Origin of the sequence: Buttiauxella agrestis (assembly GCF_900446255.1) — a bacterium.
GTDB classification, from domain to species: domain Bacteria; phylum Pseudomonadota; class Gammaproteobacteria; order Enterobacterales; family Enterobacteriaceae; genus Buttiauxella; species Buttiauxella agrestis.
Window position 1 is genome coordinate 1,840,866 of record NZ_UIGI01000001.1, and the last position, 114,996, is coordinate 1,955,861.

Annotated in this window: 118 protein-coding genes and 1 pseudogene (2 of these 119 running past the window's edge); 95 read left to right on the forward strand and 24 right to left on the reverse strand. The window is 49.7% G+C overall.

Annotation, left to right across the window (positions count from 1 at the left end; all coding sequences use genetic code 11):
• The 6 genes from DY231_RS08785 to DY231_RS08810 all read right to left on the reverse strand — a co-directional run.
• Positions 1-374: the 5' portion of a 3'-5' exonuclease gene (locus DY231_RS08785; RefSeq protein ID WP_115628019.1), read on the reverse strand. It extends 196 nt beyond the left edge of the window; the window shows 374 of its 570 coding nt (coding positions 1-374); it begins with the start codon at positions 372-374; its stop codon lies off the left edge, out of view.
• Positions 375-541: 167 nt separating this feature from the next.
• Positions 542-1,078 (reverse strand): HD family hydrolase, encoded by a 537-nt coding sequence (locus DY231_RS08790; RefSeq protein WP_115628020.1) that lies wholly within the window; start codon positions 1,076-1,078, stop codon positions 542-544.
• Positions 1,079-1,209: 131 nt separating this feature from the next.
• Positions 1,210-2,037 (reverse strand): YfdQ family protein, encoded by an 828-nt coding sequence (locus DY231_RS08795; RefSeq protein WP_115628021.1) that lies wholly within the window; start codon positions 2,035-2,037, stop codon positions 1,210-1,212.
• 59 nt (positions 2,038-2,096) lie between these two features.
• The gene (locus DY231_RS08800; RefSeq protein WP_064511909.1) at positions 2,097-2,468 is read right to left on the reverse strand and encodes a YfdP family phage-associated protein; all 372 of its coding nucleotides are present in this window, start codon (positions 2,466-2,468) and stop codon (positions 2,097-2,099) included.
• A gap of 707 nt (positions 2,469-3,175) precedes the next feature.
• Positions 3,176-3,490 (reverse strand): hypothetical protein, encoded by a 315-nt coding sequence (locus DY231_RS08805; RefSeq protein ID WP_115628022.1) that lies wholly within the window; start codon positions 3,488-3,490, stop codon positions 3,176-3,178.
• Positions 3,491-3,692: 202 nt separating this feature from the next.
• A complete protein-coding gene (locus DY231_RS08810; protein WP_115628023.1) occupies positions 3,693-4,388 on the reverse strand; it encodes an XRE family transcriptional regulator in 696 nt (231 codons plus the stop codon).
• 97 nt (positions 4,389-4,485) lie between these two features.
• Between DY231_RS08810 and DY231_RS08820 the strand changes: the two genes are divergently transcribed.
• The 10 genes and pseudogenes from DY231_RS08820 (at position 4,486) to DY231_RS08860 (ending at position 11,031) form a co-directional block, all read left to right on the forward strand.
• Positions 4,486-4,749, forward strand: a complete 264-nt coding sequence (locus DY231_RS08820) for a helix-turn-helix domain-containing protein (RefSeq protein ID WP_115628025.1) — start codon at positions 4,486-4,488, stop codon at positions 4,747-4,749.
• Positions 4,742-5,293: a YmfL family putative regulatory protein gene (locus DY231_RS08825; RefSeq protein WP_115628026.1), complete on the forward strand. Its 552-nt coding sequence runs from the start codon at positions 4,742-4,744 to the stop codon at positions 5,291-5,293. Before DY231_RS08820 ends, DY231_RS08825 begins: the two co-directional genes overlap by 8 nt.
• 168 nt (positions 5,294-5,461) lie before the next feature.
• Positions 5,462-6,169 carry a phage antirepressor KilAC domain-containing protein gene (locus DY231_RS08830; protein WP_115628027.1) on the forward strand — a complete coding sequence of 236 codons (708 nt, stop codon included), beginning with the start codon at positions 5,462-5,464 and terminating at the stop codon, positions 6,167-6,169.
• A 1-nt stretch (position 6,170) separates the two neighbouring features.
• Positions 6,171-6,350 carry a DUF4222 domain-containing protein gene (locus tag DY231_RS08835; RefSeq protein ID WP_115628028.1) on the forward strand — a complete coding sequence of 60 codons (180 nt, stop codon included), beginning with the start codon at positions 6,171-6,173 and terminating at the stop codon, positions 6,348-6,350.
• Positions 6,347-7,381, forward strand: a complete 1,035-nt coding sequence (locus DY231_RS08840; RefSeq protein WP_115628029.1) for a helix-turn-helix domain-containing protein — start codon at positions 6,347-6,349, stop codon at positions 7,379-7,381. Before DY231_RS08835 ends, DY231_RS08840 begins: the two co-directional genes overlap by 4 nt.
• A complete protein-coding gene (locus DY231_RS08845) occupies positions 7,378-7,860 on the forward strand; it encodes a MarR family transcriptional regulator (RefSeq protein WP_115628030.1) in 483 nt (160 codons plus the stop codon). Before DY231_RS08840 ends, DY231_RS08845 begins: the two co-directional genes overlap by 4 nt.
• Positions 7,857-8,027 (forward strand): annotated as a pseudogene (locus DY231_RS25615) (phosphoadenosine phosphosulfate reductase domain-containing protein); the annotation flags it as partial. The gene DY231_RS08845 and the pseudogene DY231_RS25615, both read left to right, overlap by 4 nt.
• A 714-nt stretch (positions 8,028-8,741) precedes the next feature.
• The gene (locus tag DY231_RS25375; RefSeq protein WP_256682706.1) at positions 8,742-9,623 is read left to right on the forward strand and encodes a phage N-6-adenine-methyltransferase; all 882 of its coding nucleotides are present in this window, start codon (positions 8,742-8,744) and stop codon (positions 9,621-9,623) included.
• A complete protein-coding gene (locus DY231_RS08855; RefSeq protein WP_115628032.1) occupies positions 9,620-10,669 on the forward strand; it encodes a DUF968 domain-containing protein in 1,050 nt (349 codons plus the stop codon). The genes DY231_RS25375 and DY231_RS08855 overlap by 4 nt, the downstream gene beginning before the upstream one ends.
• Positions 10,670-10,686: 17 nt before the next feature.
• Positions 10,687-11,031, forward strand: a complete 345-nt coding sequence (locus DY231_RS08860) for an antiterminator Q family protein (RefSeq protein WP_115628033.1) — start codon at positions 10,687-10,689, stop codon at positions 11,029-11,031.
• A 27-nt stretch (positions 11,032-11,058) separates the two neighbouring features.
• Here DY231_RS08860 and DY231_RS08865 read toward each other — a convergent pair whose 3' ends face one another.
• Genes DY231_RS08865 through DY231_RS08875 form a run of 3 tightly spaced genes read right to left on the reverse strand, consistent with a single transcriptional unit; the run spans position 11,059 to position 12,934 of the window.
• Positions 11,059-11,520, reverse strand: a complete 462-nt coding sequence (locus DY231_RS08865; protein WP_115628034.1) for a hypothetical protein — start codon at positions 11,518-11,520, stop codon at positions 11,059-11,061.
• A gap of 2 nt (positions 11,521-11,522) precedes the next feature.
• The gene (locus DY231_RS08870) at positions 11,523-11,837 is read right to left on the reverse strand and encodes an STAS-like domain-containing protein (RefSeq protein WP_115628035.1); all 315 of its coding nucleotides are present in this window, start codon (positions 11,835-11,837) and stop codon (positions 11,523-11,525) included.
• A complete protein-coding gene (locus DY231_RS08875) occupies positions 11,834-12,934 on the reverse strand; it encodes a hypothetical protein (protein WP_115628036.1) in 1,101 nt (366 codons plus the stop codon). Before DY231_RS08875 ends, DY231_RS08870 begins: the two co-directional genes overlap by 4 nt.
• Before the next feature lie 395 nt (positions 12,935-13,329).
• On the opposite strand from DY231_RS08875, the gene DY231_RS08880 reads away from it, so the two are divergent.
• From DY231_RS08880 to DY231_RS08900, 5 genes are all read left to right on the forward strand, one after another.
• A complete protein-coding gene (locus DY231_RS08880; protein ID WP_115628037.1) occupies positions 13,330-13,614 on the forward strand; it encodes a hypothetical protein in 285 nt (94 codons plus the stop codon).
• Between the two features lie 148 nt (positions 13,615-13,762).
• Entirely contained in the window at positions 13,763-14,830 is a 1,068-nt protein-coding gene (locus DY231_RS08885; RefSeq protein ID WP_115628038.1) for a DNA-methyltransferase, read from the forward strand.
• 99 nt (positions 14,831-14,929) lie between these two features.
• Positions 14,930-15,322 (forward strand): hypothetical protein, encoded by a 393-nt coding sequence (locus DY231_RS08890; protein ID WP_147295635.1) that lies wholly within the window; start codon positions 14,930-14,932, stop codon positions 15,320-15,322.
• A gap of 69 nt (positions 15,323-15,391) precedes the next feature.
• Complete coding sequence (locus DY231_RS08895; RefSeq protein WP_115628040.1) at positions 15,392-15,739, forward strand: phage holin family protein; 348 nt, start codon at positions 15,392-15,394, stop codon at positions 15,737-15,739.
• Positions 15,732-16,085, forward strand: coding sequence for a D-Ala-D-Ala carboxypeptidase family metallohydrolase (locus DY231_RS08900; protein WP_115628041.1), 354 nt, complete (start codon positions 15,732-15,734; stop codon positions 16,083-16,085). Before DY231_RS08895 ends, DY231_RS08900 begins: the two co-directional genes overlap by 8 nt.
• A 27-nt stretch (positions 16,086-16,112) precedes the next feature.
• Here the strand turns inward: DY231_RS08900 and DY231_RS08905 are convergent, their stop codons facing one another.
• Positions 16,113-16,292, reverse strand: a complete 180-nt coding sequence (locus DY231_RS08905; RefSeq protein WP_115628042.1) for a hypothetical protein — start codon at positions 16,290-16,292, stop codon at positions 16,113-16,115.
• A 166-nt stretch (positions 16,293-16,458) separates the two neighbouring features.
• Here DY231_RS08905 and DY231_RS08910 point away from each other — a divergent pair, with 166 nt between their 5' ends.
• The 25 genes from DY231_RS08910 to DY231_RS09030 all read left to right on the forward strand — a co-directional run bounded on the left by DY231_RS08910 (position 16,459) and on the right by DY231_RS09030 (position 37,657).
• Complete coding sequence (locus DY231_RS08910; RefSeq protein ID WP_115628043.1) at positions 16,459-16,746, forward strand: hypothetical protein; 288 nt, start codon at positions 16,459-16,461, stop codon at positions 16,744-16,746.
• A 329-nt stretch (positions 16,747-17,075) separates the two neighbouring features.
• Complete coding sequence (locus DY231_RS08915; protein WP_115628044.1) at positions 17,076-17,579, forward strand: DUF1441 family protein; 504 nt, start codon at positions 17,076-17,078, stop codon at positions 17,577-17,579.
• Complete coding sequence (locus DY231_RS08920) at positions 17,579-19,669, forward strand: phage terminase large subunit family protein (protein ID WP_115628045.1); 2,091 nt, start codon at positions 17,579-17,581, stop codon at positions 19,667-19,669. Before DY231_RS08915 ends, DY231_RS08920 begins: the two co-directional genes overlap by 1 nt.
• Positions 19,666-19,881 (forward strand): hypothetical protein, encoded by a 216-nt coding sequence (locus tag DY231_RS08925; RefSeq protein ID WP_115628046.1) that lies wholly within the window; start codon positions 19,666-19,668, stop codon positions 19,879-19,881. Before DY231_RS08920 ends, DY231_RS08925 begins: the two co-directional genes overlap by 4 nt.
• A complete protein-coding gene (locus tag DY231_RS08930) occupies positions 19,878-21,416 on the forward strand; it encodes a phage portal protein (protein WP_115628047.1) in 1,539 nt (512 codons plus the stop codon). Before DY231_RS08925 ends, DY231_RS08930 begins: the two co-directional genes overlap by 4 nt.
• Positions 21,352-23,385, forward strand: coding sequence for a ClpP-like prohead protease/major capsid protein fusion protein (locus DY231_RS08935; protein WP_256682652.1), 2,034 nt, complete (start codon positions 21,352-21,354; stop codon positions 23,383-23,385). The genes DY231_RS08930 and DY231_RS08935 overlap by 65 nt, the downstream gene beginning before the upstream one ends.
• 36 nt (positions 23,386-23,421) lie before the next feature.
• Entirely contained in the window at positions 23,422-23,772 is a 351-nt protein-coding gene (locus DY231_RS08940; protein ID WP_115628049.1) for a DUF2190 family protein, read from the forward strand.
• Position 23,773: 1 nt separating this feature from the next.
• Positions 23,774-24,127 carry a head-tail joining protein gene (locus tag DY231_RS08945; protein WP_172588665.1) on the forward strand — a complete coding sequence of 118 codons (354 nt, stop codon included), beginning with the start codon at positions 23,774-23,776 and terminating at the stop codon, positions 24,125-24,127.
• Positions 24,124-24,759 carry a hypothetical protein gene (locus DY231_RS08950; protein ID WP_115628051.1) on the forward strand — a complete coding sequence of 212 codons (636 nt, stop codon included), beginning with the start codon at positions 24,124-24,126 and terminating at the stop codon, positions 24,757-24,759. Before DY231_RS08945 ends, DY231_RS08950 begins: the two co-directional genes overlap by 4 nt.
• A complete protein-coding gene (locus DY231_RS08955) occupies positions 24,756-25,322 on the forward strand; it encodes a hypothetical protein (protein WP_115628052.1) in 567 nt (188 codons plus the stop codon). Before DY231_RS08950 ends, DY231_RS08955 begins: the two co-directional genes overlap by 4 nt.
• Positions 25,322-25,828, forward strand: coding sequence for a phage major tail tube protein (locus tag DY231_RS08960; protein WP_115628053.1), 507 nt, complete (start codon positions 25,322-25,324; stop codon positions 25,826-25,828). The genes DY231_RS08955 and DY231_RS08960 overlap by 1 nt, the downstream gene beginning before the upstream one ends.
• Positions 25,825-26,448, forward strand: coding sequence for a phage tail protein (locus tag DY231_RS08965; protein ID WP_115628054.1), 624 nt, complete (start codon positions 25,825-25,827; stop codon positions 26,446-26,448). Before DY231_RS08960 ends, DY231_RS08965 begins: the two co-directional genes overlap by 4 nt.
• On the forward strand, positions 26,438-27,118 hold the full coding sequence (locus tag DY231_RS08970) for a phage baseplate assembly protein V (protein WP_115628055.1): 681 nt from the start codon (positions 26,438-26,440) through the stop codon (positions 27,116-27,118). The genes DY231_RS08965 and DY231_RS08970 overlap by 11 nt, the downstream gene beginning before the upstream one ends.
• Before the next feature lie 41 nt (positions 27,119-27,159).
• Positions 27,160-27,486, forward strand: a complete 327-nt coding sequence (locus DY231_RS08975; protein WP_256682653.1) for a GPW/gp25 family protein — start codon at positions 27,160-27,162, stop codon at positions 27,484-27,486.
• On the forward strand, positions 27,483-28,403 hold the full coding sequence (locus tag DY231_RS08980) for a baseplate assembly protein (protein WP_115628057.1): 921 nt from the start codon (positions 27,483-27,485) through the stop codon (positions 28,401-28,403). Before DY231_RS08975 ends, DY231_RS08980 begins: the two co-directional genes overlap by 4 nt.
• Positions 28,400-28,936 (forward strand): phage tail protein I, encoded by a 537-nt coding sequence (locus DY231_RS08985; protein WP_115628058.1) that lies wholly within the window; start codon positions 28,400-28,402, stop codon positions 28,934-28,936. The genes DY231_RS08980 and DY231_RS08985 overlap by 4 nt, the downstream gene beginning before the upstream one ends.
• Positions 28,933-30,270, forward strand: a complete 1,338-nt coding sequence (locus DY231_RS08990; protein WP_115628059.1) for a phage tail protein — start codon at positions 28,933-28,935, stop codon at positions 30,268-30,270. Before DY231_RS08985 ends, DY231_RS08990 begins: the two co-directional genes overlap by 4 nt.
• Positions 30,271-30,274: 4 nt before the next feature.
• Positions 30,275-30,712, forward strand: a complete 438-nt coding sequence (locus DY231_RS08995) for a tail fiber assembly protein (RefSeq protein WP_115628060.1) — start codon at positions 30,275-30,277, stop codon at positions 30,710-30,712.
• A gap of 42 nt (positions 30,713-30,754) precedes the next feature.
• Positions 30,755-32,248 (forward strand): phage tail sheath family protein, encoded by a 1,494-nt coding sequence (locus DY231_RS09000; protein ID WP_115628061.1) that lies wholly within the window; start codon positions 30,755-30,757, stop codon positions 32,246-32,248.
• Between the two features lie 12 nt (positions 32,249-32,260).
• Positions 32,261-32,773 carry a phage major tail tube protein gene (locus tag DY231_RS09005; protein ID WP_115628062.1) on the forward strand — a complete coding sequence of 171 codons (513 nt, stop codon included), beginning with the start codon at positions 32,261-32,263 and terminating at the stop codon, positions 32,771-32,773.
• A gap of 72 nt (positions 32,774-32,845) precedes the next feature.
• Complete coding sequence (locus DY231_RS09010) at positions 32,846-33,133, forward strand: phage tail assembly protein (protein WP_115628063.1); 288 nt, start codon at positions 32,846-32,848, stop codon at positions 33,131-33,133.
• A gap of 115 nt (positions 33,134-33,248) precedes the next feature.
• Entirely contained in the window at positions 33,249-34,949 is a 1,701-nt protein-coding gene (locus DY231_RS09015; RefSeq protein WP_115628064.1) for a phage tail tape measure protein, read from the forward strand.
• Between the two features lie 288 nt (positions 34,950-35,237).
• Positions 35,238-35,444, forward strand: a complete 207-nt coding sequence (locus DY231_RS09020) for a tail protein X (RefSeq protein ID WP_115628065.1) — start codon at positions 35,238-35,240, stop codon at positions 35,442-35,444.
• Between the two features lie 3 nt (positions 35,445-35,447).
• Entirely contained in the window at positions 35,448-36,491 is a 1,044-nt protein-coding gene (locus DY231_RS09025; RefSeq protein ID WP_115628066.1) for a contractile injection system protein, VgrG/Pvc8 family, read from the forward strand.
• Positions 36,491-37,657 (forward strand): prophage tail fiber N-terminal domain-containing protein, encoded by a 1,167-nt coding sequence (locus DY231_RS09030; protein WP_115628067.1) that lies wholly within the window; start codon positions 36,491-36,493, stop codon positions 37,655-37,657. The genes DY231_RS09025 and DY231_RS09030 overlap by 1 nt, the downstream gene beginning before the upstream one ends.
• Positions 37,658-37,758: 101 nt before the next feature.
• Here DY231_RS09030 and DY231_RS09035 read toward each other — a convergent pair whose 3' ends face one another.
• On the reverse strand, positions 37,759-38,349 hold the full coding sequence (locus DY231_RS09035; RefSeq protein ID WP_115628068.1) for a serine acetyltransferase: 591 nt from the start codon (positions 38,347-38,349) through the stop codon (positions 37,759-37,761).
• A 687-nt stretch (positions 38,350-39,036) separates the two neighbouring features.
• On the opposite strand from DY231_RS09035, the gene murQ reads away from it, so the two are divergent.
• From murQ to DY231_RS09105, 14 genes are all read left to right on the forward strand, one after another.
• Positions 39,037-39,948 carry an N-acetylmuramic acid 6-phosphate etherase gene (gene murQ / locus DY231_RS09040; protein WP_115628069.1) on the forward strand — a complete coding sequence of 304 codons (912 nt, stop codon included), beginning with the start codon at positions 39,037-39,039 and terminating at the stop codon, positions 39,946-39,948.
• Positions 39,948-41,390, forward strand: coding sequence for a PTS N-acetylmuramic acid transporter subunit IIBC (gene murP, locus DY231_RS09045; RefSeq protein WP_115628070.1), 1,443 nt, complete (start codon positions 39,948-39,950; stop codon positions 41,388-41,390). Before murQ ends, murP begins: the two co-directional genes overlap by 1 nt.
• Positions 41,391-41,553: 163 nt before the next feature.
• Positions 41,554-42,138 carry a UPF0149 family protein gene (locus DY231_RS09050; protein ID WP_115628071.1) on the forward strand — a complete coding sequence of 195 codons (585 nt, stop codon included), beginning with the start codon at positions 41,554-41,556 and terminating at the stop codon, positions 42,136-42,138.
• 323 nt (positions 42,139-42,461) lie between these two features.
• A complete protein-coding gene (locus DY231_RS09055; RefSeq protein ID WP_115631810.1) occupies positions 42,462-43,877 on the forward strand; it encodes an undecaprenyl-phosphate glucose phosphotransferase in 1,416 nt (471 codons plus the stop codon).
• Positions 43,867-45,153 carry an outer membrane beta-barrel protein gene (locus DY231_RS09060; protein ID WP_115628072.1) on the forward strand — a complete coding sequence of 429 codons (1,287 nt, stop codon included), beginning with the start codon at positions 43,867-43,869 and terminating at the stop codon, positions 45,151-45,153. Before DY231_RS09055 ends, DY231_RS09060 begins: the two co-directional genes overlap by 11 nt.
• A 1-nt stretch (position 45,154) precedes the next feature.
• The gene (locus tag DY231_RS09065; protein ID WP_115628073.1) at positions 45,155-45,712 is read left to right on the forward strand and encodes a polysaccharide biosynthesis/export family protein; all 558 of its coding nucleotides are present in this window, start codon (positions 45,155-45,157) and stop codon (positions 45,710-45,712) included.
• A gap of 2 nt (positions 45,713-45,714) precedes the next feature.
• Complete coding sequence (locus DY231_RS09070; RefSeq protein ID WP_115628074.1) at positions 45,715-47,853, forward strand: GumC family protein; 2,139 nt, start codon at positions 45,715-45,717, stop codon at positions 47,851-47,853.
• Entirely contained in the window at positions 47,850-49,061 is a 1,212-nt protein-coding gene (locus DY231_RS09075) for a lipopolysaccharide biosynthesis protein (protein ID WP_115628075.1), read from the forward strand. The genes DY231_RS09070 and DY231_RS09075 overlap by 4 nt, the downstream gene beginning before the upstream one ends.
• On the forward strand, positions 49,058-50,431 hold the full coding sequence (locus DY231_RS09080) for a capsular biosynthesis protein (RefSeq protein WP_115628076.1): 1,374 nt from the start codon (positions 49,058-49,060) through the stop codon (positions 50,429-50,431). The genes DY231_RS09075 and DY231_RS09080 overlap by 4 nt, the downstream gene beginning before the upstream one ends.
• A 1-nt stretch (position 50,432) precedes the next feature.
• Entirely contained in the window at positions 50,433-51,422 is a 990-nt protein-coding gene (locus DY231_RS09085; RefSeq protein WP_115628077.1) for a glycosyltransferase family 2 protein, read from the forward strand.
• 9 nt (positions 51,423-51,431) lie between these two features.
• A complete protein-coding gene (locus tag DY231_RS09090) occupies positions 51,432-52,643 on the forward strand; it encodes a glycosyltransferase family 4 protein (protein WP_115628078.1) in 1,212 nt (403 codons plus the stop codon).
• Position 52,644: 1 nt separating this feature from the next.
• Complete coding sequence (locus DY231_RS09095; protein ID WP_115628079.1) at positions 52,645-53,757, forward strand: glycosyltransferase family 4 protein; 1,113 nt, start codon at positions 52,645-52,647, stop codon at positions 53,755-53,757.
• Positions 53,758-53,759: 2 nt separating this feature from the next.
• Positions 53,760-54,167 carry a hypothetical protein gene (locus DY231_RS09100; protein ID WP_115628080.1) on the forward strand — a complete coding sequence of 136 codons (408 nt, stop codon included), beginning with the start codon at positions 53,760-53,762 and terminating at the stop codon, positions 54,165-54,167.
• A gap of 64 nt (positions 54,168-54,231) precedes the next feature.
• Complete coding sequence (locus DY231_RS09105) at positions 54,232-55,593, forward strand: DUF4832 domain-containing protein (protein ID WP_370511350.1); 1,362 nt, start codon at positions 54,232-54,234, stop codon at positions 55,591-55,593.
• A gap of 56 nt (positions 55,594-55,649) precedes the next feature.
• On the opposite strand, the gene galE is transcribed toward DY231_RS09105, so the two are convergent.
• The 4 genes from galE to yecR form a co-directional block, all read right to left on the reverse strand.
• Positions 55,650-56,666 (reverse strand): UDP-glucose 4-epimerase GalE, encoded by a 1,017-nt coding sequence (gene galE / locus DY231_RS09110; protein ID WP_115628082.1) that lies wholly within the window; start codon positions 56,664-56,666, stop codon positions 55,650-55,652.
• Positions 56,667-56,754: 88 nt separating this feature from the next.
• Positions 56,755-57,678, reverse strand: coding sequence for a glucosamine inositolphosphorylceramide transferase family protein (locus DY231_RS09115; protein ID WP_115628083.1), 924 nt, complete (start codon positions 57,676-57,678; stop codon positions 56,755-56,757).
• 255 nt (positions 57,679-57,933) lie between these two features.
• Positions 57,934-58,434 (reverse strand): non-heme ferritin, encoded by a 501-nt coding sequence (ftnA, locus tag DY231_RS09125; protein ID WP_034496153.1) that lies wholly within the window; start codon positions 58,432-58,434, stop codon positions 57,934-57,936.
• Positions 58,435-58,635: 201 nt separating this feature from the next.
• A complete protein-coding gene (gene yecR, locus DY231_RS09130) occupies positions 58,636-58,980 on the reverse strand; it encodes a YecR family lipoprotein (protein ID WP_115628085.1) in 345 nt (114 codons plus the stop codon).
• Between the two features lie 337 nt (positions 58,981-59,317).
• On the opposite strand from yecR, the gene DY231_RS09135 reads away from it, so the two are divergent.
• Together DY231_RS09135 and DY231_RS09140 are read left to right on the forward strand one after the other, a co-directional pair.
• Positions 59,318-60,472, forward strand: coding sequence for a methyl-accepting chemotaxis protein (locus tag DY231_RS09135; RefSeq protein ID WP_115628086.1), 1,155 nt, complete (start codon positions 59,318-59,320; stop codon positions 60,470-60,472).
• Positions 60,473-60,633: 161 nt separating this feature from the next.
• Positions 60,634-61,272, forward strand: a complete 639-nt coding sequence (locus tag DY231_RS09140; protein ID WP_115628087.1) for an RpiB/LacA/LacB family sugar-phosphate isomerase — start codon at positions 60,634-60,636, stop codon at positions 61,270-61,272.
• A gap of 58 nt (positions 61,273-61,330) precedes the next feature.
• Here the strand turns inward: DY231_RS09140 and DY231_RS09145 are convergent, their stop codons facing one another.
• A complete protein-coding gene (locus tag DY231_RS09145) occupies positions 61,331-62,749 on the reverse strand; it encodes an MFS transporter (protein ID WP_115628088.1) in 1,419 nt (472 codons plus the stop codon).
• Between the two features lie 216 nt (positions 62,750-62,965).
• On the opposite strand from DY231_RS09145, the gene azuC reads away from it, so the two are divergent.
• The 6 genes from azuC to DY231_RS09175 all read left to right on the forward strand — a co-directional run bounded on the left by azuC (position 62,966) and on the right by DY231_RS09175 (position 68,662).
• Entirely contained in the window at positions 62,966-63,049 is an 84-nt protein-coding gene (gene azuC / locus DY231_RS09150) for a stress response protein AzuC (protein WP_115628089.1), read from the forward strand.
• A gap of 201 nt (positions 63,050-63,250) precedes the next feature.
• Positions 63,251-64,843: an ABC transporter substrate-binding protein gene (locus tag DY231_RS09155; protein WP_115628090.1), complete on the forward strand. Its 1,593-nt coding sequence runs from the start codon at positions 63,251-63,253 to the stop codon at positions 64,841-64,843.
• 75 nt (positions 64,844-64,918) lie between these two features.
• On the forward strand, positions 64,919-65,872 hold the full coding sequence (locus DY231_RS09160) for an ABC transporter permease (RefSeq protein WP_034496139.1): 954 nt from the start codon (positions 64,919-64,921) through the stop codon (positions 65,870-65,872).
• A gap of 4 nt (positions 65,873-65,876) precedes the next feature.
• Complete coding sequence (locus tag DY231_RS09165) at positions 65,877-66,722, forward strand: ABC transporter permease (protein WP_115628091.1); 846 nt, start codon at positions 65,877-65,879, stop codon at positions 66,720-66,722.
• Positions 66,715-67,698, forward strand: coding sequence for an ABC transporter ATP-binding protein (locus tag DY231_RS09170; RefSeq protein ID WP_115628092.1), 984 nt, complete (start codon positions 66,715-66,717; stop codon positions 67,696-67,698). The genes DY231_RS09165 and DY231_RS09170 overlap by 8 nt, the downstream gene beginning before the upstream one ends.
• Positions 67,685-68,662, forward strand: coding sequence for an ABC transporter ATP-binding protein (locus DY231_RS09175; RefSeq protein ID WP_034496132.1), 978 nt, complete (start codon positions 67,685-67,687; stop codon positions 68,660-68,662). The genes DY231_RS09170 and DY231_RS09175 overlap by 14 nt, the downstream gene beginning before the upstream one ends.
• A gap of 13 nt (positions 68,663-68,675) precedes the next feature.
• Here the strand turns inward: DY231_RS09175 and DY231_RS09180 are convergent, their stop codons facing one another.
• The gene (locus tag DY231_RS09180) at positions 68,676-69,248 is read right to left on the reverse strand and encodes a sugar O-acetyltransferase (RefSeq protein WP_115628093.1); all 573 of its coding nucleotides are present in this window, start codon (positions 69,246-69,248) and stop codon (positions 68,676-68,678) included.
• A gap of 98 nt (positions 69,249-69,346) precedes the next feature.
• Between DY231_RS09180 and DY231_RS09185 the strand changes: the two genes are divergently transcribed.
• Complete coding sequence (locus DY231_RS09185) at positions 69,347-69,598, forward strand: DUF2766 family protein (RefSeq protein ID WP_034496127.1); 252 nt, start codon at positions 69,347-69,349, stop codon at positions 69,596-69,598.
• Positions 69,599-69,677: 79 nt separating this feature from the next.
• On the opposite strand, the gene DY231_RS09190 is transcribed toward DY231_RS09185, so the two are convergent.
• The 3 genes from DY231_RS09190 to DY231_RS09200 form a co-directional block, all read right to left on the reverse strand.
• Entirely contained in the window at positions 69,678-71,021 is a 1,344-nt protein-coding gene (locus DY231_RS09190) for an anaerobic C4-dicarboxylate transporter (RefSeq protein ID WP_115628094.1), read from the reverse strand.
• Between the two features lie 145 nt (positions 71,022-71,166).
• The gene (locus tag DY231_RS09195; protein WP_115628095.1) at positions 71,167-73,185 is read right to left on the reverse strand and encodes a heparinase II/III domain-containing protein; all 2,019 of its coding nucleotides are present in this window, start codon (positions 73,183-73,185) and stop codon (positions 71,167-71,169) included.
• A 20-nt stretch (positions 73,186-73,205) separates the two neighbouring features.
• Positions 73,206-74,444, reverse strand: coding sequence for an alginate lyase family protein (locus tag DY231_RS09200; RefSeq protein WP_115628096.1), 1,239 nt, complete (start codon positions 74,442-74,444; stop codon positions 73,206-73,208).
• A 496-nt stretch (positions 74,445-74,940) separates the two neighbouring features.
• Here DY231_RS09200 and DY231_RS09205 point away from each other — a divergent pair, with 496 nt between their 5' ends.
• The 5 genes from DY231_RS09205 to DY231_RS09225 all read left to right on the forward strand — a co-directional run bounded on the left by DY231_RS09205 (position 74,941) and on the right by DY231_RS09225 (position 80,328).
• Complete coding sequence (locus DY231_RS09205) at positions 74,941-76,236, forward strand: ABC transporter substrate-binding protein (RefSeq protein WP_115628097.1); 1,296 nt, start codon at positions 74,941-74,943, stop codon at positions 76,234-76,236.
• A gap of 114 nt (positions 76,237-76,350) precedes the next feature.
• The gene (locus tag DY231_RS09210; protein WP_034496117.1) at positions 76,351-77,229 is read left to right on the forward strand and encodes a carbohydrate ABC transporter permease; all 879 of its coding nucleotides are present in this window, start codon (positions 76,351-76,353) and stop codon (positions 77,227-77,229) included.
• Positions 77,230-77,239: 10 nt separating this feature from the next.
• Positions 77,240-78,079, forward strand: a complete 840-nt coding sequence (locus DY231_RS09215) for a carbohydrate ABC transporter permease (protein WP_115628098.1) — start codon at positions 77,240-77,242, stop codon at positions 78,077-78,079.
• A 10-nt stretch (positions 78,080-78,089) separates the two neighbouring features.
• Positions 78,090-79,178: an ABC transporter ATP-binding protein gene (locus tag DY231_RS09220; RefSeq protein WP_115628099.1), complete on the forward strand. Its 1,089-nt coding sequence runs from the start codon at positions 78,090-78,092 to the stop codon at positions 79,176-79,178.
• Positions 79,179-79,191: 13 nt separating this feature from the next.
• Positions 79,192-80,328, forward strand: a complete 1,137-nt coding sequence (locus DY231_RS09225) for an alginate lyase family protein (RefSeq protein WP_115628100.1) — start codon at positions 79,192-79,194, stop codon at positions 80,326-80,328.
• An 84-nt stretch (positions 80,329-80,412) separates the two neighbouring features.
• Here the strand turns inward: DY231_RS09225 and DY231_RS09230 are convergent, their stop codons facing one another.
• Together DY231_RS09230 and DY231_RS09235 are read right to left on the reverse strand one after the other, a co-directional pair.
• Positions 80,413-80,916 (reverse strand): non-heme ferritin-like protein, encoded by a 504-nt coding sequence (locus DY231_RS09230; protein ID WP_115628101.1) that lies wholly within the window; start codon positions 80,914-80,916, stop codon positions 80,413-80,415.
• A gap of 258 nt (positions 80,917-81,174) precedes the next feature.
• Complete coding sequence (locus tag DY231_RS09235) at positions 81,175-82,044, reverse strand: AraC family transcriptional regulator (RefSeq protein ID WP_115628102.1); 870 nt, start codon at positions 82,042-82,044, stop codon at positions 81,175-81,177.
• A 228-nt stretch (positions 82,045-82,272) separates the two neighbouring features.
• Here DY231_RS09235 and DY231_RS09240 point away from each other — a divergent pair, with 228 nt between their 5' ends.
• From DY231_RS09240 to otsA, 12 genes are all read left to right on the forward strand, one after another.
• Positions 82,273-84,108, forward strand: coding sequence for a DUF2264 domain-containing protein (locus tag DY231_RS09240; protein ID WP_115628103.1), 1,836 nt, complete (start codon positions 82,273-82,275; stop codon positions 84,106-84,108).
• The gene (locus DY231_RS09245) at positions 84,105-85,385 is read left to right on the forward strand and encodes an oligosaccharide MFS transporter (RefSeq protein WP_115628104.1); all 1,281 of its coding nucleotides are present in this window, start codon (positions 84,105-84,107) and stop codon (positions 85,383-85,385) included. The genes DY231_RS09240 and DY231_RS09245 overlap by 4 nt, the downstream gene beginning before the upstream one ends.
• Positions 85,386-85,399: 14 nt before the next feature.
• Positions 85,400-86,605, forward strand: a complete 1,206-nt coding sequence (locus DY231_RS09250) for a glycoside hydrolase family 88 protein (protein ID WP_115628105.1) — start codon at positions 85,400-85,402, stop codon at positions 86,603-86,605.
• 45 nt (positions 86,606-86,650) lie between these two features.
• Entirely contained in the window at positions 86,651-87,208 is a 558-nt protein-coding gene (locus tag DY231_RS09255) for a DJ-1 family glyoxalase III (RefSeq protein WP_115628106.1), read from the forward strand.
• A 234-nt stretch (positions 87,209-87,442) separates the two neighbouring features.
• Entirely contained in the window at positions 87,443-87,922 is a 480-nt protein-coding gene (locus DY231_RS09260; RefSeq protein WP_115631811.1) for an Hcp family type VI secretion system effector, read from the forward strand.
• Positions 87,922-88,122: a hypothetical protein gene (locus DY231_RS09265; RefSeq protein WP_115628107.1), complete on the forward strand. Its 201-nt coding sequence runs from the start codon at positions 87,922-87,924 to the stop codon at positions 88,120-88,122. The genes DY231_RS09260 and DY231_RS09265 overlap by 1 nt, the downstream gene beginning before the upstream one ends.
• A 12-nt stretch (positions 88,123-88,134) precedes the next feature.
• Complete coding sequence (locus DY231_RS09270; protein WP_147295637.1) at positions 88,135-88,758, forward strand: DUF4225 domain-containing protein; 624 nt, start codon at positions 88,135-88,137, stop codon at positions 88,756-88,758.
• A gap of 1,120 nt (positions 88,759-89,878) precedes the next feature.
• Positions 89,879-90,868, forward strand: a complete 990-nt coding sequence (locus DY231_RS09280; RefSeq protein ID WP_034496091.1) for an arabinose ABC transporter substrate-binding protein — start codon at positions 89,879-89,881, stop codon at positions 90,866-90,868.
• A 95-nt stretch (positions 90,869-90,963) separates the two neighbouring features.
• Entirely contained in the window at positions 90,964-92,478 is a 1,515-nt protein-coding gene (araG, locus tag DY231_RS09285) for an L-arabinose ABC transporter ATP-binding protein AraG (RefSeq protein ID WP_115628110.1), read from the forward strand.
• Positions 92,479-92,492: 14 nt separating this feature from the next.
• Entirely contained in the window at positions 92,493-93,512 is a 1,020-nt protein-coding gene (araH, locus tag DY231_RS09290; protein WP_115628111.1) for an L-arabinose ABC transporter permease AraH, read from the forward strand.
• Positions 93,513-93,676: 164 nt separating this feature from the next.
• Positions 93,677-94,480: a trehalose-phosphatase gene (otsB, locus tag DY231_RS09295; protein WP_115628112.1), complete on the forward strand. Its 804-nt coding sequence runs from the start codon at positions 93,677-93,679 to the stop codon at positions 94,478-94,480.
• The gene (gene otsA, locus DY231_RS09300; RefSeq protein WP_034496085.1) at positions 94,455-95,879 is read left to right on the forward strand and encodes an alpha,alpha-trehalose-phosphate synthase; all 1,425 of its coding nucleotides are present in this window, start codon (positions 94,455-94,457) and stop codon (positions 95,877-95,879) included. Before otsB ends, otsA begins: the two co-directional genes overlap by 26 nt.
• Before the next feature lie 126 nt (positions 95,880-96,005).
• Here otsA and uspC read toward each other — a convergent pair whose 3' ends face one another.
• On the reverse strand, positions 96,006-96,428 hold the full coding sequence (uspC, locus tag DY231_RS09305) for a universal stress protein UspC (protein ID WP_115628113.1): 423 nt from the start codon (positions 96,426-96,428) through the stop codon (positions 96,006-96,008).
• 806 nt (positions 96,429-97,234) lie between these two features.
• On the opposite strand from uspC, the gene flhD reads away from it, so the two are divergent.
• The 7 genes from flhD (at position 97,235) to DY231_RS09340 (ending at position 104,080) form a co-directional block, all read left to right on the forward strand.
• Positions 97,235-97,585 (forward strand): flagellar transcriptional regulator FlhD, encoded by a 351-nt coding sequence (flhD, locus tag DY231_RS09310; protein ID WP_034496082.1) that lies wholly within the window; start codon positions 97,235-97,237, stop codon positions 97,583-97,585.
• Positions 97,586-97,589: 4 nt separating this feature from the next.
• Positions 97,590-98,168, forward strand: coding sequence for a flagellar transcriptional regulator FlhC (flhC, locus tag DY231_RS09315; protein WP_115628115.1), 579 nt, complete (start codon positions 97,590-97,592; stop codon positions 98,166-98,168).
• Between the two features lie 127 nt (positions 98,169-98,295).
• Positions 98,296-99,192 (forward strand): flagellar motor stator protein MotA, encoded by an 897-nt coding sequence (motA, locus tag DY231_RS09320; protein ID WP_115628116.1) that lies wholly within the window; start codon positions 98,296-98,298, stop codon positions 99,190-99,192.
• The gene (gene motB / locus DY231_RS09325) at positions 99,189-100,118 is read left to right on the forward strand and encodes a flagellar motor protein MotB (RefSeq protein ID WP_115628117.1); all 930 of its coding nucleotides are present in this window, start codon (positions 99,189-99,191) and stop codon (positions 100,116-100,118) included. Before motA ends, motB begins: the two co-directional genes overlap by 4 nt.
• 10 nt (positions 100,119-100,128) lie before the next feature.
• Complete coding sequence (gene cheA, locus DY231_RS09330; protein WP_115628118.1) at positions 100,129-102,117, forward strand: chemotaxis protein CheA; 1,989 nt, start codon at positions 100,129-100,131, stop codon at positions 102,115-102,117.
• Between the two features lie 26 nt (positions 102,118-102,143).
• A complete protein-coding gene (cheW, locus tag DY231_RS09335; protein ID WP_034496076.1) occupies positions 102,144-102,644 on the forward strand; it encodes a chemotaxis protein CheW in 501 nt (166 codons plus the stop codon).
• 143 nt (positions 102,645-102,787) lie between these two features.
• Positions 102,788-104,080, forward strand: coding sequence for a Fic family protein (locus tag DY231_RS09340; protein ID WP_115628119.1), 1,293 nt, complete (start codon positions 102,788-102,790; stop codon positions 104,078-104,080).
• A gap of 49 nt (positions 104,081-104,129) precedes the next feature.
• On the opposite strand, the gene DY231_RS09345 is transcribed toward DY231_RS09340, so the two are convergent.
• Positions 104,130-105,392 carry a dicarboxylate/amino acid:cation symporter gene (locus DY231_RS09345; protein WP_115628120.1) on the reverse strand — a complete coding sequence of 421 codons (1,263 nt, stop codon included), beginning with the start codon at positions 105,390-105,392 and terminating at the stop codon, positions 104,130-104,132.
• 427 nt (positions 105,393-105,819) lie between these two features.
• Between DY231_RS09345 and DY231_RS09350 the strand changes: the two genes are divergently transcribed.
• From DY231_RS09350 to cheR, 8 genes are all read left to right on the forward strand, one after another.
• On the forward strand, positions 105,820-106,368 hold the full coding sequence (locus DY231_RS09350) for a Csu type fimbrial protein (RefSeq protein ID WP_232062593.1): 549 nt from the start codon (positions 105,820-105,822) through the stop codon (positions 106,366-106,368).
• Between the two features lie 85 nt (positions 106,369-106,453).
• On the forward strand, positions 106,454-106,927 hold the full coding sequence (locus DY231_RS09355; protein WP_051873700.1) for a Csu type fimbrial protein: 474 nt from the start codon (positions 106,454-106,456) through the stop codon (positions 106,925-106,927).
• A gap of 16 nt (positions 106,928-106,943) precedes the next feature.
• Positions 106,944-107,696, forward strand: coding sequence for a fimbrial biogenesis chaperone (locus DY231_RS09360; RefSeq protein WP_115628121.1), 753 nt, complete (start codon positions 106,944-106,946; stop codon positions 107,694-107,696).
• 11 nt (positions 107,697-107,707) lie between these two features.
• On the forward strand, positions 107,708-110,068 hold the full coding sequence (locus tag DY231_RS09365; RefSeq protein WP_370511291.1) for a fimbria/pilus outer membrane usher protein: 2,361 nt from the start codon (positions 107,708-107,710) through the stop codon (positions 110,066-110,068).
• Positions 110,065-111,036 carry a Csu type fimbrial protein gene (locus tag DY231_RS09370; RefSeq protein WP_115628123.1) on the forward strand — a complete coding sequence of 324 codons (972 nt, stop codon included), beginning with the start codon at positions 110,065-110,067 and terminating at the stop codon, positions 111,034-111,036. Before DY231_RS09365 ends, DY231_RS09370 begins: the two co-directional genes overlap by 4 nt.
• Before the next feature lie 74 nt (positions 111,037-111,110).
• Positions 111,111-112,772, forward strand: a complete 1,662-nt coding sequence (tar, locus tag DY231_RS09375; protein ID WP_115628124.1) for a methyl-accepting chemotaxis protein II — start codon at positions 111,111-111,113, stop codon at positions 112,770-112,772.
• Positions 112,773-112,814: 42 nt separating this feature from the next.
• Positions 112,815-114,419 carry a methyl-accepting chemotaxis protein gene (locus tag DY231_RS09380; protein ID WP_115628125.1) on the forward strand — a complete coding sequence of 535 codons (1,605 nt, stop codon included), beginning with the start codon at positions 112,815-112,817 and terminating at the stop codon, positions 114,417-114,419.
• A gap of 19 nt (positions 114,420-114,438) precedes the next feature.
• Positions 114,439-114,996 carry the 5' portion of a protein-glutamate O-methyltransferase CheR gene (gene cheR, locus DY231_RS09385; RefSeq protein ID WP_034496061.1) on the forward strand. The gene runs 309 nt beyond the window's last position, so 558 of the gene's 867 nt are visible here — the first part of the coding sequence; its start codon is at positions 114,439-114,441; its stop codon lies off the right edge, out of view.

Genomic DNA, 114,996 nt, shown 5'->3' on the forward strand with positions numbered 1-114,996 from the left:
TGGCCTGCGCGCTCGTAAGCGCCGCGAATGATGACGTTATCGAAATTGGCGCCGTTACCCCACACCTTGAGATAGCGGGGGTTGTCAGAGTTACGACTGATAAAATAACTGAGAGCAGAAAGCGCCTCTCCAATATCAAGAACATCATCGGTACAAATCGCGGCACGAGCTTCCGTGCTTTGTTTTAGCCACCAAATGATGGTGTCGCCGTCTGGTTTTGCTCCTTGCTCCATGGAGCTGGCGAGGTTTACTGGAGAGTAAAATTCACCACCAATCGCACCAGTGCGTGGGTCAAAGAACACAGCGCCGATCGCTACAATTGGTGCACTTGGCTTGTTGCCCATAGTTTCTAAATCAATCATTAAATGGTTCATGTATGGCCTTATTTTTAAAATAATTTATCTATTTAGCTCTTTAATAACCCACTACGCACTTTGTGGGTCTTATTTGGTATTTTGTGAATGAAATTCCACTTATTTAGGTTATTTATGAGCTATGACTGTCATCTTTCAGCTTAGCCATCTCGCTCGTGGACATTTGTTTAAGCGTGAGATACGGCCTCCGTCAGTTCATTAAAGCGATTCAGGAACATGCCGTAAGCCATGCCCGGTTTAAGTGGGGTGATATTGATCATGTCCGATGTCGGGATGCCATCCAGTACCGGCCAGAATGAACCGTCATCCAGCTCGAGATCCCGCCGCTCGGTTGCCAGCATGACCAGATCTGCGTACTTCACTGGCTTGCTCATCTCTGCCGGCAGGTCGAATTTATGACGAATGACAATGTCGATACGTTCTTCCATGCGTTGATAGTCAGGCAGCAGGCGTTTGAGCGGGGCAGGTATGTCCTGGCAGTATGCCTCTGCGGCATCGTGCATCAGCGCTTCAAAGGCAAACTCAGCCGGAACGATGAGGCTGCATAGTACGGCGTGCTGGGCCACGCTGTAGAACTCAGGGACGTGCCCAGCAAAGCGGCAGATATTGGACAATGCGACAGCAATATCTTCGATGTTGATATGGTCGGTGTGGATATTGGTGTAATCAAAATGCTGGCCGGTAAAAGTTCTGATAAAAGGCATATTTTCTCCATATATTCGCAGCTGCACCTGCGGCTGATTTTGGTTGCACGAATCCCTCGCCGGGTGGCGATAATTAACGGAATTACGCTTCACTAATTGCCCCGACATGCAGGGCAATTAAGGCAGAGCAATTACGCTTTAAAGTTACCGATATAGGTGTCCACTGGTTTCTCGTTGAACTTGCCGATCAGCAGGTCACGGAATTCATTAGCGATAGCTTCTTCCTGGGCTTCCAGTTGGACGATACGCAGCACGAAACATGGCTCGCTGCTTTTCAGCAGGCTATTACGCATGCTGAAGGCACGTTCACCCAGGCCTTCATACGGGACACATTTGAACTCAAAGGCCACTGGCATAACGTCTTTACTGGTGGCTTCAATGCTTTCCATCAGGGACTTTTTACCGCTGAAATCACCGTCTTCGTGGTCAGCCTGGGTTGCCTGCTGAATGGTAATGCGGCGTACCGCTTGCGCAGCCTGTGCAATAGACATGACATTACCGTCAGCATCGAACGCAGTCAGGTAGTCACTCCAGTCTTCCAGCCATTCAGCGATTTGCTTCTGATTCAGGCGGTCGCCATTGATCGCCAGCAGTGCACGGAACGGAGCTGTTTGTTTCAGCTTGATGGTTGAAACGTTATCGGCGTGGCCTGGATTGTCGAGTGTGCCGATATTGAAGACAGAGCGGGCACTCATGTTTTGCGCATCAATAAAGCAGCGTGCCGGTTCTTCAGCACTGGCGTAACCAACAGAGTAACGAACAAAGTCATCGATGCTGGTCGTATCCATGGCGCCACGGAAGCGGAAGCGTGCCAGGCCAAAGCGCTCCAGGCTTTCTACGCTTACGTCTTTTGGCAGCATGGCAGTAGGGCAGGCAAGACCACCAATATCACCAAGATGATAACCAGAAAGGACCAGGTCTTTTACTTGCTGGATAGCGCTGCCGTCTAATTGAGACATACAAAATTCCTTATAAATAAATTGGTAGAAGTAATCACAGTGAATTAATCAGTCGCGGTTCACTGAGCCGCTTTAAGCTTTCCGTCAGTGGCGCCGTTGATCCCGAAGAGTTGCCCCTGATCTTCCTGCAAGATGGTGAGCTTGCCGCCACGGTTAACCCACATAGGGGTTTCGGTAGTGTCTTCTTCCGTCGCCTTGCCGCGTGGAGTAGGGGTGGTGTACTGCAATTTGTGCTTGATCTTGACGCGCTTCTCTTCGACAGAGTTACCCATACGTTCAATATCAAAAGTCAGAACCACTTTGCCTTTTCCGCCGTTATTCAGCGTGCCGAGTGCAGTGGTATTGAGTGAGGCGGCGATCTTATTCATGAAGACGCCAGCATCCAGTTCGCCCAGGAAATCGGGCACTACGGTCATGCGATCATTACTCATAGCATTTCCTCTCGGTTTAGCGGCTGCCGCCGCCGTAAGTTTCTCCATACACAACAGGGAAGGGCATCTGCGCCCGCCGCAACGCCCGAGTGGGTTGGGTTATGAGCCCGTCGCCCGGTGATGCCCTTCTCTGTTGTATAAAAAGGGCGGTACCGCGGGAGAACATTATCTTCGTCCTCCAGAAGGTTGAAGACCCGGGTACCGCCAAGACTACACACAGCAATTCGTTGTGATGGGGCTGTCACTTAGGCGTATGGTCAACCTGACAACCCGGTGCCATTAACACAGATGAAGGAGAGCACCTGGCCATACTTACCGCCGCGCCGTTTCGCGGATTACCACAACGAAGAGAGCACTGCCGGTGTCCGAATTGAACGGACCTTTTCCCTGCCCAACCCACCCATCTAAATGGGTCTGTCTGGAATTGAACCAGCACTAATGCCTTGCTCGTCAATGCTCTCATCGTTGTGTGCCGAGATGTTTAACCACTCCCGGCACGTGGTTTTTTGCCCAAAGCTGCTGGGCGCTAAGTGGTAGAGTGAATTTGCAATTTATAACCAACCACTTAGGAAATTTAATGGAATCTCAAACCACCCAATTCAGTCCTGAAATAAAACTTGCCGGAATGGAAGCGCTTATTTCGCTTATTCTTTCCACTATGAGCGTGGAGCAGCGCGTTGGGCTGTCAGTCCATGGACTTGAGTTAATTAAGTTGATGAAAAATCAACCACCATCTTTACGCGAACGCGGGCAAGAGATTTGTGAGTACATTTCTGAAATTCTTGATACTTCAGTAGATCTTTCATAGCAAAATGACTCAAAGAGGCGGCGAGCCTTTTAAATCCACATTCACTATCACTAGATGCATTAATTTGATGTAACTCGATGAATGCGTCTTTGATATTCCGAGCCAGAGGTTTCGCTGGCTCGCTTTCAATTTCAGTACCCATACCCTCCAAAATTGAACACAGCGTGCGTACTGCCACTTTTTGAAAGTCAGATGGTAGATCTGTAAATTCCATACCCCCTCCGTTGAAAGATGCGAATCATCCGGTCATTCATATGCCACCGGCGGCTACTTCGTGGGCGTCCTGCCTGTTCGCTGTTGATGGAGTGAAGATAAAATAATATTGCGAATTGCGCAAGTAATAAAATGCGTAATTCGCAATATCACGGGCGAAAAAAAACCGCCAGGATGATGGCGGCTCTTTATAGGAGACTTAATTACCCGTGTCTTTTAACCGATTGCGATTGGCTAATCATTACTTTGCCATACACATAAAAGCGCTCTTCGTTCGATTGGTCTACTGACCATTCTCGATACTTGGGGTTATCAGATATTACCAATATCTTATCAGGAATCATCTGTAACCTTTTTACATAAATTTTATCATCGAAACCAAAAACATAGATACCATCGCCATCGAATTCATTGACCGAAACATCAACAAAAATCAAATCACCAGGCTCAATAGTTTCAGCCATGCTGTCACCGCGAACGTTAATCACCTTAACAGTATCTGGTGTCCTGCCACCAAACAGGGCTAGTGCACGTTCATTGTTGTATTCAATTGATCTGATGACATCAATAACATCACTGCCTTGTATGAAACCCTTGCCTGCGCTTGCACTCACATCAAGCATTTCGACTCTAAACACCGGGTCACCCTCTCCATAAACTGGATTTTTACTACTGGATTTAAATACAGTAGTTTCATTTATAGATGGTGTAAAGAGCTCAGAGACATCAACACCCAAAGCATGTGCATATTTGCTAAGCGATTGTTCAGTAAATGACTTTTGTTTTCCTGTCTCTACTCGAGAGACGTTCGCACCGTCAATACCAACAGCATCGGCAAGGTCTGAAATTTTCATGCCTCTTGCGAGGCGCAATTCTCGAATACGGTTTCCTATGTTCATGCATCCATTACAGGTTGTTTTTGCGTGATATGCAAAGCAACTTGCGCAAGTCGTAAGTACACACTAATATGCGCAATACGCAATTACAGGAGGCATTATGCAATCACCGTTAAGGAATTTGCGAAAATCGCAAGGGTTAACTCTCTCATTTGTCGCTAATTTGGTGGGTATTGATCCTGCCAACCTTAGCCGGATTGAGCGAGGGCAACAAATCGCATCACTTGACGTCACTGAACGGTTGGTCAAGTTTTATTCCGGGAAAATCAACGAACTCCAGATTTTATATCCACAGCGTTATGGAAAGGTTACTGAAGAATGCACTGAAGGAACACCGCTGGAAAAGGAGGCAAGCCGTGGGTAATGAGCCGCAATGGAAAGTAGAAAAGCAACCATTCTGGCTGGTGGCTGCGTTGAAGAAAACAATCACTGAGTTGTCTGGTGGTTATGCCGAGGCTGCTGATTGGTTGGGAGTGACAGAAAACGCACTATTTAACCGCCTGCGTGCTGATGGTGATCAAATCTTCCCGCTGGGTTGGGCGCTAGTGCTGCAGCAGGCTGGTGGCACTAACCACGTAGCTGAAGCTGTTGCGCGCAATTCTGGTGGGGTGTTTGTCCCGCTGGTGGATCTGAATAGCGTGGACAATGCCGATATTAACCAGCGTTTGATGGAGTCGATTGAGTGGATAGGCCGTCACTCGGAGCGCGTGCGCCAGGCCATCGAGGATGGTGTGATTGATTCAGACGAACGCCAGGATCTTGATGAAACCAGCTACCGGGTAATGGCGAAGTGGCAGGAGCACATCACGCTGCTTTATCGCGTTTATTGCCCGCCAGAAAAGAGTGACGCCCGCGAGTATGCAGCTCCGGGCGTCTTGGCGAATAACTCTACGTGTATGGAGAAATAATCGCATGAACATTTTAACGACAAAGTGCCGTTTACCGCAACTACGGATGGCCCCGACTTCTGGGCTTCCATTGTTTCGGTATGAGCGCATGGTACGCGGGAAATGGGTTCCATGTAACCACAGTCGGGCATCTGCAATTGTGGGGGTATTCAACCGGAGGGCTGCGCAATGGTTCAGCAAGTAAATAACACTACGGCCTTTGCGCTGGTACCGACTTTTGTAGCTGGCAACGTAACGATGAGTAGTCGGGAGATTTCCGATCTGGTTGAGTCGCGCCATGCTGATGTGTGCCGAACCATTGAAAGATTGGCAGCAGCAGGGGCAATCCAGGGGTATACGCCAACGCCGTATACCCACCTTCAGAACGGTCGAACCTACAAAGAGTACTTGATTGGCAAGCGCGACAGCTATGTAGTGGTTGCGCAGTTGTCTCCGCAATTTACCGCTCGCTTAGTAGATAGATGGCAGGAACTTGAAAGCAAATCTGCCATCCCTCAGTCACTCCCTGAAGCGCTTCGCCTGGCGGCTGATATGGCCGAGCAGAACGTGCAGCTTGCTAACAAGGTCAAGCAAGACGCTCCGAAGGTCGCATTCGTCAATCACTATGTCGAAGCCGGTGGCAATAAAAGCCTGCGTGAAACAGCGAAGATCCTAAACATGCCTGAGAAGGCGATGATTGATTCACTTCTGCGCGACAAAGTTCTTTTTCGTCAGTCTGGCAACTTGCTGCCCCACGCACTACGCCAGCGCGACGGGTTCTTCACTGTCAAAACTGGGACATCTGATTTTGGTCACGCCTATACCCAGACCCGAGTTACCCCGCGTGGTGTCCAGTGGATCGCTGAACGCTACGCTTCTGAACTGATGGGAGGCTGATATGGAAGAGAATATTCAGACTCTTGACCGCCTGTATAAAGATCATCATGGCGTTGTTGTGAACGTTATTGGATATGACCGTATTGGCCAGCGTGTGATTTATCGCCGTACAGGTTACGAGTGGGAATGTGCTGCGCCGCTAATCATCTTCCGTGCCCGGTTCAGGAGGATAGATAAGTGAGCGTTAAATTATCCGCCTACGTCTGGGATGGTTGCGCGGCTGCCGGCATTAAAGGCAACAAACTGCTGATCATGCTGCGCCTGGCTGACTTCGCCAGCGACGAGGGCATTGCATACCCGAGCGTGGCAACCATTGCGCGACAGCTCGGTGCTGGCCGTAGCACGGTTATATCTCTGATTAGTGAACTAGAGAAGGGCGGCTGGTTGGTGAAGAAGGAACGCCGTCAGGGCCAACGTAATACCAGCAATCTCTACACCCTCAACGTTACCAGGCTACGCCACGCTGCTGCCGGTGCTTATTCTGATAGTCCAATTCCTGAACGTTCAGAAGTTGAACATCCAGAAACTGAACGTCCAGATTTTGAACGTCCGGGAGAGAGTGAAAAAGCGGGTTCTCAGGGTCCAGAAATTGGACACGATCCGTCAGTAAATTCAAAACCAGATCCATCAGATCTAAAACCTGTTGGTCAGTCGCCGCTGGCAACCGACCCGCAGCAGCCCGATTCTCTGAAAATCGATTACCCCGCTGTGCTGGAGGCGTACCACACCACTCTGCCCGAAATGCCCACCGTTCTGGACATGACCGACGACCGCCGCAAGAAACTCCGCAGCCTCTGGAAGAAGTACGATTTTAACCTGGACCGCTGGCAGGCCTACCTGCGCTACATCGCCAAATACTGCCGCTGGATGATGGAAAACCGCCCGGATACCACGACAGGAAAGACCTGGCGCAAGAAGAACTTCGACTACCTCGTCACCGAAAAATGCTACCTAGCGGTGAAAGAGGAACGCGCCAACGACCTGCCGAAAGTGGCCCGCGTGGACATTACCGAACGGGATACTGCGTTTGTCCGCCTGGTAGCCCAGGGTAAGAAACCTGCAGGGCGAGTCGAAGAGCTGGCAAAAGCTGCCGCCGGTAAAGCAGGTCTGGGGCGAATGAACGAAGTGATGGCGCGTGCGTCGTGGAAGTCCATCTGGACGCAGGCAGTAACACAGGCAAGCGAAGAAGACCTTGCGAGGATTGCATCATGAGAGTGCAGATACAAAACCTGATCCTGAATTTCATCAGTGAAAACCCTGGTACCCAGATCTCCGCAGTCGTCAAAGGTCTGCCTGATATTGATCGTTCGTCGGTATCGTCTGCACTGACCCGCCTGACGATGCAGGGAAAACTCACCCGCGTTGAGGGCAATGGTGGTCGCTTTGAATACACCATCACCGCGGGCGAAATTCTCCCGGTCGCTGCCGAACCTCTGCCAGTTGTCGCTGTGGTACCGAACCAGAGAGTCATCAGCCCCGACGAGTGGGAGCGCCGTTTTAGCAAAGCAGAAGAGCTGCTGGTCAAAGGATTATCGCGCCGCGCAAACCAAGCGTTTCTGGAATTACTCGACGTGACATCGGAAACAACGTTACGCGAGAAAATTGTTAGCTGCCGGAGCCGCTGTGGAAGCAAACCTTCTGGCGATAGCTCAACTGTGGCAGGTCACTTTGTGGGTATGGGGTTGATATGACAATTCATGTTGTTAGTTTTTCCGGTGGGCGTACTTCCGCATATTTGGTGCATTTAATGGAGCAACGGCGTGCTGCGGGTGAGAGTGTGCATTACACCTTTATGGACACTGGAGCTGAGCATCCAAAAACTTACGAGTTTATCCGTAATTTAGTGAATTACTGGAATATCCCGCTGGTGTGTTTGAGAGTGGTTATTAACCCAGAGCTTGGTTCGGCGAATAGCTATCGTATCGTTGAAATCAGCGAGATTGGTCCTGACTTGCAGCCCTGGCGAGATATCAGTTCAAAGTACGGAATGCCATATTTTGGTGGTCCGTTATGCACTCGGGCAATGAAGACGGAGGTTTTCAAGCGTTACTGTGTCGATAAGTTTGGCAAGGATGGCTATCACACGTGGCTGGGTATACGTGTGGACGAACCAAAACGTCTGATTGAACGAGCGCGAGTGAACTATCTGGCAGATATCAGTCCATTTGAGAAACAGGATGTTCTGGCATGGTGGAAAGAACAGCCATTCGATCTGCAAATTCCTGAGCACCTGGGGAACTGCGTTTTTTGTATCAAAAAAGGGCTGAACAAAATAGCACTTGCTGCCCGTGATGAACCTGAACTTGCCAGTGACTTCTGGGAAATGATCAACGCTCCTGCGGTGCGCGATGTTGAAGGCCGCCAGTATGACGGCAGTATCATGTACCGGAAACACCACTCGCTTGAAAGTGTCATTGCATTGTTTGCTGAGCACTCCCGTGCAGAAATCGCATCGACCATCAGAGGGGGGGGCGGTTATGAATCAGGCTCCTGCACCGAAAGCTGCGAAGCTTTGACCTGTGATATCGATGAAGAGGGTAACGATCTGCCGGAAGAGACCCAACTCAAGAACATAAGCCCGTATTGCCTGGCACTAAACGATTTGCGGCAGCGTCCCTCGCACAAGCTTAAAGAGGTTGGTGATCAGTGGCGCACACCTGATCTGCTGTTCTGGGGAATCAATGCGATGTTCGGCCCGCTGGTGCTGGACCTATTCGCCGACGACAGTAACGCCAAATGCCCCACCTGGTACACGGCAGAAGATAACTCGCTGACACAGGACTGGTCAGAACGACTGGCGGATCTCGGCGGCGCTGCGTTTGCCAACCCACCATACAGTCGCTCGTCGTATCACGAAAAGCAGGCGATCACCGGCATGACCCACATCATTAACCATGCGCTGGCAATGCGGGAGAAGGGCGGGCGTTACGTGTTCCTCATCAAAGCAGCAACCAGCGAAACCTGGTGGCCTGACAGTGCCGATCACATTGCTTTCATTCGTGGGCGCATTGGATTTGACCTGCCGTCTTGGTTCATACCTGCTGACGATAAGCAGCAGCCAAGCGGCGCATTCTTTGCGGGTGCCATTGCTGTGTTCGATAAGACATGGCGTGGTGAGCGTTTCAGCTATATCCAGCGTACCGATCTGGAAGCGAAAGGTAGCGCATTTATGGCATTGGTGCAGTTTGCCGCTGGACGTATTCAGCCGGCAGCGGTGGAGGCTGCTCCGGAATCGAAGCCTGTCACGGTTATCGCAGAGCAACAGCCAGAAGAAGAACGAATCTATCCACTGGAAGTGAATCTGCTGATCGGTGATTTACCCGAGCTGGGTAAACTCCAGAGTGCTAAACAGCAGCAAGTCAAAGGCCATATCTATAGCCGGTGGCTCGAGCGTGCCAGCCGCGAGGAAATCATTGGTGAGGTCAGGGCGCTTATCGTTGGAATAGCAGCATGAGGGCAATTCTTACTCCTGAAATTGCTCCGCGTCTCGGCCTGGCATTGTTCCGCCCAGGCTCTGATGTAATGGCTCTGTTCCATCAGGGACGCGTGCTGATTGAGAGTGTTCCTGAGCATTTACAGCACCTGCCGTCCGGTATTGTACCGGCGGCATTACAACCGCTATCTGGTGATAAGGCTCTGTTGGCCTTTTTCACCAATGCGCGAGTGATTCAGGCTGCTGGTGGCCTTTCGACCCTTAACACATCCCTCCTCAGGGAGAATGGTTGTCAGTATCCGCACGGTGATTACCACCACCCTCAAATGGTCATCATGCCTTATCCACCAGGGTCAATTCGCGTTTGCTGGCACTGCGATAACGAGGTGCGGGAACAGGCGACTGAACTTCTTGCGGATCTAGCCCACCGGAACGTGGTGGAATTCGTGATTGCTTCAGCGCTGCGTAACCTTGGGTTTGATGATACTCATCAGCTGACACTGCCAGAGCTCTGCTGGTGGGCGATACGTTACGACCTGGTTGATTGCCTGCCAGAAGGGATGGCCCGTAAAGCGTTGAGAAAGCCGGAAGAACCGATTCTGTCGGTATACAAAGAGAGTGACATTGTGCCCTCACTTCCGGCCACCAGCATTGTTAAGGAGAAAGTGAAAGCGGTCAGTGCAGTAGTTAGAGCTCACGCAGATACGCTCGAAGAGCCGATTAAACCTGTTCTGAAACTTATCGCTAATCCGGAAAGCCCTGAATCATTCATGCTGCGACCGAAGCGGCGTCGCTGGATAAATCCGGTTTATACGCGATGGGTGAAAACTCAACCCTGCGAATGCTGCCGCCGACCCGCTGACGATCCCCACCATATCATCGGGCATGGTATGGGTGGTACAGCCACAAAAGCCCACGACCTCTTCGTGATCCCTCTGTGCAGAGAGTGTCACGACGAATTGCACGCTGACTTAGCAGCATTCGAACTGAAATATGGAACCCAGCTTGAGCTGGTGTTTCGTTTTCTGGATCGCGTGATGGCAATTGGCGTAATAGTTAAAGCGTAAGTGTATGGAGATGAGCAATGCGTGATATATATGAAGTATTAGACCGTTGGGGCGCTTGGGCTGCTTGTGATAGCAGTGGGGTTGACTGGCAACCTATTGCAGCAGGTTTTAAAGGCCTGCTCCCACACGGTAAGAAATCACGCCCTCAGTGTTGTGACGATGAAGGGATCATGATTGATGGCTGTGTTGCTCGACTGAGGAAGTATAAGCCAGATGAATATGAGCTTGTGATTGCTCACTTTGTTATCGGTATTTCGCTGCGCGCGATAGCGAAAAGGCGGAAGTGTTCGGATGGGACGATTAGAAAGGATTTGCAGACGGCTCTTGGTTTCATTATCGGGGTTATTAGTACAATGAATTGAGGAAAGCCGGCTAAGCCGGCTAAAATTTCAGAAGCTTTTTATATATTTGTTTTTTATTTTTTCATTTATATTTTGGATTTCATGTAATGTTGTACCAACTTTGCTAATTTCATATTTTGCATCGTTTGTACAAGACTGCCGTAGTTCAGCAATAAAACCGGTATCTTTGGTTTTTTTACTATCTAATATTTCTATTCTCTCACAAATAAATTCGACATGCCTGACAGATGAAGTAAAGATATAATAAGAAACACGCTTATCTTTTTCATTGTCTTCTAAAAGTTCGAGCATTTCATTATAAATGAAATCTAATTTATAAAATAACTCATCAATTAATCTGTTGGTTTCTAATTTCTTTAAGTTTTTAGAGTTGTTAGCTCTTGCAAATAAAGCAGTGACAATCCATCCTATGATGGTTAATCCAATACCTACTATTGCTATTATAGTAGCCGGCATGGTCCATAGACTTTGTGGAACAGCTTGATTCATTATCAAATTCTCCTTAGAGCGTCATTGATATATGAAACAACCTCAGCGGTTAAGGAAGGATCTTTGCTTTTGAGATTTTTCTTAAGAGATTCAATCTTGTTACGACTTATGCCTTTTCGGACCAATCCACCAAATGCTTCCTCAAGGAAGGAGGATCCATACCCAAACACACCATCAAAGTCCACGCAGACCAGATCGTTGTCCATTATTGCAGGTATCAAGAATGAGTCGCGGAATTTTTCACCACTATTTTCACCAAGAGATTCATACCTAGGTCCTGGATACTTAGAGAAGTCTTTGATGTATATGGTTTTCATAATGTTCCTCTTTCTGTAGGAAGTGGAATGCTCCACTCAACAATTGTACCGTTGATAGATTTTTTTGCATCCCACAACTTTTCAGGCTCTGATCTCTTATGCTCAGTATATCTATAATTTCCATTGTTGGAAATAATCCGTAACTGAGCATTCTTAAAGTTTTCGATGATAGATTGTAAATCTGTACCACCTTTTCCTCTATAACCTAATTTGGTTCTGGTTCTTTTAACTTGAAGTGATGCTTTTATATGCTCTGAGTCTAACTCAATTGGTTTTCCCATTAATTCTATCAATTTAGATAAAACTTTCTCTCCTTGAGTTAATTTTAAGGTTCTAGGGATGCCAACACCAAGATCACAAATTAGCAGTACCAACTTATTATTCATAATGGCAGCAAAGCACCACCATTTATTTTTATTGGTTTTTTTCTGATTGTCATAGAGATCATCCCTGTATGCATGTTCAACAGAGTTTGACATCGCTTCAATTAAGGGTCGATAAAGATCTGTGTATTCTTCACCCATTTTCGCAGCTACAGTTTCCAGCAACTTACCTGCCATTTCAGAGTCAACTAATTCCCCTCGAATGACCTCCCAACATTTGACGGATGGATTTTCTTTCATTTCTCTACCTTTAACACCGAAGGCAGAATAAATTCCGATTCTGTTTAATACGCTGTCAACAACATGATGTTCACCTTTCTTGGTAGTTTTGAAAGGAGGTCTGGTTACAGTGTATTTCACAAGTGGATAATTACTTCTAAGATTTTCGAGTTTAGCAAGTAAATATAATCCTGCGGCAGCTGAGATATAAATGGTGTTTCTAAAGCAAATGAATAATCCGTGGGATTTAGAATGTTCTTGCTCCGCTCTTCGCTCTATAGTCTCAATGAAATTTAATACGTTCTCATGGTGATTTGGGTTGTAAATATCTAATATTGTCGGCGCAACAATTTTATTTGTAGATGATTTTTTCTTTTTACCATTTCGTTTCGTCTTGCTGCCTTTAATGTTTTTGTTACTAACAATAGAACGCAAAAATTTCTTTTTTATTAATCGTTTTATTGCTTTATTAAACAATTTTTCGATTTTTTTCACGCTTTTCAGTTCCTTATGCTGTAGTCAACGCTATCTTACAAAATTGCTAACGCGTACGCAAAAACTATCGTAATGTGATAAGACATGTCACTAAGACACCGCACTTATTTAAGTCACAAACCTCGCCTTGGCGGGGTTTTGTCGTATTAGGCGGTCGAAAATGAAGTAGCAAAGCGGTGATACCGTAAATACAGATGCTTGATTGATTTCAGGCGCGCGACGACGGCGTTATCTGTGGTCGGGTTCCCACGGCGACGTAGTGAGGGAAAGGAAGTGAAGGCGCATAGCGCTGTGGCATCACTGAGTTTGGATTGGCAACCCGATTAACGCAGCAAACAGCCTAAAAAATTCGACGGTGCGCCGCGACACCTATAGCGGCAAGTTAACAGCGCAAAATGCGCGCTAGCACGCCCAAATATTCATTCATATCTTGCTGTGTGTTTTGTTCAGAGTTACATGTGTGTCATACACAAAAAATGGATAAAGACATGCTAAATCAGAAAGATATGACGGAAACAGCAAAGGCTGTTTTCAATGAGTTAAGCGAGAAGCCAGCTACGGCTGGGGAAATTGCCCAGAATACACACCTGACGCGCGAACGCTGCCAGTTAATACTGACGCAGTTGGTGATGGCGGGTTTATCAGATTACCAGTTTGGATGTTACAAGCGCCTCCAGTAACAGGAGGCTTCTGCTGTGAAATGGGCGGCTGGTGGGTGTTATAGTACTCACCAGCCATTCGCTCATGTCTAGAGGTCACAAGCGAACCCTGGCCCACAGCTTTAGCGCTAAAGCAATTTGAGCCTAACAAACGGACGCTTAAAGGTCTATGGCTTTTACTGTAAATAAATCCAGTATTACGCTGGTGAATGCCGACTCACTCGAGTACATCAAAATCCTTCCTGATAACAGCATCGATCTTATATGTACCGATCCGCCTTACTTTAAGGTGAAGCCTCATGGTTGGGATAACCAGTGGCGGGGCGATGAAGACTATCTGCTCTGGCTTGATAGCTACCTAGTTGAGTTCTGCCGCGTACTCAAGCCAGCCGGTTCGTTGTATATGTTTAGCGGTCACCGGCTGGCTGCTGACATTGAACTACTCGTTCGCAACCGCTTTAACATCCTCAACCACATCATCTGGGCAAAACCCAGTGGCCGATGGAATGGGTGTCATAAAGAGGATCTGCGCAGCTATTTCCCGGCGACCGAGCGCGTGCTGTTTGCTGAGCATTACCCTGGCCCTTATCGCGGGAAGAGTGACGGTTACAGCGCGAGTTGCGATGACCTGCGTCGCCATATTATGACGCCGCTTATCGATTATTTTCGCAATGCGCGCGCCGAACTCGGGGTAACGGCTCAACAAATAGCTGAAGTCACGGGCAAGAAAAATATGGTGTCGCATTGGTTCGGTGCCAGCCAGTGGCAGTTGCCCAGCGAAGTAGACTATGCAAAGTTGCAGAAGCTGTTTGATGATATTGCCTGGGAAAGACGGCAACAGTCCGGCCTGGGTATAAACCGTCAGCAACTCAGCGAGAACTACCAGGCATTAAACCGGCATTATCTCGATCTGGCTGACGAGTTTAAACGACTGCGTCGATCGTTCACTGTAAGTGCAGCTGTGCCGTATACGGACGTATGGTGCTATAAGCCGGTGCAATTCTATCCGGGTAAACACCCATGTGAGAAACCTGCCGATATGTTGCGTGACATCATCAATGCCAGCAGCAGGCCAGGTGATGTGGTGGCAGATTTCTTTATGGGGTCTGGTTCAACAATCAAAGCTGCATTGGCACTAGGACGCGGGGCGATTGGTGTTGAACTGGAGTTGAAACGATTTGAACAAACTAGAATGGAAATTTGTACAAAAATGTCTCGTGTAGACATATTTAAATGAGAACATTTAATGCTTTATCTCGGTTAATCAATAAAAAATCATTCAGTTCCATCAAAGCATGTTGGAAGATATTTTTTTAAATGATTAGGGATAATGCAAATGGAAAAAAATTTTTTAGGCTTGGCTGAAGATAAATTTGGCGATTGCATTTCAATGAATTTAACTCAGGTTAGCGGAGTTAAGGTTACATTTTTAGGTGATTTTAACGGCGGTGACGCATCTATAACCTTCGGAAATTCTGGTTTGGTTTCACCTTTCAGCGTGGTGGGTATTCAAGGTGATAATTCCGTTCAGTTGGTCAATAGTGCTGGTCAAGTCGCGTGGACCCTGCATGGTGAAAGGAGCACTCAATCGGAGATGGGTACCGATGGAATCAAATTCTTCCCAGATCTTCCTTTGGCTCAGGAGCAGACGTTACGTCTTGCTCGTCCACGTATGGCCACGGAATATAGTGCTCACTACAAGCTAAGAGTTAATTGCTTGTCAATATAACCAAGGTTTCAATGAGTCCTTTTCTAAGCCCACTTTTGGTGGGCTTTTTTTAGCCCAAAAGGTGGCTGTATGCTTGAAAAAGAACCTGGCCTGCTCGGATGGTTATCAGCTACCGGTGCATGGTTGCTTAGCCACCCCTACGCCAGCTGGGGAAGCCTAACAGCCTTCCTCGCTGCGTTATGGTCTGCCTTGAAAGACGGTAAAGGCTGGTGTGCTTCAACATTCGCTGGAGTGCTGGCAATCGCAATCACTTTAAGTGTGCTGGCCGTCATGCGTAAGACTGGCTTACACGAAGAGTGGATGCCATTGGTTGGCATGCTGGTCGGTTTTATCGGTGCGGATCGTATTCGTGCTGCTGTAGTTGGAGCGTGGGACTCACGCAAAATTCATTTGAAAGGAGATGACAAAAATGGGTGATATTTCCCCGCATTTTAACCGCAGTGAATTTGCATGTAAGTGCGGCTGTGGATTTTCTGCTGTAGATAAGGAGCTTAACGCTGTTCTGGAAGATGTACGAACGCATTTCAATTCCCCGCTTGTGATTGACTGCGCTTGCCGCTGCCCATCACATAACGCAGATGTAGGTGGGGTTGCTGATAGCCAGCACGTATATGGTATGGCAGCTGATATCAAGGTTAATGGTGTTAGCCCTGACGACGTGGCCAGCTATATTGAAAAGGCACACCCAAATGGTGGTGTTGGTCGATATGACACTTTCACGCATGTTGATGTTCGAGGTTACTCTGCCCGTTGGAATGGATAAACCGGCTTTACTGGCCGGTTTTGAGTTTTAACGCTTACTGTCTGGAGTGCGTTTTACAGGTACCCAAGAGCTGTTGGGGTTCTGTGTTGGTGGTGCTTTTGTGTTATCCGCAATGGTGGAAAAGTTGTCCTTTTTACCACCACGGGGACCTTGCTCTTGGTAAATCCCACCATTTTTACCTGTGCTCTGACCTGGTTTTAATGCCATTTTTATATTTCCAATGAGCACCACGAATTGTGGCAATAAAAATATGGTGCTGAAAGTTAATCGTTTCAATAGTCAGTAATAAAATAAGAGATAAAAATACAAATATATAAACATTCTTATTTGTATTTAATTAATGAATTTGATTTAAATTACCCGAGGTAAATAAATGAAGAGATCCATAATCGCATTAATTTGCGTGGTTTCTGCCTGTGTGCTATCTGGCTGCACCAGTGACCAGCTCAAATCGGAACAAAAAGCCGAACGTGAAGCCATGAGCGCTAAACAAACCGCTGATCGCAAGGCAGAGCACGCCGAAGTCGCGTTGGCAACATCTACTGCAACAACGGCAGCAGCCGCTGCAAATCTGGCTGCTAAGAAACAAGAGCAGAAGCAAGCCGATGCAGACCTTCAGCAATTAATCTGCCCTGAATCGGATCCAGCACCGGCTCAATAATCACTACAGGGTGTCATTACGATGGCGCCCGAGAGTGACTATTGTGGAGTGTTATGCGATGAGCCGTAAAGAGCCAACCCCCTGCCCGCAAACCGTGAGGAAGCGAAGCTACTCAGACCTGTACAGGCACCGGCAGGACCACCAGCCCGGTAGCGGTTTGATTTTCCCAAGGTACTCCCGGCGGGGTGGCTGCTCCACGGGGGCGACTGACCGCGGGGAACGGCTAGTTTTTTGCATTTTATTGGCTTCATCATCATGTAGTTAATGTATTGATTTTGCTTGTTATTATATTTTAAGGATGTCGAAATGATTATTTTGTGTTCATCATCATGGATAACGAACTAAAGAATTTCCGCCTCAACATCAACCAGCTTGCGGCTATGACGGATCTGCACCGACAGACCATCGCCAGTAGGTTGTCAAACGTTCCTCTGGCGCCAGGCAGTAATCCGAAATTAAAACTCTATTCGGTTCTCGATCTTCTGGTCGTGCTGCTGAGCCGTACTGCTGACCCGGCACAGATAAAAGTTGATGAAATGTTGCCACCCGATCGCAAAGCGTGGTTTCAGTCTGAGCGCGAGCGGCTCAAGTTCGAGCAGGAGACGTCGCAGCTTATCCCTGCCAGTGAGGTAATGCGGGAATTTTCATCCATGGCAAAGGCCATGGTCCAGGTGCTGGAAACGCTGCCCGATATTCTGGAGCGCGACTGTGGTTTACAACCTTCCGCAGTATCCCGCGTTCAGTCTGTTATCGATGACCTGCGGGATCAGGTAGCGCAGCGGGTCTTTGATGCTGACATAGCTGATGAGGAGGATGATCCACAGGAGGTATAATGCTGAATCAGGCAACGGCCAGCAGGGCGAGGAAAAATATCGCCGGCATTATCCGGGCACCCCGGCGTATGCCGGTTGCTGATGCGGTCGCACAGTTCATGCGTGTGCCCATGGGCGCGGGCAACTCAGTCCCATGGGATCCGCTGGTGGCGCCCTACGTCATCGAGCCGATGAATTGTCTGACCTCCCGAGAATATGACGCGGTGATTTTTATAGGGCCAGCGCGTACGGGTAAAACTATCGGGTTAATTGACGGATGGGTGGTTTACAACATTATCTGTGACCCGGCCGACATGCTGATTATCCAGATGACGGAAGAGAAAGCGCGTGAACACTCGAAGAAACGCCTGGCCCGAACGTTTCGATCAAGTCCCGAGGTGGTTAAGCGACTCAGCCCTAACCGTAACGACAACAACGTATACGACCGGACCTTCCTCGCGGGCAACTACCTGAAAATTGGTTGGCCGTCCGTCAACATCATGTCGTCGTCAGATTATAAGTGCGTGGCGCTGACTGATTATGATCGCTTCCCCGAGAATATTGACGGAGAGGGCGATGCATTTTCTCTGGCTTCAAAGCGTACAACAACTTTTATGTCGTCCGGTATGACGCTGGTGGAGAGCTCTCCCGGACGTGATGTTGTTGATGTCAAATGGCGACGTCGCACGCCGCATGAAGCCCCGCCTGCTACCGGGATCCTTTCACTGTACAACCGTGGTGACCGCCGACGCTGGTACTGGCCATGCCCGCACTGCGATGAATACTTCCAGCCCATTGGCGATACCGTTGCTGGCTATCATGATCTCCATGATCCGGTGCTGGCGAGCGAGGCTGCATATGTCCAGTGTCCGTACTGTGCCGGGAAGATCAACCCGGAGCAAAAGCGTGAGCTCAACGGTCTTGGCGTCTGGTTACGTGATGGCGAGACTATCGATGCGGGTGGCAAGCGTGGTGGAGAGCCGCGACGCTCTCGAATTGCATCATTCTGGATGGAAGGACCCGCAGCGGCCTATCAGACCCTCTCCCAGCTTGTCTATAAACGCCTGACCGCAGAGCAGGATTACGAGGCGACAGGCAGCGAAGAAACCCTGAAAACCGTCATTAATACCGACTGGGGGCAACCCTACCTGCCACGTTCGGCAATGGACCAGCGGCAAAGCGATGAACTGATGGCGCGCGCCGAAGATTATGGCAAGCGCCTGGTACCGCCAGAAGTGCGCTTTATCGTGGCCACCGTGGATGTGCAGGGCGGGAAAAAGCGACGTTTCGTTGTGCAGATGATTGGTTATGGCCAGCACGGTGAGCGCTGGCTGATTGACCGTTACAACATTAAAACGTCGCTGCGATGTGATGCCCATGGCGAGGCGTTGCCCGTAGATCCGGGTGGCTATCCCGAAGACTGGGATCTGCTTATCTCCGATGTTCTTGAGAAAGAGTACGCGCTGGAAACCGATCCAAGCCGCACCTTGCCGGTGTTATGCATGGCGGTGGATAGTGGCGGCGAAGATGGCGTGACGGATAACGCCTACAAGTTCTGGCGCCGCTGCAGGCGTAACGGTGATGGAAAGCGTGTGTATCTCTTTAAGGGCGACAGCTCAACCCGGGCAAAACTCATCACCCGCACCTACCCGGACAACACCAACCGAAGCGACCGCAAAGCGGGTGCGCGCGGCGATGTGCCTCTTTATCTGTTACAGACGGACAAGCTCAAAGACAGCATTCACAACAACCTGAAGCGAGAGACCGCCGGGCCGGGATTCATCCATTTTCCCGACTGGATCGGGGAGTGGTTTTATGACGAGCTGACCTACGAGGTGCGAGCAACCGACGGCAAATGGCGTAAGCCCGGCAACGGCGCGAATGAGGCGCTGGATCTGTTTTGCTACGGTCATGCGCTGGCGGTTCTGCGGGGATATGAGCGAATCAAAGACTGGAGTAAACCGCCATCCTGGGCAATGTCTCAGCATTTATCCGCTGCTCCTGGCGGCCCCGCAAAAACGAAGCCGCCAGAAAAAGCCGGACGGCAGCCGGTGAATCAGGTTTCGAGCGGCCAATTAAAGAAAGGAAAAAGGATGCAGGTGACTAAGTGAACATTGCAGAAGTAAAAGCCATGCGTGACAAGGTGCTTAAGGCCTATACCGACGCTCTTGATGCTGAAAGCATGGGGATGAACGGTCGTAACCTGACGCGCCAGAGCCTGGATTCGCTAAAAACCCAGTACGAATACTGGGATCGCAAATATCGACAGGCTCTCGGAAAAGCGAAGCCTTATTCGCTGGTTAATTTTACGGGGCGCAAATGAACCTGATCACCAAAGCAGTATCCCTTTTTTCTCCGGGCTGGGCCGCACGCAGGTTGCGCGCCGAGATACAGGTTCAGGCGTATGAAGCCGCGAGGCCAACACGGACGCACGCTGCACGACGTGAGAGCCGAAGTGCTAATACCGCCATCTTTGCTGCCGGCGCATCTATCCGCGAGCAGGCGCGATGGCTGGATGAAAACCACGATATAGCCATCGGGATCCTCGACAAGCTGGAAGAGCGGGTTGTTGGTGCGCGCGGGATTCAGATAGAGCCGCAGCCACTGAGTGCTGACGGGAAGGTTCACGAGCAATTCGCCGCGCTAATATCTGCTGCCTGGGAGCGGTGGGCGGAATCACCTGAAGTCACTGGAAGCTTCAGCCTGGCAGAAGCGGAGCGCCTAATGCTGCGTTCTGCTGTCCGGGATGGCGAGGTGTTCACGCAGCTGATCCGCGGCCCGGTGAAAGGCGTCAGTTACAACAGCAATGTGCAGTTTTCTTTTGAAATGCTCGAAGCTGATTTCGTCCCTCTCAATCTAACGGGTGCCAACGAAGGCTTTAACACCATCCAGGGCGTTAATGTAAATGCCTGGGGTCGGGCGCTGTCCTACAACGTTTATAAGTTTCATCCTCAGAGCGGTCTGGGCGCGAGTCAGACCAAAATCATCCCGGCTGAACGCATGCTGCATCTCGCCATGCGAAAGCGCCTGCACCAGGTGCGCGGAATGTCCATTTTTGCGGGAGTTCTGCAGCGTCTTTCCGATGTGAAAGAGTACGAAGATTCGGAGCGTATCGCTGCGCGGATAGCGGCTTCGCTCGGGTTTTTTATTAAGCGTGGTGATGGTTCGGTTTATGCGGATGATGCCAGCGACTGGCAGAAACCCGACAAAGAAAATCGCGATTTTGAAATGTCAGCGGGCATGATTTATGACGGGCTGGCCCCAGGCGAAGAGCTTGAAATGCTGGAGTCAAACCGACCGAACACCAACATGCTTGGGTTTCGAAGCGGTCAGCTACGTGCAGCTGCAGCAGGAACGCGTACGGGTTATTCATCGATTGCTCGTGATTACAACGGCACCTACAGCGCCCAGCGACAAGAGCTGGTGGAAAGCTTCGAGGGGTATGGCGTCCTGCAGGAGTGGTTTGTTTCACGCACAGCCCGCCCTCTGTACCGCGAATGGCTGAAAATGTTCCTGCTCAGCGGCGTTGAAATCCCGTCCGATATTGATCCTGATTCGCTCTACAACGCGACCTATATGGCTCCGGTTATGCCATGGATTGATCCGGTAAAAGAAGGCGACGCCTGGAAAACCCAGATCCGCGGCGGCGCAGCCACCGAGGCCGAGTGGATCAGGGCGCGTGGACTTAGCCCGCGACAGGTTAAATCACAACGTATGCGGGAGATTGATTTCAACCGTGATCACGATCTGGTGTTCGACACCGACCCCGCTAATGACAAAGGAAGCACTCCGAATGAGCAAGCGACAAACAATGCTGGTGGCACCGCAAGCCAGCGGCCAGATCCAGGCGATGAATAATCACTGGTACGAAATCCGGGCGGCGGCCAACAGTTCTCCGGGTGAAATTCACATTTACGATCAGATTGGCGGTTGGGGTATCTCAGCCAGCCGTTTTCTCAGAGAGGTCAGCGAAGCTGGCCTTTTTAATGCCTCGCAGGTGGATATCCGTATTCATTCACCGGGTGGCAGCACCCTGGATGGCTTTGCCATTTTCAACACTTTAAAGCGCTTGTCCGGTTCGGTGAGCGTATACGTCGACGGCATCGCGGCATCCATGGCGTCGGTCATCGCCATGCTGCCCGGTGCGACGGTCCACATCCCATCAAACGCCTTCATTATGATCCATAACCCATGGGGCGGAGCGATGGGGGAGGCGTCAGACCTGCGGGATTATGCAGATCTTCTGGATAAGAACGCCAAAAACATGCTCGACGCGTATGCCGAAAAAACAGGCCTGCCGCGCGAGGAACTGGAGACCATGATGAGCGAGGAAACCTGGATGACGGGTGCCGAAGCTGTTGAAAAGGGTTTCGCCGATGTGTTGCTACCAGAAATGGCGATGGCGGCATGTATCAACGATAACGTGACAAAGGAGTTTTCAAAAATGCCAAAGGCAGCACAAACATGGTTCGCACCACGCGCAACGGGTAGTCAGCAACAACAGCAACCTCAGACGCCGACGACTCCTGCGCAGATTGATATGACTGCACTGGCCCAGCAGATGCAGCAGCAAATGCAGGCGCGCGAGACAGAGCGTCGCACTGCAATATCAGGGGTATTTTCTGCATTTGCTAATCATCCCGGCATTTCAGAACTTCAGGCTGCATGTATTACCGATCAGTTCTGCGACGCTGGCGCTGCGCAGCAAAAGCTGCTGGCGAAGCTTGCAGAGGATACGACGTCCATTTCAGGCAGTTATGCGCATATCCATGCAGGCAACGGCAATATTGTTGGGGATTCTGTCCGTAACGTGATTATGACGCGTGCTGGCTACGGCGAACGCCAGACGGACAACCAGTTCAATGGCATGTCTCTTATGGAGCTGGCTCGTGCATCGCTTTCTCACCGAAATATTGGTGTTGCCAGCCTCGATCGTATGGGCATCGTGGGCATGGCCTTTACCCACAGCAGCAGCGATTTTGCTTATATTCTGATGGATGTGGCGAACAAGTCAGCGCTGGCGGGCTGGGATGATGCCGATGAAACGTTTGATATCTGGACACGCACGGGTGAACTTCCCGACTTTAAGCCAGGGCATCGCGTAGGGATGGAAGCCTTCCCGAGTCTGCGCCAGGTGCGTGCTGGTGCGGAATATAAATATGCCACGCTGAGTGATACTGGCGCATCGATCGCGCTGGCCACTTACGGGGAACTGTTCAGCATCGATCGCCAGGCCATTATTAATGATGACATGAGCTTTATTACCCGCATCCCGCAGTCTATGGGGCGCGCGGCAAAGGCAACGGTCGGGGATCTGGTTTATGCGGTGTTAACCGGGAATCCTGAATTTAACGGGTCGTCACTTTTCAGTGCCGAACGTGACAACCTGGTGGACGGTGAGTTATCTGTCGACACCCTGGCTGATGCCCGCTCACAGATGAAACGTCAGAAATCTGGCACGCGCACGCTCAATATCTCCCCCGCGTTCTTACTGGTGCCAACGCTCCAGGAGGCTTATGCCGATCAGATTATCCACTCGACATCAGTACCGGGTGCGGATGCTAACTCTGGCATTAAAAACCCAGTACTGAACATGGCTACGATTGTTGCGGAGCCGCGCCTTGATGATGCAGACGAAGATGCCTGGTATCTGACTGCTGCCAAAGGGCGAGACACCATTGAGGTGGCTTACCTTGACGGTAACGCCGCGCCAACAGTTGAAAGCACCTCCGGATTCACTGTTGATGGAGTGACCATGAAAGTGCGCATCGATGCGGGTGTGGCACCGATGGATTATCGCGGTCTGCTGAAATCAACGGGCAAATAACCAGCGGGGCTTCGGCCCCCTTTTGTGAGAACAATCATGGCTAAAAACTATTACGAAGACGGCAAGACAATGGACTGGTCCAACAGTACCGGCACGAATTATAAATCGGGCGATCCGGTTCCCGTGGGGGCGGTGACGGGGGTGGCGCACGACGATATTCCTGATGGATCGGACGGCGTCCTGCACATGTGTGGCGTCTGGGTGCTACCGAAAAACGGTGCAGATACATGGGATCGTGGCGAGAAGCTGTACCTAATTCCCGCATCAGGTCTGGTAACAAACGCATCTGATGATGGTGCTGGTGGTGATCCGTACCCGGTTGCGGGTATTGCCTGGGTTTCAATCAATCCTGCCGATACTGAGTGCCGGGTTCGTCTGGAATACTGATATGGATTTTAATTCGCTGATGGCTTCGGCGGATGATGTCCTGATCTCCACCTTCAATATTGAGGGTGGAGTAACCCTCTGGCCGGGTGAGCCACGGGAAGTGCAGATAGAGGCGATTTTTGATAATGATTTCGCCCGAACGGACATACCGGACGGCGGGAAAATTATGGGTAGCGATCCCTCTTTCACCGCGCATGACAGAGACATCATCGGTCTGAAAAAAAACGATGCTTTGTTGATATCGGGCAGCCTCTGGTATGCGAAAGAGCCACAACCGGACGGTACCGGGATCACGCGCGTATTCCTTTCAAAGTATCAAAAATCCTCTTTTGATAGACCCGGGAGTCGCCTGTGAGTGGATTCACTATCGATATTGCTCAGCTGCGCGCGGTGCAGGCAGCGGTTGGGGCAACAGAGTCACAGTTTATTGCTGCTTACCATAAGGCGCTGAAACAAACTACGGCCCGGTTATATAAAGCATCCACCGCGCTGATGATCAACACCGTGGGCGCAAAAGGAAAGCAGATAACGCAACGTCGCGTGCGGGCTTTTGTTTCAAAGGTGTCACGGGATAAGCCGGGTGGTGGCAAAATCTGGTTTGGCCTGAACGACATGCCCGTAAGTACCCTGAAGGGTTCAATGCGTAATCCTCGTAAAGTTAAACGCCGTCGTGACGAAAAAGGTCGTTTTGTAAAATCAAAGGGTGCGCGTGGGGCGACGTTTATCCCTAAGTCCTCATCACTTTCACCATCTTCTTTCCCCAACTCGTTTGTCGCCACCGTGAAGGGCAAGAGGTCGATTTATATTCGCCAGGCAAATGGATTTTTGACAGAGGCGCGGGAGCCAGTTTACGACCCGATGGTTGGTGCTATAGGCGGGGATATTTTTCCGCAAGCCGGCGAGATGTTGCTGGACTATTTTACCAAAGATATTAATGGGCGCGTGGCGGGGAATGTTCATCTGAATAGTAAAGGAAAACGGGCATGAATGGCATTTTCTGGCTGGATGAGTATCAGGATGCTGTATTTGCAGAGCTCAAAAAAATTCCCTGGGCCAAAACGACAGGCATTTATCCGGAATTGCCAGACGGTTTTCCCACTCCGGCAGTCTTCTTTGATGTGTCCGGCTGGGAGCGTTCTGGCAGTGAGATAGGGGGCAATGTCACGCTCGAGCTTACCTGCAATCTTTATATTCTTCGTAGTTTTGTGTCAGCGGGTGGACAGGATGAGGAAGAGCGTGGCGTAACTGAAACACAGGTCCGCAACGCAGCTCTAAAGATGTCCGACTGGATCCATGGTCGTCAGTTCGGTAACGGGAGCGCGCCTGCTGCTCTGGTATCTGCTGAACCCATGGTGTGGGAAAAAGGTGAATCGGCGCCGGAGCATGCCATCTGGGGTGTCACTTTCACCCAGAGGTTGCCTGTGGGTGCCGACCCGTTTGAGGAGCCTGACGCACCTGTGCTGAAAGAGTTCTGGCTGGGGATCTTCCCTGATGTGGGACCAGAACACGCCGACGACTATATCCTCGTTGCAAAATCGGAGGAGAGTTAATGGCTGTTTATCGTGGTTGCCGGCTGTTTATGAACAGCTTCGAAATTGCCGATTCAGTGACGTATTCCCCACCAGAAATATCTATCGAGCGGGCCTGGTTCAAAGCTGGCGGAATGAATGCACCCATCCCCATTGACCGGGGGACGAAGGCGATGACGGCTTCCTATAAGGTTCAGGGGCCGACCGCTGCATCGTTTCTGTTTCTTGGCATTATCCCTGGCGTGACCGCACGTCTGACCGTTCGACGTGCCTATCGTGGGATTGAAGGTGTCGATTATCTGGAAGAAGAAATCGAAGGATTTATCGATACCATCCACGCCGACGAGCATGGAAACGACAATAAAATCGATGTTGGCCATACGATGACGCTATCGGTCAACTACTACAAAATCTCGGCAAACGGGATTATTCCCCTGCTGGAAATTAACCCGATCCTCGGTCTGCGCAAGGTCTGCGGGATAAATGTCCTGGGGATACCTGCCAACTTTATGAGCCTCATCCTATGAATATTGATCCGCTGGCGCTGATAGGCGCGAATATTCGCGAGCAGACGGAAAATTATCTCGATCAGCTCCCACCGCTCATGATGTGGGGCGATTTCATTTTCCAGCTGAGCACGCTGGCTTACAGCAAACTGACGGTTCAGGACTCCTGGAACTGGGTGGCGCAGGGGCGGTTTGGCAAGCGAGAGACGCTCCAGTACACCGGCAAAAAATCGCCGACCATTAAATTCGATTGTGAGCTCTATTCTGAGCTCGTTAACTCCTCTTTGCTGACTCGCGGACTGCAGCGCTACGGATTGCTGCAGGATGTGGCTGTCGACCCTGTAGAGCATCTGCGGCTGCAGGGCGATTTGAAAGCGCCCTGCATGCTCGTTACCGGCGCGGGAAAAGTGATGGGATTTTGGGTCCTCACGGGTCTGGATCAGACGATTGATGAGTTTAAACCGAACAGTCACGCCAAACACCAGACAATCAGTCTGTCCATGCAGTTTTATGGCCCTCGCCTTAACGAAAGTGATGCCGTTCCTGAGTTTGCCTCGCTCGGCTTTACGAGCAAAGAGAGCAAGATGCAGGACGCCCTGAAAAAGATGAACGACTTCCTGGAGGAACACGGTGTCGGCTGACTATACCCTTGCGGACTTATCCCGCCGTGTCTCTCAGATGCTGAGGCGCGGAACCATTCACAGCGTGCAGGCAAAGCCGCCGCGCTGCCGTGTTTCGTTCGGCACCGACCCATTAAGCGGGGAAGAGCATAAAACAGACTGGCTGCTCTGGTTCGCGCATGCAGACAGTGAGCGACAGGACTGGAGTATGCCTGCCGTGGGCGCGCCTGCGCTGGTGCTGAGCGTCGGCGGGGAACCGACCGGCGGGATAGTTTTCTCCGGCCTGCTGACTGACGACCAGACGCCGCCGTCAGACAATCCAAACCAACACGTTACTAAATATAGTGATGGCGCAACGGTGATGTATGACAGCAGCGCACATCAGGCGACAGTAACGCTCCCCGATGGCGGAAAAGTAACGGTCGTAGCCGCGGGTGGCATACTGCTGCAGGGCGATACGACGGTCGACGGCAACTTTACAGTCACTGGTGATTCGAAGGTCGATGGTAATTCTAAGGTCGATGGAAAGTCGGACGTCGACGGCGACATTATCGCGGGTGGTGATATCAAGGACAAAGGCGGCGCGTCTGGCTCGGTGCAGCAAATCCGCGAAACGTTCGACGACCACGACCATCCAGAAAATGGCGACGGTGGAGGCACGACAAGCCCACCAAACCAGAAAATGAACTGACCCGCTCCGGCTGGTTTTTTATTGGGGGAAGTATGCAGGGAATGAGCAGAACGAGCGGAAAACCGCTCTACAGCACAGACCATATTCGGCAATCAGTGACCGATATCCTCAGTACGCCGCTGCTTTCACGCCGGATGCTGCCGGAATACGGGAGCAATCTCCCGAATCTTGTTGATTACACCTCCGACCGTTCAACCGAAATCCGGGTCATTATGGCAACCGCCGTCGCGCTGGCCAGATGGGAACCGCGTATTCGTGTTGATTCAATCAATGCGGTGGAGGTGAGCGCGGGGAAAATATCGGTCACTATTGCGGCGACGGATATTGAATCCGGGCAGGGAATGCTGCTTGAGGATATAGAGATATGAGTGAAGTTATCGACCTGAGCCAGCTTCCGCCACCTGCTGTAATTGAAATGCCGGCATTTAAAGACCTGAAGGCGCAGCGGCTGGCAGAACTACAGGGATTAGATCCGACGTTTAACGCTTTGCTGGAAAGTGACCCGGCGATAAAATTGCTGGAAATTACGTGTTATCGCGAGATGGTGAGCGTTGGCCGGACGAACTCCGGGGTCTGGGCTGTCATGCTGGCGTATGCCAAAGGTGCTGACCTCGACCAGTTGGCCGCGAACTTTGATGTCTACCGTCTGACCATTATGCCAGAGGATGATACAACAATCCCGCCGACGCCGGCTGTGATGGAAGGCGACGATGCTTTTCGTCTGCGTATTCGCCTCAGCTGGTATGCACGCAATACCGCCGGTTCGACGCAGGCCTACGAGTATTTTTCACTGTCAGCTGATGGAACGGTCCTCGATGCAAAAGCCTACGGGCCGAATGATGATAGTTCTGTTTTACCTGGTCACGTTGAGGTTTACATCCTGAGCAGCGACGGCAGTGGTGTTCCCTCACAGGCGCTGCTCGATACAGTAAACGGGGTATTAAGCGGTGATTTTACCCGACCGTTGACGGATTACGTCCTGGTCAAACCGGCAACGCTCAAAGAGTACACCGTTACAGCGACGCTTGTTATTGGTGCAGGGCCGGATGCTACGACGGTTACTCAGGCAGCACAGGAAGCGATGCAGCGTTATGCGGACAGCGTTCATCGCATCGGCGTTCCCATGTCATTAGCCGGTGTTTACCGCGCGCTGAAGCAGCCGGGTGTGACGGACGTCGTGCTGAGCGACCCAACAGCAACGATAGCGGTCGGGAAGGGTGAGGCGAGTTATTGCACCGGAATAAATCTCGGAACGGATCTGCCAGGTATCAAGGAGGCTCCATGACGTTTCAGAGCCTACTCCCACCTAATGCCACTCAGGATGAGCTCGCGCAGGAGATGGTGCATAGCCATGTCGGCGACGTACTTTTCGATGTCCGTGACGTGAAAAACCCGGATACATGCCCGCCCGACATTCTGCCCTGGCTGGCATGGGAGTTCGGCGTCACGTGGTGGGACAACCAGTGGACCGAAGAGCAGAAGCGCAGCAACATCAAAAATGCCGCTGCAGTGAACAAAACACGCGGGACACTGGGAGCGGTTAAACAATCTCTCGCGTCAGTGGGTTACAGCATCAATGTTATCGAATGGTTCAGCGAAACTCCGCAGGCTGACCCTTACACCTTCCGTGTCGAAGTCATCGGCAACAGCATAACGAAAGACACCCTCGACAAAATTTACAGTCAGATCATTGATACAAAAAACTGTCGGAGCTGGCTTTCCTCCATCGATATCGGGCCAAACGACATTGCCGGCGTCTGCTACGTGGGCGGCGCGGTTGTGGCTACGCTAAAGGCAGAAATAGGGACGAGTGAATGAGCGATTTTTATGTGATTTTGACGGATGCCGGACAAGCACTGATGGCTGCAGCGACAGCGGGAGGTGCGCCGGTTGCTCTGTCTCAGTTCGGGGTCGATGACGGAAATGGTGCTGCCATTACGCCAGACCCGGCACAAACGACCCTGGTTAATGAAGTTTACCGGGGTGATATCAGTATCCTTTCAGCGACCGGAAATACGATTAAAGCGCAGCTGGTTATCCCGAAGGACTCCGGGGGGTACACCATCCAGGGATTCGGGTTGTACACCGATGACGGAACATTGTTCAGCATCTGTAATTTCCCGGCACAGGAGAAGCCGCTACCGTCCAGTGGGTACGCAGTGAAAATGGACACGGATTATTACCTGCAGGTCAGTGATACGTCAGTCGTGACGCTCCAGTTCGACGGCGACGATTATCTGACGCGGGAACAGGCCGACACGATTTATCTGCAAATCGGCAATAACCTGTCAGAAATAGCGGCAGCAGGTGCAGCAGCTCAGCAGGCGGCGCGGGATAATATTGATTTGGGTTCAGCAGCAACTCTTGACGCGCAAACATCAAAGGACGATGTAACGCCAGGGCGAGTCTTGGTTAATGGTAGCGCTATTGCTGTGCGGTCATTTCGTGCTTCAGGGGATGCGGGAGGTGATACGACTGACGCAAACAACCTTCCTGCAAACTCAGTAAGTTTTGTTTATTCATCTGCAACCAATTCACCTGATTTTGAAGCGTCAGTGTTGGATTTTGGAGGGCTAGACGGAACTTATAACACACAGTTAGCCGCCAGCTATTCAACACCGGGATTGATAAAATTCCGGGCTAAGAATGGGGATAACGATACATGGAATGTTTGGCACAGTTTTTACACCACAGGTAACAAGCCCACAGCCGCCGATACTGGTGCGCTGCCTGTTGACGGCACAGCAGCAGCCGCAACAAAACTGGCAACTGCCCGAAATATAAACGGCGTGCCATTTGATGGCACAGTGGACATCACCATTTCTGCAAGTGCGGTGGGTTCATATACCAAAGAAGAATCAGACGGGAAATATCAACTTAAAAACGCGTCGGGGAATGCTACCAATGGATGGTTTAAAGATTCATCGACAGGTGTCATAACACAATGGGGGATGACAACATCCGTCTCCGCAAGCCAGCCCATAAATTTTCCCATTGCATTTCCTTCAGTGTGCGTAGGCATTCAAGTCACTGCATTTACAAATGGTGTGGCGGGAACGATGGAGACAGGTTGCTCAGCATATTCAAACACCGCGGCGACATTGACTGCAAACCAGCCATTCAGCTTATTTTGGGTAGCAACAGGATATTAAAAGCATGTCTAAATACATTTACTCTCCGTCACAGAATGCGTTTTACCCTGTGAAATTAAGTCGCGCCTACAAGTTAAGCGGAACATGGCCAACCGACGGAAAAGAAGTTGCCGATGAAATTTATATCGAATATGCCGCCAAAGTCTCACCCCCCGGAAAAATCCGCGAGGCCGGAGAAGACGGGATGCCCTCATGGGTAGACGCCCCGGTCCCAACGCCGGAAGAAGCTGCTTTTATGGCAGAGTCAAAAAAATCCACACTCATGAAATCAGCCAATAACATGATTGCGCCGCTTCAGGACGCCGCAGATTTAATCATAGCGACAGAATCGGAATTAAAGGCTCTTGCTGAATGGAAAAAATATCGTGTTTTATTGAGTCGGATTGATACAACAAAACCGCCTGAAATTGAATGGCCACCCTTACCGAATTTTATCAGCTGATACAGCCCGCCAAATGAGCGGGCTTTTTTATGGGAGTAACTTATGGATCTTCATGGCGTCCGCACACAAGAAACGGACAATCAGACGAAGGCTATCACGACGGTAAATATGAGCGTCATCGGTCTTGTCGGAACGGCACCTGATGCGCTGACAGGTACGGCGGCGACAGTGACAGTCGGCAGTACGATTCTCGATAATGCGCTGGTCTTTACTGCGGCTGAGGTTGGCGCAGGCGGGAACCAGCTGCAGGTACTGGCGGTGTCAGCAATACTTGATACTGAAACGCCGGTCGCGATCCCGTCGTCTGCAGCTTACGCTGACGAACGGCTAACAATCACGCTCGGAATTGATGATGCAGGAACAGTCACAGCAACAGCCTCTGATGTGGTGGCAGCAGTGGCAGCGGTCGCTACTTCTGGAATAACTGCTGCGTTATATTCCGGTATCACCGGCGCGGGTGTTGTCGACCCGTTCGGTGCGACGAAGCTGGCCAGTGGTGCTGATGAGCCATTTCCGCTTTATACCCCGGCCATTATTTCCGGGAGCCGAAGCAAGGCGAAGCAGCTTGGTTATAGCGGGACGCTTTACGCTGATATGGTTGATATTCTCGCGCAGATCGGCGCACTGGTTATTGTTATCCGTGTTGATGAGAACGACGACGAAGAGCAGCAGCGCGCCAATATCATCCAGGGTATCGAGGCGATGGCGCTCGCGCAGGGCACGTTGAATTATCAACCGCGTATTCTTATCGCGCCGGAATGGAGCACTGATGACGGCGTCGGTAAAGCGCTGGAAAGTACAGCTAACCAGCTCCGGGCAATCACTTATCTTGATATGCCGAGCATGGCCACTGGCGAAGACGCTGCGCGACGTGCGCAGATGTACGGGGCGCGGGTCGAAATTCTCCGACCGCGTATCATGGTGACAGATGACGTCACCGGCAAGATTAACGCCCGCCCATACTCAGCCGCCGCAGCTGGACACCGCATGCGCATCGATAATGCCTTCGGCTACTGGTGGTCAAAATCGAATAAAGAGGTTTATGGCTTCTCCGGGCTGGAGCAGGTCGATTCGTTCGTCACTGGCGATGAGACGTGCGTCGCTAACCAGCTCAATCAGGCCAACGTCAGCACGATCATCATGCTGGACTCTTATCGACACTGGGGAAACAGGCTCTGCTCCAGTGACCCGCAGTGGCGCTTTGAAGCTGTTCGCCGCACTGCCGACGCGATTGAAGACTCTATTCAGGTTATGGTCACGAAAAATTATGTCGACCGCCCAATCGATAAAGCCTTTTCGACATCACTAGTCGGTTCGGTGAATAGCTATATGCGCCAGCAGACAAAAGCGGGTGTTATCAACGGCGGTCGCTGCTGGCTTGATCCTGATTTAAATACTGCGGAAACACTGGCTGCAGGCAAAGTTTATCTGAACGTCGCATTCGGTCCGAAATCGCCGGCGGAAGAAATCATTATCACGTATTCCATCGATAACACTTACACCGTCCAGGCGTTGGGGCTTAGCGCTGCAGCCTGATAGGGAGACAACATGTCTGATTTAACCTACGTATACAGTAAATCCGCGTTATGGACGCAGGACAGCGTCCGGATCGCGGGCCTGAATGCTTTCACTGCGCCAGCCATCACAGCGACCATCGGCAACAAAAAAACGACCTGGATGGATATGGCCATACCGGTCGATAACGGTCTGGAGCCGATGTCCTGTGAATTTAAAACCGATGCTGATATCGATGTTCTCGGGCTGTTTGGCTTTATGCCTGGCAGAACTACCCGAGTGCAGGCGCGCCGAACGTACCGCGATAATAACGGGGGGCTGCATACGTTTGTCGACGAGCTCGAAGGGTTGATCGGCACAATTACGCCCGATGAGAGTGGCACCGACAGCAAAGAGGGCGTCGGGCTTTCGGTAACGATGAACCTGAGCTATTACAAACTGACGGTCGATGGGGCAGAGATTTACGAGATTGACCCTCAAAACATGATCCGTTCTGTTAACGGCACCAATGTCATGCAGGACGAGAAAGACGCCTTGCTGATGTAATTCGCCACTTCGTTCTAAAAACACTTCATAGCGCCGCGTAGGCGCTATTTTTCTATACAAGGATTATCACCCATGAATTACCCGGCAAATACGATTGTTATCACTCTGTCTCGTCCATTCAAACTCAACGGCGAAGAAGTCACCGAACTTACCCTGCGTGAACCACGTGTCGTCGATAAGCTCACTTACGAAAAAACGGCGGGCGGTCCACTGGTGAAAGAATCGACAATGATTGCAACGTTATGTGGTCTGAATGCCAGTGATATTCACAACCTTCCGGCGTATGACTACGAACAGTTAACGGATGCGGTGAATCGTTTTTTGCTCCCGCCCGAAGAACGCGAGAGTCAGAGTTCCTGAACGACCAGCCTTACATAACGAAATATTGTCACGTTACGCTGAGTGAGCAACTGGAATTACCGCTCAGCGTCTATAAGCGTTATCGCGAAATGGCGCTGAAAAGGAGTAAGGCCTGATGGCTAAAACGCAGCAGTTTAACGCCTCGGTTAATTTTGGGGCGACTGTCGATGGTTCCGTCGGTAAAACGCTTAACCGGCTGACGGGTGGCATCGAAGATATCGGCAGCGTATCCCTGAAAACGATGGGCATCCAGACAAAGTGGATGCGTGACCTGCAGTCTGGTTCTGCCAGTACAGCCAGCAAGATGAAAACGATGGAGCAGGCGACGTCCGCCTTGCTGAAAAAGCAGGAGGCACTCGAAAAAGAGATTAGGGAAAGCACCAAAAGCGGCAAGGGTGGGACAGCTGCGCTCGTTGAGGACTATAAAAAAGTTGGTGTGGCCATCAAGCGCGCCACTGATGAAATGGAGCAACTCAGCAAAGAGCAGGCCAAAGAGCAGAAGCGGGCAGAGCGTGGCGCTCGCTTCCGTTCTGGTATGTCATCTATCGGGCATGGCTTAGGCAAAGGGGCCGGGGGCATTGGTCGCAGTATGATGACCGCGACCCGATGGGCCGGAGCAGGTCTTTTGGGTGGGGCGGCGGCTGCAATTGCCAGCCCTATTGCGCTTAATTCTGAGACGGCAGAAAGCGCGGGTCTGGCTAAATCATATGGGATGAGTATCAAACAGTTTCAGGGCATGGGGATAATCGCCAGGCAGGCAGGTCTGAACGCGGAGAACGGGGGCGACCTGGCTGAAGAGTTTGTGAATAAGCTCAAAGAACAGGGGAACGAAAAAACCCTGAATCCTATGTTAAGGCAGATAGGGCTATCTAAAAGTTTTCTTAACGGCAAAAGCCGGGAGGACGCGTTTAACGAAGTGATGTCCAGGCTGTCCCGGATGAAAGACACCGGCGCAGCGGCATCGCTCGCAGATCAGCTTATGGGCGGCGAGGCGAATAAGTTTCTCACCTATATACACTCGACCGGGAAGTCGTTCGAGCAGGCGATGGCCAACGCACAGCGCTATAACCTGCTGACGCAGGAAGGCGCAGACGGTGCAATGAAAGCGAACACGGCTGTCGGTAATCTCTGGGGCGTTGCTGTTTCAGGTATGGAAGATACTATCGGGAAAATAACCGGCCAACTGGCTCCGACTGTAGATGATGCAGCGTTACAACTGGCTGACTGGTTAAAAGGGATGCAACCGAAAATCACTGATGCGGTTACTGACTGGCTCAAGCCAGACGGAAGCAATAAAACAGGGCCGCAGCGGCTCTGGGATAGTGTGGTTAAGTTCGGTAATGGCGTGGAAACGGTAGCAGATGAAGTTTTAGCTGTAGCGGCTAAGTTGAAATGGCTCCTCCCAGAGAGTAGAAGTCCTGCTGAAATGGAAAATGTAGATCAGGCCAGACGTAGAGGTGTGGAACTGGCTGCGCAGGAAGCAGATAGCCAGGGGCTGGGATATTGGGATAGCAGTCGTCTTGCCAATCAACGTGCGGATGAGGCTGAGCAGGCATGGAAAGATGCTCACAGTATTGCAAATGTTCCTGACTATGTTGGTTTTGATGATAGTACTTTTGGAGGCTCGATTCCTGAACTACCTGGAGCGGGGTCTCCAGCAAACAAGGTCAGTCAGACAAGTAATAATCAGTTTTATTTCAATATCACGATGGAGCCGGGAACACCTGAAGAGCAGGCTCAGTCACTGCATGACCAGTTTAAAACTTTGATTGGTAATACACCGTCATTTTCACCGACTTTTGATGTTCCCAATTAATAGAGAGTTTAATTAAAGTTTATTTTTCTCATTCTTTATAGATTCTTCTAATAAGTTCATCCCATATGAGCGATTCTTTGAAGTGTGCGGAACAGAGCACATTAATATAGAGGAAAGAAGTGGGGTGAATAAAATAGAACAAACAAACCATCCTAACCATAACCTTCCCGTTTGATAGGCTACGCTAGCCACAGCAAGCGACCCACCAACCCATAGCCAAATAAAAATTAAATAATCAGATATGAAATAAAACATAGTTATTTTAACTCCTTAGATAATAGAGGGTTTATGCAATATACAACCAAAAACGGAGAGAAACTCGACGTTATTTGTTTCAAAAAATATGGTTTCGTGAATAACGCCGTTGAACAGGCTCTTTACGAGCCAGCGAACTATGACCTCACGACGAGCGAAGTCTTTTCAGCAGGAACTGAAATTGACCTTCCAGTCATCAAACCGGATGAGAAAAAACAAGAATATTCATTGTGGGAATGATTCATGACTCAATATATCAAATCTGGCTCAATGCCGTGGCAACCGAATTTTTCCCTCACGGTTGAAGGGGAAGATATAACGGAAATTGTAAGAGCTAACCTCATAAATCTCACACTTACCGACTATGGCGGCAGTGAGAAGAAGAGCGATCAGATTTCGTTTGCCGTTGTCTCTCCGGATATGAAACTGCCAGCGAAGGGCGTGAAAATATCAATCGGGCTGGGGTTTGGGCTGGAACTGACAGACAAGGGGACGTATATAGTCGACTCTACGACGTCCGGGTTTTCAACCTCGTCGCCGCGAATTATTGAAGTTACCGCTCGGGCATTTTCGAAGAGTAACGAGAGGGGCCATAGTACGCTGCAGTCGCAAAAAACGCGTTCGTTCTCCGGCGTAACTCTCGGAGACCTGGTAAACAAAGTCGCAACCGAACACGCTCTCACGCCGCGAGTTCCTGCGAGTCTGGCCAGCATTCAGATCCCCCATGTTGATCAGCTAGGTGAATCCGACATGAACCTGCTGACAAGGCTGGCGGACCGATATAGTGCAGTGAGTAAAGTCTCCCACGGCTACTGGATTTTGACGCCCCGGGAAGGGACGACAACAGTCAACGGAAACGAACTGCAGAAGCTGGTCATCACGCCGGATATGGTTTCGACAGCAAGCTATCACAACAATAGCGATCATCCTGACGCATCGAGCGCCAACAGTGGGACCAATGTTATTTCTTATGTTGATGTTACCGACGGTGGGAAGATAAAGACCATTACGGTAGGGAGTGGAGAGCCGGTTACACATAACGAGTTTCCTATGCCATCTCTGGCCTCAGCGCAGGAAGTTGCAGGTAGTACGACGACCAAAAACAAAAAGAAGCTCAAAGGGATGAGTATAAGCCTACCTGCTGCGCCTGAATTAATGGGGTTAACGGCGCAATGCCTGATAGAAACATCTGGGTTCGGCTCAGTAGAGGACCAGCAATGGCATATCAGTAAGCTCGACATGACCCTCGCTGAGCAGGGTTTTACATTTAAGCTGGAGCTCGAGTGATGGCGACGATATCAGGAATTTTTAATGACCCCTTTAGTCAGCCGCTGGCTAATGTGGTTCTTCAACTGACGGCAAGAACGACAACATCAGTAACTTTCACCGGGACGAACGCCGCAGCAGTTACAGCTGCAGACGGTAGCTATTCGATGGTTGTACTACCGGGTGTATACGCAGTAACTGCCAAAATCAAAGGAGCCCCCGACTATCTTGGAGTTATTCAGGTTTACGCAGACAGCCCGGATGCATCCCTAAATCAATACCTGGCAGCGTTTAACCCTGATGATGTGACGCCGGTTGTCCTGGCAGAGATGCAGGCAATATTACTGGCAACGTTGGCAGCAGCAAAAGCCGCAGAAGAATCGGCAGAAAAAGCGGCAAGCTACGCGCTGAGATTTCTCGGGCCATATGATGCTGCAACGGCTTACGAGAAAAACGACGTCGTCTTCTGGGATGGAAGCCAATATAAGGCATTAGTAGGTACTCAGGGGACACCGCCGTCCGGTGCGCCGTGGGAACTATATGTCGAGAAAGGGGAAGATGGAGAGCCGGGACCCGCAAATATTCTGAATATAGGGACGATAACCACTCTGCCAGCCGGCAGCGCTGCAACGGCTGAAATTATTGGCGACTCTCCAGAACAATCGTTAAATCTCGGTATTCCGCAGGGGCAGGAAGGGGACGTCATTCCTGATTTCGAGGCGCCCGGTTTTATTGGTTTTTTTGTTGTACAAACGGGCGCTTCATCGGTTTATTTTCGTCCTGGTGATGAAGTCGCAGCTAGTGAAATTGCGTATAGTGCCGTCAGTGACCCAGCTTTTTACATGCTCCAGGCTAATGTAAACCCTGCCGGTGGAACGTGGCGATGCCTGGGATATGCAGCCAGCCAAGGACAGTCTGGAGGTAAGGCGGTGATGCCGTTTCAGCGTTGTGATGTGATTTCACTAGCGCTTCTTTCACTGAAAGAGGCCGCGGTTATTGAGATTGAAAACTGCCAATTCTCAGCACCCGATAAAGTGATGATTGACTGCGAGATAGTTTTCAATGGGAAAAGACATCCGTTCACAGCCAGCCAGCATGATGTAACAACATACGGCCCGATCATTTATCAGAATGCAGTGAATGGGCTGTACGGGGAAGTGGCTGCTTATTCTGCGCCTGCGGCATAGAATAGTCATGAGTAACACCCGCAGAGTGTTTGGGAAATAAATGGGGTTTATGTTTTCTGATGCAGAGTTGTAGTTCGAAGGCTCTGCATCAGATATTTAAATTAAATATCGTCTGAGATATTTTCTTTGATAATTATTCTGGAAGTTTTGTCTGTAATATATGTGCAGTTTGATGGGATGTTGGATTTTATAAATGACATGGCCCCAATTTTAACATTGTCACCAATTTTAACGGATAATCCTATAATACAAGTGTTTGCACCAATATCTACATTATTACCAATCGATATGCGTAAAGCTTTACTATCGGTATCTATTTGCCCTATAACAGTATTCTGTCTAATAACGAAGTTTTCTCCGATATCTACGAGGCTATGAATCACAATTCCTGAGTGGTGCGGGATCATGAGTCCTTTACCTATATGGGCACCAAGACCAATCTCGCAACCAAATCTTTCTATAAGTTTATTGTTTAGTTTTTCGGCTGCTTTTCTTTGTGGTTTATTACCATTTATGTACATCTCATTTGCAAGCCTCCACCAGAAAAGAAAATTTCTATGGCGTAATTTCTTCTCACGCAAAAGTCGAACGACGGAAAAATAAGGTCGTCTTATTATTTCCATTTGCCAGTAGTACCAAAGTTTTTCGTTTTTTCCGAAAATAACAAACAGCAATGAATGTAGATAAAGCATGTAATCCTCTGGAAAACTTAACAATTTTGCGCCGTATTTTATAGTTGAAGATTGTTAGAGTATTGATATACGACATGTTTAAGCTTGTTGCAGTGACTCCAAAAGCACGTAAAGAATAACGTGCCAGTCTTGACGCTAATGCATCTCAGTGCTGAGTGCCACGTACCTTGTGCGTTTAACGCATAAAAATTTTTTAATGTAGCTTGCTATGTTCCTAAGATGATTCCAGCGAAACTAGCAATATCAGTACTTAAGTGAAGCAAACATGTTAGGATTAAGTTAGTTAAACGACTGATTTTATTTGTTCTCAGGAGGATTTTAAAATCCCTCGGCGTTCGCGCTGTGCGGGTTCAAGTCCCGCCCCGGGCACCATGGGAATAAAAGCTATAAAATCAATGATAAAGCAGTGTCGTGAAAACCACCTTCGGGTGGTTTTTTATTGTCTGAAATTCGCCTTTCTGTCATTTCTCCTCAAACCGACTCCATAAAGTTTTCTTCATCCGTTCTGGCTACCTCCTGCTCTGCTGATCCTCAAGAATATGATTGCCGTCACATTCCATCATCAAAGAATAAATTATTCCTTTTAAAATTATTTGTAATAATTAATTATTCCTTCATCTGTGAGGTTCTCTTCATTTAACCTTTACGCCACAGCAAGCCATGTTAACAATCCACTGCGAGACACTGATGAAAATTGATTTATCTGCCCTGACAACCGAAGGCCGCAACACTGATAGTGAAAACATCGACATGCTTTCGACCGAGGAGATGTTGAGAGTCATCAATAAAGAAGATCAAAAAGTCGCTCTGGCTGTCGAAAAGACCATTCCGGCCATTACTCAAGCCGTTGACGCCATTGTGGATGCATTCACGAAAGGGGGGCGCTTAATTTATAGTGGCGCGGGTACGTCTGGTCGCCTGGGTATCCTTGATGCCAGTGAATGTCCTCCGACTTATGGTACTCCACGAGAGCAGGTTGTCGCGCTGATAGCCGGTGGACATCAGGCTATTTTGCAGGCCGTTGAAAATGCGGAAGATAACCTGGTGATGGGCGAAGATGACCTTAAAAACATTCAGTTCAATGCCTCTGACGTGCTGGTGGGCATTGCGGCAAGTGGTCGCACGCCATATGTGGTCGCGGCGCTGAACTATGCCAAAAGTATTGGTGCAACAACTGTGGCATTGACCTGCAACGCTGGAAGCGAAATCACACAAATAGCGGATATCGCCATTACGCCAGTAGTCGGGGCTGAAGTGGTGACAGGATCGTCTCGTATGAAAGCAGGCACAGCTCAAAAACTGGTGCTCAATATGCTAACTACTGGCGCGATGATCCGCAGCGGAAAAGTTTACGGAAACCTGATGGTTGATGTCGAGGCCACAAACCAGAAGCTGGTGCAGCGCCAGATTAATATCGTGATGCAGGCGACGGATTGCGACCAACCAACCGCTTCCGATGCGCTACGCAGCTGCAACGGGCACTGCAAAACAGCGATTGTCATGGTCCTGGGAAATCTCAGCGCGACTGAAGCAAATCAACTTCTCAATGAGAGCAACGGATTTATTCGCAAAGCATTAGCCAACAGGACGAGTGAATAATGGCCAAAATCACGGAACAGATGATTGCCTCAATTTTGCAACTGGTCGGCAATAAAAAAAATGTTCAGAACTGCGGAAACTGTATGACGCGTTTGCGCTTGACGCTGAACAACGACCAGTTAATTGAACATGACAAATTGAAAGCGCTCCCGGGAGTTTTGGGCGTGATTAATACCGACGACCAGCTGCAAATTATTCTGGGTCCAGGGAAAGCGCAGACCGCCGCAGAAATGATGAACCTGATGATTAATTCGCAGGCTAATGACTCTCCAGAACCCGCGGATCTGCGTTCGGTAACCAGTGACAACAAACAAAAAATGAAGGCGAAACAAACCAGCGTGGTGCATCAGTTTCTCGCTAAGTTTGCCACCATCTTCACGCCTCTCATTCCGGGGTTTATTGCGGCGGGTATGTTGCTGGGGTTCGCCACATTAATCGAACAAAGCTTGCTGGCAGGTGCGGCTGAAAAGAATGCGACAATCGTTCATATCGTCGGTTATATGAAAATATTCGGTAAAGGGTTATTCACCTTCTTACCTATATTGATTGGTTACAACGCACAGAAAGCCTTTGGTGGCTCTGGGGTTAACGGGGCGATAATTGCTTCTTTATTCCTGTTAGGCTATTCCCCGGACGCGACAGTCGGGTACTTTTCCGGCATCGATAATTTCTTTGGTATGGGCATCGACCCGCGCGGGAATATTATTGGCGTGTTGATTGCCGCCATTTTGGGCGCGTGGATTGAACGCCAGGTGCGCAAAATTATTCCTGATAACCTCGATATGATCCTCACTTCGTTGTTGACGCTGCTCATCACCGGCGCGCTGACATTTACCGTGATCATGCCGTTTGGTGGCGAACTGTTTAAAGGGATGTCATGGTTATTTTTACACCTGAACGGTAATCCGTTCGGTTGCGCTATTCTGGCTGGTTTGTTCTTGATTGCCGTGGTGTTTGGCGTTCATCAGGGATTTATCCCGGTCTATTTCGCGTTAATGGATGTTCAGGGCTTCAACTCTTTGTTCCCTATTCTGGCCATGGCCGGTGGCGGGCAAGTCGGTGCGGCACTCGCTCTTTACTTCCGCTCGGCGAAAGATTCTGCCACGCGTATTCAGGTCAAAGGTGCCATTATTCCGGGTCTTTTGGGGGTAGGGGAACCCTTGATTTATGCGGTTACGCTACCTCGTGTGAAGCCTTTTGTGACCGCCTGTCTCGGTGGCGCTTGCGGTGGTTTCTTCATTGGTCTGGTGGCATGGTTGGGTCTGCCAGTCGGTTTAAATACCGTGTTTGGCCCATCAGGACTGGTCTCACTGCCATTGATGACCTCGCATGAGGGAATTTATGCCGGTATGGGCGTGTATGCCGTCGGGATAGTCATCTCGTACGCCAGCGGTTTTATTCTGACCTGGTTCTTTGGCCATAAAGATGTTGATCTAGCTTAAGATCATGGGCAGGCGGCTTCCCCCTTCAACTCATATTGCCGTTTGCCCACTTTTATTACCGGAGGAAACCGGATTTATATTGCCTGAAAATCCTCTTTCCTGACATCATTCACCCATTCCGCTAACCCGGCCAGAAAATCGAACAATCTCAGGAGTAAATATTATGAATCACGGGCCTCTAAACGAAGAAGAACTGGAATGGCTGGATGACACGCTGACCCAATACGGCAACGATGATTCTGTGCTGGATGTCTCTGAACTGGACGGTATGCTCACCGCGATACTTTCTGCTCCAACCGTGCTTCCGGCGGCTGATTGGCAATTAGCTTTGTGGGGCGGTGAGGATCAACTCCCGAACTGGGAGTCTGAAGAAGAAATGAATCGTTTTAACTCACTCGCACTGCAACATATGAATGATATTGCAGAGCGTTTACGGGATGCTCCAGACCAGTTTGAACCCCTTTTCGGTTATCGCGAAATGGACGGCAAAGACTACACCATCGTTGAAGAGTGGTGTTTTGGTTATATGCGCGGATTAACGCTAGTTGAGCGTACAGCGTTGCCAGCAGCACAACAAAAAATGCTCGATGTCATTGCACTTCACGGCAATGAAGAGAGCATTACCACGCTGGAAAAAATGACCGAAGAAGAATATGAAGCCAGTCAGGCAGAAATTGGGCCTGCGGCATTACAGCTTTATCATTACTGGCAAGAACAGCGTGATGCTGAGTCCAAAACGCTACATTAATCACAACAGCAATATATTTGTTCTGAACAATCAGGCAGCGATTGAGTGTGCTGCCTGATTTGCCAGCCTACCGTCTGAACCCTCGTTCTCTCGCGACATAAATTAAAAAAGCAGGGCTAAATGTTGCTCTCGCTATCCCTTGCAAAACAAACACCCACATCGCATAGACCCGAAAGCCACACCGGTTGAAAATCACCTCATGTTAGTAACATTGCCTTTTACAATTCCTCACACCGAAGCCGCGGGAACTTTACAAATATGATATAATCAGGTGAGAAAGGAATGTATCAATAACGATAATTCAATGAATAATGAGTCTAATGATGCTGAGCAATTCACTGAAAATTACCCATGGAGGGTACCCGGTATTTATCAAGCTGGCAGACTTTGTCGCTATTACCACGGTTTTAATAATCAGCGCATGGTTATTAGCGATAGCGCCTATGAGCAGTGTGATAATGTACAGCTTACTTTTTGCTACCTCTTTTTTGTTATTCGGGGAGTACACTGAGCTTTACATTCGTAATCTCAAAAATATGAGATTGCGCAGCCAACTTCGCTTGTTTTTGTGCACATTTCTCTCTATCTGCTTTGTTGAAATTATCCGCATCTTGACCGATGGGTTGCCCTCTCTGGGATATTTGAGTGCGCTCGAAAACCCATTTATACCCGCTGTATTGCTTTGGTATCTCATCTCACTGATTCCGCTCTATTTGATCCGACTTTTTGTTTTTAAGTATTCCATCAGGAAAAATATTCGCGTGGCCATCGTTGGGGTAACGGCGAATGGTCTGGCTGCGGAAACAGCATTACTGAAAGAATATTCCAATATGCAGCTGGATTTGGCTTTTTACGACGAACGAGATGCGTCACGGTTTAGCGATCTGTTTGCCCAAATAAAAAGTCCATTCAAAGGCTCGGTTAGCGGCCTGGTTGAAGACGCACAGGCGGGGAGGGTAGATGAAATCTATATCGCCTTACCGATGGTTGCGCTGGAACGCATACGCCACTTTCTGGCCGTGATGTCAGACACCACGGTTGATACCTACATTGTGCCGGACTTCAACTCCTACAGTACGCATATGTCGCAGCTGCGCTCGATAGATAACTTGCAAACGATCAGCATTTTCAGCTCGCCGTTTGAGGGGGTGGGTTCCTTTATCAAACGAGCCGAAGATTTAGTGCTTGGGAGCATTATCCTGGTCATGATCTCTTCGTTGTTGCTGGTGATAGGCATCGGCATCAAACTCACATCGCGCGGCCCGGTATTTTTCAAACAAGACCGGTATGGTCTTAGCGGGCAAAAAATTAAGGTCTGGAAGTTTCGAACCATGCGCGTGATGGAAAATTCGGACACGGTCATTCAGGCAACAAAAGATGACCCACGCGTTACGCCGTTTGGTGCGTTTCTACGCCGCACATCGCTTGATGAACTCCCGCAATTTTTCAATGTAATACAAGGCAGTATGTCGATTGTCGGTCCGCGTCCCCACGCGGTGACACATAATGAGCAATATCGTAAGCAAGTAGAGAACTACATGATTCGCCATAAAGTTAAGCCGGGGATCACAGGTTTAGCGCAAATTAACGGCTACAGAGGCGAAATCGACGCATTATATAAAATGGAAAAACGTGTCGAATACGATATCGAATATATTCAAAACTGGTCATTATGGTTGGATATAAAAATCATAATTAAAACTATTTTTAAAGGATTTGTCGGCAAAAATGCATATTAAATATATTGTTGCTGCCGGAATGGTTTTATCACAACCGGCCATAGCGGACTTAACACCGAAATCGCATATCGGCATTGCGGGTATTGATTTTCAAAGCAATGTTGGGGTGAATTACGGTCATGAAAGCAATGTGACTTATCAGCCCTATGATAACGACGCGATTAGCTCAGGTTTTGTGAGCGTAACGCCGATGTTGAGCATGATCGGCGAGCGCTACCAGGATAAATATCTATTAATGTACTCGGGTGATTATCGCAGTTATAACAGTGACTCTGCTGATAATTACGCTGACCATTTTTTCCGTTTTAATGGTGCCTGGCGATATGGGCAAATGCATGGCCTGATGTTTAACATTGAGGACTCTTTAGGCCATGAAGAACGTGGGCGCGGAGTGACTGAAGGTTTTGTACCTGAGCAATTTCAACAGTTTGGTGTTAATTCCCCCCTAAGCACTAACTTGCTTAATAGTGAATTACGTTACAGTTACGGGGCTCCAGAGGGGCGTGGAAAAGCAGAATTCGCGCTGCTGTATAAGAAATTGCGATTTGGAAATACTCAGGATACGCAAAATACTGATGAGGATTTTTACAATTATATTCGCGAGCAGGAATGGCACGAAAATAGCCTGATTGCAGAAATTTTCGATCAATACACATCACAAACACGCTTCCGTTATAGCTTTATTACCAACCAGCGGCATTACGATAATGCGTCAGAAAAAGACAGTAACGAATATTATTTGCGTTATGGCGTGAAATCGCAGCTGACGGGTAAAACCAACATCGATATGAATCTTGCATGGCTGTATAAAACATTTGAAAACAATCCCAACTCGCAAGATTTTAATGGACTAAACTGGGATATTCAGGCTGAGTGGAAACCACTCAAACAGTCTATTTTTACGGCACATACCTCGCAGCGTATTAAAGACCCTTCGGAAGTGGGGGGTTATATTCTGGTTTCTCAGTACGGTATTTCTTACCAGCATTATTGGTTAGATGATCGCTTCTCTGCCTTGTTAGATTACTCGTACACCACGGAAGACTATAAAAAACAGGACAAGGACAGGAACGATAAAGATGGTGTATTCACCGTCACCATGAGTTATGACTTCAGGCCTTCAATTAATTTTGAACTTAAATATCAGATAGATACATTGCGCTCAAATAAAGATACCGATTCGTTTTACATCGGTCCTGACGACAACCGGGAAGTCCTGAGAACGTTGGGTTATGACAACTCGCTGATAATGTTTACAGCTAAGGTGCAGATTTAAAATGAAAATAATTAAACTGTGGGCATTTTTATTACTCAGTACACTTTTGGCCGGATGTAGCACCTCGACGCCACCATTAATGGATAGCCCGGATGCTGGCTCAAAAGGGTACCAACTTGATGCGGGTGATGCTGTGAATATTAGCGTTTACGGCGAACCCGATATGACAATGAAATTTTTAATCGATAAAAGTGGAACGATTACTTTCCCTTATATTGGTGAGTTAGTTCTGAAGGGAAAAACGCCTGAACAGGTTAGTGAAGAGCTAACAAATCGTTTGCGCGGTGATTATCTGCAAAACCCAATGGTGTCGGTGAGCATCACCGAATTCCGTAAATTTTATATCTCAGGTGAGGTGGCAAACCCTAATGGGTACGCTTACGAACCGGGTTTGACCGTTGAGAAAACCATCGCACTGGCGGGCGGTTTCACTGACCGGGCCGATCGCAAAGATATCAACATCCGTTTATCTGGCACTAATCAATTGCTTGAAAACGTGGACGTAAGACATTCCGTTCACCCAGGCGACGTCGTGATCATTGGCATGGGGTTCTTCTAACTATGAAACTATCAATAGTGGAAAATGGCAAGAACCGGGAAAGCGCTATCGACTTCTCAAGATTTGCCAAAGAATTGAAAAAGAACAGTTGGAAAATCCTGCTCGCGGGTGTGATTGCGGGGGCAATCGCTTATCCGCTTATCAGCATGATGACGTCGAAATATGTCTCAACGGCAACGGTGCTGGTGAAGGCGCAGCCCGATAATATTTCGCCATTCCCGCAGGTTGATGGCTATGACTCGACACGCAACGGCTACTACGAAACACAGTATGCATTAATGCAGTCGAGAATTGTGTTGGAGCAGGCAGTCAAGAATTTGAAACTGGATGAGAATCCCGATTTCAACGGCGTCAAGGCAGGGAGCAAACAGGCAAACACCCCTGATAATCAACAGCAGCGCGTCGATCGTGCATTGAAGACGATGCTCAAAAACCTGACGTTTAACCCGGTTCGCACCACACATCTGGCGACTATTTCTTACGAATCGGCCTCGCCACAGCTTGCAGCGGAAATCGCAAACGGAGTGGCACAGGCGTTTATTGACTACACCGTTGAACAAAAACGGACGAATACGCTGAAAGCTCGTGAGAGTAATCAGCAGCGAATGGATGAGTTGCAAAAGCAGATAACCGAACAAAAACTGGCGATTAATGACTATCTGAAAAAAGAAGGTCTGCTGACATTTCGTGGCGTCGATGGTTTTGAAACAGAACAATTGGGCATCGTCACCAATCGTTTAGCCGATGCCACTCAGCGTCGTATTGCGGCGGCTTCGCTGTATAACGAAGTGCGCCATAACGCCGGGAAATCATTGGAAGATGTGATTTCACTGCCCGCCATTTCTAGTCACGCGCAGATTCAGGACTTGCGTATCGCGCTCATTCAGGCGAAACGTTCGCTTTACGAACTACGAAAATCGTATGGCCCGAAACACGCTAAAATTCTGGAAGCGCAGGCTCAGGTTCAGGCAATTCAGGATCAAACCTCTATCGTCCTGGGTGAACTGGAATCGGGCTTACGTCAGCAGTATCAGGCCGCGTTGACGGACGAAAATAGCTATCAGCAGCAATTGGAGCAGCAAAAAGAAATCTTCCAGAAAATTGCATCGAAGCGCGATGGCTATAATGGCCTGAAACTGGCGCTCGATAAAACCGAAGACATGTACAAAACGCTTTATCAGCGCACCCAGGAACAGTCTTTATCCGGCAGCTACGCCGATGCCGATGCGGTTTTATATGACCCGGCGGTACCTGCCGATCGCCCAGCCAAGCCGAATAAGTCTCTGCTACTGATCATGATCGTGATGCTGGCGCTGGCGTTCTTCATCATGTACATCATTGTGAAAACCGCGATGGACAGCACCATCAATAACCTCAGCCAAATGCGAAAACGTTTGAAACTCGAACCGTTAGGCGAGATTCGCCGTTATCCTGGTGTCGGGAGTCGGGCGCAAATCCGTGACGTTATTGCCAATAACCCATTGAACGCCGACATCATTCACAGCATTCGCACGCGCATTATGCTGGATAATCGGCAGCTTCAAACCATAGCGATTACGTCGTCAGAGCACGGCGAAGGGCGCACACTGCTGGCGAATTTGCTGGCTAACTCCTTTAGCTTTGATCAAAAAACACTGCTGATTGACTTAGATTTTTTCAACAAAGATGGGCTGTCGAGTGAGCTGGCTAAACCGGCGGCACCCGGCGTTGCCGAGCTGCTTCGGGGTGAAGCGACGCTTGAAAATCTGAGCGTTAAGGTGAATGAGAATCTCGATTTCCTGGCGCGTGGCAATGCCAAAGTCTCATCGTTGCTGATGCTGTCATCAGAAAATCTTGAGCATTTAATGCGTGAATTAAGAAGCCGCTATCAACGCATTATCATTGATGTCGCTGCGCTGAACCAAAGCCAGGATGTCCAACTGATTAGCCGCGTAACGGATGGCCTGATTTTCGTACTCAAAGCCGGGACGGCGCCTGCGGAAAATATTAGTCAGACGCTGGATAAAATCGAATCAAACCAGTCGGTTATTATTGGTGCTGTTATCAATCAGGTGATTGATAAAAATCTGGAAACGAAAGAGGGATTACGCTCACTTAACCTCCAGACGAATGAACTGATGCACGGTACAGGTCAGTTATGAGTTTACTCAGGAGCGCATCCACTATAGCCGGTTCATCAGTCATTTCGCAGTTGATTGGTGCACTGTCTATTTGGTTGATTTCGCATAAGTATCATCTGGCGGAAGTGGGGCTTTACGCGCTCAATTATAGTATTGCGTTGATTGGTGCTCAGGTTTGTACCTTTGCATCACAGCTATTGATTCCCAAACAGCATGACGAAGATTTAGCGCAAAATGTGGTGTTTTGCTTATTACAAAGCGTGAGTATCGCGGTGCCTTACGCCTTATTCACGGCATGGTTATTTGATCAAAATATCTTTTTCCTGTATCTCCTTACGCTTTCAAATACGTGGGTTTTGATTTCGGAAAACTTATCGCTACGTACGGCTAATTTCAGTTTTCTGGTCTTTCAACGTATTTCTGTCTCGGTTGTCGTTGTGCTTTCTGTGTTGCTCACTTCAAGCATTCAGGCATTTTATTGGGCGTGGGCGGGTTCAATGATGCTTCTGACCATTGGCTGCATCCTTCGTGCATTTGATATCCGCACGGTCACATTGCAGCATTTGAGTCCGAAAAATAATCTGGAATTTTTTAATAAACACGTCCATCACATTACTAAAGTGGGAAGTGCAGAAGTGCTGGCGATGGCGAACAGCAACCTGCCGATCATGTTAATTAACTTCTGGTTCTCGGCACTGACTGCGGGCTATTTTTCTATAGTCAGCCGCTTCTGCCTGGCACCCGTCGTCATCGTCGGGAATGCGGTGCGTAACGCCATCTTCTCGAAATGGTCGATTGATTTCAGACACAACACGTTTAATTTCCATGAGTATAAAAAAGTACGCCTGCTGCTATTGGTGTTAGGCATCGTCTGCACGCTGGGGGTATTTATTTTCTACCCCATCGTTATGCACCTTGGTTTTAGTGAAGACTGGATAAACTCCATTCCAACTTCACGCTATATGTTGCCTTACTTATTCCCGGCGCTGGCCGTTTGTCCGCTCACGGTTATCGAACTGATTTTTGGCTCCCACCGCTACTTCTTACGTATCCAGTTTGAACAGCTGGCTATCGTGTTGATGGCCTTTATTGTTGTCCCTTATTTTTATAATGACTATGCGACATCGATTATCTTGTTCTCCATTTTAACTTTCGTGCGCTATGCGTTTATTTATCTGAAGGTTAATAAACGCGCTAATTTGTTGAAAGACAGGCCGGCTGTTTTATGAATCTAAATACTGGGCATTACTTACAGACTTATACGTTTGTCGCGTTGGTGTTTTGTGGACTGGTGCAATATTTCACCGGTGTGCTTGCGGTGCTGTGGCTGCCATTCTTCCTGACTTTGCTGATGCTTGGGTTGCTGGTGATGCAGACGCGTTACGAAGCATTGCAGCTTGATAAACAAGAGATTGTTGTTCTGGCGCTGTATTTCATCTTCCTTGCGATGGCGGGTGTTTCGACGGTATTGCAAGGAGGCTTAACGGTTGCCATCGTCGGTTTTAAAAATGAAATTGCGATTTCGCTGGTGATGCTGTGTTTATTGCTGGGTTTCTGCCGGGAATCACAAATTTATCGCGTGACCAAAACATTGTATTGGGTATTTTACGCGCAATTTCCGATTGTTATTTATCAGTTATTGTTCGTGGTTCCACAACGAGTCGCCATGCGCGGTGAAGATGAGAAATGGGACTCCGTTGTTGGAACGTTTGGCGGCGATCCAATGGGAGGAGGGAACACCGCAGCCATGGGATTGTTCTGCCTGCTCATTATGTTGTTAAAGGTTTCCGAATTTAAGCATGGGCTGACCACATTTAAATCAATGGCGCTGCATATCATTCTCGGCTTTGCGCTGTGCATTGTGGGTGAAGTGAAGTTTGTTATCCTGCTTTCACCGCTTTTGCTGGCATGGGTGTGGATTATGCCCAGCTATGTGAAAGGGGTAAACAAAGTGAATATCAAAGCGCTGCTGCTGATATTCGCGGGTATGGCGTTATTAATTGCCCTGGCGGTTGTCATTTTAGCTTCGGGTTATTCATCTGCTTTTGGCAGTGACCCGACGCAAAGTTCGTTCAGTATCTTTTTAGATTCTTTAAGTTATATTTTTGACCCCAATTACATCATGTCAAATGGCGAAGTCGGGCGCTTTACGACACTGATTTTCTGGTTAAAAAATAATGATCTTTGGGGATTATCTGGGACTTTATTTGGCTACGGCCTGAATGCGACCAACAGTGGGAGCACGGTTTCACCGGGCTTTTTGAATCTAACCTACAATTTGATTCTCGACTCAACTTCGCTGAGTATGCTGCTCTGGGAAGTGGGTGTCATTGGAACACTGATATTCATTGGTTTAATTATCTATATTTTGAAAATTGCACGGCCTCAACCCTTATTGGATCGCGAGCAATTAGACGCGCAAGATCTCCAGTTATTAAGTTTTGCACCTGCCTTTAATGCATTTGCTATCAGTTGCTTACTGAGTCTGCCATATAGCCAGATACTGATGATCATTCCGATGCTACAATTCCTCTTCTATTTGTCACTAGGCTCAAGTCTGGTTATTCGTCGGTCCGTTCATCGTTATGCAGAGCAATAGTATGATTAATAAACCTTTTATCTCCGTCAGCATCAAAACGCTTAACGAAGCGGAATGTATCGAAAAAACCATCGATAGTATTCGGCAGCAACTTACTGATTACCCGCATAAAATCATTGTTGCCGATAGCTTATCGACCGATAACACCCAGCAACTTGCCAGTGACAAAGGCGTTACCGTTGTCTCGCTGACTCAGCCTTCCGATCGTTGCTGTGGTGTGGGCCATCAATTAGGTTATCTGTACAGCGAAGGTGAGTTTCTGTTGCTGATGGACGGTGATATGGAACTGGAAAAGGGCTTTATTGATAACGCTGTTGCCTTCCTGACTGAGCATCCAGAATATGCGGGCGTTGCGGGTACGGTTGAAATGGATGATGCGACAAATTATGAATTCAAATCGCGTAAGCAGCGGTTGCATAAAATATATCCGGTCGGGGATAGCGATCATCTGGGCGGTGGCGGCTTATATCGCCGCTCCGCCATTGAAAAAATTGGTTATCTGACAAATCGTAACCTTCACGCCTATGAAGAGGCGGAACTCGGTATGCGTTTGCTTGATGCCGGATACAAGCTACATCGTCTGGATATCCCTTATTTCAGCCACACCTCGCACAGCATGCCGACCTTTAAACTGCTGAAGTATCGCTGGCGCAGCGGTTATCATCAGGCTCCCGGTGAATTATTGCGCAGTGCGTGGGGAAAGCCTTATCTGCGTAATGCGTTAAAAATGGTCAAAAATGAAGTGGTATTTCTGCTTTATCTTCTGTTTTTATTCATTGCCATCCTGACGTTTGATCTGGACGTTATTGGTCTGGCATTACTCCCCCTGATTGCCTTTATTATTTTGAAAACGCTTAAGAATCGCTCATTAAAAAGTGGTATTCAAAGTGTTATCAATTTATCAGTGCTTTCTATTGGGCTATTGAAAGGATTAAGTCATCCAGCGCGTGACCCGATGACACCACCGGACAGCAAAGTTATTCATGAATAGGCAGGCATAATGAAAATTCTACTGGTGAATAAATTTTTCTACATCAAAGGTGGTGCAGAAACGGTTTATTTTCAAGAACGTAATATGCTCAAGCAAGCCGGTGTTGAGGTCATTGATTTCTCAATGCAGCACGAGAATAACTTCCCGTCTGATTATGCTGACTATTTTGTCAGCAATGTCGATTATCATAAAGGTAATAACTTACTGGGCGGGATTAAAACAGCGGTAAACTTTATTCATAACGCTGAAGCCTGCAAAAAAATGCAGGCGCTACTGGAGAAAGAGCGCCCGGATATTGTTCACTTCCACAACATTTATCACCAGTTAACGCCTGCCATAATAAAAGTCGCCCGCGATTTTGGCTGTAAGACCGTATTAACGGCTCACGATTATAAAATTGTCTGCCCATCCTACTCCATGCTGCGTGATGGAAAGGTCTGTGATTCCTGTATTACTGGCACAGTATTTAATGCCTTCAGATATCGCTGCCAGGACGGTTCAGCATCGAAGAGTTTACTACTTTCTTTAGAGGCGACGTGGCAATACATTTCCAAAAATTACCAGGCTCTGGATGTGATTATTTCCCCCAGTGAGTTTTTACGTGGGGTTATTAAACGAACGTTGCCCGACTCACGCATCGACGTCATCGTGAATGGTATTGATGACAGCCTGCCTGTGGATGATATTGCAGATATTGGCTACTTGCTGTTTGTGGGCCGTTTAAGTCGTGAGAAAGGTGCGGAATCTTTGTTGCGCGCGCATCAGAAAATGGCCAATAAAATACCCCTTAAAATCGTGGGTCACGGCCCACTGTATAACCAACTTATTGAGCAATATCCCAATGCGGAATTCCTTGGCTATGTACAACAAGGTGAAGGTTTAGACCATCTGATTAAACATGCTCGCGCCGTTATTGTGCCTTCGGAGTGTTATGAGAATTGCTCCATGTCGGTGCTCGAGGCGATGTCATTTGCTCGCCCGGTTATCGGTGCGCGAATTGGCGGCATTCCTGAACAAATACGTGATGGCGTGGATGGCGTTTTATTTGAGCCAGGAAATGTCGAGGAGCTTGCCAGTGTGCTTGATGATTTTGCGCAAAGTCCCGAGAAGGCTCATCTCATGGGACGAAATGCTCGCGAACGTTTATGTGAAAAATATGCGCTGCGCAAACACATGGACACGCTTCTCAATCTATATCAAGAACTACTAAGCAAGCCATAATATGACTCAAAAAATAACCGTTATCGGTACGCGTGGCATTCCCGATGTATTAGGTGGCGTGGAAACGCATTGCCAAAATCTTTATCCCGCTATCAAGCAACAGTGTGATGTTGATATTTGTGTCTTTGCCCGCTCTCCGTACGTTGGATATACCCAATCAAGCTATAAAAATATTGAAACACGGGCTTTATGGGCACCGAAAAAACGTTCACTCGAAGCGATAGCCCATTCAGTTTTAGCCGCGTTTAAGACCTGTTTTGATAAATCTGATATTGTCCATGTTCACGCCATTGGCCCTGGCCTTGTCGTCCCTTTATTGCGTTTACTGGGTAAAAAAGTGGTCTTTACTCATCATGGCCCGGATTATGAACGCCAGAAATGGGGAGGACTTGCCAAACAGGCTTTACTGCTGGGCGAAAAGTTTGCGGTTAAATATGCCAGTGAAGTGATTGTTATTTCTGAGGTGATTAACCAACTGATCCAGAAGAAACATGGCCGGATGGATGCTCATTTGATCTACAACGGCGTGAATAAACCGCTGCCTCTATCCGATGAAACCATCAGCAAGACTTTAGGGCGTTATAACCTTCAGCCTAAGAATTATCTCGTTGCTGTGGGGCGCTTTGTCGAAGAAAAAGGCCTGCATGATTTAATTACCGCTTATCATCAATCAGGCGTTTCAATTCCGTTGGTATTAGTAGGCGATGCCGATCATCCTTCAGATTACAGCCTGCGCCTGAAGGAATTAGCGCTAAAAACTCCGAATGTTATTTTGACCGGTTTTTTAAAAGGTGATGCACTCGCGGCGGTATTTTCGCAGGCCCGAATGTTCATCATGCCGTCTTATCATGAAGGCTTGCCGATAGCGCTCCTGGAAGCTATGTCTTATTCTCTTCCGGCAATAGTCAGCGATATCCCTGCTAATCTGGAAGTAGGCTTGCCGGGCGACGCCTATTTTAAAGTGGGTAATGTGGCTGATTTAGCCGAAAAGATTACCACCAGAGCGGCTCTCGATACCGCCGACTATAGCGATTTTTTGAAAACTTATGACTGGCGCGAAATTGCCAGAAAAACCATAAGCGTCTACCATATAATAGATAAATCAATAGGTTAAATTTGAGCAATTCAACCCGACGCCCGCTTGTGATTGACCGGTTTTATGACGTTCTTGATGAGCAGACCCAGGCACAACTGTCGCCGGAACAAAAGCAAGAAATTGAGGACGCGATAGTTTCCATCACTCTGGCGTCCCGTCACCGTATTGATGTTCGTAAAAGCTTCCCCTTTTTTGGGGCGCGGTATTACCTGGTATTTTTACTGGGCAGAGATTTGCGTAAACGGCCGCGTAAAGAATCGACGTTGGTGCGCATTATTGTGACCATCCTGATTCTGTTCGGCATATTGTTCGCCACCTTATGCGTGTTATTGACGCTCTATATGCTGAAATCTGCGGCGGGTATCGATCTTATTCGTAATTTTCACGTCGGCATCTGGGACTGGTGGCTCAGTCTGAGAAATCACTAAATTTCAACGCCTGGAATCAAACGGAAACCCTATGACGATTAAAACTTTATTTGCGTTGATGTGCATGGCATTTCCGGGTGTTGTTTTGGCCGCGCCGATGACGGTTGTGACGCCAAAAGCGCTGACCGTTCCCATAACCAATCCCGGAACAGGCGTTGCCAGTTTTCATGAGGGTTACGGTGAGAAGTTGAGCCAGGCACAATATCCCAATACTGGATTTGAGTATGAGCGCTTTTACTGGCGTGATCTGGAACCGGTGGAAGGGCAGTATAATTTTGCGCTCATCGATGAAGCTTTTAAGTATGCGGCGATGCATCAGCCGGCTATGAACGTAGGTCTGCGCTTTATGGCGCTTGATGGCCCTGAAAGTGGCTCAAAAATTCCAGACTGGCTTATCCAAAAAGGAGTGAAAGGGGAATGGACTTCCGATCACAAAACCTTCGCGCCAAATCTCGATGACCCAATATTTCTGGCCTATAGCCAGAAATTACTGAATGCCCTCGGCAAGCGCTACGATGGTAATGAAAACCTGGCGTTTGTGGATATCGGCATGGTGGGTTCCTGGGGGGAGTGGCACAACAGTAATTTCCCGTCCATGACGCCGTTGTTAAAGCGCTACGCGCCAGCGCAGTTAGATAAATACGTTAAAATGCATTTTGCCGCATTTCCGAAAACACCCAAAATCATGTTAATAAGCGGCGGCGATACGCTTGCCAGCGCGGTGCGCCAGGGGGCGGGTTGGCGTGCGGATTGTTGGGGCGACTGGCGTAATTTCTCAGCCACCTGGAATCATATGGAAGATGATTATCCCCAGCGTTTAGAAGCCGCGCAGGCGGCATTTTCAGGTTTTAACGATGCGTGGAAAAGAGCACCTGTTAGCTTAGAAATTTGTGGTTATATGCCGGAGTGGAAAACTGAGCAGCATTACTCGCGTGATGAAGTAAAACGCACATTCGACTGGGCGCTGGAGAATCACGCCAGCACTATCAATTTAAAGTCGCGCGCGGTGCCGGAGGTTTATCGCGATATTGTTGATAACGCGCTGATGAAACTGGGTTATCGATTCCGCTTAGCCTCACTGAGCCATGAGTCGATATTAGCAAAGGGAAATAGCCTGACGCTTAATAGCCAGTGGATTAATGAAGGCGTGGCACCGATTTACCTGAAATATGCCGTGAATTACCGTGTTGTGGATGCCTCGAATAAAGTGGTTGCGCAGGGGCAAACGGCAGATGATATTCGCAGCTGGTTGCCGGGCGAGTATTCCACAAATTATCGACTGACCATTCCAGAAAACTCAGCAAGCGGGCAATATTATATTGAAGTGGCAATGTTGGATGGGAAGGGCAAGCCAAGAATTAATCTGGCTAATGAAGGCCAGCAGAGTAACGGCTGGTATCGGGTATCAAAGATAAACGTTCAGTAGTTAATACACAATGAGCCAGTTTGCTGGCTCATTGTGGCAACAGTGAAGATATAAAATTAAGAGCTGAAACCGTTAGGGTTATTCTTCTGCCAGTTCCAGGTATCACGCATCATTTCGTCCAGGGTATGAGTGGCCTGCCATCCCAGCTCTTTCTTCGCTAAAGATGAATCTGACCAGCACTCAGCAACATCGCCCGCTCTACGCTCAACGATTTGATAATTAATTGTCGTTTCAGCGGCTTTTTCAAATGCCTTAATCAGATCAATGACGGAATAACCCACGCCCGTTCCCAGGTTAATGGCTTTGAAAGCGGCTCCTTGCGATTTATTGTCCAGCGCCGCGAGATGACCACTTGCAAGATCCAGCACGTGGATGTAATCGCGCACGCCGGTGCCATCTGGTGTGGCGTAATCATCACCAAACACGGACAGGCAATTAAGTTTGCCAATGGCGACCTGGGAAATATAAGGCACCAGGTTATTAGGAATACCGTTGGGATCTTCGCCAATTCGCCCTGATGGATGAGCACCAACCGGATTGAAATAGCGCAAGCAGGTGATGCGGAAATCAGGTTGCGCGTGAGAGAAATCACGTAAAATCTGCTCAACCATTAATTTAGAGGTACCGTACGGGTTGGTGGTTCCCCCGGTCTGGCATTCTTCGCTCAATGGAACTCTTTCAGGATTACCATACACCGTTGCGGATGAACTAAAGATTAGGCTATTAACGCCCGCGAGTAACATCTCATTGAGCAATACCATCGACCCAACGACATTATTCTCATAATACTCCAGTGGTTTTCTAACCGACTCACCCACAGATTTCAAACCTGCAAAATGGATAACATCGGTTATCGAATACGTAGAAAAGATTTCTTTCAGAACGTTCTTGTCTAAAATATCAGCAACATATAACGTCGGTTTTTTCCCGGCAAGTTCTGCAACACGGTCTAAAGACTCTTTAGAGGAGTTAGAGAGATTATCGATGACAATGACGTCGTCTCCACGCTCCAGTAATGCCAGAACAGTATGTGAGCCAATATAGCCAGCACCACCCGTTACAAGAATAGCCATAGTCTCTCCAGATAAGATTTTCTATCGATGTTACTCCACGAAAGTTGAGTCAGTGTACCAGCAACGAATAGGTTGTTCATCTTGAGTTTCAGGCAAAAAACTGTTTGCGGAATTTCACCTGGAACTTATAGGAAATCTTTTTAAGAGGAGATAATAAGCTGAAGATTAAATTTTTAGTATCATAAACGATATAGCCATCGGTGAAATTGAGGGTATGAACACCTGCGCTCTGATTAATAAGTGGGGAGATGTTCGCAACAAGTTTTTCTTCAAAGTTTAAAGGACTAATGCCAATTAACTCTTTGATGTAAATGGATTTTCCATAGCAACCGGGGTGGCATTCTTGCGTCAGGATATAATTTTTATTATTGACGAAATAAGGTTTTCCAGCGCCACGATGATGGTAATTACTTAATTTAAGGGCAGGGGTTATTTTCTCCCATTTGCCGAACAGGCTACTAGCAGTATGAATGACCATCTCATTTTTCATCGTTGTAGAAATGAGATAACTCTTATCACCTGACGTAAAGTAAATATTGTCGGTGAATTCTGCATCAGAAATTAATACCTTTACTATCTCCCAGCGCCCAGGGAATTCAGTACATCGGAATAACATCACTTCCTTTCGTTCCGATGACTCAGGGATCATAAATAACTCACCCTCATGATAAAACAAGAAGGGAAATGAGAGGTGGCACTTTAATCCGTCAAAACCTTCAAGTTTAATATCCTCGACTTCACCCAGATTGCTGTCCAGAACGCGGCATTTCAGCATGCCTCTGGAGTTAAGAAAGCTGAATGCTTCATAGAACACATACAGCTTGTCATCTTTTTCAATGATAAAAGGATCAGCCTGGAAGGTGTACTTCTTACGTAATAGTTGTGCTTTAGAATTATTTAAAATGTCCAGGGTATTTTCAGGGAACAAATGTGAGTTATTTTTAATGATCATGATGTCCCATGATTCATGGAAAAATAACTTCTTAATTAACATGCTGTATGTGTTTAACATTTATCATCGTGTCCATGTTAGTTAACACTATTATCAAGAAAAACAGCGGGGGTTTTATTTATAATAATAAGAAACAAACACTTACCTGGCGGCAGATGAAAATGACAACCACAACCACCATGCTAAAGCAGTATAGACGCAGAAACGTGATGTGCCATCAACCAAAAGTCGTAGACGAAACGTTGGGCAGACAGGAAGGAATTGAGGAGGTTGGGGCAGAAAAAACGGCAAGCCAGGCGGCCTGCCGATGACAATTTACTGAGCCTGAGAATCCAGCGTTGAGAGTTCTTTATCAACGAAATACAGACCTTCGCCGCTTTTACCGACCAGACTTAATTTATCCAGCACAGATTTAAACAGCTTCTCTTCTTCGTGTTGCTCGGAAACATACCATTGCAGGAAATTAAAGGTTGGATAATCCTGAGATGTCATCGCGGCGTGAGCCAGTTCGTTAATTTTACGTGTAATTAACTGTTCGTGTTCGTATGTGGCGTTAAACAGATTATCCAGAGACGAATAGTCGTGTTCCGGTGCTGGAATCGCATTAATACGCGGCAGGCTTCCGGTATCTGTTAAATAAGCGAACAGGCGCTGCATGTGCTCCATTTCTTCCTGAGCATGGCGGCGCAAGAAAGCGGCTGCACCTTCAAAGCTGTGATAGCTGCACCAGGCACTCATTTGCTGATAAAGCAGGGAAGAGTAAAGCTCAAGATTCATTTGTTCATTCAGTTTTTCGATCATTTCAGCTTTTAACATGACACGCTCCGTGGAATTCGCTTCTCAATAATAGCGCTACTTTAATTTTATTATTTCAATAATGCAAAGAGAATGTTAATTAAATTATCGTAATGAGAATGGTTGCCAATATTATTCTTTTTTAAAAACCAATCCTGAAATGGAATAAGAATGATTGCTATTTAAAGCTTATCGATAATTATCGACAAGCTTTTATATTCATTACTGAACAATCATTTCATCTCTGAGGAACGTTTCCATTCCCGTTCCGCGACACTGGTATTCAAGCGTCACCTTTTGATTCAGGCACAGCGCCCCGCTGTGCACACTACAGGTTTTGATTGGCTCGCCATAAGGGAAAGCTGACACATATCCCCATTGTTGGCACTGATGGCTGGCCGCTGATTGCGCAATGTAAGTATCCACTTTTCCGTTTTGTAAGGGGGCAAGATCGAAGCCCAGACGAACCACGCCAGCGACTTCGCTGCCTTTGACGGGTTGCGGTGTTTTATTGATGGTGCAACCGGTTAATAACGCGGTGGCTAAAACTAAATAGACAATTTTCATCACGCTGACACCCGAATGTTTTTTATTATTTTAGCACGCAGAAAAATAGAAAATGAGCATCAGTATAAAGCGAGGTAATTTAATTTAAGGTGTGTCATTAAATAAGACTTAACGCAAATTAAAGCGAGAGGGTTAATTAATAGTAATCAACAGTAACATTAATGATTTGATTAAAAATTGATCATGGCGGCCATCAAGTTTGGCTGAATCGTGCCGACAATACAGATAATGCATGGTTTAACTTCAGTTTGTCATACAAAAACCGAATAAACGGCGATGAAGTGATCTCAGCTGATGCAGGAAGTTAATTTTATTTTTCACCGGGGAAATACATCACATGAATTTTATTCGTAATATCAAAATCCGCGTCATGGTGGTACTGATACTCATCTTTTCGACGGTTGCCTGGCTGGCTATTTCCGGCCTGGCATTGTGGTTTTTAAATGATCTTGAGCAGAACATTGCCCTGAATGCCGCACAAGCAAAATGGATAGATATTATTCAGTTCTTACTCGGGGCTTCTGTCGTGGCAAGCGTGATTATTACGCTGGTGACAGAACGTTACCTTTATCACTGCCTCGTGAAACCCGTCGAGAGCATTCGCGAGCATATGCATATTCTGGCGCGCGGCGAATTGGAAACAGAATTACCGGATTTAGGCAGTAACTGTATCGGTCTGATGGTCTCGCCGATTCAAAAAATGCAATCCAACTGGGGAAAAGCCGTTTCCAATATTCGCACCAGTGCACATACCATTCGAGGAAATGCCACCGAAGTTGCTGGCGTAAACGGCGAACTATCCACTCGTTCAGAACAGCTTGCCGCGGCTCTGGAAGAGACGACGGCCAGCATGGAGCAATTAAGCAGTACCGTCACGCTCAATGCTGAAAATGCCAACCATGCGAGTCATCTTGCAAAAAACGCCACTCAAACCGCACGCAATGGCGGAGAGTCGGTGAAAAAAGTCATGACGACCATGGAAACCATCACCAGTAGTTCACACAAAATTGTCGATATCACCACGGTCATTAATAGTATTTCCTTCCAGACCAATATTCTCGCGCTCAACGCCGCCGTAGAAGCGGCGCGAGCGGGTGAGCAAGGACGGGGATTTGCGGTGGTGGCGAGTGAGGTTCGCAACCTTGCACAGCGCAGTGCGCTGGCGGCAAAAGAGATCGAAACGTTACTTAAAGAGTCCGTCGATAACATTTACACCGGGTCAGAACAGGTGAAAAAGGCCGGCGAAGCAATGGGCGAAATCCTCGATGCGGTTATGCAAGTGAATAATATTATGGGCGATATTGCCAATGCCTCGGGGGAACAGAGCAAAGGCATAGGGCAAGTCGGGATTGCCGTTCGACAGATGGATGCGGTGACACAGCAAAACGTCAGTCTGGTGCATCAATCCGCGTTGTCGTCGGTTGATCTGGAGCAACAGGCGCATCAGCTAAACGACATTGTGGCGATGTTCCGCATCGCCAAATCGGCCTGATCTGGAGACTGAGCTATCATCAAAATGCAGAAGTGTGAGCACACCTTTATTTTTTGAAACAAAATTTCATTAAATTTGAAAGTATGTTTGCTAGATAGTATCTTTACTGCATACCAAGCTATTCACCGCGGGAAATCCCGTGACCCAATCAGGAGACGGAAATGAAAATAGCACTGATGATGGAAAACAGTCAGGCTGGAAAAAATGCCATCATTCTTAATGAGTTGAATGCGGTTGCTGCTGAAAAAGAGTACCCGGTTTACAACGTAGGCATGAGCGATGAGCGGGATCACCACCTGACTTACATCCACCTCGGTATTATGGCCAGCATTCTGTTGAACGCTAAAGCGGTTGATTTTGTCGTAACCGGTTGTGGCACAGGCCAGGGTGCAATGATGTCACTGAACATCCACCCAGGTGTGGTGTGTGGCTACTGCCTGGATCCAGCCGATGCGTTCCTGTTCTCTCAAATCAACAACGGTAATGCGCTGTCTCTGGCATTCGCGAAAGGGTTTGGCTGGGGTGCAGAACTGAACGTACGCTATATGTTCGAAAAAGCGTTCACTGGCCGTAAAGGCGAAGGCTACCCAATTGAGCGTAAAGAGCCGCAGGTTCGTAACGCCGGTATCCTGAATCAGGTTAAAGCTGCTGTTGTGAAAGAAAACTATCTGGATACGCTGCGTGCTATCGACCCAGAACTGGTGAAAACCGCGGTGTCTGGTGAACGTTTCCAGCAGTGTTTCTTCGAGAATTGCCAGAACAAAGAAATTGAAGCATTCGTTCGCGAAATCCTTGCTTAATCATTTCTGAAAATGCGTAAGGCCAGCTTTTGCTGGCCTTAATTTTTGGTACTTTCACTCACTGCTTTTTAGACACGCTACTTCCTGCATCACGGGGTAAACGCAGCAAATCGACCAGCCCAAGCAGGCAAATTAACGTGATCATCACAAACGAAATTTTGATTGAGAATCCAGGGATATTTGTAATATCAAGCCATTGACTGACTTTCTCGCCTAAACGAATCCCGATAGCCCCCAGAGTAATGCCCAGCCCAACGGAAAGCTGCGTTGCCGTGCTGAATAACGTATTGGCATAACTCATTTGCGTAGACGGCACATCGGAAAAGGCGAGGGTGCTGATTCCGGTAAATTGCATTGAACGGAACATACCGCCAAAAAACAGTATCGCCATCGTCAGCCATGCGGCGGTGTCAGGGGTGAGAAATGCACAAGCTAGCAAAGAAGCGACGTTCAGCAATCCATTAATTATCAGCAGCTTTTTAAAGCCTAATGCGCGTATCAACGGTGTGGTTGCTGGTTTCATCGCGAGGTTCCCGGCAAATACCGCTAAAACCAGTAAACCTGAATGGAACGCGTCCATCCCAAAGCCAACCTGAAACAGCAGCGGTAGCAAAAACGGCACCGCACTGATGGAGGTTCGGAACAGTGAGCCGCCGTACATCGTCACGCCAAAAGTTTGTACCTTTAATGCTTCCAGGCGAATCATCGGGTGTTCTGCGCGTTTAAAATGCCTGAGCGAGAACCAAAGTGCCGCCGCACCCAACATCAGAATACTCACCGTTGGCAGTACATTGACTTGCGATTGTCCGAGCATTTCCAGCCCGTACACCAGGCTAATCATGGCAATGGCGGTACTGGCAAAACCGATGCTGTCAAACGGACGGCGGGAATCATCATGGATATCAGGAATCAACCGCCATGCCAGTGCCATCGCGATTAACCCCAGCGGCAGGTTGATATAGAAAATCCAGCGCCACGACGCATAACTGGTGATGAATCCCCCGAGCGGCGGGCCAATGATCGGAGCCACCAGCGCGGGCCACGTTAATGTGGCAATCGCGGTGATCAACAAATGCTTGGGAGTTGTGCGCAATACGGCAAGTCGCCCGACAGGCACCATCAACGCGCCGCCAACGCCTTGTAAAATGCGCATGGCAACAAACTGTTCAAGCGTATTGGCGATGCCGCACAGCACCGAGGCAAAGGTGAAAATACCCAGCGCGAGCGTGAAGATTTTTCGTGCGCCGAACCTGTCAGCAATCCAGCCGCTGGCTGGAATCAACACCGCCAGCGTCAGCAAATAGGCGCTCATGCCGATGTTGAGATCGACGGCATCCACCCCAAATGTTTTTGCCATTTCGGGTAGCGCGGTTGCAATCACGGTTCCGTCGAGAAATTCCATGAAAAATGCGCCAGCAACCAACAGTGCCATACCTGAAATGCCACGTTTAGGTGCCGGAGAAGGGGAGTTAGTCATGAGTAAAACTCAAAATTAAAATAATGTTTTAAAAATTAATTGAGCCAATTAACCAGTTAAGTGTTGGATTTGCAAGCCATTTCATGTGACTGAGTTGTAAAATCCACAAGAAAAATGTGTGATGCGCATCACAAAACTATTGATTTGTGTGACGGATGTCATATTATTAGCCCCATAACGAGCAACATCTGCAAAACAAAAAAACTGGAGCACACAATGAAAATGCGCAAAATCCTGAAAAGCATGTTTGAACAATACTGCAAGACCTTTAAAGATGTACCGCCAGCTGGCATGTTCTGATTTGTCAGCCTGAAGAAAAACCTGCTGCGGCAGGTTTTTTTATGCCTGAAATTTGGCTTTTAATTGTCAGTTGCTCGCGTTATATCCACATTTTTTGCTTTAGCACTTTTTCGCATAACGTTATGCGTTTTACACTCATTTACATTGTGGGTATGGCTGGTGCACTATGCGGGCTCTACTTGAGACGGAGTCCGTGAATAAATGCGTAAACCTTTGTTGTTATCTGCGCTGTTTGCCTCTTTGGCCCTAGCCCTTTCTGGCTGTGATGATGCGAAAACCGAAACTGCGGCAAGTCCTGCCCCAGCAAAACAAGCAGCCCAGGATGGCGGCAATTTAATTGTTGGCGTAACCACCGGTGATCCGTTAGCCATGAACCCGTTGTACGCCAGCGACCGCACTACGCTGACGATTATGCAAGCGCTGTACGCGCCGCTTTATAGCTTCAACGGTGACAAAATTGAATGGGGCCTGGCTGAAAGCCTGACACCTTCAGAAGACAACCTCTCATACGTTTTAAAACTCAAACCGAATCTGAAGTGGCAGGATGGCAAAGCCATTACGGCTGATGACGTGGTCTTTACCTTCAATAAATTGCTGGATGAGAAGCAGCACAGTTTCTTCCGCAGCATGTTTGTTTATGGCGGTAAACCTGTTCAGGTCAGCAAAATTGATGACCAGACCGTTAAATTCACGCTGCCACAGGTGAGTGCGGCGTTTGTCGGCACCCTGGTTCAAATTTACCCTATCCCGCAGCATGTATTTGCCAGCGAAAATGGCGACCTGGAAAAGAGTGCTAAAAACGATGCTCCAGTCGGTTCAGGTCCCTTTAAATTCAAAGAATATCGCGCCGGGCAATATTACGCGCTGACGCGTTTTGACGATTACTGGAACGGTAAACCCAAACTTGATGCCGTGACTTACCGTTTCGCTAAAGACAGCAACTCCGCCAATCTTGCGCTGCAAAATGGCGAAATCAACATGAAGATGATTGATCCGCAGGATGTCACTCGCCTGAAAACCACCGGGAAATTTGATTTCGTGATTTACCCGGAAGGGCGTCTGGCGTACATGACGTTTAACCAGAACATCGACAGCATGAAGAACAAGGCGCTGCGTCAGGCCATTGCTTATGCCATCAATAAAGACGAACTGGTGCAGGCGGCATTTTCTTCGCTCGACTACGCGCAACCGGCTGCTTCTATTCTGACACCCGATACGCTGTATCAAACCAACGACGTTGAAACCTATAAGTTCGATGCTGAAAAAGCCAAAGCGCTGCTTAAAGAAGCGGGCGCCCCGGCCAATCTGAAATTGCGTCTGGCTTATATCAACAGCAATAAAACCCAGGAAAGCATGGGGCTGTATATTCAACAGCAGCTCAAAAACGTCGGTATTGCGGTTGAGCTGATGCCGCTCGATGCTAACGCGATGTCCCAACGCAGCCTGGATATGAAAAACACCGATTATGAGCTGAGTTTGGGCGGCTACATTATGGGGATGGAACCTGACGGTTATAAGTCTCTGTATATGAGCAACGAAGCCTATAACTACGCGCATTATAAGAACCCGGCGCTCGATGCGTTGTGGAACCAGGGCGCGACCGAAACCGACAAAACGAAACGCGCTGAGATTTATAAACAAATCCAGCAGACCGTTGCTAACGACATGGCATGGTATCCGATTGCTTATACCAACGCGGTTGTTGCAGTAGATAAGCGTTTTGCCGGAACCAAAGAGGCGGAACCTAAGCCTGTTTACATGTTCCAGGACCTGTCAAAAATCTATCAACAATAAAAAACATACTGATTCCCCGGCGTTCGGTTTATCCCGTGCCGGGGTTTTTGTTTTTGGTAAAACCTGGAAAGCAGTATGAATAATGTTTTAGTCCGACGCCTGGCGCAATTAGTGCCGATGTTGTTCTTCATTTCGCTGGTATCGTTTTTGCTGGTTAAACTAGCACCTGGTGACCCGGTTCAGGCCTATATCACGCCGCGTATGAACCCGGAGGATATCGAGCGTATCCGCCAGAGTCTCGGGCTTGATAAACCGCTATTTATGCAATACCTGCTATGGCTCAAAAATGTCCTGCATGGGGATTTAGGCTATTCGCTGATTTACCATCGCCCGGTATTAACCATGATTGCCGAGCGTATACCCGCCACGCTCGGTTTAATGGGCGCCTCGCTGATTATGGCGATGATACTGGCGATCCCATTGGGATTACTGGCGGGAGCGTACAAGCACCGCTGGCTCGATCACTTCCTGAATATGTTTGCCTATATTGGTATTTCGGTGCCGATTTTCTGGTTCGGCATTTTGCTGATCACCGTATTTTCCGTTCAGTTGAATTGGCTGCCCAGCATGGGAATGCGCACCATTGGTGCGGAAGACTCCTGGCTTGATGTGGTGCGCCACGCCATTTTGCCGTGTATCGCCCTGAGCTTTTATAACCTCTCCACTTACGTGCGTTACATCCGCTCCAACACCATCACTCAATTATCGGCTGATTACGTGCAAACCCAGTTGGCGTATGGCGCCACGCGCCGTTCAATTTTGTTCCGCCATGTGCTGAAAAACGTCCTTCTGCCGGTGATCACATTGTTTGGTATCTCGTTTGGCGAGCTGGTGGTTGGGGCTTACGTAACAGAAAGCGTCTTTTCCTGGCCGGGGATGGGTCTGCTAGGGATTCAGTCGATAACCTCGCTCGATTACCCGCTGATCATGGCGATGATCATGCTTTCTTCGACGATGATTATCGTCGGTAATTTAGTGGCAGATTTGTTATATCGCGTGGCCGATCCGCGCATTAAGGCCTTGAGGTAAGACGATGAGTAGACGTTGGCAACAAGTTAAACACGGCCTGAAACGTAATCGTCCAGCTCAATTCTCATTACTGGTTCTGATCGTTTTTAGCATTGCGGCATTGCTGGCCGCACTCAGTCCTTTTGACCCCAATCAGATGTCGCTTACCGCAAGGTTGTTAGCGCCTGATGCCACGCACTGGTTCGGTACGGATGACTACGGGCGCGACTATTTTACTCGCGCCCTGTACGGCGGGCAGATCTCCTTAATGGTCGGTTTCCTGTCGATGGTATTTTCAACGCTGATTGGTACGCTGGTCGGCACCGTAAGCGGCTATTTTGGCGGGCGAATCGACAACATCATGATGCGTGTAGTCGATGTGCTGATGTCGATTCCCGCGTTCTTCCTGCTGCTGGTTTTGAATGCTTATCTGAAGCCGGGGATCGCGAATATCATCATGATTATCAGTGCATTGACGTGGATGAGCATGTCGCGTCTTGTGCGCGCAGAAACGTTATCGGTGAAAGAGCGTGAATACGTGGTGTATGCCCGCGCCTGCGGTGAACACCCGTTAATTATTATTGCGCGCCACATTATCCCGAATATTTTGCCGACCATTATGGTGGCGGCGACGCTGAATATTGCCTCGGCAATCCTCATGGAATCGACACTCAGCTTCCTCGGCCTTGGCGTCCAGCAGCCGAATGCCTCGTGGGGCAGTATGCTCAACAACGCGCAATCCTTTATTGGCGAAGCGACGTGGCTGGCGATGTTCCCTGGCGTGCTGATTTTGCTGACGGTATTGAGTTTTAACGTGCTGGGCGATGTGTTACGTACTGCTTTCGAGCCAGGAGCGAACCGCGATGAATAATTTACTGGAACTCGACAATCTGCAAACCTCATTCTTCACCCGCGAAGGCGAAGTGAAAGCGGTGCGCGGCGTCAGCTTTGCGGTGAAACGCGGCGAAGTGGTCGGCATCGTCGGTGAATCGGGCTGTGGCAAAAGCGTCACCTGTAAATCAGTGCTCAAATTGCTGGGTAGCAACGGCAAAGTGGTTGGCGGGCACGTGCACTTTATGGGCGAAGATCTGGCCCGGAAAACACCGGAGCAAATGCGCCAAATTCGCGGGAATGATATCGCGATGATTTTCCAGGACCCGATGACCGCGCTCAATCCGGTGCTGACGATTGGCAAACAGATGAGCGAAATTCTGATTCGTAATCAGAATCTGGGCAAAAAAACGGCAAAAGAGAAATCTATTGCCATGCTGCAACAGGTCGGAATTGGTAACGCAGAACAGCGTTATCACCAATATCCCCACGAGTTTAGCGGCGGTATGCGTCAGCGCGTGATGATCGCCATTGCGCTGTCCTGCCACCCGAAGCTACTGATTGCTGATGAACCGACCACCGCCCTGGATGTGACCATTCAGGCGCAAATTTTACGTCTGCTTAAACAGCTTCAACAGCAAACCGACACCGCCATCATGTTGATCACCCACGATCTCGGCGTCGTCGCGCAGGTCTGTTCCCGTGTGGTGGTGATGTACGGCGGATTGGTGATGGAGCAGGGAAGTGTGGAAGATATTTTCTATCGCCCGGCGCATCCTTACACACGCGGATTACTCGCCTCGTTGCCACGTCAGGGAGAAGCGGGCGCACGTTTGTCGCCTATCGAAGGCTCGCCTCCGGGCTTACTCAACCCGCCGCCAGGCTGCCCGTTTGCCGAGCGCTGCCCGCAGCGAATGGAACGTTGCAGCAGCCTGCCGCCGATGTATCAAATCGAAGAAGATCATCAGGCGATGTGTTGGTTATGGGATTCGGAGGTGAAGCATGCAGGACGTTAAGCCGTTGGTCCGCGTGAAAGGACTGCGCAAATACTTCCATAGCCAGCAGGGATGGTTTAACAAAACGCCCCCGGTTAAAGCGGTGGATGGCGTGAGTTTTGACATTTATCCCGGCGAAACCTACGGGCTGGTGGGCGAATCGGGTTGTGGGAAATCAACACTTGGCCGCAGCGTGTTACGCCTGTTTGATATCACCGACGGTGAAATAGAGTTTGCCGGGCAGGACATCGCCCACATGAGCGACAAGCAACTCAAGCCGTTGCGCCGCCGCATGCAGGCTATTTTTCAGGACCCTTATTCGTCGCTTAACCCAGGGATGACCGTCGCGCAGTTAATTGCCGAACCGATGAAAATCCACGGCTATGGCAAAGAACAGCGCGCAGAACGCACGCTCGAGCTACTGGAAAAAGTCGGTCTTAAACGCGAGCATTTGAACCGCTTCCCGCATGAGTTCAGCGGCGGTCAGCGCCAGCGTATTAGCATTGCGCGTGCGCTTTCGGTTAACCCGGAATTTGTGTTGTGTGATGAACCGCTCTCGGCGCTGGATGTTTCGGTGCAGGCACAAGTCGTGAATATTTTGCAGGATTTGCAGCAGGCATTCGGGCTGACTTACCTGTTTATCGCGCACGACTTATCGATGGTGCGCCATATTTCCGACCGAATCGGCGTGATGTATCTCGGTTCTCTGGTTGAAGAGGCTCCCGCAGAAACGCTTTACACCGCGCCTGCACACCCGTATACCCGCGCGTTGCTGGCTTCTATTCCGGTAGCCGATCCGCATGTACAAATGCTCGACCAGGGTGGCATTAAAGGCGAATTACCTGGTGCGATGAACGACTGGCCGGGCTGCAAGTTTTGCAACCGCTGCCCACGGGCGATGGAGAAATGCCACAGCCAGGCGCCGGTCATGCAGGAAATTTCACCTGGACATCGGGTGGCGTGTTGGCTGTTTGAAGCACAGTAACAACGGCGGGAGCTTATTCCAGCTCCCGTACCACTTTGCACGGCTGGCCCATCGCCAGAACTCCCGCCGGAATATCTTTACTGACGATACTGCCAGCCGCGATGGTGGTGTTATCATCAATCGTCACGCCAGGTAAAATAATCGCATTGCCACCAATCCACACATTGCTGCCCACCACTATCGGTTTGGCGCTGGTCAGGAATGGATAATCCGGGTTTCCCGTCAGGCGCTCTTTGGCTGATAACGGATGTACCGGCGTATAAAACTGAACATTTGGCCCCACCAGCGTGTTATCGCCAATCGTGATGGTATTGCAGTCCAGAAACACAACGTTGGTATTGATAAAGCAGTTGCGACCGATGGTGACATGCTTGCCGTAATCACACCAGAAAGGCAGTTCTATCCAGCTTTCATCGCCAAACCCACCGAGCATTTCACGCAGCAACGAAAGTTTGGTGTCAAAGTCGTGGGAATCCAGTTGTGTGAGTTTTTTGGTGATGGCTCGAGCGCTGTGGTACATCCCGAGCAGTTCGGGATCGCGCGTGTTATAGCTCAGTCCCGCCAGCAATTTCTCATGTTCAGTCATTATTTAGCCCCTATATTTTCTGGCAATATTCTATTACTGATACCGTTCCCGCGCACAGAAATGTACTATGACGCCCACTGCGAAACAGGAGAGAAATAATGTCTGAACAATTATCTGCCGATCAGGAACTGGTTTCCGATGTCGTGGCGTGCCAGTTAGTGATTAAGCAAATTCTGGATGTGATCGATGTGATTGCGCCGGTAGAAGTACGTGAAAAAATGGCGAACCAGTTAAAAACGATTGATTTCGCTACCCATCCGGCAGCGGCAGATCCTGTGACCCGCCGCGCGATTCAAAAAGCCATTTCTTTGATTGAGCTGAAATTCACGCCGCAAAACGAAGCGCATTAATCCTTCTTATCAAATACCCTAAATAATTCAAATTGCATCGCAGCCAACAAAGAGGCAACTTGAAGTATGACGGGTATTTTTAGAAGAACGTCATCACCAACAAATAACTTGCCGCACACGCACAGCTCACGCCAATCAAACCTGGCAAAATGAAACTATGGTTAATGATGAATTTACCTATTTTCGTGGTGCCTGAACGGTCAAAACCAATACACGCCAAATCGCTCGGGTAAGTCGGCAGAACAAAATAACCGTACGATGCCGGGAAGAAGGCAATCAGCATTTTCGGTTCAACGCCTAACATCAACCCCATTGGTGCGACGGCGGTTAATGCCGCGGCCTGGCTATTCACCAGTTTCGAGACCAAAAACAGCACGATGGCATACGTCCACGGGTGACTCTTCACTACGCCTTCCAACGCCATTTTCAACTCTTCAAGATGCGCCTGGAAGAAGGTATCGCTCATCCATGCCACGCCGAATACCGAGAAAATCGCCACCATCCCGGCTTTAAATACCGCGCCGTTAGAGATTGCGGAAGCATTCACTTTGCACACCATCAGCATCACGGCACCGGCAATCAACATCATCATCTGGATAACCAGATTCATGGATAACGGCTTGAGCGCACCTTTGATCTCAAACGCTGGGCGCAGGGTGGGAATCGCTCCTAATAACACCACCACTAAAATTCCGGCGAAGAAAATCCACGTTGACCAGTAGGCCTGTTTTGGAAACACCTGATTCATCAGCGTTTCGCTGCTGCCGTAGATAAATTCACGCTGTTTGGGATCTTTAAGCTTTTCCTGGAACTCTTTGTCGTCTTTCAAATCCTTACCGCGGCGTAAACTCCACAGCGCGGCAATCAACACGCCAAATAAAGAGGCGGGCACAGAAACGCACAGAATATCGAGAATGCCCCACGCGCGCCCGATGCCGTGATTAGCCGCCAGAATAGAAATCAGCGAAACCACCGCCACCGAAACCGGAGAGGCCGTAATCGCCATTTGCGAAGCAATCGACGCGACCGCCATTGGGCGCTCCGGGCGAATACCTTTTTTGAGCGCGATATCGGCGATAATCGGGAACATGGTATACACCACATGCCCGGTTCCGCACAGGAACGTCAGCATCCAGGTGGTGAATGGAGCGAGCAGAGTAATGTGCTGTGGGTGTTTACGCAGCAGCCGTTCGGCGAACTGCATCATGACGTTCAATCCGCCAGCGGTCTGTAATGTCGCCGCGCAACCAATCACCGCCAGAATGGTGAGCATGACATCAACCGGCGGTTTGCCAGGTTCAAGGCCGAAGATAAACGTGAGGATAAACAGGCCAATACCGCTGATTAAACCCAGGCCCATCCCGCCAAAACGCGTCCCTACCAGCAAGCATAAAATGATGACAATAAATTCAATGGTAATCATGGCAATCCCTTAGAGTTTTACATGTAATTAGCATTACAGAATGTAAGGATTACCATTGAGACATAGATCTTGTTTGTTAAAATTCAATGAAAACAGGTGCTTAATAACATTTTATTAACACCCCGCCCGGAAGCGGAGTGGTGGTTTATAGCGGGCAGTGTGAGCGCTGGAGGTGAGGAAGATTGGTGTCGTCATTGGCGATATCAATCACCAGCACATTTTCGCCACGCTTAAGTGCGATGCGCATGCCTTCACCATCGGGCATAACCTGCATATCGGTGATCGGCTGCTGATTGTCAAAATCCCACGCGCAAACAAATTCAGGGCTTTTTTCAGCGCTGCGCAATACCAGATAACTTAGATCCTCAATCGCCGGATTATCAGGAGCCTTGCCTTGCCAGAGTTCGGCCTTCCCGTGTAGCCACAACGCCTGTCCATTCAGCACCGTACCAAAATTGCGCGGCTGGCTATTAGTCAGTTGAGTGCAATGCGCATCCTGCATGATCGCAAGCGGCCCGGTGTGGCTGAATGTCGCCAGTTCACCTTCGACATCAAGTGCTTTGCCATGAAGATGAAGCGTCCAGTCAATCTGTTGGCGATGCGGATTTTGCACGTTGCTGATGTCAATCAGGGCGTTGTCCAGCCACAGCAAACGGCGACGGAAACGCACATCGCGCCAGGCATCGCTATCCCACTGCACGCGCGTATGGCTATCCAGTTCCGGTGGGGTTTGCCGCCAGTCCACTTCCGTATCGAGCCAGCAAAATGCCTCGCTTTCATGGTACTGGCGCACCACGGGAATCGCAGGCGGTTGGTTCGTCTGGTTAACGGTAATGGTATTGTGCGTGGCGCTGTTTTTGTAATACGCGTAGTGCATTGGCGCGCCGTAACCGGTCGTTCCCAGGTCGGGTAAGATTTCTTTCGCACCATTAAACAGCACAAGATTCAGGCGATCGTAGTGGTCATGTTCGCCACCGTAAGGCGTATGTTTCACCAGCAGAGCACGCTGCTTTGCTGCGTTGCGCCAGAGGGTCAGGCCGCAATCCGGGGCATGTAAATGCCCGGTGGGGATCAACTCCGGAACCTGTTCTGGCAATGGACGAGTGTAGAGAAATGCATCCAGATTCAGGCGCGGATGATGCTGATTAATCGCCTTTAACGCGGCGGCATATTGGCTATCCTGGTAGTAATACCATGCAAATTCATAAAGATGGCCGTGATCGAGTTTTTCCTGGCCGTAGATGCAGTCATTGATGCGCGGGAAGGTGCCGTCTGGCATCAACAACGTCAGTGGGAAACTGAGCATCATTTTATAATAGGGTTCATCGAGCAGGCTCCAGCGTGTGCCCATCGCCAGCTTTTCAAACGCCAGAAAACCTTGCAGGGCGTAGAAATGGTAATGAACCGAGCCTTCAAACCACAGCCCTTCTTCAAACAGACCGTGTTCCAGTTGATAACGCAGCCCGTAAGGCTGGTTTACGGCAAACTCCAGCAGCGAATCCTCTTCCAGAACCAGACCCATTACACCCACCGCGCAGCCGATTTTGACCTCATGGTTATGTAATTGCGCAGTGCGGTGAGCCATCAAAAATTGCGCACCTTCTCGCAGCAGGCGCGTGATGATGTATTCACGTTGCTCTGCGGTCAGTGCTTGCGCGATGCAATCAAACCCGAGGGTGAAATCCAGCAGGCAGTTGGCTTCGCACAGCGTCTGGGCGTTCATTTTCCCCGGCCCGTTATAGGGAATATCACCGTGAATGGCGTAGCCCGGATAAAACTCCGCATAGCGCATCAGCAAATCACGGACTTTCTCGAAATAAATATGCTCACCCGTTAATTGCCATAACACACCAAGCTGGTGGCAGGCTTTGGCATTCAGCCCGTTCAGCTCGCGCCACCATGCACCGTCGTAAGGCTCACCGCTAAACTGCCGCCCGTCTACCGGGCAGCAATGAGAGGCGGGGGAGTGTCTGTCCCACATCAGCCTGACCCCGTGGTCGGGGCAGTAATAATAGAGATTCCACGTTGCCAGTGCCGTTTCAGGCACGTGCAACGGGTTGTTCAGGACCACCGAATTATCGGCAATCAATTGTTCAATGATTGCTGGCTGTTGTTTGATCCGTTGCCGAAGAAGAATAAGTTGTTGCGTGGTGAACTGCTTCATCGCTCGATCCTTATTCTCATTCAGTGTTGTTTTAACGGGGTAATAAGATGAGAAATATCATCCGGATATTTCGCCATTAACCACTCCGCTTTTTCAGTAAACAGCTTGTCGTCAGGCCACGCGCGCGCGGCGCTCACCATATTCACCAACGCTTTTTTATCATCCATTTTATCAATATCCTTCCATGGCCAGGTTTCATTGCTATTCACGAAGTGCGCGACGTAGGTATATCCCTTGCGCAGGCTGTGATCGTCAAGGTTGAAATTCCACACATCAACCCCGGTCACTTCCCCTAAACGCCCCAGCTTGTTGTAAGCCTCGAGGTGGAAATTGCTGTAATGCCAGGGGCGAGTGCGCTCAATTTCCGCCATCTGGCGGCCTTCTTTATCAAAATGGGAGGGGATGCGGCGCAGCTGCGTGATTTGCAGCCGTTTTTTAGCCGCCTGCACATCGCCACTAAACAGGGCAAATGACGCGGCCTGTAAATCAAAATAAGTGCCGTGGTTGTTGTGCCAGTTGTCCTCTTCAAAACCGTTCTGGCTGGTGGTCATCCAGTGATAAAAATCGCCATACCATTGTTTTATCACCCTATAGTCATCTTCGCTCAGAACATTCGCCGGGCGTAATAATTCAACGGCATCAATCACTTCCACCAGCGCGCGGCTATCAATCAGGCCGATTCCTCGTCCATCGTTAATGCCTGGAATAGCCTGCGCATGTTGCAGATTCGGGTTCATGCGCGTTTCGGGCTTCACAAACCAGTTCAAAAGCTGATCGCGGGCTTTTTCAGCATAGGCTGGGTTTTGAGTAAATTGCCACGCCAGCGCCAGCGTCCAGACATCATTGCTCATGTTGACCAGGCGCTTTTTATCCGTGGCATCACTGTTGGCATCAGGGTTAGTCTGGCCATCTTTGCGAATATACGGCAGCCCATCTTTGGTCGTTGGGTCCGGCCACCAGTACGGAGGGAAACTGTAGTAATCATGCTTATCCCCGCTGGCGGCGGTGAGGGTTTTATCCATCACCGAATACAGCGGTTTGGTTAGCGCTTTATCCGCTCCGGCAATCAGTTTTTGATATGCGCCGATAAATTGCGGATTTTGTGCCTTTACCTGTTGTTGGCTGTAGCGTAAATCATCCAGTTTTATTTGCAGCGGATGCGCATCGGCGGCATACAATGGTGAAGTCGTTAATACTCCTGCAACCGCCAGCGAAATTAATGACAGGCAGGACAATAAAGTGGGTTTGCTCGGGCACATATTTTCTCCGTCCATCGGCAGAATGAATTCAGGGTGATAAAAGCCATCACCTTATTAATTGTCGGTGTTATTCGTATTCATCAATTGTGAGAGTGGAAATAATATTATTGATGTTGCCTGCGCAGTGTAAGAGGCGGAATTAATTTTTGTGTGATGCACTTCAAACTCTTGTTTATGATACTAAATAGCCCCTAAAAGCGAGTTATAGATCACGAAAAACAGCAGTTTTAAATCTATTTTTATATGTTGCTACATTTGTTTAAATTTGTATCCTCATGTTTTTATTGATTATTTTTTATTGTGTGCTTTATGTCGCATTTTTAAATGTGATTGATGACACATTTCTACATTGTGAAACGGTATTTCTGTTTTAGGCCGTTGTGTTTAACTCAGCCATTCTATTTAATTATCGGGCAGCTTTTCTTTTATCGAAAATAATCTGCTTCACTCCATTTATTCAATTATCAAATCTCTTAAAATAAGGATGTGAAAATAAATGTTCTCTACAAAATTAAAATCCGTATTTCTGATATCCGCCCTGGGGCTAAGTGCTTCGCAAGCATTTGCAGCCCAAACGCTTAATGTCTGGATTCGTGCCAGCAACGACTCAAAAAATATTTACAAGCAAGAAGCGGAAACCTTTGAAAAAAAGACCGGTATTAAAATCGAATATTTTAATGCCACGACTGATTTCGAGCAGCGCCTGGCGCGAGCGGCGGCGGGCAATGCGCTGCCGGATCTTATCTTCAATGATGCGGTCGCCATTGGGCAATTCATCCAGCTTGGCATCGCTGAAGAAATCGACCCGAAAGCCATCGCCGGGGGCGACAATATTTACCCAACCGCCTGGGAAAGTACCCGCTACACCGACGGGAAATACTATGGCGTGCCGACATCCGCTCAAACCTTCGCCCTGTTTGTGCGCAAAGACTGGCGTGAAAAGCTGGGAATGCCTGCACCAAAAACCTGGAGCGATGTCGAGAAACTGGCAAAAGCCTTCACCACGCAAGACCCTGACGGCAATGGCAAAAACGATACCTACGGCTTTCTGTTGCCAGGCTCTACCACTCGCGGTTATGCCAGCTGGTTTATGAGTGCCTTCCTGTGGCAAGCCGGGGGCGATTTTATCCGTGAAGGGGCGACAAAAGGCACATTCAAAGCCTCGCTCGATGAACCCGCTGCGACGGAAACCTTGCAGTTTATGCGCGGCATGTTATGCGAAAAGGTGGTCCAGCCAGGCGCTATCAATGCCACGACGGCCGATATCATCCCTTCATTCCGCTCCAGCCAAACCGGCATGTTCTTCACCGGGCCGTATCACATCGCGTTATTTGATAAAGACCCCGGCAAAGACAAGTTTGAAGTGGTGACGCTCGAAGGCCCGAAAAACAGCGCCACGCTGGCTGAAGGCACCACGGTCTTCATGATGAAAAGCAGCAAGAACAAAGAGGCCGCCCGCAAGTTCATCGAATTTATGATTTCCCAGGAAGGGCAAGAAATCGGCATGGGTAAAGGCAGCAAACATATGCCGGTGGTGCGTTTACCCGTGAACAAACAGGTGGACACGCAAGCGGTGTATGACGACGCGCGCTGGGCGACTTTCGCCAGACTCTACGCCGAACAAGGCCGCTATGTACCGCAAGTGCCGAACTGGACGCCAATCCGCCAGATAACCGCCGATGGTTTTAACCGTGTTCTGGCTGACTGCAATAGCGATATCAGTGCGGAGCTGAAAGCCACCAACGAGAAGGTCAACGCTGAACTTGCTAAACAGCAGGTGCTGGCGAAGTAGGTTTGGTGCCAGACGGTGGATGACGCTGCGCTTATCCACCCTACAAAACCAAGCGTAGGGCGGATAAACGAAGTGCCATCCGCCACTTAACTTCAAAAAAGAGCGATAAAAACGATGTTAACTTCTCGCCAGAAACGAAACCTGGTGCCGTGGATATTTTTGGCTCCGGCACTGGTCATTTTTACCTGGTTTAAATTCATCCCCATGCTGCAAGGGTTGGTGATGAGTTTTTACAAGGTGAACTTCAATCAACCAGATGAATGGGTTGGGTTTGCCAACTTCGCCCGCGCTTTTGCCGATATCGAACTGCATTCGGCAGTATTCAATACCTTCCTTTATGTCGTGGTGACGATGGTGGTTGGGGCGGTGCTGGCATTCTTCCTGGCGATGTTGCTTGAAGGCCCCGCCCGTCATTTGCGCTTCATCCGTACCGCGATTTTCCTGCCTGCGGTAACGAGTGCGGCTATCGTCGCTGAAATGTGGCGCATCCTGTTTAACCCAACGCCGAACGGGGTGGTGAATCATATTCTGAGTTGGTTTGGCGTGGCCGACCAGGGGTTCCTCGCCAGCTCCGATCAGGCGCTGTGGGTGATCATGCTGCTGCATATCTGGAAAGCGGTGCCGTACAACATGGTGATATTTATCGCCGGCCTGGCGGGTATCAGCCGTGATTTATATGACGCGTCAAATGTTGACGGCGCGAACTGGTGGAACCGCCTGCGCTACGTCACGCTGCCTGGCATGATCCCGGCTATTTCCGTGGTGTTGATGCTCTCGTTTATCCGTGGCTTCCGCGTGTTTGCCGAAGTGTACGCCACCACCGGTGGCGGGCCGTCCGGCGCGACAGAGATGATCATGACCCACATCTATAAACTGGGTTTTGAGCAATTTGACTACGGCTATGCTTCGGCGGTGTCGTTCCTGTTATTCGCCTTCACCGTGGTGCTGACGATTTGTCATCTCACGCTGAAAAAGCGCATTGCCCGCTATTAAGGAGCTGCCCATGTTAGGTAAACGTTGGGATACCGTAGGCCGCTGGATGATTTATGGCCTGCTGTTAATTGTATTTGTCGGGCCGTTCTGGGGCATTGTTGCCACCGCATTCAGTGGTGCGCCCGTGAAGCCTGGTGAACTGCTGGCCTGGCCGAATGAGTTTTCAATGGAGAACTTTATCTTTGCCTGGCAGGACATTGGCGTCTGGCAATACCTGTTGAACTCGATGGTGGTGGTGTTCTTCGGCACCATTTTGCAGGTCTCAGTCAGTGCGCTGGCGGCCTACGCCTTAGCGCGCAAAAAGTTCGTTGGCGTCTCGTTGGTCAGTTTGATCATCCTTTCCACCATGATGCTGCCGGAAGAGGTGATCGCCATTCCGCTGTACATGATTATCAATTGGCAACTGCCGCTGATTGACTCGTCACTCTATAACACCTATCTGGGCATGATCATGCCAGTTGTGGGCTGGGCGTTCTCCATCTTCGTGCTCAGCGAATTTATGGCGGCGATCCCCAAAGAACTCGAAGAGGCCGCACGTATCGATGGCGCGAATGAATGGCAGATTTTCTTCCACGTTATTTTGCCTCTGGTGAAACCGGCGCTCGGCACCGTGGTGACGTTCGGCTTCATCATGATTTGGGACCAATACCTGCTGCCGCTGATTGTGGTGAACAGCGACAGCCTGAACACCATTCCGGTGATCCTCGGCCGCTTGCGTACTGATGAAAGCATCACACCAAACATCTTTATTGCCATCACCTTACTGGCGATGTTGCCGAGCATCATTGTGTATCTCGGTCTGCAAAAACATTTCAATCGCGGGATTATGTCCGGCGCGGTCAAAGGATAAGGAGCGACACATGGGGTCTGTAGTGCTTAAAAATGTCTGTAAATCATATGGCGACGCACATGTTATTAAAGATGTCTCGTTGACCATTCCAGACGGTGAGTTCTGTGTGTTGGTTGGCCCGAGCGGCTGCGGCAAATCTACCTTGCTGCGCATGATTGCTGGGCTTGAAGAGATTACCGGCGGCGAGGTGGCGATTAACCAGAAAGACGTCACTGACGTTGAGCCGAAGCTGCGCGATATTGCGATGGTGTTCCAGAGTTACGCGTTATATCCGCAAATGACCGTGCGCGAAAATATGGGTTTCGCGCTCAAAATGGCAAAACTGCCAAAAGCGGAAATCAGCCAGAAAGTGGAAGCGGCGGCAGATCTTCTCGGCCTGGGCGTGTTGCTCGACCGCTTGCCAAAAGATTTATCCGGCGGCCAGCGCCAGCGTGTGGCGATGGGGCGGGCCATTGTGCGTAATCCGCAGGTGTTTTTGTTCGATGAACCGCTCTCGAACCTCGACGCCAAGCTGCGCACGCAGGTACGGGGCGAAATTCGTGAACTGCATCGCCGCCTGAAAACGACCTCGGTCTACGTCACTCATGACCAGATTGAAGCCATGACCATGGGGCAGATGATTGTGGTGCTACGCGAGGGGCGAATCGAACAGGTCGGTAGCCCGCTGGAATTGTACGACCGCCCGGCAAATCTATTTGTTGCTGGTTTCATCGGCTCGCCTGAAATCAATCAGTTAAAAGGTGAAGTGGTACTACAAAACGGAGAGAGGATGTTACGTCTTGCCGATGGCTCTTTGTTAAGCTTGCCGCCGGGTGTGCAGGTGAAGCCGCAGCAAAAAGTGGTTTACGCGATACGCCCTGAACAGGTCAATGTGGTGGGCGAAAGCGAGCAAAGCGGGGCGCTGAAGGCGACCATCACCGCCATCGAAAATACCGGTTCTGATATGCAGTTGTTCTGCAACACTGGCGGGGGATCCTTTACCTCGGTGTTTAAGCAGCGATTAAATGTACGGGAAGGTGAAACGGTATGGTTGCAGCCCAGAGTGACCGGTATCCACATTTTTGATGCCGACAGTGGGCTGCGCGTAGCGTGTCATTAAGAAGGAGCGATTGATGAAGTTATACACCCTGGATGTTACGTGCCTGGAGAATGCCCGCCGCGGCTTGCAGCAACCTTTTTCGCCGCTGCAATTGGCGCTGGGGAGACTGGTGAGTGAGGCGGATAAACTCCGCGGGCAACCCCCTGAAAGCGTAGTGCATAAAAAGCTGCGCCCGGTGAGTGGTGACCCGCACGACTACTACAGCCTGGGGACTTACTGGTGGCCCAATCCACGCAGGCCAAATGGCCTGCCGTATATTCGCCGCGACGGGCACACCAACCCGCAATGCCAGAACAATGACACCGACACTACGCGCATTATTCGCATGTGTGAACGTAGCCTGACGCTAGGGCTGGCGTGGTATTTTACGGGGCATCGCAAATACGCGCTGGCGGCGGCGGAGCAAATCAAGTGCTGGTTCCTGGATGAACAGACGCGCATGAACCCGCATTTGAATTACGGCCAGGCGATCCCGGGAATAGTGTCCGGGCGCGGCACGGGGCTTATCGACACGCGCTTATTGTGGATGGTTATCGACACCATCGGGTTGATCAGCAATGCAGGCGTACTGGATACTGACGACATTATCGGTTTGCATCAGTGGTTCCGGGACTTTAACCACTGGATGTTCTTTAGCGATGTTGGCCATTCGGAATACGTCTGGCACAACAACCACGGCACCTGGTATGACGCGCAACGCGCGGTGAATGCGCTGTTCTACGGTGATAAAGGGCTGGTGGCGCGCATTATCCAGCAGGGAATCACGCAACGCATGGCGGCGCAAATTGACCAGGAAGGTAAACAGACCATGGAACTGGAGCGCCCGGTGCCGTTCCACTATTCCTTGTTCAATCTCGAAGCTCATTTGCTACTCAATCGCTATGCCGAACACGTCGAGTTCGACCGCTGGAATGCGGTGCAAGATGGCCGAAGTGTGAAGCTCGGGATTGATTATTTGATGCCGTTTATCGCTGACCCGGATTTGTGGCCATATCGTGATTTAGACGGCATTGTCTGGGATAGCGCATTGCGCCTGTTGTTGCAATCCATGCGCGGTTATCCAAAAGACGCGACGCGCTACAAAACGGTACTGGTGAGTTTCCCGGAAGGTACGCTGAGTTTGCGTGAGCAACTGATGTGGTGTGCCTGAAACGTGGGTTTTTGTCGGATGACGCTGTCGAAATGGGTTTTGTAGGGTGAATAAGCGCAAGCTTTATCCACCCTATAGGCATAATCAGTGCTGCTGATGGTTTACTAAATTGGTCAGATGCACGTCGGTCTGGCTCATACATAACCCTGCTTTGCGTGCATTTCGCACTTCGTCGAGAATCGTATTGAGTAAAACGCCTTCTTCTTCTTGCTCGCGATCCATGGTCTTCAGGAAATTCAGCGTCGGGTAATCCTTTAACTCCGTCGCTTCAGCGGTCAATTTATTTAAAGTGGCACAACGCTGGTGGTAATCTTCTACCGTTTTTTCAAACAGCATTTCCAGAGAGTCGCATTCGCTTTGTGGTGATTCAATCGCCCCCACAATGGGAGTGCCGCCCGCTTGCTTCATAAAGTTAAATATACGCATCATCTGCGTCACATTGCACTGCGCCTGATTCCTTAAAAATGTCGCGGTACCCGTCAGGCTTTTTTCAGAACACCAGCTGCTTAATCGTAAATAGAGATTGGAAGAGTAAAAATCGCGGTTAATCTGCAAGTTGAGTCTTTGAACCATGCCGGAGGTTGCCATAATCATTTCCTTATTGAAGCGGAACATCGGGTAAAGGTCGGGGGAGAAGCTTTTAAAATAATACCTCTTCTGGGTTATTTGCAATACGTTTAATTCTGCCGTTTTACCCTTATTTACAACATGCTTCACGATGAAATATTAAAAACAAAAAATGAAATAATTATTAGGCTTGAGGTTTATCTTGGGTAATTAAAATTTCATGATCAATGTTGTGATTCACCATCGAAAAATGAATATCTGAATTGATGCCTTTTTGTTTTAGATCATATTTTGTTCACCAGCTAATTTCGCCCGCGATTGTTTTCGGTATTGCAGCGGCGTCTGGCTCATCATTTTTTTGAAACAGGTAATAAAATAAGTCACCTCGATAAAACCGACTTCCTGGGCGATGGCATCAATGCTTAGCGGCGAAGTACGCAATAAATCGCAACTTTTCTTGATACGCCGCGTCAGCAAGTATTCATGAATGCTGCCCCCGGTTTGCTGGCGAAAAATACGCGAGGTATAGCTGCGTGATAACCCGATGGACTGCGCCAGCTCATCCAGCGAAAACTTGCCGCTGTAGTTGCTTTCCACCCACTGCATGATGCGTGACGCAACTGTCTGTTGAGGCTGAATAAATTTCTGCGGTTGCTCGGGCAGGAAAGCCATGATTTGCATCACCATCAGCGCCACATCGCTGGCGGTCGAATGCCCATTAAGGCAAAGTTTGTCGAACTGCTCGAGAATGACCTCCATAAACTCTCCCTGTTCACTTAAATCGTAAACCTGCGCCGGGGCATTGCTGGCCGCAAGGGCCGAAAATTGTGCCAGCTGGCGCGGGAAAGCGTGCAGGGTGCTCATTATGGACGTTTGCTCAATATGCATAGTGGTGCGGTGGTAGTGATTGGTATCGCTGGCATCGACGTGAACCTTGTGCAGACGAAACGCCGGGAAGATAAATAGCCGCCCAGGCCTGGCCGTGTAATGCTGGTTATCGACCACGACTATTCCATATCCCTTTGAAATATAGAGAAACTCAGCACACTGATGCCAGTGGTAATACTGCGCGCTGGAGGCGCGTAGCCGATGAAATGAGATAACCTGGCTATCGAGGGTGATCCGCTCCATAAATTGTTGTTCGCTCATTTCCCCTCCAGGACAATAAATTTAAGTTTTTACGCCATGATTTGTAATTTATTGCCCCTGGATTTAGAAAAAGCCAGTGAAAGTGAAATAACGGTTTAGTTTTGTGATGCGGCTCACTCTGACTCAGGAATAAAAGCGACTACTCTTTGCATCAACGCGCAAACTGAGCGTACAGAAAATATGAATAACAACAACTTACAATATTCTCGTGTCTGACGGGAGGAAATCTTGCAACCTGAAAATATTACTCTGAATAACCCTCTGCAAAACAGGGACGATCTTCATAAATTGGTGAATCAATTATTGAATGCCGTTTCGCCATTCTTTAAAAAAGATACCAGTCGCGTCGATCTTGCTAATTTTACTGCTCATTACGGCCAGCAAATTGCAAATATGGAAACATTCTCGCGTTTACTGTGGGGCGTCACTCCACTGTTGGCGGGAGGCTACGAGCCGGAACAATTCTCTTTTTATATTCAGGCAATAAAAAACGGCACCAACCCTGAACATGCAGATTACTGGGGAGAAGTCGCACCTTACGATCAGCGTATTGTGGAGATGGCGGCCTACGGATTAATGCTGGCGGTGGCGCATAAACCGCTGCTGGCGCACTTTAGCGAGCAAGAAAAGCATCATCTCTGGCAATGGCTCAGGCAGAGTGAAAACCAGGATATCCCGGATAATAACTGGCATTTCTTCCCGATTCTGGTGCAGGTCGGTTTCCACCATTGCGGCATGCCGAATAATGCCGAAGCGCTCGAAAAGCATTTCGCGGCGATGGAGCACTACTACCTCGGTGATGGCTGGTATTCAGACGGCCCCGGTCGTCCGCGTGATTATTACATTTCGATGGGATTCCATTTCTATGGGCTTATCTACGCCAAATTAATGGCCGAGGTTGACCCGCAACGCTGCCGGACATTGCGCCAGCGCGCCACACTGTTTGCCGCCGATTTTATCCATTTCTTCGCCGACGATGGCGCGGCAATTCCGTTTGGCCGTAGCCTGACTTATCGCTTCGCGCAGGCTGCGTTCTGGAGCGCTGCTGCCTTTGCAGATCTTGAGGTTTACGAGCCTGGCGTGGTGAAAGGTATCGTGCTGCGCCATTTACGCTGGTGGCTGCAACAGCCGCTGTTTGACCGCGATGGCGTGTTGAGCGTGGGTTACAGCTATCCGAACTTAATTATGGCGGAAGATTACAACGCGCCCGGTTCGCCTTATTGGGGACTGAAAACCATGCTGGTGCTGGCGCTGGGTGAAAACGATAAATTCTGGCAGGCCCAGGAATTACCGTTACCTGCACGGGATACGGAACACAGCATTCCTCACGCCGCTCAAATTCTGGTTCATCAGGACAACAATTTATGGATGGTGACATCAGGCCAGCTGGAGCTGAATAACTTCGTTAATACCGAAGCCAAATACTGCAAATTTGCTTATTCCACTCGCTACGGTTTCACCATCGAACGCGGACGTTACGGCCTGAATCACGCCTCCCCAGATTCAATGCTGCTGCTTTCTGAGAAAGATGATTACTGGCGCGGGCGTCGGGCATGTCAGCAAGTCACCACTGCCGACGGCATGATTTACAGCCGCTGGCAGCCATGGAATGACGTGACTATCGACACCTGGCTGGTGCCGCTTGGCGACTGGCAAGTGCGGGTGCATTACCTCAAAACCGAACGTGAACTCGACTGTGCCGAAGGCGGTTTTAGCCTGGCCAATCGCCCCTTGCCGCAAACCGAACTGGCGGCGTCGAAAAGTGTTCTGCGGACTGCGACCGATACCAGCGCTATCTACTGTTTAAGCCCGCAACCGCGTACCGGAGAGCAGATTTTAACGCCGCCAAACAGCAACTTACTGTTCGCCGAACGAGCGGCTGTCCCGCTGCTGCGCGGTGAATTAAACGTGGGTACACATCTGCTAATCAGTGCCGTTTGGGCAGGGGATACTGATGGCTTTAACGAACAATCTTGCCCGCAAGCCATTATCAGCGAGGGCGCTGTACGCCTGGTGATGAGCCACCACCAAAAGCACGTATTGTTTCTGGAGAACCCTCAATGAATAGTTCAACACCAACGCGTACTGCTCAAATCAAAATGAGCACTTTTATCTTCCTCTACTTTTTCACCTGGTCTTCAAGCTTCGGGCTGTATGCCCTGTGGTTGAGCCAAAAAGTAGGGCTGGACAGCATTACCATCGGCAGCGTTTTCGCCATTAACGGCGTCTTTGCCGTGGTGATGAAACCGGTCTACGGCTACATCATGGACAAAATCGGGATGAGCAAATGGCTGCTCTATTTTGTCTGTGCTATCTCGGCGTTAATGGCGCCGTTTTTCGTCACGGTTTATCAACCGCTACTGCTCACGCACACCACTATTGGCATCATCATTGGCGCGTTTTATCTGAGCCTCGGCTGGTACGCAGGGGTGGCGGCGTCCGAGTCGTACGCCGACAGATTCAGCCGTTTGTATGGCCTGGAATTCGGGCGCATCCGTATGTGGGGCTCGCTCGGCTGGGCGATGGCCGCATCGGTGTCCGGTTTGTTGTTCAACTACACGCCGCTGGCAAACTTTTTGGTCAGCAGCACCACTTCGGTCTTGATGTTGGTGGTGCTGGTCAGCCTCAAAATTGGCGATGAACAGCTGCGCAATAACAACGTGATTTCAGCGAATAAGATTGTGTTTTCCGATGTCATCATGTTGCTGAAAAACCGCAAATTCTGGATGTTCAGCCTGTATGTGGCCGGTGTGGCATGGATGATGTTTGTCGCCGAACAGCAGTTCCCGCGCTACTTCGTCTCGTTCTTCGACACCAAAGAGCAGGGCAACGCCTGGTACGGCTATTTGAGCACCGTCCAGTCCGGCATGGAATTCGTGATGATGATGTTCATTCCGGTGCTGGTAAATCATTACGGTGCGAAAAAGGGGTTGCTGCTGTGCGGCTGTGTGGTGGGTTTGCGCCTGATTGCCTCAGGTCTGACATCCGATCCGCTGGTGATTTCAATCATCAAGCCGTTCTACGGCGTGGAAATCGCACTGTTGCTGATCTCCGTCTTTAAATACATTGCCGAGCATTTCCACAAAAAGGTCAACGCTACCATGTACTTACTGGGTTATCAGGCGATGATTTATGTCGGATCGGTGGTCGTCGCACCGCCAGCCGGTTATCTGTACGACAAAATCGGCTTCGCACACACCTACTTAATAATGGGCTGCTGCGCGCTGGTCTTCACCTTGATTTCCGCTTTCACGCTCTCGCGCTGCCAGTCAGTGCGCGCTGAATCTCAAACCTTCCCACCCGCTTTAGACACTTCACCGGTCGAGCCGGTAAAACATTAATTAAAGGAGACGTTATGACCCGTTCTGTAGTCACTGAAAAAGTGGTGACCGAGCCACTGCGCCCTATTGAATTGCATCAAGTAGACCGCCTGGCCCTGAAACATAAGCTGGATAAGGCGTTGCAAAGCGTCACTAAAAAGCTGGACAAGACGATTGCTCTGGTAGGGGATAAATTCCCTAACGAAGCCTGCGAAGGCGGCAAGTGGAAACCTGCTGAGAACAACGAGTGGACCACCAGTTTTTGGCCTGGGCAACTGTGGCTGGCGTGGGAGATGACCGGCGAGGATAAATATCGCCAGGCGGCTGAACGTTATCTGCCCTCTTTTGCGGAGCGTTTAGACCAGCGAATCGAAACCGCGACTCACGATTTGGGCTTCCTTTATACGCTCTCGTGCGTCAACGCCTGGCGTTTAACCGGCAATGAAATTGCCCGCCAGACCGCGCTGCAAGCGGCCGATATCCTGATGGAGCGTTTTAACCCGGTGGCGAAAATCATTCAGGCGTGGGGCGATTTGAATGATCCAGAACAACAGGGGCGGATGATTATTGACTGTAATATGAACCTTCCGCTGCTTTATTGGGCGAGCCAACAAACCGGTGATGCTCGCTACGCCGAGGCGGCAACAGCGCACGCGGAGCAGGCGGCGAAGTACATTGTTCGCCCGGATGCCTCCACATTCCATACCTACTATATGAATGTGGAAACTGGCGAACCCCGTTTTGGCAATACGCACCAGGGTTACAGCGATAGCTCGTGCTGGTCGCGAGGGCAGGCGTGGGGCATATACGGTTTCTTGCTCACGTATCTGTATACCGGCGATAAAAGTATGGTCGATCTCACCCGCAGCCTGGCGCATTACTTTATCAATCGTTTGCCGGAAGATGACGTTTGCCACTGGGATCTGGCGTTGCTGGGCACTGATGCGGTGCGCGACAGCTCGGCCGCGGCGATTACCGCTTGCGGGCTGCTGGAACTGGTGAAAGTACTGCCGGTTCTGGATGAACATCGCGCCCACTACGAAGAGATGGCGCTGCGCATGATTCAGTCGCTGACCGATAACTACCTGGCGCGGGACGATGAGCCATGTGAAGGCTTGCTGAAACATTCGGTTTATCACATGGCAAGCGGCAAAGGTGTGGATGAATGCTGTAGTTGGGGAGACTATTTCTACCTTGAAGCACTGGCACGCGTGCGTCAGGTGTGGAGTCTCTACTGGTAATTTTCTCGCCCCCGTAATGTTGCGGGGGCAACATGGAGAGTCGTGATGAAAACCGTTGCAGTCTTACTGGCGCCTGGTTTTGAAGAAGCAGAAGCCATTGTTACCATTGATATTCTGCGTCGTCTTAAAATAAATGTGCGCACCCTTTCTTGTATTGATTCGCGTGCGGTCGTGAGTTACCACGATATACCGATGGTCGCCGATGCCACGTTGAGTGAATGTTTCGACGACACATTTGATGCCATTGTTCTGCCCGGAGGCCCGGAAGGCAGCGTATTCCTTGCGAAAAGCGCCAGCGTGATTACCTTCGTCCGCCGTCACGATGAACTCGGGAAATTTATCTGCCCGATTTGTTCCGCAGCCGCGCGCGTATTGGGCGGGAACGGTTTGCTGAAAGGACGTCGCTATGTTTGTTCCGGCGATTTATGGCAACAGGTTGGCGACGGCGTTTATGTTGACGCCGATGTCGTCGAAGACGGCAACCTGATAAGCGGAAGAGGATTGGGGAAAGTGTTTGATTTTGCGCTGACCGTAGCGGCACGGCTTGAAGGTGATGAAGCCGCAGCACGGGATCATGCGGAGCATATTTATTATCCGTGGTAGTGGTGAACACTCAGGGGATATATCATTTCCTGAGTGAGTTTATTATTATGCATGATATACATTTCGTTAATCATTATTAAAACTTCTAATTATAATTGAGAATTACATCGTCTGAATACCTTCGGAGCCTGGAAAATATGATTCCGGTTGTTCGTTATTTTTAAATGGTTATTTATTGTTCCCGGCGTTTTAATTCTTCGTGATTTAATTAATTCTAATTGCGGAGAAAACAAAATGGCAAATGTCATTTATATGACGATTAATGGTGAAAAGCAGGGCATGCTTTCTCAAGGATGCGGGACTGCAGACTCCATCGGCAACACATATCAGTTTGGACATAAAGATCAAATTTTAATCTACGAGCTGTCGAACGTAATAACTCGAGAGCAAAATGCCATTCATCATCCGCTTGAAATAAGAAAACCCATCGATAAATCAACACCTCTGTTAGGTGTGGCTATCTCTAATAATGAAAAAGTTGAATGTGATTTTTTCATGTATCGCACTTCAATAGCGGGCGGGATGGAGCTTTTTTTTAAAGTTAAACTCACCGGCGCGACGCTGAGCCAGGTGCGATTTTTCTATCCCAACTCTCTGACTCACAATGATGTTCAGCCCCAAGAGAGCATTGCCATCCGTTATGAAACGATAACCTGGGAACATATTTCCTCAGGAACCAGCGGGTGGAGTTTATGGAATGATAGGGTGCTCTGATGGGAACTTCGGCAATTTCTCATTTGAAATATGACCTGGATAATTATGCCGTCGCATTAAAGAGAGTCGCCAATCTTGCTGCCGGCTTCTTTCTTGAAGATGCCATTATCAGGATGAACTATTTGAAGGAAATCGATGACTATATAAATGAGATGAATTATCGATTCCATCAGACCTTTGATCCTAATGAAAGGATGTGAATAGTCAATGATGTGAAAGCCGAAGCTGATATGGCAGAGCGGGAATATCAGCTTTTAAGGCTTGGGAATTATACAAAATACATTTCTACGGAGATTTTTGAAGAGCAAGGTGTTTTGAAATATGCGAAAATTGCCGGTGGGGTGGTGGCTGGAGGAGTTCAAATATCTACAGGTTTGGCTCTGCTCGAAGTTAGTAAGAAACTGCATGTGAAAAAAATGGGTGCCATCGGTGTTGTCCTGGCAGCTCATGGCGCTAACAATATGTTTGAATCATTATCTCCGGTTCTTTTTGAGCATCAAAGTGTAGGACCTGTGAGATGGATTTACAGAAAGGGTGCGAAAATTCTTGGTTATGATAAATATAACGGTGATTTAATTTATGAGGGAGTGGATTTTTGCGCCACGTTATATGGTGCGGTCAAAATGCCGGTTGAATTTCAAAATTCAAATAGGCTGGTTCCTAAAGGATGGTTTGAGCGCCCTGGTACTGGTAAGTTATTCAATAGTTGGTGTGGTGACTATATGTCTAAGTGGACTAAAAAGAATCTGGCGATGAAAGGATTCCTGGTTGGTAGTCAATTCAAGAGGTTTACTGTTGAGTTCATAGAAGATGGGTATAAATATGAAGATAACTAATTTTTTGTGAGTTTTTAAAAAATTAATTTATGTAGTTAGATAGTTGATTGTATAAATAATGTAAGTTTGTTTTAACTGTGGACTTCCATTATTTTAGCAGGTCGGTTATTTGGTTCTTGCTATATATCGAGTGCTTTTAGTTATGATGTAATTGCTACTTCAGATTTTTTAATTTTATTATGGTGTGAAGTTTTATTAACTTTACTGTTGTGACTATGTTTAAGCTCTCTGATTTTGCGGCGATGTGGATAGCGTAAAGCGTAGAGAATAATGAAATGGAGAACATTAGCAGTGTACTCCGAATGTCACCATACATGAGTATGATACCCATTGTTAGCAAACACCCAATAATGAAACTAACGAATGGTGTAAAACATGATCTTTTGGCAATCAATAGGATATATTTTATAAAATCCTTAGACTCAGATTCAGGAATCGATTTTCTTTCCAAACGATACCATTTTCTCATCGCATGGAATTTATTTTTCATAGTCAGTAGTTCGCGGTAGGTAAATCCACTGTTCAAGATTATTTTTTTTATATTCATTGTTCACTTAACATCCATGTAGAAGAGAGACTATTTACCAGGAAATGTATGATACAAGTAATGCCAGAGGATGGGTAGATAACAATTTATATTGCACATTATATAAAATTGGTGAATTTATTTGTTGCTTGATATTATTAAAAATAATCAATTATATTTCACATCTCTTCATGACCTATTAATAAAGAAGGTTTTCCTATACTTACTCCTTTACCCAGGGATCACTCATGGCAATCGAACTGGAAACCCTAACTGGCCGCCATCCTGGGAGAGCAGGGAGGAATCATTAAAGTCTGGTAGCGAACCCGCCGCAGGGATGCGCTGGCTGAACTTATGGACAAATAAGCTATTCCCTTATTCATTTGTCTGACATATACCTCTATTTTTATGTCTTTAATTGCTGAATACATGCACGGTTTTACTGTATTTCTGCTGTGTGATTGCGCTCTCCTATGGATTATTAATTTCCCGCTACAACTATCCCAGGCCTGAAAAGCTAAAAGCCAGCAGTGCTAATGGCTTGTTTTCACTAAATCTTACCCTACACATAATAAAATCGAGCGGGAGTATTCCATGCACAAATTTACTAAAGCGTTGGCGGCCATTGGTATCGCTGCCGTTATGTCACAATCCGCTATCGCGGAAACGATGAAGCTCGGTTTTCTGGTCAAACAACCAGAAGAGCCGTGGTTCCAGACTGAATGGAAATTTGCCGATAAAGCCGGGAAAGATCTCGGTTTTGAAGTGATCAAAATTGCGGTTCCGGACGGTGAAAAAACACTGAACGCCATCGACAGCCTGGCGGCCAGCGGCGCGAAAGGCTTCGTTATTTGTACGCCCGATCCCAAGCTCGGTTCAGCGATCGTCGCCAAAGCAAAAAGCTACGACATGAAGGTGATTGCTGTTGATGACCAGTTTGTTACCGCCAAAGGTAAGCCAATGGATACGGTGCCATTGGTGATGATGGCGGCGACCAAAATTGGCGAACGTCAGGGGCAAGAGCTTTATAAAGAGATGCAAAAACGCGGTTGGGATGTGAAAGATTCTGCCGTGATGGCGATTACCGCTGACGAACTCGATACCGCTCGCCGTCGTACTTCGGGTTCAATGGAAGCCCTGAAAGCCGCCGGATTCCCGGAAAAACAAATCTACAAAGTCCCCACCAAATCTAACGACATCCCAGGCGCATTCGACGCCGCAAACTCCATGCTGGTTCAGCATCCGGAGGTGAAACACTGGCTGATTGTTGGCATGAATGACAACACGGTGCTGGGCGGCGTGCGTGCCACAGAAGGTCAGGGCTTCAAAGCGCCAGATGTGATTGGCGTGGGTATCAACGGCGTTGATGCGATCAGCGAATTGTCGAAAGCGCAGGCGACAGGCTTCTACGGTTCCTTGCTGCCAAGCCCGGACGTGCACGGTTATAAGAGCAGCGAAATGCTCTACAACTGGGTGAGCAAAGGGGCGGAGCCACCAAAATTCACCGAAGTGACGGATGTGGTGCTGATTACTCGCGATAACTTTAAAGAAGAGTTGGCGAAAAAAGGTCTCGGCGGTAAGTAATCTGCGAAAACACGGTGGATAGGCGCAAGCTTCATCCACCCAACCCAAACTGTAGGTCGGATGAGCGCAAGCGTCATCCGACATTGAGGTCTGTCATGCAGCATCAGACACCATATCTCTCTTTCCGCGGTATAGGCAAAACTTTCCCTGGCGTGAAAGCCTTACAGGACATCAGTTTCGACTGCTATGCCGGGCAAGTTCACGCACTCATGGGGGAGAATGGCGCCGGGAAATCCACGCTCCTGAAAATTCTTAGCGGGAACTATGCGCCGAGCGAAGGCAGCATTGTTCTGCGCGGCGAAGAAGTCACTTTTGCCGACACGCCTGCGGCCCTGAATGCCGGGGTCGCCATTATTTATCAGGAACTCCACCTGGTGCCGGAAATGTCGGTCGCCGAGAATATTTACCTCGGGCAACTACCGCATAAAGCGGGCTTCGTGAACCGTTCTTTATTGAATTACGAAGCGAAATTGCAACTTGAGCACCTCGGTTTGGATATCGACCCGAGCACGCCACTCAAGTATTTATCTATCGGCCAGTGGCAGATGGTGGAAATTGCCAAGGCACTGGCGCGTAACGCAAAAGTGATCGCTTTTGATGAGCCAACCAGTTCGCTATCCCGCCGTGAAATCGACAATTTATTCCGCGTGATCCGTGAGTTGCGGGCTGAAGGGCGCGTCATTCTTTATGTCTCGCACCGCATGGAAGAGATTTTCGCTTTAAGTGACGCGATCACCGTATTTAAGGACGGGCGTTACGTTCGCACTTTCGACGACATGCAGCAGGTGAATCACGATTCGCTGGTGCAGGCGATGGTCGGGCGCGATTTGGGGGATATTTACGGCTGGAAACCGCGCGAGCACGGAGCCGAGCGCTTACGTCTTGATGGCGTAAAAGCCCCGGGCGTGCGCACCCCGATTTCCCTGACGGTACGCAGCGGTGAAATTGTCGGGCTGTTTGGCCTGGTGGGTGCCGGGCGCAGCGAGTTAATGAAAGGGATGTTTGGCGGCACGCGCATCACAGACGGTAAAGTGCTGATTGATAGCAAAGTTATCAACATCAATAAGCCCGCCGATGCGATTCGTGCCGGCATGATGCTCTGCCCGGAAGATCGTAAAGCCGACGGTATTATTCCGGTGCATTCGGTGCGCGACAACATCAACATCAGCGCGCGGCGCAAGCATATCAGCGCCGGTTGCCTGATTGATAACCGGTGGGAAGCCGAGAACGCCGCCACGCATATTCGCTCGCTGAATATCAAAACCCCGTCAGCCGATCAGCTCATTATGAATCTCTCCGGCGGCAATCAGCAGAAAGCCATTCTTGGGCGCTGGTTGTCAGAAGAGATGAAAGTGATTTTGCTTGATGAGCCAACGCGCGGCATTGATGTTGGCGCAAAACACGAAATCTATAACGTGATTTATGCCCTTGCGGCGCAAGGCGTGGCGGTGTTGTTTGCCTCAAGTGATTTACCCGAAGTGCTCGGCCTTGCGGACCGCATTATTGTGATGCGCGAAGGGGAAATAGCCGGTGAACTGCTGCACGGCGAAACCAACGAGCAGCAAGCATTAAGTCTGGCAATGCCAAAAACCAGCGCGTCAGCCGCATGAGTAAGGAGAGAAAAATGTCTGCATTGACTCCATCATCAACAAAAGCATCATCAACCACTACCTCATCTGGTGGCAGCAAGAAAACGTCGTCTCTGAGCCTCGGACGTATCTGGGACAACTACGGCATGTTAGTGGTGTTCGCAGTGCTGTTCCTCGCCTGCGCCATTTTTGTGCCGAATTTCTCTTCTTTTGTGAACATGAAGGGGTTGGGACTGGCCATTTCGATGTCGGGAATGGTGGCGTGCGGCATGTTGTTCTGCCTGGCATCCGGTGATTTCGATTTGTCAGTTGCGTCAGTGATTGCCTGCGCGGGTGTCACCACCGCGGTGGTGATCAACATGACCGAAAGCCTGTGGATTGGCGTGGCGGCGGGTTTATTGCTCGGCATGTTAAGCGGCCTGGTAAATGGTTTTGTCATCGCCAGACTTAAAATCAATGCCCTGATTACCACATTGGCCACCATGCAGATTGTGCGCGGCCTGGCGTACATCATTTCTGATGGTAAAGCGGTGGGTATCGAAGACGAGCGCTTCTTTGCCCTGGGTTACGCCAACTGGCTGGGGCTGCCTGCGCCAATCTGGTTAACGGTCGGCTGCCTGATCATCTTCGGTTTACTGCTTAACAAAACCACGTTTGGCCGTAACACGCTGGCGATTGGTGGCAACGAAGAAGCCGCACGCCTGGCGGGTGTCCCGGTGGTGCGCACCAAAATCATCATCTTTGTTCTTTCAGGTTTAGTCTCGGCGGCAGCGGGGATTATTCTGGCGTCGCGTATGACCAGCGGCCAGCCGATGACGTCTATCGGCTACGAGTTGATTGTGATTTCGGCTTGCGTATTGGGCGGCGTTTCGCTCAAAGGTGGGATCGGTAAAATTTCTTACGTCATTGCCGGGATTTTAATTCTCGGCACCGTGGAAAACGCCATGAACCTGCTGAATATTTCTCCGTTCTCGCAATATGTGGTGCGCGGTTTGATTCTGCTGGCTGCGGTCATTTTCGACCGCTACAAACAGAAAGCAAAACGTACGCTGTAAGCTTCTTCTTATCTCTGCCACACCGAAACGCCAGTCCATTCGCGGCCTGGCGATTTATCCTGGAAAATTGCGACACCCGTCACCCTGTCTATACTTACATGGCTAATCATATTTTATCGTTACCGTCACGGTGGCGCATTTAACTGTGTAAGGAGGAGCCGCTGGTGGCTGAAGTTTCATCTGTACCGCCTCTAATTTCAGGCAATCTTGCCTTTTTCTTCGACCTCGATGGCACGCTGGCAGAAATCAAACCGCACCCGGATCAAGTCTACATTCCGGCTGCCGTGCGTACGCTGCTGCAAAAAATGTCTGTCATGAGTGACGGGGCACTGGCATTGATTTCAGGGCGCTCAATGTCAGAGCTGGATAAGCTCGCGACTCCTTTTCATTTCCCGCTGGCTGGAGTGCACGGGGCTGAGCGCCGCGATATCAATGACAAAACCCACATCGTTACCCTCCCTGAACCCATGGTTGCGGCTTTGCATCAGCAATTGAGTGAGGCACTGCAATACCATCCGGGTACTGAACTGGAAGCGAAGGGAATGGCCTTCGCGCTGCATTACCGCCAGGCCCCTGAGGCAAAAGAAGCCATATTTGAATTGGCTCAGGCGATGATTCAGCGGTATCCGGAACTGGCGTTACAGCCGGGGAAATGTGTTGTGGAGCTGAAACCATTAGGAATCGACAAAGGAGCAGCCATTCGCGCGTTTATGCAAGAAGCCCCTTTTGCGGGGCGCAAACCGGTATTTATCGGTGACGATTTAACCGATGAAGCAGGGTTTAAACAGGTTAATGCTCTGGGTGGCTTGACCATCAAAGTTGGGAGCGGCGACACCATTGCCAATTATCGCCTGGCAAATGTTCGCATGGTGTATCACTGGCTTGGCAAATTAACGCAACACATAGAACAACAAAAGCCAGATATTTTACGGGGAGAAAATTATGAGTCGCTTAGTGGTAGTCTCTAATCGCATTGCGCCACCAGATGATAAGAAAAGTAGTGCTGGTGGCCTGGCAGTGGGTATTTTGGGGGCATTAAAAACGGCAGGAGGATTGTGGTTTGGCTGGAGTGGTGAGGTCGGTTGCCCCGATGCACCCTTAAAAAAGACCAAACGCGGCAACATTACCTGGGCATCTTTTAACCTGAGCCAGGAAGATTACGAAAGCTATTATCTGCAATTTTCGAATGCGGTGCTGTGGCCCGCCTTTCACTATCGTCTTGACCTGGTCGATTACCAACGTGAAGCGTGGGATGGCTACAGCCGCGTCAATACGCTGCTGGCAAATAAGCTAAAACCGCTGCTGGAAGAAGACGACATCTTATGGGTGCATGACTATCATCTGCTGCCATTTGCCGCCGAATGCCGCAAACAGGGGCTTAATCATCGCATCGGCTTCTTCTTACATATTCCTTTCCCGACGCCGGAAGTTTTCAATGCGCTGCCGCCACACGAAGAGTTACTCGAGGCGTTAAGCGAATACGATTTACTGGGGTTCCAGACCGAGAGCGATCGCCTGGCGTTCCTTGATGGTATTGCCAGCCAGACACGGCTTGACCATCTGGGCAAAAACCAGCATCAGGCCTACGGCAACACCTTCCGCACCGAGGTTTATCCGATAGGCATTGAGCCTGAGGAGATCAAAAAGAGTGCGCAAGGTCCGCTACCGCCGAAACTGGCGCAGCTCAAGGCGGAACTGGGCAGCATTAAAAATATCTTCTCAGTTGAGCGTCTGGACTATTCCAAAGGCTTACCTGAGCGATTTCTGGCATTCGAGGCGTTGCTGGAGAATTACCCGCAGCACCACGGCAAAATACGCTATACGCAGATTGCGCCCACCTCACGGGGAGATGTTCAGGCGTATCAGGACATTCGTCATCAGCTGGAAACAGAAGCAGGGCGCATTAATGGCAAGTATGGGCAATTGGGGTGGACACCGCTCTATTATCTCAACCAGCATTTTGACCGCAAATTAGTGATGAAAGTGTTCCGCCATGCCGACGTTGGGCTTGTGACACCGCTGCGCGATGGCATGAACCTGGTGGCGAAAGAGTATGTTGCTGCGCAGGACCCGGCTAACCCCGGTGTGCTGGTGCTATCGAAATTTGCCGGTGCGGCTAATGAATTGTCTTCAGCGCTTATCGTCAATCCGTATGATCGTGATGACGTAGCCGCAGCGCTTGATCGGGCATTAACCATGCCACTCGCCGAACGGATTTCGCGCCACAGTGAAATGATGGCGGTGATTGAGAAGAACGATATTCACCACTGGCAGAAGAGGTTTATTGAAGACCTAAAGAAGGCCGAGCCGCGCAGCGATGAGTCGCATTTGGATAAGAAGGTGGCGACATTTCCGAAATTAGCCTAGGTGTATTTGTTTTTTAAGGTGGATAAGCGCGAGCGCCATCCACCACTTACATCTGTCGTCACGGATGAAAATGTCGGACGGGCGCTAATGCTAATCCGACCTACTTAAAGATTTCATTTTCAGTTTTTATCCGAGCGGCACCAACAACACATCAACCTGACTCGATGCGACTACAGCCTTCGCGGAGCAAATTATCTTGCTGAAAAAGCGTTGATTATGGTTGCCGCAGATCACCAGATCCACCGAGCCTTTATTACAAATCGCCAGAATATGCTCACTTAATTCACCGGTTGTAATAACTGTTTCGGCAATAGGATAATTGGCCTTCACAATAAGCTCATCAATAAAAAGTTGAGTCTCCTCAAGCATTAATTCCCGTAGGTTCTCCATCATCGGTGCGGCAAATTGATTATAAAGTTCAGGATCTGATGCCAGTGAAATCAGAGTGATTTTTGCATTCGCTGGTCGGGCGATTGAAACGGCCTTTTCCACCAGTAACTGGCTTTCCGGACTGACGGCGACAGCAACCAATATATGTTGGTAACTCATTACAACCTCCTGTTGCCTGATAATCAGACGCTTAACATTTTTCCTACAACAATCTGCCGAAGAGCGCAAGGATAGTAACCGTAGAAAATGTGAGTCTGCTCATGAAAAAAGATTAATAACGCTAATGTAATGAACTTGTAACGGAATTGAGATGCAGGTGGCGCTCAAATTTCCATCAAACTTTCGTATTATTTTAATAAGATTTAATCGATGACTGCGTTAACTAAGAATTTGTTCTTTTCCATCAACAAAAGGCAATTTTACAAGGTGTTATGTACTGAAAAAGGCAAGCAATTCAGTGTATTTGATGGTGACAATAAAAATGCGATATAAATCACATAGCTAAGTGAGCTTAAGGAAGCGATATTGATAGCAGGTCATGAGATTGTTAGTCAGAAGAAAAGGTTTTTCCAGATAAACGTAACGGATATTCTGATTTTGGTTATAAAGCACTCAATTGAAAAGTCTTACTGATGTTTTAATGGGATGTATAAAGTAAATATATGTGATCACCGTCACATAAATCCCAAAATTCAACGGCAACCGCATTGTATGTCTACAGGGCTACGAGTAGAGTTTGCCCGGAATTAAGAAAAATCTTAATTTCACCATAAGAATTTACTCTCGGATAAGAACGCACCAACAAGGAAGTCTCCACCACATTTTTGTGTCGGTGGATTCAGTGCGTGTTATCAGTCAATTGATATTGGCTTTTTGCTTGTTTTAATTTTAACCGGAATTTTCCGGCGACTCACGGGGTGCGGCATCGCCGCATGTATAAAAGTTAGTTTTTCAGGATGAACCAAATGCATACATCCGAGTTGTTAAAACATATCTACGATATTAATTTGTCGTACTTACTGCTTGCTCAACGCCTTATTAGCAGTGATAAACCCTCAGCAATGTTTCGTCTTGGCGTGACTGAGGATATGGCCAATTCCTTGAGCGAATTAACCTTGCCGCAAATGGTAAAATTAGCGGAAACGAATCAATTGATTTGTCAGTTCCGCTTTAATGATGAGCAAACAATTACCCGTTTAACACAAGACTCTCGTGTGGATGATTTACAGCAAATTCATACTGGCATTTTGTTATCCACCCGCTTATTAAATGAGGTGTCCGCGACAGACGAGGCACCGCGCAAAAAAAGGGCGTAACAAAATGAGCGAGAAAAGTATTGTTCAGGAAGCCCGTGATATTCAACTCGCGATGGAGTTAATCACGCTGGGTGCAAGATTGCAGATGCTTGAAAGTGAAACACAATTAAGCCGCGGCAGACTGATCAAACTGTATAAAGAGCTACGTGGTAGCCCGCCGCCAAAAGGAATGCTGCCTTTTTCTACCGATTGGTTTATGACGTGGGAGCAAAATATTCACGCTTCTATGTTTTGCAACGCCTGGCAGTTCTTACTACGCACGGGTTTATGTACCGGTGTTGATGCGGTCATCAAGGCTTATCGTTTATACCTTGAACAGTGCCCTGCGCAAGAGGGCGGCCCGCTACTGGCGCTGACTCGCGCCTGGACGCTTGTGCGTTTTGTCGAAAGCAACATGCTGGAGCTGAGCCGTTGCAACTGCTGCGACGGCAATTTTATTACTCACGCACACCAACCCGCAGGGAGCTTCGCTTGCAGTTTGTGCCAGCCTCCATCAAGAGCGGTAAAAAGACGTAAACTTTCTACGAATACTGCCGATATTATTCCACAACTGCTGGATGAACAGGTCAAACAGGCCGTTTAACAGTTCGGTGTGGTAAACACTCCAGCAGCGATAAGCGATTATCGCTGCTTTTTTTTGCCCCGCATCTGACTGTTTTTCCCTTTGATTTGTGATTCCTCGTCACATTTAACAGCAGAAGGATGTACTCGTGCTGATTGTAATAGGTTATCTGGTCGTAATTGCGACAGTATTCGGCGGCTATATGATGACCGGGGGTCATCTTGGCGCACTCTATCAACCAGCTGAATTTGTCATCATCGGCGGAGCGGGGATCGGGGCCTTTATCGTGGGTAATAACGGTAAAGCCATAAAGGCGACGATAAAAGCGTTGCCATTACTGTTTCGCCGCTCGAAATACACCAAAAGTATGTATATGGATCTCATGGCGCTGCTTTATCGCTTGATGGCGAAATCGCGCCAACAAGGGATGTTTTCGCTTGAGCGTGATATTGAAAATCCAAAAGAGAGTGAAATCTTTGCCAGCTATCCGCGTATTTTAGCCGACACTCTGATGCTGGAATTTATTATTGATTACCTGCGATTAATCATCAGCGGAAATATGAATTCGTTCGAAATTGAAGCGCTGATGGATGAAGAAATTGAAACCCACGAAAGTGAGGCGGAAATACCGGCTAATAGCCTGGCCATAATGGGGGATTCACTTCCGGCATTCGGTATCGTGGCGGCGGTAATGGGCGTGGTCCATGCGCTGGCATCCGCTGACAGACCCGCTGCCGAACTCGGATCTTTAATTGCGCACGCGATGGTCGGCACATTCCTCGGTATTTTGCTGGCTTATGGTTTTATTTCTCCTCTGGCGACCGTTTTACGCCAGAAAAGCGCGGAAACCACCAAAATGATGCAGTGCGTAAAAGTGACGCTGCTCTCGAGTCTTAATGGTTATGCTCCGCCAATTGCCGTCGAATTTGGCCGTAAAACGTTGTATTCCAGCGAACGTCCATCGTTTATCGAACTGGAAGAACATGTTCGCGCTGTTCGCTCGCCAAATGGGCAGCCGCAGCGTGCAACGGAAGAAGAAGTATGAAGCACAACGCGCGCCCCATTGTTGTCGTAAAACGCCGCAAGCATAAGGGCCACGGCGGCGGCGCGCACGGCTCGTGGAAAATTGCTTATGCCGACTTCATGACCGCAATGATGGCCTTTTTTCTGGTGATGTGGCTGATTTCCATCTCCAGCCCTAAAGAATTGGCGCAAATTGCCGACTACTTCCGTACACCACTTTCCGCCGCGATTACCGGCGGCCAGCGAATTGCGGATAGCTCCAGCCCCATTCCTGGCGGCGGTGATGATGTCACCCAGCAGCAGGGCGAAGTGAAACGACAGCCGAACATTGAAGATCTCAGAAAGAAGATGGAAACCAGTCGTCTTAAACGTCTGGGCGACAAGTTAGATCAGCTCATTGATGCCGATCCTAAATTGCGCGCGCTCCGTCCGCATCTGCAAATCGATCTGGTGCAAGAAGGGCTGCGGATACAAATCATCGACAGCCAGAACCGCCCGATGTTTAAAAACGGCAGCGCTGAAGTGGAACCTTATATGCGCGATATTTTGCGCAGCATTGCGCCGTTACTCAATGATTTTCCGAACAAAATTAGCTTATCAGGCCACACCGATGATTTGCCTTACGCCATGGGTGAGCGCGGATACAGCAACTGGGAACTTTCCGCTGACCGGGCGAATGCCTCGCGGCGTGAATTGATGTCGGGCGGGCTTATCGACGGCAAAGTGCTGCGCGTTGTGGGTATGTCCTCAACGATGCGCCTGACCAATCGCGGGCCGGGTGACGCCATCAACCGGCGCATTAGTTTGCTGGTACTGAACAAACAAGCTGAAGAGGCCATCGTGCACGAAAACGCAGAAAGCGATAACCGGCCTATCAGCATTCTCCAACAACCTGCCGCCGTGGAACCGGCGCAGAACACATTACCGCCACAATCCGGTACGAGGTGATAGCGTGAGTATGGATATCAGCGATTTTTACCAGACATTTTTTGACGAGGCCGACGAGCTGCTGGCCGATATGGAACAGCACCTGCTGAATCTGCTGCCAGAAGCGCCGGACTCAGAACTGCTGAACGCCATTTTTCGCGCCGCGCACTCGATTAAAGGGGGCGCGGGGACGTTTGGCTTCTCCGTTTTGCAGGAAACCACGCATTTAATGGAAAACCTGCTCGACGACGCACGGCGTGGAGAGATGCAACTCAGCACCGATATCATCAACCTGTTTTTGGAAACCAAAGATATTATGCAGGAACAGTTGGACGCGTATAAAAACTCACAGGAACCGGATGCTGAGAGTTTCGATTATATCTGCAAAGCGTTACGCCAACTGGCTCTGGAAGCCAAAGGTGAAACGCCTGCACCGCCTGCAAAACTGACGGTCGTAGAGAAAGATACCCTCGAAGCGCCGCCTGCCGGTGATGGGAAACTGCGTATTACCATTACGGGGCTGAAAGCGAGCGAACTCGATTTGCTGCTCGAAGAACTGGGCAATCTTGGCACATTAAGCGATGTGGAAAAGGGGACGAATTCTGTCACCGCCACTATGGAAACCACCGTCAGTGCCGATGACATCAGCGCGGTGCTCTGCTTTGTTATCGAGCCTGAGCAAATTGAGTTTCTGCCGCTGCCCGCTGCGTCTGCCGTTGAAGAAATTGACGTCATCGAAGAACCGGTGGCGTTAGCCGTTAACGCGCCTCAGCCGGTGGCAATGCCTGCTGCACCTCGCGTTGAACGAGAACCGAAACCTACGCGTGTTAACGAGTCGAGCAGTATTCGTGTGGCGGTCGAAAAGGTTGATCAGCTGATAAACCTGGTAGGCGAACTGGTGATTACCCAGTCGATGTTGGCGCAGCGATCCAATGAACTTGACCCGGTTGAACACGGCGAATTGATTACCAGCATGGGTCAGTTACAACGTAACGCCCGTGATTTGCAAGAGTCAGTCATGTCTATCCGTATGATGCCAATGGAATATGTCTTCAGCCGCTTCCCGCGTCTGGTGCGTGATTTGGCCGGAAAACTGGATAAACAAGTGGAGTTGACCCTGCAAGGCAGCTCCACCGAACTGGATAAAAGTTTAATCGAACGCATTATCGACCCGTTGACACACCTGGTGCGTAACAGCCTGGATCACGGTATCGAAACGCCGGAAAAACGCCTCGCAGCCGGGAAATCGGCGGTCGGCAATTTGATACTTTCCGCTGAACACCAGGGCGGGAATATTTGCATCGAAGTTTCCGATGACGGTGCTGGTCTTAACCGCGAACGCATTCTTGCCAAAGCACTGTCGCAAGGTATGCCGGTGCACGAGAACATGTCTGACGACGAAGTGGGCATGTTGATCTTTGCCCCTGGATTCTCGACGGCCGAGCAGGTGACGGATGTATCCGGGCGCGGTGTGGGTATGGATGTGGTGAAGCGTAACATCCAGGAAATGGGTGGCCACGTTGAGATCAAATCTCAGGCGAATGTCGGCACCACTATCCGCATTATGCTGCCGCTTACTCTTGCGATCCTCGACGGTATGTCAGTCAAAGTGTGCGACGAAGTGTTCATTTTGCCGCTCAATGCGGTAATGGAATCGTTGCAACCGAAAGAAGATGATTTGCACCCATTAGCAGGTGGTGAACGTGTGCTGGAAGTGCGCGGCGAATATCTGCCGCTGGTTGAATTGTGGAAAGTGTTCGATGTAAGCGGCGCAAAAACCGAAGCCACGCAGGGCATTGTGGTGATCCTGCAAAGCGCCGGACGCCGTTATGCGCTGCTGGTTGATCAACTCATTGGTCAGCATCAGGTGGTGGTGAAAAACCTTGAAAGCAACTATCGCAAAGTGCCGGGTATTTCTGCCGCAACCATTCTTGGTGATGGCAGTGTGGCGCTGATTGTTGATGTTTCCGCGCTGCAAGGTTTGAATCGTGAACAACGTATGGCAGGCCACGCCGCCTGATCCCAGGTTTGAGGAAGGATAAAAAAATGACTGGATTGACCAATGTGACAAAACTGACCGGGGAAACGGTAGGGCAAGAATTCCTCGTCTTTACGCTCGGCGACGAAGAGTACGGCATCGACATTTTGAAAGTGCAGGAAATCCGTGGCTACGACCAGGTGACTCGCATCGCCAACACGCCTGCGTTTATTAAAGGCGTGACCAACCTGCGCGGTGTGATTGTCCCGATTCTCGACCTGCGCATTAAGTTTGAGCAGGATGGCGTGGAATATAACGATAACACGGTCGTGATTGTGCTGAATTTAGGGCAACGTGTGGTGGGGATTGTGGTGGATGGCGTATCCGACGTGCTGTCGCTGACCGCAGAACAAATCCGCCCGGCACCGGAGTTTGCCGTGACGTTGTCTACGGAATATCTCACCGGCCTTGGCGCGCTGGGCGAGCGAATGCTGATTCTGGTGAATATTGAGAAACTGCTCAATAGCGAAGAGATGGCGCTGGTGGATAGCGCGGCGCGCGTGGCGTAATCGCTTAAACGCTCAATAAAAAAAGGCCTGAGCGCAATCTCAGGCCTTTTTTGTTTTTATTAAACACTGGTTGAAAAAGAATCACCCTGTTATCGCAAACTAGAGTACTCTATCTCAATAATTGCATAAATTGAGATAGTTTGATGAAGCAACCCCCGGCGTTAATCCCATTCTCCTCGTTGAGTGGGGAGCAGATAGAATCCCACCAGCGGTATAACCGAATGCTGGATGACAAAGATCGCTATCTTCCTTTTGAAGAATTTCGCCATCGCCTAAAACGCGGGGATGACCTCCAGCTTGCCTGGACGCTGACGCGTCGTGCACGTGATGCAGCTATTCAACGTATTGATTACTTTAACGAAGCAGGTGAACAGGCGGGGTTTAATTTCACGCCTTCCATCGTCGAGGTTTGCGCGCTGGTGGATATTTTTGCCAGCCAGGCAGCGATGCAAAAACAGGCCGCGTCTCTACGGGGAGCAGGGGCTGAACTATCGGCGCTGGTACTTGAAGAGCCGATTACCAGCTCGCAACTTGAAGGGGCGAACACCACAACGCCTGTCGCACGTAACCTGTTAGAAAGTGGGCGCAATGCGCGCAACGAAGACGAGCAGATGATCGTCGGTAACGCCCGGTTGATGGCTGAAATCCCGAACCATCTCAGCGAACCTTTGACCCTCGATCTTATTCGGCATTTTCATGCGGTTGGCATGAGCGGTATTGATGACGATAAATATGCCCCAGGGACATTTCGGCAAACCGATGATGTTGTGATTGCCGATTATGACGGAAATATTATTCATCAGCCGCCCCCGGCAAATCTGATACTGGAGCGTCTTCAGGCAGTTTGCGACGTGGTTAATAATACCCGTGGTCGGTATATTCACCCGCTGTTACGCGCCTGCATTCTTCACTTAATGATTGCTCACGAACACCCATTTCGTGACGGCAACGGCCGCACAAGCCGTGCGCTTTTTTACTGGTTCATGCTCAAAAATGGCTACGAGGCATTCAGGTACATTTCCATCAGCGCGTTTCTGCATGCCGCTCCGGTGAAATACGCCCACAGCTATCAATACACGGAAGGGGACGGCATGGATCTGACCTATTTTCTGGATTACCAGGCAAGCCTGCTGGTTCGCGCAGTGCACGAATACCTGGCGCATATCGACGAACTGATAAGTCGCAGGTCAGCGATAGACCGCGTGTTGTTTGAATCCGGGGCATTGGGGCGGCTGACCTCACGCCAGGTCACTGTGCTAAATATTATGACCGCAACTCCTGGAAAGCTGTTTGCTGCCGCTGAGATCGCAGGTTCGTTAGGGATTTCGGACAATACCGCGCGAGCGTCAATCCGGGCGCTGGTGAAAGAAGGGGTTGCGGAGCAAGTGCGGGTTAACGATCAGCAAACGCTGTATCGGGCAAAATTCGAAAGTTGATGGCAAAAATAAAGGGGCTTATCGCCCCTTTACCGTTATCTCGTCGGGTCTACGCCTCGATCTCTTCGCCAACTTCAATCGACTCTTCCATCTCACCTTCATTCTTCGACAGCATCGCCGTCGCAACACCATTCCCCAGCACGTTAATCGCTGAACGCCCCATATCGAGGAAGTGGTCGATCCCCATCAGCAGCAAAATACCGGCAACCGGAATATTGAAGCTTGGAATCGTCGCCGCCAGCACCACCAGTGCGGAGCGTGGCACGCCTGCAATCCCTTTCGAGGCCAGCATCAGCGTCAGCATCAACACCACAATTTCAGAGAAGGTCAGGTGAATGTTGTAAGCCTGCGCGATAAACATCGAGGCGAAAGAGCAGTACACCATCGAACCGACCAGGTTGAACGAATAACCAATCGGCAGCACGAAAGACGCAATGTTACGCGAGCAACCAAAGCGGGTCAGTTGGTCGAGTGTTTTAGGGTAAGCAGCTTCAGAACTGCTGGTGGTGAACGCCACCAGAACCGGATCTTTGAGCATGGCAATCAGGCGGAACACATCGCGCTTGAGCACCATGTAACCAACACCAATCAGCACCATGCAGGTCAGGATAATCGCCAGATAGTAGCCGCCAATAAACGAGGCGTAATTCAGCAAAATGCCCAGGCCTTCGGTCGCAACCACCGAAGAGATAGCCGCGAAAATAGCCAGTGGTGCCACGTACATCACGTAGCCCGTCACCTTCAGCATGATGTGGGAAACCACATCCAGCGCGGCAACTAATGGCGTATTAAATTTCTCGCCAAGCGATGCGCCAGCAATACCGAAGAACAGTGAGAACACCACAATTTGCAGGATTTCGTTATTCGACATCGCGCCCGCGATACTGGTTGGAATGGTATGCGAGATAAACGCTTTCAGGTTCATCCCACTCACCGCAAGACCGGTCTGAACGTCGCCCGCAGGCACCTGAAGATTCATCCCGGCACCGGGTTGCTGGAGGGTCACGATAAACAAACCCACCAGAATCGACAGGATGGAGGAGGACACAAACCACACCATCGCTTTGCCGCCGACGCGGCCAATGGTCGAGGTTTCGCCCATCTTCATGATGCCGACCGTCAGGGTGCTGAACACCAACGGAGCGATAACCATTTTGATCAGACGTAAAAAGATATCCGTAAACAGCGTGATATTTTCGGCATAGCTTTTGATGTTTTCAGCCGCGGCGTATTCATGGATTGCCGCACCGGAGAGAATACCGGCAAACATGAATAGAAGAATAAATAGCGTGAGTTTGTTTGAACTAGACAATTACGTAATAACCCCGTCGATTAGTAACATTTAATTAACTTATTGAGCCATATATAATTTTTATGTTTGCCCAATTTATATTCGGCCCATAAATTGAATGAAAGCGCGGCAGGATTCAACTATTTTTTACTTTTTGTCGTATTTGTTAATGCAGAATCTCTTATGTAACACTGTGACAACAATCACGAAAATAATATTAATATCTCCCTCTATCTTCCGTGACAACCCCGCCACTTGGTGATTAACCCTCTGATTAAACAACACAATATTTTGCAATACGACGACAGGGTGATTTGCCGTTCAGTTTCTGGTCATTTCTCAATACCTAAACTAAATTTCAATAAGTTAGCGTATGCAGCGCCCTGGCAGTCATTGGGGATTGGATGTGCAAAATGAGGGCTTAACGATGAAAGCACACGCACTCTTAATGCTTTGTGGAAGTGGTTTACTTTGTGGCATAAGCGGGGCGCAAGCTGTGACCAGCAATGGCACAATCAATGCGACACTCACCTTAACCAACGGCTGCCTGATAAACGGGTCGCCTGCTCAAAACGGCATTAACTTCGGTACGCTGGATTTCGGTTCTCACCCGGCAACATTCTCAACCCTGACGACTGAACTGGCTGGCGCTGCGGGCGGCAACAGTTTTGGTATTCAATGCACTAACGGCGCGACTTACACCGTACAAGTGACCGGCAGCACCAACGGCGCACCGGGCACAACAGTCGGCACGCCAGGCACGCCCGCGCGTTATCTGGTGAACACCACAGATGCAACACAAGGTGTGGCCTACAGCATCTATAGCGACAGCGCCTTCAATAATGTGATCGCCAACAATACGGCTATTCCGAAAGCCTCCACCACCGACGGCGTAGACAACTACATTGTTTACGGGCGCATACAGGGCGGGGGTGAAAGCGTGACGGTGAAACCGGGGACGTATACGGATGTTATTAACGTCAGCGTAACGTATTAAGTCATCGTTTTTATAAACATAACAGCAGGCGATTGCCCCTGCTGAGGGCCGCGCTTTGCATAAAATTCACGCCTGGCTTTGGGGAATGATGGTGGCGCTCCCGGCAAGTGCTGTCACCCAACAATCATTCCAGGTGGGCGCGACGATAACACCGGGGTGCTCGGTTGCCAGCGGCAGTGGCGGTTTATTTGGCACGTTGAATTTCGGCAGCCACAGCGGGGTGGAAAGCGGTACCGCCAGTAACGCGTTTATTCCCAATACCTCGCTGGCACTGGCCTGCACGCCCGGCGTGGCGTTAAGCATGACGATTGATGGCGGCAAACATTACACCTCGGTACGCAATATGGTGCGCACCGGCGGCAGCGAAGCGGTGCCTTATCGCCTCTACACCAGCGGGGCGTTAACCGCCAACACGGAAATTCTGGTGAATCAGGCGGTGGCGATAACCTACAGCAACAGTAACAACATCACGTTGCCGATTTATGGTGCGGCGCAGTTAACGGGTTTTAGCCCGGCAGGAACCTATACCGACCAACTCACCGTGACGCTGTCATGGTAAAAAAAGGGAGAAAATAATGACGCCATGGCTCACGCATAAACTGTTATTCGCGGCAGGTTGTCTCGCCAGCGCTCAGGCTCTGGCTGCCGGGAATATCCTGATTTGGCCTATTGATCCCTGGCTGGCACCCGATGCCAAAGCCGCAGAATTATGGATACAAAATCAAAGTAGCGAGGCCACTACTATGCAGGTGCGAGTGGTCGGCTGGCAGCAGCAGGACGGGCATGAAAAATACCAGCCGCAACAAGATGTGGTCGCCAGCCCGCCTATTGTGCAAATCGCGGGCGGGGGCAAACAGCTGATTCGCCTGATCAAACAAAATGTTGTGCCACCAAACCAGGAGCAGGCTTACCGCATAGTAGTGGATGAAATTCCCCAGCCGCGAGATAACACCAAACCGCAAATGGGGTTGAAATTGCAGATGCGTTATTCCATCCCGCTGTTTGCCTATGGCGCGGGCATGGTCACTGAAGAGGCCGCAGGCAATCACGCCAATACCGAACCGGCGAAACTGTCCTGGCGTGTGGTTGATGAAAGCGGCAAACCGACGTTGCAAGTCACCAATCGCGGAAACGTTCATGCCCGCCTGAGTAAAGTCACTTTGCGCCAGGGCAGCCAGCAGCGGGTATTAGCCGACGGTCTGATGGGCTACGTGCTACCCGGTAGCCAGCGAGAATGGCCGTTGCCTGCATCACTTTCACGGCCTGACCAATTGTCTGCAACGATCAACGCTCGTTCCGAACAATGGCAAACCTCTCCGGTCAATTGAGCCGATTACCGATGGCAATGCTTCTTCTGTCTTTGCCGATATGCAGCCATGCCGCGCAAGAAGACGATGCGTTGCCTCCGCCGCCGGATGCGCAGGCGCTGAACCAGAGCGCTCAGTTTCATTTATCACTGGTTTTTAACCAGTGGGACAGCGGCCAGGTGGTGCCTGTGACCCAGCGTGGCGGGCAGTTTTTTGTCAGCCGGGCCGATTTACAACGCGCCGGTTTACCGGGCGATAAATTCCGCGATGACGAAGTGAATGTCTCGGCGCTCAAAGACGTCAAAACTGAGTACGACAGCGCCGGGCAACGGCTGCTGATGCAAGTCCCTAACGAATGGCTCCCTCGCCAGGCGATTACGCTTGGCACACATGACGCCAGCTTTAAACCGTTGAGCGGCAGCGGGGCGCTGCTCAATTACGACTTCTATACCAGCCATGCCGATAATAGCGGCGGCCAGGCTTCGCTCTGGCATGAGTTACGCCTGTTCAGCGGCAATCTCAGTCTTTCGTCTACCGGCACCGTTCGCGAGGGTTTTTCTGGTTACGACTCCGGGAACGGCGAGGGTTATATCCGTTACGACACCACGCTCACCGGCACTGACGAAGACGACATTATCAGCTGGTCGGCGGGGGATGTGGTCAGCGATTCATTAAGCTGGAGCAACAGCGTGCGGATGGGCGGCGTGTCCATTGGCCGTGATTTCTCGTTGCGCCCGGATCTCATTACTTACCCGTTGCCCGCGTTTTCCGGCGAAGCGGCGGTGCCTTCCACGGTTGATGTGTTTATCAACGGCTATCGCAGCGGCAGTACCGAACTGCAACCTGGCCCGTTCACCCTGACGAATCTGCCTTACATCAATGGCTCCGGCGACGCGGTCCTGGTGACGACCGATGCGCTTGGCCGCCAGGTTTCGACCACGCTGCCTTTTTATGTCGCCAGTGAATTGCTCAAGCCTGGCCTGAGCGACGGGGCGTTAACCCTCGGCGCCATGCGGCGGGACTACGGCATTGATAACTTTTCCTACGGTCCTGCGGCGGCCAGCGGTTCGTATCGCTATGGTGTCAACGAATACTGGACGCTGGAAAGCCATGCCGAGGGCGCACAATCTCTTGCGCTGGGCGGCGTCGGCTCCTTGTTAAAGCTCGGCCGTTTTGGGGTGATCAACGGCGCGTATTCGCGCAGTGAAATGCGTGGCGAAGGCGGGCAGCAAGTTAACTGGGGTTATCAGTACAGCACCAACAGTTTTAACATCGGTACCCAGCACAGCCATCGCGATCGTGGTTTTGGTAATCTGGCACTCTATGACTCGCCCGACATGTACGACGAAAATAATCAGCCCATCGCCAGCCTCAGTCGCCGCACCGATCAATACTCGCTCTCTTTTAACCTTGGAAGCTACGGCAACGTCGGCGCGGCCTGGATAGACGTGCGCAGTTTTGACGACGAAAAAACGCAACTGCTCAACGTGTCATGGAGCAAAAACCTGTGGGGAGACAGCAGTTTTTATCTCGCCGCCAGCCACGATCCTGCGCAAAACGGCTGGAGCGTGGCGCTTTCACTCCAGGTGCCGTTCGGCGCGTCAGACTCCGCCGCGTTCAGCGTTGAAAGCACGCCGGATGCTGGCAGTTCGCAACGGGTTAACTACAACCACGCGATGCCAGTCAACGGCGGTTTTAGCTGGAATATGGCCTACGCGCACCAAAGTGATAGCGACGATTATCAGCAGGCGACGTTGGGCTGGCGCAATAATAAAGTGGAATTGCAGGGCGGCGTTTACGGGCAGCGCAAAAACTACACCCAATGGGGAGAAATGTCCGGCTCGCTGGTGATGATGGATAACACGTTTCTGGCGGCCAACCGTATCAACGACGCCTTTATGGTGGTCAGCACCCATGGTTATCGTGATGTCACGGTGAATTTTGAAAACCAGCCGATTGGCACCACCGATGACGACGGCTATTTGTTAATTAGCGGCGTCTCCTCTTATTACCCGGCAAACTACAGCATCAACACGCTGAATCTGCCTGCCGACACGCGCATAAAAGACACCGAACGGCGCGTTGCGTTACGCCGTCACTCCGGTTATTTGCTTGATTTCCCTATGGAACAACAGCGTGTGGCCAGCGTTATTCTGCAAGACAGCCAGGGAAAAGTGCTGCCGGTGGCCAGCCAGGTTTATCGCCCGTTACAATCGCCCGTTCCTGTGGGATACGACGGGATTGTGTATCTCGAAAACCTCAGCGATGTGAATCCCCTGACGGTGAGCACGCCGGACGGCAAGCGTTGTCGCACCACGCTTAAACTCGAAAGCAACCCCGATCGCAAACTGAAAACCTACGGCCCGCTGGTGTGCGTTGAGGGAGCAAAATGAAATGGCCCGGTGCGTGGCTACTGGCGGCACTGCTGCTGGCGATCGCCATGCCTGCCTGGTCGGCCTGCACTCAAGGCTCACAACCGGCGTCGTTTGGTAGCCAGAGTTCGTTTGTGGTGAATACCACGGTGCAGAATACCAGCGCCACCCTGACGCTCGATTGCGACACCGTCCTTAACCTGCTGACTTCCGATTCAGTAAAACTCACTTATCTGGGGGCAACACCGGTGGTCACGGGGATTCGCGGTTTACTCAAACGCACCGATGACACCACGAATACCGACAACGTCCCGATAGTGGTTTGCGTGCAGTCAGGCTGCGCCGGAAGCAGTGAAGTGCAGGTGGGGGGAACTTATACCTGGAGTGGCAGCACGCTGCTCAATCTGCTGGCGAGTAAGCGTTATGCGTTGCCGATTTACCTGCGCACCGTCGCCGGGCAAAACGTCAGCGCCGGGCCATATCGCGTGGTGCTCAACTTTCGCCTCGACTGGAATATTTGCAGCCTCGGTGTGGCGGTGTGTCTTGCCTACCAGACGGGAAACGGCAGCGCGGATATGACGGTGACGCTCACCGTCACCAACGATTGCAGCACCATTTCTGCCCCGGCGGTAAATTTCGACAGCGCGCCGCTGGTGCAAAACTTTAAAAGCGTTTCGCAAAGTATCGCGATTACCTGCACCAAAGGCAGCACTTATACCGTTGGCGTCAGCAATGGTTCAAATGCCAGCGGCAACCTTCGGCGTATGAAAAGCGGCAACAATTACATGAGCTATGAACTTTATAAATCTAACGGCACCGACCGCTGGGGAAGCCTCGGCACTGAACGTTGGGCGAGCGCGGCATCGTCAGGGTTGAGTAGCGACGGTTTACTGCGTAACTTTAACTACGTAGCCAAAGTGCTCACCAGCCAAACGACGCCCCCCGCTGGCGCGTATACCGACACGTTGGTTGTCGATGTGGCCTTCTGACCGCCAAAGTTTCACGTAAAGTTCCGTGACAACATGCCGATAACACCGATAAGAAATCATTAAAAGGGTGTTATATGTTGAACCGTATTCGCGTTGTCACCATGCTAATGATGGTGCTGGTGGCGTTCGCGCTGCTCCAGCTCATCTCTGGCGGAATGTTTTTTAACTCACTCAAACAAAATAACGACAGTTTTAAAGTTTCCAGGGAGTTACGCGTTCAGCAGTCAGAACTGGCAAACACCTGGGAGTTGATGCTGCAAACGCGCATCAACCTGAGCCGCTCTGCGGCCCGCATGATGATGGATGCCAGCAACGGGCAAAGTGCAGCAAAAACGGAATTGCTCAATAACGCCAAAAAATCCCTCGTTGAAGCGCAAAAACATTACGCCGCGTTCAAACAAATTCCCGCCATTAATCCGGAGCTGGAAGCGCTGGTGCAAGGCATTGATGACGACTACCAGAACTATAACCAGGCACTGAGCGAACTGGTGGGGTATCTGGAAAGCGGCAACATGGACGCCTATTTTGCGCAGTCCACACAGAGTCTGCAAAACGCCCTTCAGAAAGAATACAGCGACTACATTGCGCTCAATGACCGCATGTACGAGCAATCCTACATTGCCAGCGCTAACGACTATAACTTTGCCAAGTGGCAGATTGCCTGCCTCGCACTGGCGCTGTTCGCGGTAATCGTGCTGGTGTGGTTTGGAATGCGCCGCATTCTGCTGCAACCGCTGGCGGTGGTTATCGGTCATATTCGCGAAATCGCCAACGGCAATCTGACAGCAAATATCGTCTCAACCGGGCGCAACGAAATCAGCGAGCTGACCTCCAGCGTGCGCCACATGCAGCAAGAGCTGATTATTACCGTGGGTAGCGTGCGTGACGGTTCGGATGCGATTTACAGCGGTGCCACCGAAATCGCCGCCGGAAACAACGATCTCTCTTCCCGCACCGAACAGCAGGCCGCATCGCTTGAAGAAACGGCCGCCAGCATGGAACAACTCACCGCCACGGTGAAGCAGAACGCGGAAAACGCCCGTCAGGCTTCGCAGCTGGCCTTAAGCGCCTCCGAAACCGCCCAGCGCGGTGGCAAAGTGGTGGATGGCGTAGTGAAAACCATGCACGACATTGCGGGTTCCTCGAAGAAAATCGCTGATATCACCGGCGTGATTGACGGCATCGCTTTCCAGACCAACATCCTGGCGCTGAACGCTGCGGTAGAAGCCGCTCGTGCGGGTGAACAGGGGCGTGGGTTTGCGGTCGTCGCGGGTGAAGTTCGCAACCTGGCGCAACGCAGCGCGCAGGCCGCCAAAGAGATTAAATCGCTGATTGAAGATTCTGTTTCCCGCGTCGATACCGGTTCAGTGCTGGTAGAAAGCGCCGGGGAAACCATGAGCGATATCGTCAATGCGGTGACGCGTGTGACCGACATCATGGGGGAGATCGCTTCCGCTTCTGACGAGCAAAGCCGGGGTATCGACCAGGTGGCGCTGGCCGTTTCAGAAATGGACCGCGTCACCCAGCAAAACGCCTCGCTGGTGGAAGAATCTGCCTCTGCCGCCGCCGCACTTGAAGAACAAGCCAGCATGTTAAGCCAACTGGTGGCCGCCTTCCGTTTAACCCCGGAATCTGCCGCGACGCCTGTAGTCAATACCCCCTCAACGCCTGCGCCGACGCTCAAGCCGAGCCGGGCAACGACGAGCGGGCAAGACGATAACTGGGAAACTTTCTAAGAATCTTTAATCGCCGGCAGACGTGCCGGCAGAGGGGCTGTGATGTTCAACCGTATCCGAATTTCGACCACGCTTTTGTTAATCTTGATCGTCTGCGGTGTTTTGCAGATTGGTAGTAATGGACTGTCCTTCTGGGCATTCAGGGATGATTTTCAGAATCTAAAAATGGTTGAAGTCGGAAACCAACAGCGCGACACCCTGACGCAAAGTCGCGCGGCATTGTTGCAGGCCAGCACCGCTCTAAGCCGGGCTGGAACGCTAACCGCGCTCAGTTATCCGCCAGAAGATATCAAACGTCTGATGGCGAATGCGCGTGGCAGCCTGAAACAAGCGGACATGCTGTTTAACCAGTTCCTGGAAATCCCGCCTTTAAATAAAGAAGGTGAGGATATGGTGGCATCGACTAAGCAGAGTTACGCCGCTTATCGGGATGACTTGCAGCATCAGGCGACCTGGCTTGAAAGCAATCAGCTTTCTGATTTCCTCAGCGCGCCGATTCAGAAATCACAGGATATTTTTGACGCCTATTTTAACGCCTGGCAGCAAAGCATTAATGACACCGTGGCGGCGTCGAGTGCGGACAGCAAACTGAACTACCAAATCTCGGCGATTATTTTCGCCAGCGTGACGGTGATTGCCATTCTGATGCTGATAGGTTCGATTCTCTGGTCGCGCAGGATGCTGGTACAGCCGCTGGAAATCGTACGCAGCCACTTTGAGCACATCGCCGCAGGGGATTTAGCCCGTCCGATTAGCGTGTACGGCCGCAACGAAATCTCCGAGATTTTCCGCAGCCTGAAAAACATGCAGCAGGAACTTAAACAGACCGTGGCGCAAGTCCGTGAGGGCAGCGGCGCGATGCACACCGGCATCGCCGAAATTGCCGCGGGCAACAACGATCTGTCTTCGCGCACCGAGCAACAGGCCGCATCGCTTGCTGAAACTGCCGCCAGCATGGAGCAGTTAACCGCAACCGTCAGCCAGAACGCCGACAACGCCCGTCAGGCTGCACAGCTTTCACGCACCGCAGCAGACACCGCACAGCAGGGTGGACAACAGGCGGCCAACGTCGCCCGCACCATGCACGACATCGCCGGAAGCTCGAAGAAAATCGGCGATATCACCAGCGTGATTGACGGCATCGCTTTCCAGACCAACATCCTGGCGCTGAACGCGGCGGTTGAAGCGGCGCGTGCCGGTGAACAAGGGCGCGGTTTTGCGGTGGTGGCAGGTGAAGTGCGTAACCTGGCTCAACGCAGTGCGCAGGCGGCAAAAGAGATCAAAGTGCTTATCGAAGAATCGGTAAGTCGCGTGCAGCAAGGCTCGCAACTGGTTGATACCGCGGCTACCACTATGGCGGAAATCGTCCGTTCGGTGACGCAGGTTAACGACATTATGGGTGAAATTGCTTCTGCGTCTGACGAACAGCGTCGTGGTATCGAACAAGTCGCGCAAGCCGTCAGCCAAATGGATCAGGTCACACAACAGAACGCCGCGCTGGTCGAAGAAGCGGCTGCTGCGACGGATGCGTTGGCAAACCAGGCCGAACATCTGAGCGGCGTGGTCGCGGTATTTAATCTGGAAAGTGTCGACAGTGAAGACGTCACCAGAGATTTAGTCACCAACGGGGTGCTTGTCACCTCCTGAAAGTAATTGAGAAGACGCTATGACATCACCGCTGCCCAACGGGCAAACGTCATTAATGTTACAGATGACACAGCGTCTACCGCTGTCCGACACGCATTTTCGTCGGATATGCCAGTTGATTTACCAGCGCGCAGGAATTGTGCTGGCCGATCACAAGCGCGACATGGTTTACAACCGCCTGGTGCGCCGTTTGCGCACGCTAGGACTGGAGGATTTTGGGCATTATCTGAGCATGCTGGAAGCTAACGGCAGCAATGCCGAATGGCAGGCGTTCATTAATTCCCTGACCACTAACCTGACGGCGTTTTTTCGCGAAGGTCATCACTTTCCGATCCTCGCAGAACATGCGCGTAAACGAAGTGGCGAATACAAAGTCTGGAGTGCGGCGGCATCGACCGGGGAAGAGCCGTATTCCATCGCCATCACGTTGGCTGATGTGTTAGGCATGGCACCCGGGCGCTGGAAAGTATTTGCCAGCGATATCGACACCCAGGTGCTGGAAAAAGCCCAGAGCGGGATTTACCGCCAGGACGAGCTTAAAACACTGGCGCCGCTGCAAATGCAGCGCTATTTCATG

What these genes read in the sequence shown, in the direction of transcription:
- DY231_RS08940 (WP_115628049.1), top strand. Translation starts at nt 23,422, where the DNA reads ATGGCTAAAAACTATTACGAAGACGGCAAGACAATGGACTGGTCCAAC.
- DY231_RS09370 (WP_115628123.1), top strand. Translation starts at nt 110,065, where the DNA reads ATGAAATGGCCCGGTGCGTGGCTACTGGCGGCACTGCTGCTGGCGATC.
- DY231_RS09350 (WP_232062593.1), top strand. Translation starts at nt 105,820, where the DNA reads ATGCTTTGTGGAAGTGGTTTACTTTGTGGCATAAGCGGGGCGCAAGCT.
- DY231_RS08985 (WP_115628058.1), top strand. Translation starts at nt 28,400, where the DNA reads ATGACGTTTCAGAGCCTACTCCCACCTAATGCCACTCAGGATGAGCTC.
- DY231_RS08915 (WP_115628044.1), top strand. Translation starts at nt 17,076, where the DNA reads ATGGATAACGAACTAAAGAATTTCCGCCTCAACATCAACCAGCTTGCG.
- DY231_RS09115 (WP_115628083.1), bottom strand. Translation starts at nt 57,678, where the DNA reads ATGTTAAACACATACAGCATGTTAATTAAGAAGTTATTTTTCCATGAA.
- yecR (WP_115628085.1), bottom strand. Translation starts at nt 58,980, where the DNA reads ATGAAAATTGTCTATTTAGTTTTAGCCACCGCGTTATTAACCGGTTGC.
- DY231_RS09035 (WP_115628068.1), bottom strand. Translation starts at nt 38,349, where the DNA reads ATGCTTTATCTACATTCATTGCTGTTTGTTATTTTCGGAAAAAACGAA.
- DY231_RS08920 (WP_115628045.1), top strand. Translation starts at nt 17,579, where the DNA reads ATGCTGAATCAGGCAACGGCCAGCAGGGCGAGGAAAAATATCGCCGGC.
- DY231_RS09055 (WP_115631810.1), top strand. Translation starts at nt 42,462, where the DNA reads ATGCTGAGCAATTCACTGAAAATTACCCATGGAGGGTACCCGGTATTT.
- DY231_RS08930 (WP_115628047.1), top strand. Translation starts at nt 19,878, where the DNA reads ATGAACCTGATCACCAAAGCAGTATCCCTTTTTTCTCCGGGCTGGGCC.
- DY231_RS09255 (WP_115628106.1), top strand. Translation starts at nt 86,651, where the DNA reads ATGAAAACCGTTGCAGTCTTACTGGCGCCTGGTTTTGAAGAAGCAGAA.
- DY231_RS09060 (WP_115628072.1), top strand. Translation starts at nt 43,867, where the DNA reads ATGCATATTAAATATATTGTTGCTGCCGGAATGGTTTTATCACAACCG.
- DY231_RS09160 (WP_034496139.1), top strand. Translation starts at nt 64,919, where the DNA reads ATGAATAATGTTTTAGTCCGACGCCTGGCGCAATTAGTGCCGATGTTG.
- DY231_RS08790 (WP_115628020.1), bottom strand. Translation starts at nt 1,078, where the DNA reads ATGCCTTTTATCAGAACTTTTACCGGCCAGCATTTTGATTACACCAAT.
- DY231_RS08960 (WP_115628053.1), top strand. Translation starts at nt 25,322, where the DNA reads ATGGCTGTTTATCGTGGTTGCCGGCTGTTTATGAACAGCTTCGAAATT.
- DY231_RS09105 (WP_370511350.1), top strand. Translation starts at nt 54,232, where the DNA reads ATGGCATTTCCGGGTGTTGTTTTGGCCGCGCCGATGACGGTTGTGACG.
- DY231_RS08895 (WP_115628040.1), top strand. Translation starts at nt 15,392, where the DNA reads ATGCTTGAAAAAGAACCTGGCCTGCTCGGATGGTTATCAGCTACCGGT.
- araG (WP_115628110.1), top strand. Translation starts at nt 90,964, where the DNA reads ATGCAGCATCAGACACCATATCTCTCTTTCCGCGGTATAGGCAAAACT.
- DY231_RS08935 (WP_256682652.1), top strand. Translation starts at nt 21,352, where the DNA reads ATGAGCAAGCGACAAACAATGCTGGTGGCACCGCAAGCCAGCGGCCAG.
- DY231_RS08860 (WP_115628033.1), top strand. Translation starts at nt 10,687, where the DNA reads ATGCGTGATATATATGAAGTATTAGACCGTTGGGGCGCTTGGGCTGCT.
- DY231_RS08965 (WP_115628054.1), top strand. Translation starts at nt 25,825, where the DNA reads ATGAATATTGATCCGCTGGCGCTGATAGGCGCGAATATTCGCGAGCAG.
- DY231_RS08810 (WP_115628023.1), bottom strand. Translation starts at nt 4,388, where the DNA reads ATGAACATAGGAAACCGTATTCGAGAATTGCGCCTCGCAAGAGGCATG.
- DY231_RS09025 (WP_115628066.1), top strand. Translation starts at nt 35,448, where the DNA reads ATGACTCAATATATCAAATCTGGCTCAATGCCGTGGCAACCGAATTTT.
- ftnA (WP_034496153.1), bottom strand. Translation starts at nt 58,434, where the DNA reads ATGTTAAAAGCTGAAATGATCGAAAAACTGAATGAACAAATGAATCTT.
- DY231_RS09210 (WP_034496117.1), top strand. Translation starts at nt 76,351, where the DNA reads ATGTTAACTTCTCGCCAGAAACGAAACCTGGTGCCGTGGATATTTTTG.
- DY231_RS09220 (WP_115628099.1), top strand. Translation starts at nt 78,090, where the DNA reads ATGGGGTCTGTAGTGCTTAAAAATGTCTGTAAATCATATGGCGACGCA.
- DY231_RS09225 (WP_115628100.1), top strand. Translation starts at nt 79,192, where the DNA reads ATGAAGTTATACACCCTGGATGTTACGTGCCTGGAGAATGCCCGCCGC.
- DY231_RS09280 (WP_034496091.1), top strand. Translation starts at nt 89,879, where the DNA reads ATGCACAAATTTACTAAAGCGTTGGCGGCCATTGGTATCGCTGCCGTT.
- DY231_RS09180 (WP_115628093.1), bottom strand. Translation starts at nt 69,248, where the DNA reads ATGACTGAACATGAGAAATTGCTGGCGGGACTGAGCTATAACACGCGC.
- DY231_RS09190 (WP_115628094.1), bottom strand. Translation starts at nt 71,021, where the DNA reads ATGATTACCATTGAATTTATTGTCATCATTTTATGCTTGCTGGTAGGG.
- DY231_RS08830 (WP_115628027.1), top strand. Translation starts at nt 5,462, where the DNA reads ATGGTTCAGCAAGTAAATAACACTACGGCCTTTGCGCTGGTACCGACT.
- DY231_RS09140 (WP_115628087.1), top strand. Translation starts at nt 60,634, where the DNA reads ATGAAAATAGCACTGATGATGGAAAACAGTCAGGCTGGAAAAAATGCC.
- DY231_RS08880 (WP_115628037.1), top strand. Translation starts at nt 13,330, where the DNA reads ATGCGCGCTAGCACGCCCAAATATTCATTCATATCTTGCTGTGTGTTT.
- DY231_RS08980 (WP_115628057.1), top strand. Translation starts at nt 27,483, where the DNA reads ATGAGTGAAGTTATCGACCTGAGCCAGCTTCCGCCACCTGCTGTAATT.
- DY231_RS08800 (WP_064511909.1), bottom strand. Translation starts at nt 2,468, where the DNA reads ATGAGTAATGATCGCATGACCGTAGTGCCCGATTTCCTGGGCGAACTG.
- DY231_RS08905 (WP_115628042.1), bottom strand. Translation starts at nt 16,292, where the DNA reads ATGGCATTAAAACCAGGTCAGAGCACAGGTAAAAATGGTGGGATTTAC.
- DY231_RS09065 (WP_115628073.1), top strand. Translation starts at nt 45,155, where the DNA reads ATGAAAATAATTAAACTGTGGGCATTTTTATTACTCAGTACACTTTTG.
- DY231_RS09050 (WP_115628071.1), top strand. Translation starts at nt 41,554, where the DNA reads ATGAATCACGGGCCTCTAAACGAAGAAGAACTGGAATGGCTGGATGAC.
- DY231_RS09145 (WP_115628088.1), bottom strand. Translation starts at nt 62,749, where the DNA reads ATGACTAACTCCCCTTCTCCGGCACCTAAACGTGGCATTTCAGGTATG.
- DY231_RS09265 (WP_115628107.1), top strand. Translation starts at nt 87,922, where the DNA reads ATGGGAACTTCGGCAATTTCTCATTTGAAATATGACCTGGATAATTAT.
- DY231_RS08795 (WP_115628021.1), bottom strand. Translation starts at nt 2,037, where the DNA reads ATGTCTCAATTAGACGGCAGCGCTATCCAGCAAGTAAAAGACCTGGTC.
- DY231_RS09355 (WP_051873700.1), top strand. Translation starts at nt 106,454, where the DNA reads ATGATGGTGGCGCTCCCGGCAAGTGCTGTCACCCAACAATCATTCCAG.
- DY231_RS09005 (WP_115628062.1), top strand. Translation starts at nt 32,261, where the DNA reads ATGTCTGATTTAACCTACGTATACAGTAAATCCGCGTTATGGACGCAG.
- DY231_RS09340 (WP_115628119.1), top strand. Translation starts at nt 102,788, where the DNA reads ATGAAGCAACCCCCGGCGTTAATCCCATTCTCCTCGTTGAGTGGGGAG.
- DY231_RS09095 (WP_115628079.1), top strand. Translation starts at nt 52,645, where the DNA reads ATGACTCAAAAAATAACCGTTATCGGTACGCGTGGCATTCCCGATGTA.
- DY231_RS09200 (WP_115628096.1), bottom strand. Translation starts at nt 74,444, where the DNA reads ATGTGCCCGAGCAAACCCACTTTATTGTCCTGCCTGTCATTAATTTCG.
- DY231_RS08845 (WP_115628030.1), top strand. Translation starts at nt 7,378, where the DNA reads ATGAGAGTGCAGATACAAAACCTGATCCTGAATTTCATCAGTGAAAAC.
- DY231_RS09075 (WP_115628075.1), top strand. Translation starts at nt 47,850, where the DNA reads ATGAGTTTACTCAGGAGCGCATCCACTATAGCCGGTTCATCAGTCATT.
- murP (WP_115628070.1), top strand. Translation starts at nt 39,948, where the DNA reads ATGGCCAAAATCACGGAACAGATGATTGCCTCAATTTTGCAACTGGTC.
- DY231_RS08835 (WP_115628028.1), top strand. Translation starts at nt 6,171, where the DNA reads ATGGAAGAGAATATTCAGACTCTTGACCGCCTGTATAAAGATCATCAT.
- azuC (WP_115628089.1), top strand. Translation starts at nt 62,966, where the DNA reads ATGAAAATGCGCAAAATCCTGAAAAGCATGTTTGAACAATACTGCAAG.
- flhD (WP_034496082.1), top strand. Translation starts at nt 97,235, where the DNA reads ATGCATACATCCGAGTTGTTAAAACATATCTACGATATTAATTTGTCG.
- DY231_RS08975 (WP_256682653.1), top strand. Translation starts at nt 27,160, where the DNA reads ATGAGCAGAACGAGCGGAAAACCGCTCTACAGCACAGACCATATTCGG.
- DY231_RS09010 (WP_115628063.1), top strand. Translation starts at nt 32,846, where the DNA reads ATGAATTACCCGGCAAATACGATTGTTATCACTCTGTCTCGTCCATTC.
- galE (WP_115628082.1), bottom strand. Translation starts at nt 56,666, where the DNA reads ATGGCTATTCTTGTAACGGGTGGTGCTGGCTATATTGGCTCACATACT.
- otsA (WP_034496085.1), top strand. Translation starts at nt 94,455, where the DNA reads ATGAGTCGCTTAGTGGTAGTCTCTAATCGCATTGCGCCACCAGATGAT.
- DY231_RS09195 (WP_115628095.1), bottom strand. Translation starts at nt 73,185, where the DNA reads ATGAAGCAGTTCACCACGCAACAACTTATTCTTCTTCGGCAACGGATC.
- DY231_RS08900 (WP_115628041.1), top strand. Translation starts at nt 15,732, where the DNA reads ATGGGTGATATTTCCCCGCATTTTAACCGCAGTGAATTTGCATGTAAG.
- DY231_RS09000 (WP_115628061.1), top strand. Translation starts at nt 30,755, where the DNA reads ATGGATCTTCATGGCGTCCGCACACAAGAAACGGACAATCAGACGAAG.
- DY231_RS08805 (WP_115628022.1), bottom strand. Translation starts at nt 3,490, where the DNA reads ATGGAATTTACAGATCTACCATCTGACTTTCAAAAAGTGGCAGTACGC.
- DY231_RS09165 (WP_115628091.1), top strand. Translation starts at nt 65,877, where the DNA reads ATGAGTAGACGTTGGCAACAAGTTAAACACGGCCTGAAACGTAATCGT.
- DY231_RS09030 (WP_115628067.1), top strand. Translation starts at nt 36,491, where the DNA reads ATGGCGACGATATCAGGAATTTTTAATGACCCCTTTAGTCAGCCGCTG.
- DY231_RS09085 (WP_115628077.1), top strand. Translation starts at nt 50,433, where the DNA reads ATGATTAATAAACCTTTTATCTCCGTCAGCATCAAAACGCTTAACGAA.
- DY231_RS08855 (WP_115628032.1), top strand. Translation starts at nt 9,620, where the DNA reads ATGAGGGCAATTCTTACTCCTGAAATTGCTCCGCGTCTCGGCCTGGCA.
- cheW (WP_034496076.1), top strand. Translation starts at nt 102,144, where the DNA reads ATGACTGGATTGACCAATGTGACAAAACTGACCGGGGAAACGGTAGGG.
- araH (WP_115628111.1), top strand. Translation starts at nt 92,493, where the DNA reads ATGTCTGCATTGACTCCATCATCAACAAAAGCATCATCAACCACTACC.
- DY231_RS09365 (WP_370511291.1), top strand. Translation starts at nt 107,708, where the DNA reads ATGGCAATGCTTCTTCTGTCTTTGCCGATATGCAGCCATGCCGCGCAA.
- DY231_RS08955 (WP_115628052.1), top strand. Translation starts at nt 24,756, where the DNA reads ATGAATGGCATTTTCTGGCTGGATGAGTATCAGGATGCTGTATTTGCA.
- DY231_RS09070 (WP_115628074.1), top strand. Translation starts at nt 45,715, where the DNA reads ATGAAACTATCAATAGTGGAAAATGGCAAGAACCGGGAAAGCGCTATC.
- DY231_RS09015 (WP_115628064.1), top strand. Translation starts at nt 33,249, where the DNA reads ATGGCTAAAACGCAGCAGTTTAACGCCTCGGTTAATTTTGGGGCGACT.
- cheA (WP_115628118.1), top strand. Translation starts at nt 100,129, where the DNA reads ATGGATATCAGCGATTTTTACCAGACATTTTTTGACGAGGCCGACGAG.
- murQ (WP_115628069.1), top strand. Translation starts at nt 39,037, where the DNA reads ATGAAAATTGATTTATCTGCCCTGACAACCGAAGGCCGCAACACTGAT.
- DY231_RS08995 (WP_115628060.1), top strand. Translation starts at nt 30,275, where the DNA reads ATGTCTAAATACATTTACTCTCCGTCACAGAATGCGTTTTACCCTGTG.
- DY231_RS08910 (WP_115628043.1), top strand. Translation starts at nt 16,459, where the DNA reads ATGAAGAGATCCATAATCGCATTAATTTGCGTGGTTTCTGCCTGTGTG.
- DY231_RS08870 (WP_115628035.1), bottom strand. Translation starts at nt 11,837, where the DNA reads ATGAAAACCATATACATCAAAGACTTCTCTAAGTATCCAGGACCTAGG.
- DY231_RS09135 (WP_115628086.1), top strand. Translation starts at nt 59,318, where the DNA reads ATGAATTTTATTCGTAATATCAAAATCCGCGTCATGGTGGTACTGATA.
- DY231_RS09080 (WP_115628076.1), top strand. Translation starts at nt 49,058, where the DNA reads ATGAATCTAAATACTGGGCATTACTTACAGACTTATACGTTTGTCGCG.
- DY231_RS09360 (WP_115628121.1), top strand. Translation starts at nt 106,944, where the DNA reads ATGACGCCATGGCTCACGCATAAACTGTTATTCGCGGCAGGTTGTCTC.
- DY231_RS09020 (WP_115628065.1), top strand. Translation starts at nt 35,238, where the DNA reads ATGCAATATACAACCAAAAACGGAGAGAAACTCGACGTTATTTGTTTC.
- flhC (WP_115628115.1), top strand. Translation starts at nt 97,590, where the DNA reads ATGAGCGAGAAAAGTATTGTTCAGGAAGCCCGTGATATTCAACTCGCG.
- motB (WP_115628117.1), top strand. Translation starts at nt 99,189, where the DNA reads ATGAAGCACAACGCGCGCCCCATTGTTGTCGTAAAACGCCGCAAGCAT.
- tar (WP_115628124.1), top strand. Translation starts at nt 111,111, where the DNA reads ATGTTGAACCGTATTCGCGTTGTCACCATGCTAATGATGGTGCTGGTG.
- DY231_RS09250 (WP_115628105.1), top strand. Translation starts at nt 85,400, where the DNA reads ATGACCCGTTCTGTAGTCACTGAAAAAGTGGTGACCGAGCCACTGCGC.
- DY231_RS09235 (WP_115628102.1), bottom strand. Translation starts at nt 82,044, where the DNA reads ATGAGCGAACAACAATTTATGGAGCGGATCACCCTCGATAGCCAGGTT.
- DY231_RS08865 (WP_115628034.1), bottom strand. Translation starts at nt 11,520, where the DNA reads ATGAATCAAGCTGTTCCACAAAGTCTATGGACCATGCCGGCTACTATA.
- DY231_RS08820 (WP_115628025.1), top strand. Translation starts at nt 4,486, where the DNA reads ATGCAATCACCGTTAAGGAATTTGCGAAAATCGCAAGGGTTAACTCTC.
- DY231_RS09175 (WP_034496132.1), top strand. Translation starts at nt 67,685, where the DNA reads ATGCAGGACGTTAAGCCGTTGGTCCGCGTGAAAGGACTGCGCAAATAC.
- DY231_RS08885 (WP_115628038.1), top strand. Translation starts at nt 13,763, where the DNA reads ATGGCTTTTACTGTAAATAAATCCAGTATTACGCTGGTGAATGCCGAC.
- DY231_RS09185 (WP_034496127.1), top strand. Translation starts at nt 69,347, where the DNA reads ATGTCTGAACAATTATCTGCCGATCAGGAACTGGTTTCCGATGTCGTG.
- uspC (WP_115628113.1), bottom strand. Translation starts at nt 96,428, where the DNA reads ATGAGTTACCAACATATATTGGTTGCTGTCGCCGTCAGTCCGGAAAGC.
- DY231_RS09230 (WP_115628101.1), bottom strand. Translation starts at nt 80,916, where the DNA reads ATGGCAACCTCCGGCATGGTTCAAAGACTCAACTTGCAGATTAACCGC.
- DY231_RS09260 (WP_115631811.1), top strand. Translation starts at nt 87,443, where the DNA reads ATGGCAAATGTCATTTATATGACGATTAATGGTGAAAAGCAGGGCATG.
- DY231_RS09155 (WP_115628090.1), top strand. Translation starts at nt 63,251, where the DNA reads ATGCGTAAACCTTTGTTGTTATCTGCGCTGTTTGCCTCTTTGGCCCTA.
- DY231_RS09170 (WP_115628092.1), top strand. Translation starts at nt 66,715, where the DNA reads ATGAATAATTTACTGGAACTCGACAATCTGCAAACCTCATTCTTCACC.
- DY231_RS08890 (WP_147295635.1), top strand. Translation starts at nt 14,930, where the DNA reads ATGGAAAAAAATTTTTTAGGCTTGGCTGAAGATAAATTTGGCGATTGC.
- DY231_RS09205 (WP_115628097.1), top strand. Translation starts at nt 74,941, where the DNA reads ATGTTCTCTACAAAATTAAAATCCGTATTTCTGATATCCGCCCTGGGG.
- DY231_RS09090 (WP_115628078.1), top strand. Translation starts at nt 51,432, where the DNA reads ATGAAAATTCTACTGGTGAATAAATTTTTCTACATCAAAGGTGGTGCA.
- DY231_RS09245 (WP_115628104.1), top strand. Translation starts at nt 84,105, where the DNA reads ATGAATAGTTCAACACCAACGCGTACTGCTCAAATCAAAATGAGCACT.
- DY231_RS09215 (WP_115628098.1), top strand. Translation starts at nt 77,240, where the DNA reads ATGTTAGGTAAACGTTGGGATACCGTAGGCCGCTGGATGATTTATGGC.
- DY231_RS08945 (WP_172588665.1), top strand. Translation starts at nt 23,774, where the DNA reads ATGGATTTTAATTCGCTGATGGCTTCGGCGGATGATGTCCTGATCTCC.
- DY231_RS09380 (WP_115628125.1), top strand. Translation starts at nt 112,815, where the DNA reads ATGTTCAACCGTATCCGAATTTCGACCACGCTTTTGTTAATCTTGATC.
- DY231_RS08990 (WP_115628059.1), top strand. Translation starts at nt 28,933, where the DNA reads ATGAGCGATTTTTATGTGATTTTGACGGATGCCGGACAAGCACTGATG.